Genomic DNA, 84,470 nt, shown 5'->3' on the forward strand with positions numbered 1-84,470 from the left:
AGTTGCTCGCGTCCACTGTGTGGTTCCCGGGTTGCGAACAGTCGCAGCGTCGGTTGAACCAGTTCCACTTTCTTTAATTGAAGAGTGTGCTTGTTCGCTAGAACCCGAATGGGTTTCGGTGGTTATAGCGTTAGGGAAACGCCCGGTTACATTTCGAACCCGGAAGCTAAGCCTTTCAGCGCCGATGGTACTGCAGGGGGGACCCTGTGGGAGAGTAGGACGCCGCCGAACAATCTTTCAAGGACCCTTGGTCCCAGCGTTCAGCTGGGACCAAGGGTCCTTTTTGCTTTGCCGGAGCGCGCCGAACGGATCGGTGCGTGAGAATGAATGCAGTACCGAAGACAGGAGTCACGTCGATGTCCACCAACTCTTCCGACGATCGTTCGGAGCGCCGGCCGAGGCGTGACGACGGCGACCGTGGTGGTTTCCGGCGGGATGACCGGGGTCCGCGGCGGGACAGCCGGGACGGCCGGGACAGCCGTGGCGGTGAGCGCGGTGGTTTCCGGCGCGATGACCGGCCCGAGCGCCGGGATGACCGTGGTGACCGCGGCGGTGACCGTGGTGGTGACCGTGGTGGTTTCCGGCGCGACGACCGCGGTGGCGACCGTGGGGGCTTCCGGCGGGATGACCGTGGGGGCGAGCGCGGCGGTGACCGGGGCGGCTTCCGGCGGGACGACCGCGGCGGTGAGCGTGGGGGCGACCGTGGGGGCTTCCGGCGGGATGACCGCGGGGGCGAGCGCGGTGGCGACCGGGGCGGATTCCGGCGGGACGACCGGCCCGAGCGGCGCGACGACCGTGGTGGGTTCCGGCGGGACGACCGCGGCGGTGAGCGTGGCGGTGACCGCGGTGGGTTCCGGCCCGAGCGTCGGGACGACCGGGGTGGATACCGGCCTGAGCGTCGGGACGACCGCGGTGGATACCGGCGGGATGACGATCGGGGCGGTTTCCGCAGGGACGGTGACCGCGGGGGCTTCCGGCGGGACGACCGCGGCGGTGAGCGTGGCGGCGACCGCGGGGGCTTCCGGCGGGATGACCGTGGGGGCGAGCGCGGTGGTGACCGGGGTGGCTTCCGGCGGGATGACCGCGGTGGTGAGCGTGGCGGCGACCGCGGTGGGTTCCGGCCTGAGCGGCGCGACGACCGCGGTGGGTTCCGGCGTGATGAGCGCGACGACCGTGGTGGGTTCCGGCGGGACGACCGTTCGCGGGCGCCGCGGCGGGACGATGAGCGTGGCGGCGGGGTCCGGCGCGACGACGACCGCGGTGGTTTCCGTAGGGACGACGAGCGCGGTGGGTTCCGTAGGGACGACCGGGGGCCGCGGCGGGATGACCGTGGTGGGTTCCGGCGGGACGACCGCGGCGGTGAGCGTGGGGCGCGGCGGCCGTACGGCGGTGGGCGCGGCCGGGACGACCGTCGGGACGACCGTCGGGACGACCGTCGGGACCGGGATCGGGAGCCGATCAAGCGGCTGCCGATTCCGGAGGACGTGACCGGTGAGGAGATCGACAAGGCGGTGCGGCAGGAGCTGCAGAGCCTGCCGAAGACGCTGGCCGAGGACGTCGCCAAGAATCTGGTGATGGTCGCGCGGCTGCTCGACGAGGACCCGGAGCAGGCGTACGGGTACTCGCAGGTGGCGCTGCGGTTGGCGTCCCGGGTCGCGGCCGTGCGCGAGGCCGCCGGCTTCGCGGCGTACGGTGCCGGGAAGTACGGCGAGGCGCTGAAGGAGTTCCGGGCCGCGCGGCGGATGACCGGCAGCGCGGAGCTGTGGCCCGTCATGGCGGACTGCGAGCGGGGTCTCGGACGGCCGGAGAAGGCGCTGGCGATGGCCGGTGAGCCCGAGGTGCAGAAGCTGGACCGGGCCGGGCAGGTCGAGATGCGGCTGGTCGCGGCCGGGGCCCGGCGGGACATGGGTCAGACGGAGGCGGCGGTGGTGACGCTGCAGAGCCCCGAGCTCGCGTCGAGTGCGGTGCACCCGTGGACGGCCCGGCTGCGGTACGCGTACGCGGACGCGCTGCTGGAGGTCGGGCGCGAGGGCGAGGCGCGGGACTGGTTCGCCAGGGCGCTGGAGGCCGATCAGGCCGGTACCACGGATGCCTCGGACCGGCTGGCCGAGCTGGACGGCGTGCAGTTCACCGACGCGCTGGACGAGGACGAGGACGCGGACCAGGACACCGACGGGGCCGCGGGGGACGCGGAGTCCGGTAAGGGGTCCGAGAAGGCCGAGTAGTCGCTGCGGCCGCTGTAGCGGAGCAGTGTAGAAGGGGCGGGCCCGGTGGGCCCGCCCCTTCTTGCTGTGTGGGGGTGGTGGGGGTCAGGGGGCGTACGGGGCGATCGGGTTGTGGAGGGTGCCGATGAGCTGGAGGGCGCCGGCCGGGTCCTGGAGGTCGACCATCTGCTCGTTGTTGCGCAGCTGGAGGCGGTTGAGGCAGGACAGGGCGAACTCGGGGACGAAGAGGTCGTACTCGGCGAACTTGTCGGCGAGGTGGGGGTGGGCCGCCTGGTAGTCGGCGACGGTGGCGGCGACGGTGCGCCAGAAGGTGTCCTCGTCGAGGACGCCGAGGTCGGCGAGGGTGGCGCTCAGGAAGCGGAGGAAGCAGTCGAAGACGTCGGTGAAGACGGAGAGCAGCTTCTTGTCCTCGGGGACGTCGGCGCGGATGCGCTCGACGGCGGGGGGCAGGACCGCGTCGGCGGACATCACGGCGATCTCCTCGGCGATGTCCTTGAAGATCACGCGGGCCACCGCGCCGTCCTCGATGACGAGGATGGCGTTCTCGCCGTGCGGCATGAAGACCAGGTCGTAGGCGTAGAAGGAGTGCAGGACCGGGGTGAGGTAGGCGTCGAGGTAGCGGCGCAGCCACACCTCGGGGGCCAGGCCGGACTCCGTGACGAGGGCGGCGGCGAAGGAGTCGCCGGCGCGGTCGACGTGGAGGAGGGAGGCCATGGTGGCCAGCCGCTGGCCCGGTGCGAGGGTGGGGACCGGGCTCTCCCGCCAGAGGGCGGCGAGCATCTTGCGGTACGGGGAGCCCTTCTCGGTGGCGGCCTCGTACTGGCGGTGGTGGTAGCCGATGGCGGCGCGCTCGCGGATGATCGAGAAGCGGGCGGCGCGGAAGGTGTCGTCGGCGTCTATCAGGCGGGCCAGCCAGTCGTTGATGGCCGGGGTGGCCTCCATGTAGGAGGCGGAGAGGCCGCGCATGAAGCCCATGTTGAGGACCGAGAGGGCGGTCTTGACGTAGTGCTTCTCGGGGCTGGTGGTGTTGAAGAAGGTGCGGATGGACTGCTGGGCGAGGTACTGGTCGTCGCCGGGGCCCAGGCAGACCAGGCGGTGCTGGGCGACCTCGGCGGCGAAGGTGACGGAGAGCTTGTTCCACCACTGCCAGGGGTGGCTGGGGAAGAAGTGGTAGTCGTCCGGGTCGAGGCCGAGGGTGGTGAGGGTGGTGGTGAAGCGGCTGCGGGTCTCGGCCGGGAGTTCGGCGGCGATGAGGGTGTCGTAGTCGAGGCCGGCGCCGGCGGTGAAGGTGCTGTGGTCGCGGTGGGCGGCCAGCCAGATCAGCGTCAGCGGGGCGGCGGCCTCGGGGGCGTAGGCGTGGTACTCGTGGACGCCGAAGCCGAGGCGGCCGTTGTTGGCGACGAAGCAGGGGTGGCCCTCGGTCATGCCGGTCTCGACGGCCTGGAAGTCGGCGGTGGCGAGTTCGGCGGCGGTGGGGGCCTTGCCGGCGAGCTTGTACGCGGTGCCGGAGAGGGTGGAGCTGATCTCCTCCAGGTAGACCGGGAGGACGGTCGGGGACAGGCCCAGGGAGGTGTGGAACTCGGTGATGAAGTCCAGGGCGTCCAGGGGCAGTTCGGCGTCGCCGCGGTGGCGGGTGATGCTGTCCGGCGCGATCTGCCAGTGGTCGAGGGCCTGTCTGCGGGCGGTGAAGCGGTAGGTGGTGGCGTCGTCGTCGCTGCGTACGGCGTAGCGGTCGGGGCCGTCCAGCGGCTCGGGGGTCAGCAGCCGTTCGTGGGTGAACTCGGCGAGTGCCTTGCGGACCAGGTCGCGGTTGGCGCGTGCCCACAGGTCGGGGGTGAGGTGGGCGACGGCGTCCTGGGCGGGCTGGTGCGGGGCGGCCGGGTTCTCGGGGGTCGGGGCGGGCATCAGCGGTCTCCTCGGGTGGCCAGGAACTGGTCGCGGGTGCAGGTGCTGAGGTAGGCGTCTTTGGAGGGGAGCGAGACGGTGCGGACCACCTCGAAGCCGACGGCCTTGTTGAGGGCGTGGACGGCGGTGTTGCGGGTGTCGGGCTCGACGACCACCCGCTGGACGGCCGGGTCGGCGAAGAGGCTCTCCATGACGGTGGTGATGACGGCCTGGGTGAAGCCGTGGACGGGGGTGTCCGTGGGGGCGGTCAGGAAGTGCATGCCGATGTCGCCGGGCCGGGCGGCGTGGATGCCGACCAGTTCGCGGTGGGCGGGGTCGTAGCGCTCCATGAGGAAGGCCGGGGTGCCGTTGTGCAGGCCGAGGAGGGCGTCGTGGTACGGGTCGGCGTCGATCCGGGTGAACTCCTTCTCGACGGCGGGCAGGTCGCAGTCCTGCATCAGCCAGAAGACGGCCTTGGGGTGGGTGACCCAGGAGTGCAGGACGGGGGCGTCGGCGACGGGGTCGACGGGCCGCAGGGCGAACTCCCCCAGCGCGGGGTCGGTGCGGGTGAAGGCGGGGGTGCTCATGCGGATATCTCCATCGGGTGGTGCGGGCCGGCCGGAGCGGCGAACTCCTGGAAGGCGATGGCCTTTTCGACCGGGTAGTACTCGCGGCCGAGCAGCTCGCGGATGATGCAGGAGTTGCGGTAGGCGGCCATGCCGAGGTCGGGGGTGACGAAGCCGTGGGTGTGCAGTTCGGCGTTCTGCACGTAGATGCCGTGGCCGGCGGTGTCGATGCTGTAGTTGCGGGCGACGTCGTAGCGGCCTTCGGCGTCCCAGGCGATGCGGTCGCGGACCGGGTCGAGGAAGTCGGGGACGCGGTAGCGGTAGCCGGTGGCGAGGACCAGGCCCTGGGTGGTGAGGGTGAAGTCCCGGCCCTGCTCCTCCTGCCGCAGGCCGAGGGTGTAGGTGCCGGTGGCCTCGTCGTAACGGGCGTCCTGGAGGCCGGAGTTGGTCAGCAGGCGGGTGCGGACCGGGCCGGCCAGCCGCTTCTGGTAGAGCAGGTCGAAGATGTCGTTGATCAGCTCCGAGTCGATGCCCTTGTAGAGGTGCTTCTGGGTGGCGTTGAGGTGGTCGCGGGTGGCCGCGGGGAGGGCGTGGAAGTAGTCCACGTACTCCGGGGAGGTCATCTCCAGGGTGAGCTTGGTGTATTCGAGGGGGAAGAAGCGGGGGGAGCGGGTGGCCCAGGTCAGGTGGTAGCCGTGGGCGTCGATGTCCTGGAGGAGGTCGTAGTAGATCTCGGCGGCGCTCTGGCCGCTGCCGACGATGGTGATGCTGTCCTTGGCCTGCAGGGCGGGCTTGGCGTCGAGGTAGCCGGCGTTGTGCAGGGCGTCGCCGCCCAAGTCCCGGCAGGCGTCGGGGAGGTGCGGCGGGGTGCCGGTGCCCAGGACGAGCCTGCGGGCCCGGAAGGTGCGCCGCTCGCCCTGGTGGTCGGCGTGGACGACGTAGACCTCGGTGGTCTCGTCGTACTCGACGGTGGTGACCTTGTGGGAGAAGCGGACCGAGTCGAGCTTTCCGGCGGCCCAGCGGCAGTAGTCGTTGAACTCGGCGCGCAGCGGATAGAAGTTCTCGCGGATGTAGAAGGAGTACATCCGGCCCGATTCCTTCAGGTAGTTGAGGAAGGAGAAGGGCGAGGTGGGGTCGGCGAGGGTGACCAGGTCGGCCATGAACGGCACCTGGAGGTGGCTGCTCTCCAGCATCATGCCGGGGTGCCAGTCGAAGCCCGGCCGCTCGTCGAGGAAGAGGCCGTCGAGCTCCTCGACGGGGGCGGCCAGGCAGGCCAGACCGAGGTTGAACGGGCCCAGTCCGATGGCGAGGAAGTCATAGGGGGCGTCGTGGGGGACGGTCACGAGGGTCTCTCTCCGGAGATGGTCGGTCGGTGGGGAGGTCAGCGGGCGCTGAGGGCCGGGGCGGGCCGGCCGGCCGCGGGCTGCTCGGCCAGGTGGCGGCCGGCGTGCTCGGCGATCAGGTCGAGGACGGTGGCGATGTCGTCGAGCGTGGTCTCCGGGTTGAGCAGGGTGAACTTGAGGTAGTGCCGACCGTCGACCTTGGTGCCGGCGACGATCGCGTCACCGGAGGCGAAGAGGGCTTCCCGGGCGTGCAGATTGAGCCGGTCGGTGAGCTCGGGGTCCTGGGGGCCGCCGGGGAGGTAGCGGAAGACCAGGGTGCTCAGCCGGGGTTCCACGACGACCTCGAAGCGCGGGTCGTCGTGCAGCAGCTTCCAGGCGTCGGCGGCCCGGTCGATGACCTCGTCGAAGAGTGCGCCGATGCCCTGGGCGCCCATCGTGCGCAGGGTCAGCCAGAGTTTGAGGGCGTCGAAGCGGCGGGTGGTCTGGAGCGACTTGTCGACCTGGTTGGGGATGCGCTGCTCGACCATCCGGCGCGGGTTGAGGTAGTCCGCGTGGTAGGTGACGTGCCGCAGCGTGCCGCGGTCGCGGACCAGGACGGCGCTGGAACTGACCGGCTGGAAGAAGGACTTGTGGTAGTCGACGGTCACCGAGTCGGCGCGTTCGATGCCGGTGAGCAGGTCGCGGCGGCGGGAGACCAGCAGGCCGCAGCCGTAGGCGGCGTCCACGTGCATCCAGGCGCCGTACCGGGCGGCCAGGTCGGCGATCTCCGGGAGCGGGTCGATGGAGCCGAAGTCGGTGGTGCCCGCGGTGGCGACGATCGCCATGGGTATCAGGCCGTCGCGGCGGCAGCGCTCCAGTTCGGTGGTGAGCGCGTCGATGCGCATCCGCTTGGTGTCGTCGGCCGGTACGGCGATGACGGCCTCCGCGCCCAGGCCGAGCAGGGTGGCGGACTTGCGGATGCTGAAGTGGCTGCAGGCGGAGGTGAGGATGCGCAGCCGGGGGAGGAGGTCGGTGAGCCGGGCGTCGTCGGGGGAGCCCTGGCGGGCCAGTTCCCGGCGGCAGGTCTCGTCCCGGGCGAGGAGCATGGCCTGGAGGTTGGACTGGCTGCCGCCGCTGGTGAAGATGCCGTCGGCGGCCGCGCCGAGGCCGATCCGGGCGGCCGTCCAGTCGATGAGGCGGCGTTCGATGAGGGTGCCGCCGGCGCTCTGGTCCCAGGTGTCGAGGGAGGAGTTGACGGCGGACAGCACCGCCTCGCCGACCAGGGCGGGGATCACCACGGGGCAGTTGAGGTGCGCGAGGTAGCGCGGGTGGTGGAAGTAGATCGCGTCGCGGAGGTAGACCTGCTCCAGTTCGTCCAGGGCGGCGGCCGGGTCGTGGAGCGGGGTGTCGAGGTCCACGGCGGCGACGGTGGGCGCCAGTTCGTCGACCGAGACGCCGGTGAAGGGGCGGTCGGTGGTGGCGATCCGGTCGCTGATCCGCGCGATGCTCTCGCTGACGTCGGCGCGGTAGCGGTCGGCGGTGTGGTTGTTGAGGAGATAGGTGCGGCTGTCGGCCGGGTCCTCGGCGGAGTGCGCGAGGCGACTCATGAAGTGCCCTCCCTGGAGCGGGGTCAACCGCGTCCTGTGCAGGTGCGGACGTGTGCACAGGGGCAGGACAACCCACCCGGTGACGCAGTGAGGTAAGCCTAACCTAACTGTGTCACCGGGTGGGTGCGGGGTCCCGGGCCGGACCGAACCCGGGTGCGTCCCGCTTCCTTCGGGCGGAGGCGGCGGCTCAGCTCCCCTCGTCGTCCAGCGTCCGCAGCACCAGACCGGTCGCCGGCTTCGGGCCGAACGAGGTGGACTTGCGGGGCATCGTCACGCCCTGCTCGGCGAGTTGACGGACCGTCTCCTCCGAGGTGGCGCGCATCAGGACGGCCGTTCCGCCGTGCCGGGCGGCCTGCGCCACCGCCGCCGCGGTGTGGTGCAGGTAGCCGATGTCCGACGGGTGGTCGGGGATCCGCCAGACCTCGTCCAGCAGGACGGAGTGCAGCACCGTCGCGTCCAACCGCCGCCATGCCTCGGGCCGGTCGGTGCGGATCGCCCGGTCCAGCAGCGCGGGGTCGGGCCGGTCCAGCAGGTGGAAGGAGTCCGGGCCGCCGGACAGTACGAAGGCGTTGCCCGGGGTCTCGGCCAGTGCCTCCAGCGCGGCGGTCGGCTCGCCCGGCAGCCGGCGGACCCGGAACGCGCCGGCCAGGTCCGCCAGCGCCTTGGCCGGCGGCAGATGGGGCAGCACCCGGTGGATGGCCCGGACCTGGAGCGGATAGCGGGCGGTGTCGACCAGCAGCACCAGCCCGGACGCCCAGGGGGAGTCCGGTCCGGCGTCCGGCCGCTGGTCGTGGAGCCGCTGGTAGGTCGCCCAGCGGTGGTGGCCGTCGGCGATCAGGGCCCGGCGGTGGGCCAGGTCCGCGTCCACGGCGGCCAGCTCCGCCGGGTCGGTGACCGCCCACAGGCGGTGCGCGAAGCCGTCCTCGGTGGTGGTGGCGAGCAGCGGGGCGCGCAGGACGGTGCGCTCGATGACCGCGGTGGCGCCGTTCTCGGTGTTCTGGCCGCGGTACGACAGCAGCAGCGGTTCGAAGTTGGCGGCGGCGGCTCCCATCAGGGCGGCCCGGTCCGCGACCACCTCCGGGATGACGTCCTCGTGCGGCAGTACCGGGCCGTCCAGCCGGAGCGCGCCGATCAGGCCGCGCTGGAGGACGTCGCCGCCGCGCTGCTCGTAGACGTACAGCGCGGGCTCCGGATCCGGGGTGAGGACGCCCTCCGCGCGCCAGCGCCGCAGGGTCTCGGCGGCCTGGTGGTGGCGGGTGGCCGGGTCCACGGCGTGCGGCAGGATCAGCCGGACGATGTTGTACGGGTCGGAGGTCTCCAACTCGCGCACCCCGTCCGGGCGGACCACGACGTCGTAGGGCGGGGAGGTGACCGCGGTGAGGCTGCTGACCCGGTCCGGGGCGTAGCGCAGGCCGCGGAACGGGAGGAGGCGGAGGCCGTCGGAACTGGTCATTGAAGAATGCTATGCCTGTACGGGGTGCGGGATGATCGGGGGAGCGGCCGGGAATCGGCCGGAAATATCGGTGGCCGTTCGGCGGCGGACGGGCCGACCCGGTGGGACCGGGCGCGGTCCCTCCCGGCGGGCGGGCGGACCTTCCGTACGGCACCGAGGAGCGAGGAGCGGGACGGCATGGAGGAGCAGATCGCCGAGCGGGCGGGCGGGAGCGAGCGGCACGGGCCCGACGGGTGCCGACGCGCGCTGAGTGAGGCGTACGACACGGCGCTGCTGGATCTGGACGGGGTGGTCTACGCCGGCGGACGGGCCATCGGGCATGCCGTGGAGTCGCTGACCGCGGCGCGTGAGGGCGGCATGCACCTCGCGTACGTGACCAACAACGCGGCCCGGACCCCGCAGGCGGTCGCCGACCAGCTGTCCGGTTTCGGTCTTCCCACGACGGCACAGGACGTGATCACCTCGGCGCAGGCCGTGGCCCGGCTGATCTCCGAGCAGGTGCCGGCCGGGTCCCGGGTGCTGGCCATCGGGGGCGACGGGCTGCGGGTGGCGCTGCGCGAGCGCGGGCTGGTGCCGGTGGCGTCGGCGGACGACGACCCGGCGGCGGTGGTCCAGGGCTACGACCCGACGCTGGACTGGGGGCGGTTGGCCGAGGCCGCGTACGCGGTGCAGCGCGGGGTGCCGTGGTTCGCGTCCAACACTGACCTGACCATCCCCAAGGAGCGCGGGATCGCGCCGGGCAACGGCGCCCTGGTGGAGGTGGTGCGGATCGCCGCCGGCGGGGCGCCGCAGGTCGCCGGGAAGCCGCAGCCGCCGATGCACCGGGAGACGGTGCTGCGGACCGGTGCACGGCGGCCGCTGGTGGTCGGGGACCGGCTCGACACCGACATCGAGGGCGCGTGGAACGGCGGGGTGGACTCCCTCCTGGTGCTCACCGGCGTCACCACCCCGGCCGCCCTGCTGGCCGCGCCGCCCGAGCACCGCCCGACGTACGTGGACGCGGACCTGCGCGGGCTGCTGCGGCCGCAGCCGGAGGTGGCCGCGGACGGTACCGGCTTCGGCTGCGGCGGCTGGCGGGCCGAGGCGGCCGGGGACGAACTGGTCCTGGACGGCGTGGGGGAGCCGCTGGACGGGCTGCGGGCGCTGTGCGCGGCGGCCTGGACCGCGGCGGGCGCCGGGAGTTGCCCGGCGGACGCGGCCAAGGCGCTGCGCCGACTCGGTATGTGACGAGACGTCAGGAGAAGGTGCGGGGACGGCGGGCGGTCGCTGCCGCGTGGAGCGGCGGGGCCGCACGCCGCGGCGGTGGGCGGGGCGGCTCACTCCCGGCCGGCGGCGGCCGCCGCCGCGGTCAGCTCCGCGATCAGGTCCTCCTCGGTGGCGCCGCGCCGCCAGTAGCCGGTGAACTTGACCGCGCGGCGGTCGAAGCCGCGCTCCCCGACGAGGTGGCGGCGGACCGCCTTGACGGAGCCGGCCTCGCCGGCGATCCAGGCGTACGGGGTGCCGGCGGGGAGGCCGGCGGCGCGCAGCGCGTCCAGGACGGGGGTGCCGTGGCCGGCCGCCGCGGGGTCCCGGACCAGCCAGTCGACCTCGGCGTCGGCGAAGGTCGGCAGCGGCTGCCGGTCGCCCTCGTGCCCGACCTCGATCCACACCTTGGCCACGGTGCCCGGGGAGAGCCAGGCCAGGATTCCGGCGATGGCGGGGAGGGCGGTCTCGTCGCCGGTGAGCAGGATCCAGTCGGTGCCGGGCGGTGGCCGGAAGTCCACCCCGCCGTTGTCCTCGACGGCCGGGGCGAGGACGGTGAGCCGGTCGCCCGGCCGGGCCCGGACCGCCCAGCGGCTGGCCGGGCCTCCGCTCGGCGCAGCCGGGTCGTCGGCCCCGTGCAGCGCGAAGTCGACGTCGAACTCGCACGGGTCGGGGCGCTGTTCGCGGATCGTGTAGGAGCGCATCACCGGGCGCTCGGCCGGGTCCTGGGCCCGCCAGGCGGTGTACCAGCCGTCCCCGGTGTCCTCGAAGACCGGTGCGGTCTGGTGGGGCTGCGGGAGGAACAGTTTGAAGCGCTGGTCCCGGCCGCCGGACGCCAGCTCGTCCAGCCGTTCACCGGTGAAGGTGATCCGGACCATGGACGGGCCGAGCCGCCGGGTGCGGACGACCTGGACGTCGAAGAAGCGGAACGGCGCGGTGGTGGGGGCGGCGGTCGCGGTCATGGGGGATCCTTCCGGGTCGGTACGGCTGGTGGGCGTCCGGGCCGGCGGCGGGGACGGCCCGGCGGTGCGTCAGGTGACCTTCTTCGCGTGCTCGATGGCCCGGGCGGGCGGTTCCACGAGCGGTGCGGCGCCGGCGGAGGAGAAGCGCGGCTCGTCGGACCAGGGGGCGGTGAACGCCCCGGTCCGGCGCGGAGTTCGGGGTTGGGAGACCGTCTGCCCGCGGTCGTCGGTGCAGGACCGCGGGCCGCCCTTGCCGCGGCCCGCGGTCGGGATGCCGCGTCGGGACGGCGATACGCTTCGGAGGGTCCGCATGGGTGTGGTGCTTCTCTCTGGAGGCGGCGGGCCTTCAACGGGCAGGCTGGACACGTCGAACCGGGAGAGCCGGTAGATCGACTGCTTGTGAGGGTAGGCTAACCTAACTGCCGTGTTGGTAGACAGTCCCCTCGTCGGCGCACCCCTCGGTGCGGCGACGACCCCCACCGCACCGGGGCGGCGGCCCGCCGCCCGTGCCGCAGGGTGGGGCGCGTCCGCCGTCCTCCCCGCCGCCCTCGGCGCCGAGCAGACCGCCCTCGACCAGGTCTGGCACGGGGTCTTCCCTCACACCGGCTCCGACACCGGCGCCGCCGTCCGCGACGGCCGGCCGCCGCGCACCCTCCTGGGACCGCCGGCCGGCGCCACCCTCGGCCTCGCCGGCACCGCCGTGCGGGGGCCGACCCGCAACCCGCTCGCCGGCCCCGGCGTCCTCGGCATCGGCGCCCCGGCCGCGGTGGTCACCGCCCTCACCTTCGGCCGGCGTACCGACCGGCGTCCTCGGCGGCTACCTGCTGCGGCCGCCGGTCACCGGGCGGACGGCGGGACGCGTGTGAACGAGCGGCCGGGCACCCCCCACCGCGCTCCCCGGCACCCCCGGCGACCCCAGCCAACCGACCACCCCACCACCCCAGGAGCCCTGCAGTGAGCCGTCTCGCGGCCGAGAACGTCACCCTCGCCTACGACCAGCGGACCATCGCCGAGAACCTCTCGGTCACCATCCCCGACCACTCCTTCACCGTCATCGTCGGCCCCAACGCCTGCGGCAAGTCCACGCTGCTGCGCGCGCTGTCGCGGATGCTCAAGCCGACCACCGGCGCGGTGCTGCTCGACGGGCAGAAGATCTCCGCACTGCCGGCCAAGCAGGTCGCCCGGACGCTGGGGCTGCTGCCGCAGTCCTCGGTCGCCCCGGACGGCATCACCGTCGCCGACCTGGTGGCGCGCGGCCGCTACCCGCACCAGGGACTGCTGCGCCAGTGGTCGGCCGAGGACGAGCGGATCGTGGGGGAGTCGATGACCGCGACGGGGGTGGCCGAGCTGGCCGACCGGTACGTCGACGAGCTCTCCGGCGGACAGCGGCAGCGGGTCTGGATCGCCATGGCGCTGGCCCAGCAGACGCCGCTGTTCCTCCTCGACGAGCCGACCACCTTCCTCGACATCCAGCACCAGATCGAGGTCCTGGACCTGTGCGCCGGCCTCCACGAGGAGCAGGGCCGCACCCTGGTCGCGGTGTTGCACGACCTCAACCAGGCGGCCCGCTACGCCACCCACCTGATCGCCATGAAGGACGGCGAGGTGATCGCCGAGGGCGCGCCGTCGGACATCGTCACCGCCGACCTCGTCGGCCGGGTCTTCGGCATCGACTGCCGGATCATCGACGACCCCGAGACCGGCACCCCGCTGGTCGTCCCGGCCGCCCGCCGGCCCCGGGGGGCCGCCGCCGCGCCGGCGTCGGCTACAGCAGCGCCCTGAGCCGCAGCAGATCGCGCAGCCCGGCCTCCAGCTTCACCCGGCCGCTGCCCCACGCCCGGGCGAAGTTCAGCCGGCCGTCGACCAGCGCGACCAGGTCGTCGCCGGTCATGGCCAGCCGGATCTCGGCCTTGTCCGGCGGTGGCCCGGCGAGGCACGCCACGTCCCGCAGACCGCCCTCGGCCAGCCGGCCGACGAAGGTGGTGTCGAGGTCGGTGATGCGGCAGCTGACGGAGCGGTCGAGCGCCGTGGCGCTGCGCACCTCGCCGTCCGCCGAGGACAGGTTGTGGGCCAGCCGGTCGAGCGCGGCGCGGCACTGGTCGAGAGTTGCCATCGCGCCCGACGATACGCCAGGCCACGGACGGCCGGGGGTGCCCGGCCGAGGTAGCGTCGGGGGCATGGCAGACCCGATGAACGGCCCGCGGCCGACGCCCCCCGGACCCCCGGGCGCGGCGGCGGCGACCGGGCCGGGCTCCCCCGATCCGGAGCCGGCGCCCCAGGAGGCCACCGGCGCCGCGGCGCCCGCCGAGCCGGCCGGTCCGCGACCGCTCGGGGTGGTGGTGACCCCCACCGGCCGGGCCGAGGTCGACGCCGGCCTGCAGCGCCTGGCCGAAGCCGACCACCTCCCGGTGAGCGGCCACCTGGACATGTACGAGGATGTGCACCGTGGGCTGCGCGACGTGCTGGCCTCCCTCGACCAGCACCCCGGGCCGCCCGCACCGTCCCCGACGCACGACCCTCACGACCAGTAGGAGCTGAACCACAGGTGGCAGGAGTGGCACGACGCCGTCTCGACGCGGAGCTGGTGCGCCGCAAGCTGGCCCGCTCGCGGGAGCACGCGAGCCAGCTGATCGCCGCGGGCCGGGTGACCGTCGGCGGGGCGACCGCGACCAAGCCGGCCACCCAGGTGGAGACCAGCGCGGCGGTGGTCGTCCGGGACGACGAGAACGACCCCGACTACGTCTCGCGCGGCGGCCACAAGCTCGCCGGCGCGCTCGCCGCCTTCGTCCCGCGCGGCCTGCGCGTCGAGGGCCGCCGGGCGCTGGACGCCGGCGCCTCCACCGGCGGCTTCACCGACGTCCTGCTGCGGTCCGGCGCCGGCCACGTGGTCGCCGTCGACGTCGGCTACGGGCAGCTCGCCTGGCAGCTGCAGAGCGACGAGCGGGTCACCGTCAAGGACCGCACCAACGTCCGCGAGCTGACCCTGGATCAGATCGACGACGTCCCCGTCGACCTCGTCGTCGGCGACCTGTCCTTCATCCCGCTGGGCCTGGTGCTGCCCGCGCTGGTCCGCTGCGCGGCGCCCGACGCCGACCTGGTGCTGATGGTCAAGCCGCAGTTCGAGGTCGGCAAGGAGCGGCTGGGCAGCGGCGGGGTGGTGCGCAGCGCCGCGCTGCGGGCCGAGGCGGTGCGCGGCGTCGCGGACCGCGCGGCCGGGCTGGGGCTGGGCGTCCTCGGCGTCACCGCGAGCCCGTTGCCGGGACCCTCGGGCAATGTCGAGTACTTTCTGTGGCTGCGCGCCGGGGCGCCTGCACTCGACCCGGCGGATGTCGACCGTGCAGTGGCGGAGGGGCCCAGTTGACCACTACCCAGGCAGTTGAAGGCAGCGCGGCACAGGACACCGGCCGCGCCGGGCGGACCGTGTTCCTGCTCGCGCACACCGGCCGCCCGGCGGCCATCCGCAGTGCCGAGCTCGTGGTCCAGGGGCTGCTGCGCAGCGGGATCGGGGTGCGGGTACTGGACGAGGAGGCCGCGGACCTGCCGCTGCCCGACTCCGTCGAACGCGTCGCGACCGAACCGTGCGCGGCCGAGGGCTGCGAACTCCTCGTCGTCCTCGGCGGGGACGGCACGCTGCTGCGCGGCGCGGACTTCGCCCGCACGTCCGGGGTGCCGATGCTGGGCGTCAACCTCGGCCGGGTCGGCTTCCTCGCCGAGGCCGAGCGGGACGACCTCGACAAGGTCGTCGACCGGGTCGTCACCCGCTCCTACGAGGTCGAGGAGCGGATGACCCTCGACGTCCTGGTCCGCAACAACGGCGCCGTGGTGCACACCGACTGGGCGCTCAACGAGGCGTCCGTGGAGAAGGCCGCCCGCGAGCGGATGCTGGAAGTGGTCACCGAGGTCGACGGCCGGCCGGTCTCCCGCTTCGGCGGCGACGGGGTGGTCTGCGCGACCCCGACCGGCTCGACCGCGTACGCCTTCTCGGCCGGCGGCCCGGTCGTCTGGCCGGAGGTCGAGGCGCTGCTGATGGTCCCGATCAGCGCCCACGCCCTGTTCGCCAAGCCGCTGGTCACCTCGCCGCGGTCGGTGCTGGCCGTCGAGGTCCAGCCCAAGACCCCGCACGGGGTGCTGTGGTGCGACGGCCGGCGCACCGTCGAACTCCCCGCCGGCGCCCGCGTCGAGGTCCGCCGCGGCGCCGTCCCGGTCCGCCTGGCCCGACTGCACCACGCCTCCTTCACCGACCGCCTGGTGGCCAAGTTCGCCCTCCCGGTGGCCGGCTGGCGCGGCGCGCCCCACTAGGGCGTGCCGGGCGCCGAACGGCAGGCGGGACTTCCCGGACCCGGCCCGGCACGACGGCGCGGCGGGTGCCGGACCGGACGACGCCGCCCGGTCCGGCACCGCCGCCCGGTCCCCGGCTACGCGCCGCCGCGCCCCAGCAGCTCCCGGGCCCGGCTCAGGGCCGTGTCGCGCCGGGCGGACAGCTCCGCTTCGGTGAAGACCGGGGTGCGGACCGCGGGCGGGATCCCGGGCCCGTCGAAGGTACGGCCGTCGGCCGTCAGGAACTCCTCGTTGGGCAGGCCGAAGTGCCAGCCGTTCGGCAGCGCCCGCTCCAGTACGTCGGAGAAGACGCCCTGGGTGTTCTCGCCGATCCTGGTGGGCGCGGGGGAGCGGCCCAGCAGGGACTGGGTGAAGCCCTCGCCCGCGCTGATCGTCAGCCGGCCGGTGAGGACGGTGAGCGGGCCGGTGTAGACCGGTCCCCGGTGCGGACGGACCGGCACCGGCTCGGGCGCGGTGAACTTCCGCGCGTCGGCGGGGTCGTTCCGGGCCCGCTTGCGGTACGCGAGGTAGGGCCGGTCGGTGAGCCGGGAGGCGATCCGCAGGCCGAGGGCGTCCGAGCCGCCGCCGTTGAGCCGCAGGTCGAGGACGAGGCCGCGCAGCGCGGTCGGGCCCTGGGTGCGGGCCCTGGTGAAGATCGCGTCCAGGGCGCGGTCGAGCTCGGCGACGTCGCCCGCGTAGTCGCCCTTCTCGGTGTACCCGGCGAACTGGGTGACCCGGAAGTAGCCGATCTGGCCGGGCAGATCGGCGTAGGAGAGCTTGCCCTGGGCCCATTGCCGCCGGACGGTGTGCGGGCCGAGGTTCGCGGCGAGCGCCGCGTCGACGCGGGCGGTGAACGCGGGCGTGGGCAGCACGGTGCCGGGGCGCTTGCCGGCGAACCACCGGTCGGGCCCGGCGACGACCCGGGTGTGCGCGTCGTGCAGCGGATCGATCATCGCGCGCAGCACCGCGAAGAGTTCGGCGTCGGTGGTCCCGGCGGTGATCCGGGGGCGGTAGCGCTCCCGGACCGCGTTCCAGTCGATGCCCTTGGCCCGGAAGAAGGGGTAGTTCTCCGCGTACGTCTGCCAGAAGACGTCGAAGACCGCCCGCGGGTCGTCGGCCGGCCGGGCACCGCAGCGCCCCGGTAGCGCCCCGGCGCGGTGCAGGGTGTGGTGGCCGGTGTTGTCGGCGAAGGCCATCCGGGCGCGGCCGGCGCCCGCCGGGGCCACGGTGAGCGGGGCCGAGTCCGGCACCGTGAAGCGGAGCGTGCCGTCCGCGCCGGGGGCGCCGGCCCGGACGCCGGTGACCGCGCCCGGCAGGCAGCTGACGGCGGTGGTCTCGTACGTCTTGAGGGTGCCGTCCTTGATCGTGACGAGGGTGCCGTAGCCGTCCGTCCGCCAGACGCCGTCCAGGGAGGGCGCCGCCGCCCGCGCCCCGGCCGGGTGGGCGGAGGCCGCCGGGGCGGCGCAGGCCGGGAGCGCGGTCACCGCGGCCAGGGCGGCGGCCAGCAGGGCCGTGGCGCGCGGGCGGCGGGGCGGCCGGGGCCCGGCCGGGGGGCGGCCGGTCGCCGGTCGGGGCGTTGCCGGATCACTCATGGGAGTACCTCGTGGGGGTGGGGACGGAAGCGGGCACGGGGGCCGGGACGACGGCCGAGCCGGGTCCGGGTCGGCGCGGAGGCGGTGCGCTGCCAGCGTGCCGGTCGGGCCAGGCCGGGCACCATGAGGCGGCCACCCGCTTCCCCGGTGGGGTTTTCCGCAGGTCCCGGGCGTGCGACCGGTCAGGTCCGGGCGGGCCGGGGGCCCGGTCCGGGGGCCGGGGTGGGGGCCGGGGTGGGGGAGGCCGTCGCGGGGTGGCCCCCGGACCTCGTAAGGTCGTACCCGTGTTGGAGGAGATGCGGATCCGGTCCCTGGGTGTCATCGACGACGCGGTCGTCGAGCTGTCCCCGGGCTTCACGGCGGTGACCGGCGAGACCGGCGCCGGCAAGACCATGGTCGTCACCAGCCTCGGCCTGCTGCTCGGCGGGCGCGCGGACCCGGCCCTGGTGCGGATCGGCGCCCGGGCGGCGGTGGTCGAGGGCAGGGTCGCCCTCAAGTCCTCGTCGCCCGCGGCCGTACGTGCCGAGGAGGCCGGTGCGGAACTGGACGACGGTGCGCTGCTGATCAGCCGCACGGTCTCCGCCGAGGGCCGCTCGCGGGCCCATGTCGGCGGCCGGTCGGTACCGGTCGGGGTGCTCGGCGACCTCGCCGACGACCTGGTCGCGGTGCACGGCCAGACCGACCAGCAGGGCCTGCTGCGGCCGGCCCGCCAGCGCCAGGCCCTGGACCGCTACGCCGGGGACGCGGTCGCCGTCCCGCTCGCCAAGTACACCGCCGCGCACCGCCGGCTGCGCACCGTCGCCACCGACCTGGACGAGCTGACCACCCGGGCCCGGGAACGCGCCCAGGAAGCCGATCTGCTCCGCTTCGGCCTGGACGAGATCGCCGCCACCGAGCCGCTGCCCGGCGAGGACGTGGAACTCGCCGCCGAGGCCGAACGGCTCGGCCACGCCGAGGCGCTGGCCTCCGCCGCGACCATCGCGCACGCCGCACTGGCCGGCAACCCCGAGGACCCCGAAGGCATCGACGCCACCACCCTGGTCGCCGGCGCCCACCGCGCCCTGGAGACGGTCCGCGGCCACGACCGGGACCTGGCCGCCCTGGCCGACCGGCTCGGCGAACTCGGCATCCTGATGGCCGACGTCGCCACCGAGCTGGCCGGTTACGCCGACGGTCTGGACGCCGACCCGCTGCGGCTGGCCGCCGTGGAGGAGCGCCGCGCCGCCCTGAACCACCTCACCCGCAAGTACGGCGAGGACATCACCGCGGTGCTGGCGTGGTCCGAGCAGAGCGCCGCCCGGCTCGCCGAACTCGACGGCGACGACGACCGGATCGCCGAGCTGACCGCCGAGTGCGACGCGCTCCGCGCCGAACTCGGTGAACTGGCCCAGCAGTTGACCGACGCCCGGACCGCGTCCGCGGAGCACTTCGCGGCCGCGGTCACCACCGAACTCGGCGAACTCGCCATGCCGCACGCCCGGGTCAGCGTCGCCATCCACCAGACCGAACTCCCCGAGGGCACCGCGGACGCCGACGGCATCGAGGTCAACGGCCGCACCGTGGCGTACGGCCCGGCCGGGGCCGACGAGGTCGAGATCCTGCTGGCCCCGCACCCGGGCGCCCCGCCCCGGCCGATCTCCAAGGGGGCGTCCGGCGGTGAGCTGTCCCGGGTGATGCTCGCCGTGGAGGTCGTCTTCGCGGGCTCGGACCCGGTACCGACGTACCTCTTCGACGAGGTGGACGCGGGCGTCGGCGGAAAGGCCGCCGTCGAGGTCGGCCGGCGACTGGCCCGGCTCGCCAAGTCGGCGCAGGTCGTGGTGGTCACCCACCTCCCGCAGGTCGCCGCGTTCGCCGACCGGCAGCTGCTGGTGGAGAAGACCAACGACGGCTCGGTGACCTGCAGCGGCGTCACCGTCCTGGAGGGCGAGGACCGGATCCGCGAGCTGTCCCGGATGCTGGCCGGCCAGGAGGACTCCGAAACGGCCCGCGCACACGCCGAGGAACTGCTGGAGACCGCCCGCACGGGCGGATAGCGGCAGCCGGTCGCCGAGGGGGAGTGGCATGACGGTGGGGACCGGCGGCAGGAGCGCGGCGCTGCTCGCGGCGGCGGGCGCGACCCGGGCGGCCTACGGGGCGCTGCGGCGCCGGCCGCCGGGCGGCGCGGCCCGCTGGGAGCGGAAGAACTACGCGGGCCGGACGGTCACCCTGCACGCCGGCCCGGCGGCCGCGCTCGGCACCGCGCTGGCCGCGGCCGGCGCGCCGGGGCTGCCCGCCCGGGCCCGCGGTGCGGCGCTGGCCGTACTGGCCGCCGGCGCCTGCGGGGCCTACGACGACCTCGCCGGTGCCGGGGACCCGCGGCGCGGCTTCCGGGCGCACCTGTCCGCGCTGCGGCACGGCGAGGTCACCAGCGGGGCGGTCAAGCTCTTCGGGATCGGCGCCGCCGGGCTCGCCGCGGGCGCCCTGCTCAAGGACCGTCCGGCCGACAGGCTGCTGGCGGGTGTGGTGATCGCCGGCTCGGCCCACCTGGTCAACCTCCTGGACGTCCGGCCGGGCCGGGCGGCCGGCGCCGTCGTGGCGCTGGCCGCACCGGGGCTGTTGCGCCGCGGGCCGGCCGGTCCGCTGTCCGCCGTCCCGCTGGGCGCCGCGGCCGCGGTCGCCGGGGACGATCTCGGGGAGCGCACGATGCTCGGGGACGCCGGTGCGCATGCCCTCGGCGCCGCCCTCGGGCTGGCCGTCGTCGCCGGGAACCGCCGGGCGGGACTGGCCGCGCACGCCGCCGCACTGGTCGCCGCGGCGGCCGCCGGGGACCGGGTCGGCCGTCTGGCCGGGGCGCTCTGACGCAGGCCCGCCGCCCGCGCCGGCACCCCTGCGCGACCGGGGCGGTGAGGAGATCCGGAGCGACCCGATCCGGACAGTGAAGGACGGGTTCCGGACAGCGCGGGCGACGGACCGGACGGCTGGGTTCACCCTGTTCGGGCGGTCGTCCACGCACACGCCAAGTCGCCCATGTGGGTGAATCCGTGGATCCGGGGGTGAGACTTCCCACCGGAACGGCGTCCGCACGGTGCCGAATTGACGTCGCCGGACTGGCATCCTGGGCGCGGTGCGCAGTGCCGGGGCGTGCCCGCCCCGTCCTGCCGGCAGGCCGGTCGTGTTTCCGCGCCCCGGCGCATCGCAGCACCTCGCAGTGCCAAACCGCCCCGCCGGTACGGTCCGTACCGCCCCCGACCCAGGAGACCCGACCTCGTGACCAGCCCCCCGACCCCGCCGCACGGGCAGGTGCCGCTGCGCACGGTCCAGGTGCTCGGCCGAGGCGGTGCCGGCAGCGCGGCGCACGTCCGTTCGCTGACCGAAGGACTGGTCGCCCGCGGGGTCCGGGTGACCGTGTGCGCCCCACCGGAGGCCGAGGAGGCGTACGGCTTCACCGCGGCCGGCGCCCGGTTCGTACCGGTCGCGCCGCGGATGGACCCGGCGGGCATGACCGTCCTGCGCGGCGCCTGCTGGGACGCCGACCTGGTCCACGCGCACGGCCTGCGGGCGGGTCTTCGCGCGTCGATGGCGCTGCGCGGACTGTGCGGCCCGCGCGCCGGGGGTTCCCCCGCCGGCGGCTGGGGGCCGGTCCCCCTCGTCATCACCTGGCACACCAAGGCGCACACCGAGGGCGCCCGCGCCGGGATGGTGCACCTCATGGAGCGGCGGGTGGCCCGGGCCGCGGCGGTCGTCCTGGGCGTCTGCTCCGACCTCGTGGACCGGGCGCGCGAGCGGGGCGCCCGGGACGCCCGCCTCGCGCCGGTCGCCGTCCCGCGGGCCAGGCCCGGGCACACCGCCGACGCCGACCGCAGCCCCGACAAGGAGCGCGCCGAACTGGGCGCGATGGACCGGCCGTTGCTGCTCGCGGTCGGCCGCCTCGACCCGTCCCAGGGCCATGACCTGCTGCTGGACGCCGCGCACGCCTGGTGCGGGCTCGACCCCCAGCCGCTGCTCGCCATCGCGGGCGAGGGCGGGCAGCGGGCCGCGCTCCAGCGCCGGATCGACGGCGAACGGCTGCCCGTCCAACTGCTCGGCCGCCGCGACGACGTGCCCGAACTCCTCGCCGCCGCCGACCTGGTGGTGCTGCCCAGCAGGTGGGAGGCGCGCTCCCTGATCGCCCAGGAGGCACTGCGCGCCGGCGTCCCCCTGGTGGCCACCGACACCGGCGGCACCCGCGAACTGGTCGGCCGGGCCGCCGCCCTGGTCCGCTACGGCGACGCCGCCGCGCTGGCCCACACGGTCCTCGACCTGCTCGCCGACCCGGCCCGCCGCGCCGCGCTCGCCGCGGCCGGCCGCGCCCAGGCCGCCGGCTGGCCCAGCGAGAACGACACGGTCGCCCAGGTCCTCAGCGTCTACGACGAACTGACCCAGCCGCCGCAGGCGGGCCTGCCGGTCTGACCGGACTTCGCAGGGCGCTCGGCCGTCACTCGGTGTCCGTGGTGATGGCCTTGAGCATCGGGATTCTCGCGGCCTGGCGCCCTGGCCAGAGGGAGGCGAGGACGCCGATCGCGGTGGTGGCGAGGAAGAAGAGGAGCGTCCTGTCCCACGGGATGACGAGGGGGACGCCTTCTTGGCCGAAGACGGCCGCCGTACCGATCGCGCTGCCGGCGACGAGGCCGAGTGCCGAGCCGAGGAGGCAGATGGTCACCGACTCGAGGCGCAGGACGGAGCCGACGCTTCGGCGGTCCAGGCCGAGCGCCCGCAGTACGCCGATCTCCCGGACGCGTTCGAAGACGGCCATGCCCATGGTGTTGACCACCCCGAGGGCGCCGATCAGCACGGTGACGCTGAGCAACGCGTACATGATGTTGAGGAACGGGGCGGTCCTCGCGGTGGCGGCCGCCCGCGCGTCGGCACGGTCCTGGACAAGGAGCGCCGGGTTGTCCAGGGTCCGCTGGATCTCCTTGCGGAGCGCGGCCGTCCGGCCGTGGGCGGCCTTGATCAGGACGGCTGAGGTGCGTGGCCGGTGTTCGGCGCCGGAGGTGCGCGGCAGGGCTTTGTCGGAGATGAGGACGGGGGTCAGGTCGTCCGGGCCGTCGTAGATCGCGACGATGGGCAGGCTGGTCTTCGTGCCCGCACTGCTGAGGGTCCCGGTGACCCGGGAGCCGAGTCGCCAGCCGTGGGCGGCGGCGGTCTTCTCGGTGACCGCGATGCCGTGGTCGAGCCGGTCGAAAGAGCCCTTCCGGACGGTGACGGGTGTCAGGCGTTGCACCGTGGCGGGGTCGACGGCAGTCGTCGGCAGGGAGTCGGTGTCGGACAGGTCGAAGTAGGTGCGAATGATCGGCGTGACGGCCTCGGCGTCCGCAAGCCGTGCCACACGAGCGGCGGTGTCATCGCCGATCTCGGCGAAGTCGACGGCCGCGACGCGCAGGTCCGAGGTCATGGAGCTGTCGGCTTTCTGCTCGTCCATGCGGTTGACCGAGGTGATGACCACGGTGACGGCGGTGACCATCGTGAGGCCGACCATGAGGGTGGTCGCGGTGGCCGCCGTACGGCGCGGGTTGCGGCGCGCGTTCTCCACGGCGAGCTTGCCGCGGATGCCTGCCAGCCGGGTCAACGGGGAGCGCAGCAGCCCGGTGACGCCCAGAGCGAGCAGCGGGGTGAGGACGATCAGTCCGATCAGGAGGACGGGTACGGCGCCGAAGAGGAGGTTCTGGCTGCTGACGGCGGCAGCGACCAGCAGGGCTCCGAACGCGGTGACGGCCAGGCCGATGATGTTGCGGCGGCGCAGCGAGGCGGCGGTGGGGGGCTCGCTGGTGCGTAGCGCCGCCACGGGCGCGACGGCCGCGGCTCGACGGGCCGGGAGGTACGCCGACAGCACGGTGACGCCGATGCCGACCCCGAACGCCGCGAGCACCGGCGTCGGGGAGAGGATCCGCAAAGCGGCACTCGGTCCTCCGGTGACGCCGAACAGCCTGTCCAACAGCGTCGCGACCCCGATGCCCAGCGCGTAGCCGGCGACGGAGGCGGCCGTTCCGACGATGGCGGCTTCGGTCAGGACCAGGCGCATCACGTACTTCCTGGTGGCGCCGACCGCCCGCAGCAGCGCGTGCTCGCGGGCGCGGGCCGCACTGAGCATGGTGAAGGTGTTGGCGACCAGGAACGTGGAGACGAACAGGGCGACGCCGGCGAAGCCCAGCAGGATTGTGGTGAGCTTCTCGCCGCCGCCGGTGGAGGCCGCCTCGGAGTCCAGGTCCGCGCGGGTCGCGGCGCGGAATCCGGAAGGCAGCAACTTCTTTGCCTGTGCGGCGAGTTGGGTCTGCGATGTGCCGTCGGCCGCGGTCAACGTGATCGCCGAATAACTGCCCGGGGCGGTGGCGAACTGCCGTTGCGCGGTGCGGGTGTCGAAGGCGGTGAGGGTGCCGCCGGCCGCCGTGTGACTGTCCTGCGCGGTGAAGGTGCCGACCAGCCGGGCGCTTTGGGCCGTGCCGTCGACGACGATGCGCACCCGGTCGCCCACCTTGTACCCGGCCCGTTCGGCGGCCTGCCGGTCGACGGCGATCTCCCCGGTGGTACGGGGGCCGCGGCCTGCCGTGAGCGGGTAGCGCGGGTCCTTGCCCGTACGGTCGGGGACGTAGTTGACGCCCGCGGCCCGGTACAGGTCGCCGATCAGGGTGCCGTCGGATCCGACGAGGAAGGAGGGGCCCTCGACCGTGCCGCGGGCCGCGGCGGCGCCGGGCAGCGTGCGCAGCCGCCGCAGGAGCGAGTCGTCGAGTCGCGGGGTGCCGCCGGAGGAGTCCGCGGACCGCGATCCGGCAGAGCGGTCCGGCGTGATCTTCACCGACACATCGGGTTGGGAGTCGTTCTGTGCCCGGGCCACGGCCGTGCTGACGGACTCGCTGTAGATCAGCGAGCCGGTCACGAACGCCACGCCCAGCAGCACGGCGAGGGCGGGCATCGCGAAACGGAGGCGGTGGGAGCGGAGGGTGCGGACAGCGGCGCGGAACATCGACGGCCTTCGGGAGGGGATCGCTCGGTGGGTCATCGCGGTCAGCCGACCCGCTGCGAGACGTCGAAGGTCTTCATCTGCTCCAGCACCCCGGCCGCGGTCGGATTCGGCATCTCATGGACAAGGCTTCCGTCGGCCAGGAAGAGGGCGCGGTCGGCGTAGGCCGCGGCGACCGGGTCGTGGGTGACCATCACGACCGTCTGGCCCAACTCGTGTGCGGAGGACCGCAGGAAGGACAGGATTTCGGCCCCCGCCCGGGAGTCGAGGTTGCCGGTGGGCTCATCGGCGAAGACGATGGCCGGCCGGGTGGCCAGGGCCCTGGCGCAGGCGACCCGCTGCTGCTGGCCGCCGGAGAGCTGGGCCGGACGGTGGTCGAGCCGCTCCGCCAGCCCCAGGAGGTCGACCAGGTCCGTCAGCCATGCCTGGTCGGGGGTGCGCCCGGCCAGATAGCACGGCAGGGTGATGTTCTCCCAGGCGGTGAGGGTGGGCAGCAGGTTGAACGCCTGGAAGACGAAGCCGATGCGCTCGCGCCGTACCTTGGTCAGCTGTGCGTCGTTCAGCGAGCCCAGGTCGGTGTCGCCGATCCGCGCCGTACCGGACGTGGGGGTGTCGAGTCCCGCCAGGCAGTGCATGAACGTGGACTTGCCGGAGCCGGACGGCCCCATGATCGCGGTGAACTCGCCGCGCAGGAAGCGGGCCGACACCCCGGCCAGCGCCATGACGCGGGTCTCGTCCCTGCCGTAGATCTTGGTCAGGCCGTCTGCGGCGGCGATCACCGTGTCGGACCTTTCGGGGGACGAGAGGGCATCCGTCCTCTGGTTCATCTCATCGCTCCTGCACAGCTGTTCGTGGAATGGCGGACCGGCCGAACGGCATCGGCCGAATGCGGCGAGGGCGCGGCCCGCGGTTGCCGGGGCGTCCCCGGGGTCGATCCTTCGGTGTGGCGCGGGTGCGGCGGATCCACCGGAATACCGAGGCGGCGCCTCCCCTGCCTCGACCGAATGACCGAGGTGGCGTGTGCGGCGCTGTCGTAGCGTGACCTGCATGCTCTCCGCCTTCCGGGCCCGGTCCCGCACCCAGCGCGCCTTCCTGTGCCTCGTCGGTGCCGCTCTGGTCGTCCTCGTGGTGTTGGAGGGGCTGAACGCGCCATACCTGCCGATGGCCGCGGCCACGGCGGTCTCCGGGGTGCTGTGCCTGGCCGCCCTGGTCACGCCGGAACGCCTGCTCGCACGGCAGATCGTGCTTGCCACGGCCGTCTCGTGCTCCCTGTCCGTGGTGGAGGCGCAGTTGCGCCACCGTCCCGAAAACACCCCGGGCATGGTGGAGTTGTGCGCACTGCTGCTGCTGATCACCCGCGCCGTGCGGCGCTACCCGCCGGTAAAGGCGGTCGCCTACGCGGCGGGACCGGCGCTCGCCGCCGTCCTGCTGTCGCTGCGGCTGCTCGTCGACCAGCAGTTCCTGGTCGCCGTGGTCGTTGTGGTCGCGATGCCGTTCATGGTGGTGCTCGGGGTGTGCCTGCGGTTGTACGACACCCTGCGCGCCCGGGAGCGTGAAGCCATCCAGCACGCCCAACGCCTGGAGCACGCACGGGAGTTGCACGACTTCGTGGCGCACCACGTCACGGCGATCGTCGCCCAGACCAAGGCTGCGCGCTTCACGGCCTCGGTCGGCCACGTCCAGTCCCCGGAGGACCTGGACCGGATGCTCGCCGAGATCGAACGTGCCGGGTCCCAGGCGATGGGGTCGATGCGCTCCATGGTCTCCGGCCTGCGGGACACCTCCGTACCGGCCGCCACCCGTCCCGCGGGCGACCTGAGCGTGCTGCGGGACCTCACACAGGAGTTCTCCGTCCTGGGTCCGCCCGCCGCCCTGACCCTGGACCCGCGGCTCACCGAACGCCGTCTCCCGCCCGAGACCACCACCACGGTCCACCGCGTGGTGCAGGAGTCACTGACCAACGCCCGCAAGCACGCCACCGGAGCCGACCGGGTCGAGGTGCGGGTCACCGTGCAGCCCGGCTCCCGGGACCGGCTGGAGGTGTCGGTGACCGACGACGGCCGGGGCGGCACCCCGGCCGCCCGCGGGAAGGCGGACGGGAGCGGCTACGGCCTGGTCGGTCTGGCCGAGCGGGTCGAGGCGATCGGCGGGCAGCTCACCGCCGGCCCGCGGAGTGGCCGCGGCTGGCACGTCCTGGCCGTTCTCCCCCTGGGCACCGCGTCCACCTCGTCCGGCTGATGTACGGCGCACCACCTGCGATCATGTCCGGCATGACGATCCGGGTACTCCTCGCCGACGATCAGGCGATGGTCCGCGCCGCGTTCCGCATGATCCTCGATTCCCAGCCGGACATGCAGGTCGTCGCCGAGGCCGCGGACGGGGCCGCGGCGGTCGAACAGGCCCGGCGGCTAAGGCCCGACGTCTGCCTCCTGGACATCCGCATGCCCGAGCTGGACGGCCTGGAAGCCACCCGCCTCCTCGCGGGGCCCGACGTCCCGGACCCCTTGAACATCCTCATCGCCACCACCTTCGACCTGGACGAATACGTCTACAGCGCCCTGCGCAACGGCGCCTGCGGCTTCCTCCTCAAGGACGGAGCCCCCGGCCTGCTCACCGAAGCGGTGAGAGCCGCGTCCACGGGGCACTCGCTCATCTCCCCCTCGGTGACCGTCCGCCTCCTCGCGCACATGGCCCCACCTCACCGCCGGCGCCCGGCCGCCCGTCAGCCTCACCCGGGCCGTACGGCAGGAGCCGGGCCCAACGGGCTGATCGAGCCCCTGACCCAGCGTGAACTCGACGTCGTACGCCTCGTCGCACGCGGCCGCACCAACGAGGAACTGTCCACCGAGCTCTACGTCACCCTGTCCACGGTCAAAACCCATCTCGGCAACATCCAACGCAAGCTCGCAACCCGCAACCGCGTCGAGATCGCTGCCTGGGCCTGGGAGAACGGAATCTGCACCGGCGACCAGGACTGACGGTCCGGGTCGCACCCCGCCTAGGCCCGGTCGGTGTGCCGCCGCGCCCGCAGCGCCAGCCGCAGTCCCAGCACCGTCTGCGGGTCGTCCAGGTCCGTCCCCAGCAGCTGGGCGATCCGCGCCAGCCGGTCGTAGAGCGTCTGCCGGTTGACGTTCAGGTCGCGGGCGGTCTCGGCCTTGCGGCCGGCGCTGGCCAGATACGCCTCCAGGGTCGGCAGCAGCGGCTGGCGGGCGCCCCGGTCGTGGGCCAGCAGCGGGCCGATGGCGCGCTCGACGAATTCGCTGAGCACCCCCTCCTCGCCGTGCTCCCGCATCCGCCACAGCAGCAGCTCGATGTCCAGGCGCCGGGCGTCGTACCAGGGTGCCGCCGGCAGTCCCTGGGCCGCGGCCGCCGCCTCCGCCGCGTGCCGCAGCCCCGGGCCGGCCGCCGCCCAGTCGCCCGCCGTGCCGACCACCACCACCGGACGGTGCGCCGACGGCCGGTCCAGGCCCGCCCGGACGACCCCGGCGCGCAGTGCCTCGGCGACCCGGTCGGCCAGCGCCGCCCGGTCCTGGCCCGCGCGTAGCGCCACCAGCAGCGGCACCCGGCACTCCACGGGCCGCACGCCGAGCAGCACGGGCACCCCGGGGGCGGCCAGTTCCTCGCGCAGCGCCTGGGCGAGCAGCGCCCAACTGCCGGGGGAGGGCAGCGCGGCCGGCAGCCGCATCACCACCGGCAGCACCGGGTCGGTGCCCGGCCGGAAGCCCAGCAGCCGGGCCTGCGCCGGCGCCTCGGACGCGGAGATCCGGCCCTCCGCCAACTCGGCCAGGAAGTCCCCGCGACCGCGGGCGGCCAGCACCTCCTCCTGACGGGACTGGAGCATGACCACGGCCAGCAGATCGGCGGCGCGCTCGGCGGCGATCCGGTGCACCGGCGTCGTCGGCCCGTTCACCGGGAGCAGCACCAGCCGGGCACGCACCGCGTCCGGCCCGGGCCCGCCGCCGGGCACCTCGATGCGTACGCCGGAGTCCCGCAGCCCCTCCCAGGCCAGCAGCGGATCGGCGTCCGCCGCGCCGTCCTCGCCCTCCGGCCCGGCCGCGTACAGCGGGCTGCCGTCGGGGGCCTCCAGGCACAGCGGATTGCCGGTGAAGACGGCGAGCAGCCGCAGCACCTCCGGGGCGCCGCCGCCCCGCAGCAGCACGCCGGTGCAGCGCCGCAGCAGTTCGTCGGCGCGCCGCAGCAGGCTGTAGTGGCTGTTGATGATCTCGGTGTGGATCTCCTCGGTGACCGTGACGTACGGGACTTCGCGGTGCAGCTGGATCAGCGGCAGCCCGCAGTCCCGCGCGGCGTCGATCAGCGCGGCGGGCAGGGCGTCGAACCGCGAGCCCAGCTCGACGACCAGCGCGGCGACGTCCCGGTCCGCGAGCTTGCGGATGAAGGCGCGCTGCTCGGACGGCCGGGTACCCACCCCGAGCCCGGTGGTCAGCAGCAGCTCGCCGCCCTTGAGCAGCGAGGCGATGTGCGGGACCTCGCCGGCGTGCACCCAGCGCACCGGCCGGCCCATCCGGTCCTCGCCGGCCAGCACCTCCGGCAGGCCGCGCCGCAGCGCCGGCAGCTCCAACGCCCTGCGTACCGTGATGTCGGCTTCGATCTTCCCGTGCGGCCCCATGCCGCGAACGCTACCGCGCGCACAGCTATCCGGAGGAACGTGATCCGGATGGCCTCCGCCGGTCGCCCGGGGCGGCTCACGCACACCATCCGACCCGCCGCACAACTCCTTTCCCTGGACGCACACTTGACGTTGGCCAGGGGGCCTGGGCAGGGTGCTTGGACCATACCAACGAGAGCGCTCACCCCACCCCCCACAAGGAGCCGCCTCATGATCACCCGACGCACCCTGCTCGGCGGACTCGCCGCCGGCGCCGCCACCGCCGCCCTCGCCGGCCGGGCCGCCGGCACCCCCGCCCCCCGCGCGGCGGCCGCCCTCCCGCTGCACCTCGTCAACAACTCCGGCGCCTACGCCAACGGCTCGGTCTGGATCTACATCCTCGGCAACGACGGCACCCAGCAGGTCCGGGTCACCCCGGACGGCCGGCTCGCCCCCGTCTCCCTCGCCGACAACGGCCCGGACGGCTTCACCGACTACGCGATACCGCTCGCCGCCACCGGCACCACCACCGTCCAGCTGCCCCCGATGTCCGGCCGGATCTACACCAGCCTGGGCGCCAAGCTCAAGATCAAGGCGGTCGCCGACGGCAACGGCAGGCCCGCGCTGGCCTACCCCGCGGGCTGGGTCGCCTCCGACCCCAACTACGACGTGCTGCACGACTGCGCCGAGTTCACCTACAACTCCGGCGGGATGTTCTGCAACACCACCATGGTCGACATGTTCAGCGTCCCGCTCGCCCTACGGCTCACCGGCTCCGGCGACCAGACCACCGGCACCCTCAAGGACGGCGCCCGGGCCCGGATCTTCGCCGACGTCAAGGCCGCCGCGGGCTTCGACCGCCTGGTTCTCGGCGACCGGCGGGTGATCGCCCCCGGCCACGGCCTGGACAGCGGCCTGTTCGCCGCCGACTACTTCGCCCCGGCCGTCGACGCCGCCTGGTCCGCGTACGCCGGCAAAGACCTGACCGTCACGACCAACGCCGGCGCCTTCACCGGCCGGGTCAGCGGCGACCAGCTCACCTTCACCGGCCCCGGCGCGGCAGCCGGGGGAGTCTCCTTCACCCGGCCCGGCACCCGCGACGTCCTCTTCTGCGACGGCACCCTGGCCGCCCCCAACGACGGCACCCGCGGCCCGCTGGCCGCCGTCCTCGGCGCCGCCCTCAACCGCTCCACCCTGGCGACCCACGCCGCCCAGCCGGTCACCGACCCGGCCGCCTTCTACCAGCAGCCGCTGACCAACCACTACGCCCGCGCCATGCACACCGCGACCACCGACGGCAAGGCGTACGGATTCGCCTTCGACGACGTCGCCGGCTTCGCCTCCTACATCGAGGACCACGCCCCCAAGGAGCTCACCCTCACCCTGACGCCGTTCTGACCGGAGGAAGCCGGAATCCGACGGAAATCTGGAATCCGACGGAAAGCCGGAATCCGACCGAAGCGAAGACCGCCGGGCGGTTGACGCCCCGAAGGGGGCGTCAACCGCCGTAGGCCCCACTGGCGGTCAGCCGCAGCGCCGTGTCGATCAGCGGGACGTGGCTGAACGCCTGCGGGAAGTTCCCCACCTGCCGTTGGAGCCGGGAGTCCCACTCCTCGGCGAGCAGCCCCAGGTCGTTGCGGAGCGAGAGCAGCTTCTCGAAGAGTTTGCGGGCCTCCTCCACCCGGCCGATCATCGCCAGGTCGTCGGCCAGCCAGAACGAACAGGCCAGGAACGCCCCCTCGTCGCCTTCGAGGCCGTCCACCCCGAGCCCCTCGCCGGACGTCGGGTAGCGCAGCACGAACCCGTCCTCGGTGGACAGCTCCCGCTGGATCGCCTCGATGGTGCCGATGACCCGCTTGTCGTCCGGCGGCAGGAACCCGACCTGCGGGATCAGCAGCAGCGACGCGTCCAGCTCCAGCGAGCCGTAGGACTGGGTGAAGGTGTTCCGCTCCTTGTCGTAACCCTTCTCGCAGACGTCCCGGTGGATGGTCTCCCGCAGGTCCTTCCACCGCTCCAGCGGGCCGTCCACGTCACCGGACTCGATCAGCTTCACCGTGCGGTCCACCGCGACCCAGGTCATGACCTTGGAGTGCACGAAGTGCCGACGCGGCCCGCGCACCTCCCAGATGCCCTCGTCCGGCTCGTCCCAGTGCTTCTCCACCCACTCGATCAGCTTGATCTGGAGCAGCGAGGCGTAGTCGTTGCGGGCCAGCCCGGTCATGTGCGCCAGGTGCAGCGCCTCGGTGACCTCGCCGTAGACGTCCAGCTGGAGCTGGCCGGCGGCGCCGTTGCCGACCCGCACCGGGCGCGACTCCTCGTACCCGGGCAGCCACTTGAGCTCGGTCTCGCCCAGCTCCCGCTCACCGGCGATGCCGTACATGATCTGGAGGTTCTCCGGGTCGCCGGCCACCGCCCGCAGCAGCCACTCGCGCCACGCCCGGGCCTCCTCGCGGTAGCCGGTGCGCAGCAGCGACGACAGGGTGATCGCCGCGTCCCTCAGCCAGGTGAAGCGGTAGTCCCAGTTGCGGATCCCGCCGATGCACTCCGGCAGCGACGTCGTCGGCGCCGCCACGATCCCGCCGGTCGGCGCGTACGTCAGCGCCTTGAGCGTGATCAGCGAGCGCACCACCGCGTCCCGGTAGGGCCCGTGGTACGTGCAGTGCTCGACCCACTCGCGCCAGAACTCCTCGGTCGCCTCCAGCGACCCCTGCGGGTCCGCCAGCGCCGGCGGCTCGTGGTGCGAGGGCTGCCAGCTGATCGTGAACGCGATCCGCTCGCCCGGCGACACCGTGAAGTCGGAGTACGTCGTCAGGTCCTTGCCGTAGGTCTCGGCCGAGGTGTCCAGCCACACCGAGTCGGGCCCGGCGACCGCGACGGTCCGGCCGTCCACCTTGTGCACCCAGGGCACCACCCAGCCGTACGCGAACCGCATCCGCAGCTCCGACCGCATCGGCACCCGGCCGCTGACGCCCTCCACGATCCGGATGACCTGGGGCGCGCCGTCCCGCGGCGGCATGAAGTCGATCACCCGGACGGTACCTCGCGGAGTGTCCCACTCGGACTCCAGGACGAGTGAATCCCCGCGGTAGCGCCGCCGGTCCGCGGCCCGCGGGCCCTCCGCACCGGCCGGCCCCAGCTGCCAGAAGCCGTGCTCCTCGGTGCCCAGCAGTCCCGCGAAGACCGCGGGAGAGTCGAACCGGGGCAGGCACAGCCAGTCGACCGTGCCGTCCCGGCACACGAGAGCGGCGGTCTGCATATCGCCGATAAGTGCGTAGTCCTCGATGCGCCCGGCCACGTGCATCTCCCGTCGAACTGGAGTCACGCCCCCCAGGGGACGTTGTGTGCTGTCCGTCCTGCCAATGAAACGTCGCCGAGCAGCGGGACCGGAAATCGGGCTGCGGGCACTTCCCCGGCTCGCGCCGGGGGCGCCCCCACCCACCGGTAGCTGGGGGAGGGCGGTGCCTTCCCGGACGGCTCTTAGCGAGTGTCCGAGCAGAATACGACGCAGGGGGGTGCTCCGCGCGATGCTCACGTCGAGTGGGGGTGGTCCGATTGGGTGGCCTGTCCGAGGACCCCTTCCGGTGCGTGGCCGGACGCGACCATGCCCGGTCGCTGATAGCCTGGTACCCCGTGGACCGGTGGGACCCAGCAGAAATGCGGCACCCCCGAACCGCAGCGACGGCACCCCTGAATCTCAGGACCGAAGTCCCGTCGCACCTCTCCACCTCGCGACCACGGGAGCCCCCTCTTGGCCATGCCGCCCAAATCTTCGACGACCAAGCACCTCTTCGTCACCGGGGGCGTCGCCTCCTCGCTCGGCAAGGGGCTCACCGCCTCCAGCCTGGGTGCGCTCCTCAAGGCGCGCGGGCTGCGGGTCACGATGCAGAAGCTCGACCCGTACCTCAACGTCGACCCCGGCACGATGAACCCGTTCCAGCACGGTGAGGTCTTCGTCACCAACGACGGTGCCGAGACCGACCTGGACATCGGCCACTACGAGCGCTTCCTCGACGTCGACCTCGACGGCTCGGCGAACGTCACCACCGGCCAGGTCTACAACACCGTGATCGCCAAGGAGCGGCGCGGCGAGTACCTCGGCGACACCGTGCAGGTCATCCCGCACATCACCAACGAGATCAAGCACCGCATCCGGCGGCTGGCCACCGACGACGTCGACGTGGTCATCACCGAGGTCGGCGGCACGGTCGGCGACATCGAGTCGCTGCCGTTCCTGGAGACCGTCCGCCAGGTCCGCCACGAGGTCGGCCGGGACAACGTCTTCGTCGTGCACATCTCGCTGCTCCCGTACATCGGCCCGTCCGGTGAGCTGAAGACCAAGCCGACCCAGCACTCGGTGGCCGCGCTGCGCAACATCGGCATCCAGCCCGACGCGATCGTGCTGCGCGCCGACCGCGAGGTGCCCACCGCCATCAAGCGCAAGATCTCGCTGATGTGCGACGTCGACGAGGCCGCGGTCATCGCCTGCCCGGACGCCCCGTCGATCTACGACATCCCCAAGGTCGTGCACGCCGAGGGCCTGGACGCCTACGTCGTCCGCAAGCTGGACCTGCCGTTCCGGGACGTGGACTGGACCCAGTGGGCGGACCTCCTCGACCGGGTCCACAACCCCGCGCACGAGGTCAAGGTCGCGCTGGTCGGCAAGTACATCGACCTGCCCGACGCCTACCTCTCGGTCACCGAGGCGCTGCGCGCCGGCGGCTTCGCCAACAAGGCCCGCGTCAAGATCAAGTGGGTCACCTCCGACGACTGCAAGACCCCGGCCGGCGCCCGTGCGCAGCTCGCCGACTGCGACGCGATCTGCGTCCCCGGCGGCTTCGGCGACCGCGGTGTGGACGGCAAGGTCGGCGCGATCACCTACGCCCGGGAGAACAAGCTCCCGCTGCTCGGCCTCTGCCTGGGCCTGCAGTGCGTGGTGATCGAGGCGGCCCGCAACCTCGCCGGTATCGAGGGCGCCAACTCCACCGAGTTCGACCCGGCCGCCACCCACCCGGTGATCTCCACGATGGCCGAGCAGATGGACATCGTCGCCGGCGAGGGCGACATGGGCGGCACCATGCGCCTGGGCATGTACCCGGCCAAGCTCGCCGAGGGCTCCATCGTCCGCGAGGTCTACGGCGGCGAGCCCTACGTCGAGGAGCGCCACCGCCACCGCTACGAGGTCAACAACGCCTACCGCGGTGACCTGGAGAAGAAGGCCGGCCTGCAGTTCTCCGGCACCTCCCCGGACAACAAGCTGGTCGAGTACGTCGAGTACCCGCGCGAGGTCCACCCCTACCTGGTCGCCACCCAGGCGCACCCGGAGCTGCGGTCCCGCCCGACCCGTCCGCACCCGCTCTTCGCCGGTCTGGTGAAGGCTGCCGTCGAACGCCAGGAAGCGGCACGGAAGTCGGGCGCCAAGAAGTAAGCGGCGCCCCGCCGGTTACGGTTGCCGGGGTACGGCCTCCTCCCGGGAGGCGGTACCCCGGTTTCCGCGTTGGCACAGGTACACACAGGAGGACGCGCATGGCGATCAGGGACACCGCGGAGGAGTGGACGGTCACCGGGACCACCACACCGTTCACCGGAGCCAAGACCAGCGTGCGCACCGACCGGGTCGTCATGCCGGACGGCGCCACCGTCAGCCGCGACTACCAGGTCCACCCGGGCTCGGTGGCGATCCTCGCCCTCGACGACGCCGGCCGGGTGCTGGTCCTGCACCAGTACCGCCACCCCGTGCGGCAGAAGCTGTGGGAGATCCCCGCCGGGCTGCTCGACATCCCCGGCGAGAACCCGCTGCACGCCGCACAGCGCGAGCTGTACGAGGAGGCGCACGTCAAGGCCGACCACTGGCGGGTGCTGACCGACGTCTACACCACCCCGGGCGGCAGCGACGAGGCGGTGCGGGTCTTCCTGGCCCGCGGGCTGTCCGAGGCCGAAGGGGAGCGCTTCGAGGTCTCCGACGAGGAGGCCGAGATGGAGCTGGCGCGGGTCCCGGTGGACGAACTGGTCCGCGGGGTGCTCGCCGGCGAGCTGCACAACAACTGCCTGGTCGTCGGGGTGTTGGCGCTCACCGCGGCGCAGGCCGGCGACGGCCTGGACGCCCTCCGGCCGGCCGACGCGCCCTGGCCGGCCCGCCCCTACGAAGCCTGATCCCCGGGGCCGGGTGCCGCCACCCGGCCCCGCCGCCGTCCGGTCGGATGATCCGCCGATCCGATCGAGTGACCCAACCACCCTTCACCGCACGGGACGTGACGGGTCGTGAACTACGCTCGGCAGGGTTCCCGTGCGCGTCCGCGACGGGAACGGACGCGCAGGCGGACGGGAGCGTGACCGGTGACGGACCAGGTGGTGGGCGGGGGGCACCGTGCGCCGGAGGCGGCGCGCGGGCCCGGTACGGCGGCCCGCGGACGGCGGGCGACACTGCCCCGCCAGGACGGCGCCGCCCTCCGCTCAGACCTCCCCGGGTTCGCCGGCCGCCGCCATGAACTCAAGGCGCTGCGCGCCGACATCCGACGGGCCGGCCTGGACACCCTCACCGGCCGCCGCGGCGCCCGCAGCCGGGTGCTGCTGATCGCCGGCCGCCCCGGCTCCGGCCGCACCACCCTGGCCGAGGCGCTGCTGCGGGAGATCGCGGACGAGTACCCCGACGGGGTGCTGCGCGCCGTCCTGACCGGCCGCGACGGCGCCCCGACGGGCCTCGTCCGGACCGCCCGCGACCTGCTCACCGCGCTGGGCACCGACGCCCCGCCGGGCGCCGACGAGGACGAGCTCGCCGAGGCGGTGCGCGCGGCCCTGGCCGGGCGGCGGACGGTGCTCCTCCTGGACGACGCGCCGGGCGCCGAGGAGGTCGAACCGCTGATCCCGGACGCCCCGGACTGCCTGGTCGTGGTGGTCTCGCAGGGCCCGCTGACCGGCATCTCCGACGTCCGGCCGTGCGCCCTGGGCGGGCTGGACACCGCGGCCGCCGTCGAGGTGCTGTGCCACTACGCGGGACCGACCCGGGTCACCGTCGATCCGCGGACCGCGGAGGCCGTCGCGCAGGAGTGCGGCGGCCAGCCCGCGGCCCTGATACTGGCGGGCGCCTGGCTGGCCGCCCGCCCCAAGCTCTCCGTCGCCGACCTGCGTCAGGCGCTGCTGGCCGTCCCGCTGCCGCCGGACCTGCCGACCGGCGCCCACCCCCTCAACCGCGCCTTCCGCCTCACCTACGACGCGCTGCCGCAGACCGCCGCCCGGATACTGCGGCTGGCCACCCTCGCCCCGGACGGCCTGGTGGACCCGCACACGGCCGCCGCGCTGGGCGGCTGCACGGTCCCGGCCGCCGCCGCGGTCCTGCACGACTTCGTCGCGCTCGGCCTGCTGCGGCCGCTGCCCGAGGAGGAGGGGCCGGGCGCGCCGCCCGCCGACGTGGCGATCGGCCCCCGGTACCGGCTGCCCGGCTGCTTGGTCCCGCTCTCCCGGGAGCTGCTCCGGGAGCAGGAGCGGCCGGCCGACGTCCAGTTGGCCCGGGCCCGGATGCTGGAGCGGACCGTGCGGCTGGTCCAGTCCTGCCGGGCAGCCGCCGAGCCGGAGGGTTCTCCCGCCCGCCGCAAGGCCGGTGAGCTGCCGCGCCCGCTGCGCTTCGCCACCCGGGCCGCCGCCGCGCACTGGCTGCACACCCGTCGCGGCGCCCTGCTGGACGCCGCCGTGATCGCCGTCGAGGACGGCCAACTCGACACCCTGGACCGGCGGTTGATCGCCGCGCTGACCCGGGCGCTGCTCGCGCACCACGGCCCCGAGGCGGCCGCGCCCGACCTCTACGCCCTGCACGAGTTGGTCCTACGGGTCGCCGCGCGGCGACCGTTGCCGCGCGAGCAGGCCGCCGCCCTGCTCAACCTCGGCGACCTGGACGCCGGCGCCGACCGGTTGGAGCAGGCGCTCACCCGTTACCGCGGTGCGCTGGAGGCGGCCCGGTCGGTGAAGGACCCGGTGGCCACCGGGCGGGCGCTGGAGTCGCTGGGCGACACCTACAGCGAGCTGGGCGACTGGGTCCGGGCCGCCGACTGGTACGGGCGGGCGCTGGAGTTGCGGCTGGCCCGGGGCGAGCGGGCCGACGCGGCCCGGCTGCACGCCCGGATCGGCGTCGCACACGGCCGCGCGGGCCGCTACGAGCAGGCCCTCAAGGACTGCCGCGCGGCCGCCCGCACCTCCCGCAGGCTCGGTGATTCCGCAGGTCAGGCGCGTGCGGCGGAGGCGGCGGCAGAGGTCCACGAGCACGCCGGGCAGCTCGACGAGGCGCTGCGGAGCCACCTGGAGGCCCTTGAATTCGCCCGTGCGGCGGCCGACGGGGCGCTGGAGGCGCGCCTCCAGCTGCGGATTGCGGAGATCCTCGAACGGCTCGGCGACCCAGCCGCGGCACGGCTCCACCGCGCGGCGGGGGAACGATGGCGTCAGGAGCATGCCGAGTGACCTACGAAATCGGTGGTGGGCTTCCGAAAAATTAGCCCTTTGCAAGGCTAGACAACGAGAGGTCCTTCAATAGACTGGTCGAGCCGCGTCCGGCGCGGTCAGTTCCGTCATGCATCGCATGAGGGATAATTCCTTCTGCAAGCTCTCATTCAAGGACCGTGATCGACGTGAAGGTCGGCATCCCCCGCGAGGTCAAGAACAACGAGTTCCGGGTGGCTATCACGCCCGCCGGAGTCCACGAGCTGGTCCGCAACGGCCACCAGGTCTTCATCGAGAAGGACGCCGGCCTCGGCTCGTCCATCCCGAACGAGGAGTACGTCTCCGCCGGTGCCACGATCCTCGGCACCGCCGACGAGGTGTGGGCCACCGCCGACCTGCTGCTGAAGGTCAAGGAGCCGATCGCGGAGGAGTACCACCGCCTCCGCAAGGACCAGACCCTCTTCACCTACCTGCACCTGGCCGCGTCCAAGGAGTGCACGGACGCCCTGCTGGAGTCCGGCACCACCGCGATCGCCTACGAGACCGTCGAGACCGCCAACCGCGCGCTGCCGCTGCTGGCCCCGATGTCCGAGGTCGCGGGCCGGATCGCCCCGCAGGTCGGTGCCTACCACCTGATGCGCCAGGCCGGCGGCCGCGGCGTGCTGCCCGGTGGCGTCCCCGGTGTCCAGGCCGGCAAGGCCGTCGTCATCGGCGGTGGCGTCTCTGGCTGGAACGCCGTGCAGATCGCCGTGGGCCTCGGCTTCCACGTCACCCTGCTCGACCGGGACATCAACAAGCTCCGCGAGGCCGACAAGATCTTCGGCACCAAGGTGCAGACGATCGTCTCCAACGCCTACGAGCTGGAGAAGGCCGTCGTCGAGGCCGACCTGGTCGTCGGTGCGGTCCTGATCCCGGGCGCCAAGGCCCCGAAGCTGGTCACCAACGAGCTCGTCGCCAAGATGAAGCCCGGAAGTGTTCTTGTCGACATCGCCATCGACCAGGGCGGCTGCTTCGAGGACTCCAAGCCGACCACGCACGCCGAGCCGACCTTCCAGGTCCACAACTCGGTCTTCTACTGCGTCGCCAACATGCCCGGCGCGGTGCCGAACACCTCCACCTACGCCCTCACCAACGCCACGATGCCCTACATCGTGGAGCTGGCGAACCGCGGCTGGGCCGAGGCGCTGCGCCGTGACCCCGCGCTGGCCAAGGGGCTGAACACCCACGACGGCAAGGTCGTCTACCCCGAGGTCGCCCAGGCTCACGGCCTGGAGTACGTGGAGCTGCGCACCCTCCTCGGCTAAAGGCGTCAACCGCACGCGTCAAACGCCGCACAACCGGCCGGGCCTTGTCGACAGGGCCCGGCCGGTCGCATGTGCGACACGCCCCGAGGGCGGCTCCGGGCGGTCGGCTCTCAACTCGCCGCGAACGTAACCCTTTAACCGATTCGCGTACCCCCGAAACATCCGTCTTGCGCGCTGTGCACTCTTGACATCGGGGGGTTCCGTTACCGACACATCGGGCCGGGTCCGGCGGATTGTGTTGCTGCGGACGCCCGACACGCCATAGAGTCGCCAACCGTCGGCATGGTGCCACGCTGACCTATCGATAAGTTTCCTGGTCACATCCAAGGAGGTAAGACGACTTGTGAATGAGTCGACATTTACTCCCGGAAGTGGTCGGCCAGGAGCGGTTGCACGGGGCCAGGGTCCCTCGGGGCGCGAGGCTGTCGGCTCCGTAGCGGTCCACACCTTCGCAGCCCATCAGAGCACTTCCACGACAGCCCACCAGAGCATGGACGGCCAACACGTGAACGCCATGGCCGGCGACCGGGGCAGTGGACAACCCGCCCGTCTCGCTGACTACGACGACCTGCCCGAGGGGCACTTCTACGACCCGGATGCCGAGTACGAGCCGGACCCCGAATACGCGGCCACGCTCGCACCGGACGCCGCGCGCCAGCGCCGCGAACGGGTCGGCCCGACCGGGCGCCCCCTTCCCTATTTCCCCATCCCGGGGCCGCTGTCGGACCACGGTCCGGCGAAGATCATCGCGATGTGCAACCAGAAGGGCGGGGTCGGCAAGACCACCTCGACCATCAACCTGGGCGCCGCACTCGCCGAATACGGCCGCCGGGTGCTGCTCGTCGACTTCGACCCGCAGGGCGCCCTGTCGGTCGGACTCGGCGTCAACCCGATGGAACTGGATCTGACGGTCTACAACCTGCTCATGGAGCGGGGCATGTCGGCCGACGAGGTCCTGCTCAAGACCGCGGTCCCCAACATGGACCTGCTGCCCAGCAATATCGATTTGTCAGCGGCAGAGGTGCAGTTGGTCAGCGAGGTCGCCCGTGAGTCGACGCTCCAGCGGGCACTGAAGCCGCTGCTGCCCGACTACGACTACATCGTCATCGACTGCCAGCCCTCGCTCGGCCTGCTGACCGTCAACGCCCTGACGGCCGCTCACAAGGTCATCGTGCCGCTGGAGTGCGAGTTCTTCGCGCTGCGCGGTGTCGCGCTGCTCACCGAGACGATCGAGAAGGTCCAGGAGCGGCTCAACCCCGATCTCCAGCTGGACGGCATCCTGGCGACGATGTACGACTCCCGGACCGTGCACAGTCGCGAGGTCCTGGCACGCGTCGTCGAGGCGTTCGACGACCACGTCTACCACACCGTCATCGGCCGTACGGTCCGCTTCCCGGAGACCACCGTCGCCGGTGAGCCGATCACCACCTACGCCTCCAACTCCGTGGGGGCCGCGGCCTATCGCCAGCTCGCCAGGGAGGTGCTCGCCCGGTGTCACGCCGAGTGAGTCTGCCCGGAGCCGACGAGCTGTTCCGCACGACCGGGGGAGTGGGCCTGCAGCCGTCCACTCCCCGCCGTCCGAACGGCAGCGCGGCCACCGGGGGCGAGGACGCCCGGGTGCCCGCGCCGGCCGGCGAGGCGGACCCCGCGCCGGACACGGCCGGGGAGGCCCCCGCGGCGCGTCGGCGGCGGGCCGGGGGCGGTGCGGACGGCGAGGCTCCGGCGGCCGGTGACGGCGCCTCCGGTGCGGCGCGTACGGCACCGGTCGAACACGGCGGCCGCGAGTCGGATCCGGAGGGCGCCGCGGGGCAGCGGACGTCGGCCGGCCGGACGGTCCGCGCCGAGCGGGAGGCCGCGGCGCCCGCGGCGCCGGCCGGTGCCTCGGGCCGCCGCCGGTCGCGCGGCGCCAACCGCCGCCCCAGCGGCCGGGAACGGCACGACGAGAAGATCACCGTCTATGTCTCCGCCGAGGAGCTCATGGACCTCGAACACGCCCGGCTGGTCCTGCGCGGCGAGCACGGCCTCGCGGTCGACCGCGGCCGGATCGTCCGCGAGGCGGTGGCCGTGGTCCTCGCCGACCTGGAGTCGCGCGGGGACGCCAGCATCCTGGTGCGGAGGCTCCGGGGCCGCTAGGTCGGGTCCGACACGCCCTGGGCGCCGGTGCCCGCCGCGCGGCGGGATAGCCTGCCACCTCGGCGGGGTGTCCCGCCGTGACCAGCCCCCGCCCCGGCGCGGGACCGCAGCACCCTGGACCGCCATGCCGACCACCGACGCCGCCGCCGACACTTCCGCGGCTCCGCACCGCACCCGCCGCGCCCTCGGGCGCGGGCCGGGCGCCGTCCCGGCGGCGGAACCCGACGCGGCCGTCGAGACGGCCCCGGAGGGCGTCCAGGACGCCGTGGCGGCCCCGGCGGCGCAGCCGGTGCAGGGCGAGGGTACGGCCCCGCAGGAGGCCGCGGGGACGGCCGCGGAGGCGCCCCCGGCGGGCGGGGACGGCCGGTTCACGCTCCGGCTGGACAACTTCGAGGGGCCCTTCGACCTCCTGCTCCAGCTGATCTCCCGGCACAAGCTGGACGTCACCGAGGTCGCGCTCTCCAAGGTGACCGACGAGTTCATGGCCCACATCCGGGCCATGGGGCCGGACTGGGACCTCGACCAGACCACCGAATTCCTGGTCGTCGCGGCCACCCTGCTGGACCTCAAGGCGGCCCGGCTGCTGCCCGTCGCCGAAGTGGAGGACGAGGCCGACCTCGCCCTCCTGGAAGCCCGGGACCTGCTCTTCGCGCGCCTGCTGCAGTACCGCGCGTACAAGCGCATCGCGGAGATCTTCAGCGGCCGGCTGGCCGAGGAGGCCCGGTGCTTCCCCCGCACCGTCGGGCTGGAGCCGCACCACGCGGAGCTGCTGCCCGAGGTCGTGATCGGCATCGGGGCGGAGGGGTTCGCCAGGCTCGCGGTGAAGGCGATGCAGCCCCGGGCTGAACCGCAGGTCTACGTCGACCACATCCACGCGCCGCTGGTCAGCGTCCGGGAGCAGGCCGAGGTGGTGATGGCGCAGCTGCGCGCGGCGGGCGCGGCCGGCTTCCAGGAGCTGATCGCCGACGCCCCGGACACCCTCACCGTCGTCGCGCGCTTCCTGGCGCTGCTGGAGCTCTACCGGGAGCGGGCGGTCGCCCTGGACCAGGAGGACGCGCTGGGCGCCCTGACGGTCCGTTGGACGGGCGCGGCGGGGGCCGCCCCCCGGGTCACCGACGAGTTCGACCGGGAACCGGCCGCGCCGGCCGACGAGGACACGGCCGGCGCGGCGGACCGCGCGGAGACGGAAGAGCAGGAGGAGCCGGCGTGAGTGGCGCGGGATACGAGAGCACCGAGCAGGGGACCGGGGAGCGCGGTGGGCCCCAGGAGGCGCCGGCCGGCGCACTGGGCGTGGCCGCGCTGGAGCTGAAGCCCGCGCTGGAGGCCGTCCTCATGGTCGTCGACGAGCCGGCGACCGAGGAGCACCTGGCCCGGGTGCTCCAGCGGCCCCGCCGGGCGGTGGCGCTGGCGCTGCGCGAGCTGTCCGACGACTACACCCGGCAGGGCCGCGGTTTCGACCTGCGGCTGGTGGCCGGCGGTTGGCGGTTCTCCTCCCGGGCCGCGTACGCGGACGCGGTGGAGGGCTTCGTCCTGGACGGCCAGCAGGCCCGGCTCACGCAGGCCGCATTGGAGACTCTGGCCGTGGTCGCGTACCGTCAGCCGGTCAGCCGTTCCCGCGTCTCGGCCGTCCGCGGGGTCAACTGCGACGGCGTGATGCGCACGCTCCTCCAGCGCGGCCTGGTGGAGGAGGCGGGGACGGAACCTGAAACAGGTGCGATCCTGTACAGGACGACGAATTACTTTCTGGAGCGGATGGGCCTGCGCGGCCTGGACGAGCTCCCTGAGCTGGCCCCGTTCCTCCCGGAGGCGGACGCGGTCGAGGGCGACTCCCCGGAAGGTATCCCGTCGTTCGACGTAGACGACAGCGGCGACTCTCAGACGGATCATTGATGCGAAGCAGCGGCAGGAACAGCAGCGGCGGCGGTAAGGGCAACTACCGCGGCGCAGGCAACAAGCGGGACGAGAAGCAGCAGCGCGCGGGCCGCCCCCGTCCCGAGGAGCGCCGCTACGACGTGGGCGGATCCGACGGCGGCGACGAGCGCGGCGGTCGCGGCAAGAGCGGCGCCCGGGGCGCGGCGGCCCGCGGCGGTGCCAAGGGCGGTCCGCGTACGGGCGCGTCCCAGGGCGGCCGGCCGGGCGGCCAGGGCGGCCAGGGCGGTCAGCAGCGCGGCCGCGGCCAGGCCCCTGCGCGGCCCCGCGAGTACGACGCCAAGATCGAGGAGCGCAACCGCGCCCGCTACGACAAGCCGCAGGTCAAGACCCCCAAGACCTTCGGTGAGCAGGAGGGCGAGCGGCTGCAGAAGGTGCTGGCCAGGGCCGGTATGGGCTCCCGGCGCGCCTGCGAGGAGCTGATCGACCAGGCGCGGGTCGAGGTCAACGGCAAGGTCGTCATGGAGCAGGGCCTCCGGGTCGACCCGGCGAAGGACGAGATCAAGGTGGACGGCCTGACGGTCGCCACCCAGTCCTACCTCTTCTTCGCGCTGAACAAGCCCGCCGGTGTGGTCTCCACGATGGAGGACCCGGACGGCCGGCAGTGCCTGGGCGACTACGTCACCAACCGGGAGACGCGGCTGTTCCACGTCGGCCGGCTGGACACCGAGACCGAGGGCATCATCCTGCTCACCAACCACGGTGAGCTGGCCCACCGCCTCACGCACCCGCGCTACGGCGTCACCAAGACCTACCTGGCGGCCATCCAGGGCCCGCTCCCGCGCGACCTGGGCAAGCGGCTCAAGGACGGCATCCCGCTGGAGGACGGCTACGCCCGGGCCGACAACTTCCGGGTCGTGGAGAACACCGGCAAGAACTACCTCGTCGAGGTCACCCTGCACGAGGGCCGCAAGCACATCGTGCGCCGGATGCTCGCCGAGGCCGGCTTCCCGGTGGACAAGCTGGTCCGTACGCACTTCGGCCCGATCGCGCTGGGCGACCAGAAGTCGGGTTGGCTGCGCCGGATGACCAACACCGAGGTCGGGATGCTGATGCGGGAGGTCGACCTCTAAGGATCGGCGCCCGTCGAGGTCCGTCGGGGCCGGCCGTCGCTTGCGGGGGCCGCCCACCACCCCTTAATGTCATCGTGACGATTAAGGGGTGGTTTTTCATGGGGGAACCGATGCGGGCACCGAGCGGTGCGTCGACGGGGGCATCGACGGGCGCACCGGTGGGCGCGCCGACCGCGGCGACCGGCTCGCTCATCGGGCTGGCGCTCGGTGACGCGCTCGGCTTTCCGACGGAGTTCGACGACGTACCGGCGATCCTCGCCAAGTGCGGGCCCTGGCGGGAGATGGACCTGCCCGAGCCGGCCTTCGTCACCGACGACACCCAGATGACCCTGGCACTGGGGCGCGGACTCCGCACGGCCCTGGACGGCGGCGGGCCGCCGACCGCCGAGACGCTCGCCCCGCCGGTCCGGCAGGAGTACGTGGCCTGGTGGCGCTCGCCCGACAACAACCGGGCACCGGGCGGCACCTGCCTCCGGGCCTGCGCGCTGCTCGCCGACGCGCACCGGACCTGGGCGGAGGCCAGCCAGATCGGCTCCAAGGGGTGCGGCGCCAACATGCGGGTGGCGCCCCTCGGGCTGGTGCCCGGACTCACTCCGGGGCAGCGCGCCGGCGCCGCCCAGCTGCAGTCCGCGCTCACCCACGGGCACCCCACCGCGCTGGCCGCCAGCGACCTCACGGCGTACGCGGTGCGCGCGCTCGCCGCCGGCGCGCGCCCCGCCGAGCTGCCCGGTCTGCTGCGCGCCTACGCCCACGCCCAGCGCACCACCTACCGCGAGGACTGGCTCGGCGACCTCTGGCGGCGCTCCCAGGACCCGACCCCGACGAGGTTCATCGCCCGCGGCTGGGACGACTGCCTGCGCGTCCTGGACCGGCTGGACGCGGCGCTGGCCGCACCGGACCGGGAGGCCGACCCGTGCCTGGCCACCGGCGCCGGCTGGATCGCCGAGGAGGCGCTGGCCACCGGCCTGCTGTGCTTCCTGCTCTTCCCCGACGAGCCGGTCACCGCGCTGCGCCGGGCCGCCTGCACCTCCGGCGACTCCGACTCGATCGCCTGCCTCACCGGCGCCTTCGCCGGCGCCCGGCTCGGCGCCGGCGCCTGGCCCCGGGAGTGGGCCGCCCGCATCGAGTACCGCACCGAACTCCTGTCCCTCGGGGCGGCCTGGGATGCCTGAGACCCCTGTGGCCGAGGACCGGGACGCGGTCCTGCGGGCGGCCGGACTGCCCGCCGTCGACCTGGCCGCCCTCCTCGCGCAGCAGCGCGATCCGCTGCTCTTCGCCACGGTCTCCGGCGCCCACCTGTACGGCTTCCCCTCCCGCGACTCCGACGTGGACCTGCGCGGCGTCCACCTGCTGCCGGCCGCCGACCTCGTGGGGCTGCGCGAGCCGGAGGAGACCCGCACCCTCATGGGGGACCGCGACGGTGTGGAGATGGACCTCGTCACGCACGACCTGCGGAAGTTCGCCCGACTGCTGCTGCGGCCCAACGGCTACGTCCTGGAGCAGCTGCTCTCCCCCCTGGTCGTGCACACCACGCCGGTCCACCGGGAGCTGACCGCGCTCGCGCCCGGTCTCCTCACCGCCCACCACGCCCATCACTACCGGGGGTTCGCGGGCACCCAGTGGCGGCTCTTCGAGAAGACCGGCGGGCTGAAGCCGCTGCTGTACACCCTGCGGGTGCTGCTGACCGGCATCCACCTCATGGCCGCCGGCCGGCTGGAACCCCATCTGCCCACCCTGGCCGGCGGGCCGGACGCACCCGCCTACGTACCGGAACTGATCGCCGCCAAGGAGGCGGCCGAACACGCACCGGCGGGCGACGTGGTGCCCCCGGACCGGCTGCGCGCCGACGTCGCGGCGCTGCACGCCCGGCTGGACGAGGCCCAGGCCGCCACCGCGCTGCCGGCGGTCCCGGCCGGCCGGGACGCGCTGCACGACCTGGTCGTCCGGGCCCGGCTGGGCGGCGCCGCGGCCGGCACCTGAGCGGTCAGTCCCGCAGGGCCGAGGCGCGGCGGGTGCGGTGCAGGAAGTCCGCGACCCGGGCCCGGTCCGGGCCGACGGGCAGCGGTGAGCCGGGCAGCGCCGCCTCCGTCTCCGCGGACAGCACCGCGAGCCGGCGCTCCACTTCCTCCCACGGCACCTCGCCGCGGCGCACCGCCAGCAGCTCCTCGCGGGCCGCGCCGACCTCCAGCCGCAGCACGCCCGTACGGAGCAGGTCGCGGGCGCCGGCCATCATGCGCAGCAGGTGCATCGCCTGCTTCCAGCGGGGCGCGCCGAGCCGTGCGGCGTCGGCCCGCAGCTGCTTCCGTCGCCCGGCGGCGTAGCGGACGAAGACCTCGTGCACCTCGCGGGAGAGGAACGCGCCGCGCAGGGCGAGCAGCTCCCGGCCGGTGGCGTCGGCGTGTTCCACGAGCGGGGAGTGCAGGCATTCCAGGGCGGTGGGGTTGGCGCGCAGGGCCAACTCGCAGAATCGTTCCAGCTCCCAGGAGAACTCCTCCGGGCGCGGCCCTTCCACATGGGTCGGCGGCTTCTCGAACCGCCAGAAGAGCGCGGTGGGCGCGAGATAGACCCCGCGCCGGTCGGTGTCGCTGGCCTCGGTGGCCAGCCCGAAGGCGCGCGAGCCCATCACACAGGCGTAGACGGTGTGCCCGGTGACGAGTTCATGATCGGAGGGGTCTGCGGGAGCGGTCGGCATGCCGGGATTGTCGCCGTGCGGGGGCGCCGCCGGCCACCGGATTCCCGGGAGCGCGGGACCCGGCTGTCAGTGGCGCTGGTTACGCTGATCAGTGCGTACGCGGACGTGTACGCGGCACACGACGCAGGGGAGCAGCAACGTGGCGGTACGGGCCGTGCGCGGAGCCGTCCAGCTGGAGCGGGACGACGCGGAGCACATGCGGGAGCAGGTCGGCGAGCTGCTCACCGGGATATTGGAGCGCAACGACCTGGTGCCGGACGACCTGATCAGCGTGTGGTTCACCGCCACCCCCGATCTGCACAGCGACTTCCCGGCCGCCGCCGCCCGCGCCCTGGGGATCACCGACGTCCCGCTGATCTGCGCCCAGGAGCTGGACGTGGCCGGCGCGATGCCCCGGGTGGTGCGGGTGCTCGCCCACGTCGAGACCGGACTGTCCAAGGCCGGCATCGCCCACGTCTACCTCGGCGCGGCCGCGGCGCTGCGGAAGGACATCGCCCAGTGAGAACCGCACTCGTCATCGGAACGGGCCTGATCGGCACCTCGGCCGCCCTCGCGCTCAGCGCCCGCGGCGTGCAGGTGTACCTGGAGGACCACGACCACGCCCAGGCCCTGACGGCCGCCGCGCTCGGCGCCGGCACCGCCGAGCCGCCCCCGGACTCGGTCGACCTGGCCATCGTGGCCGTGCCCCCGGCGCACGTCGCGGCGGCGCTGGCCGGTGTGATCCGGCGCGGCGGGGCCCGGGCGTACATCGACGTCGCCAGCGTCAAGGGCGGGCCGCGCCGCGAGCTGGAGGCGCTCGGCTGCGACCTGAGCGGCTACCTCGGCACCCACCCGATGGCCGGCAAGGAGCGCTCCGGGCCGCTGGCCGCGACCGCCGACCTCTTCGAGGGCCGCCCCTGGGTGCTCACCCCGTCCCCCGGCGGCGACACCGAGGTGCTCAACCTCGCCCTGGAGCTGGTCGCGCTGTGCCGGGCCGTCCCGGTGGTGATGGACGCGGACGCCCACGACCGCGCCGTCGCGCTGGTCTCGCACACCCCGCAGCTGGTCTCCAGTCTGGTCGCGGCCCGCCTCAAGGGCGCCGACGAGACCGCCGTCCGGCTCTGCGGCCAGGGCATTCGCGATGTGACCCGGATCGCCGCCTCCGACCCGGCGATGTGGATCGACATCCTCTCCGCCAACCCCGGGCCGGTCGCCGACGTCCTGGCCGACGTCGCCGCCGACCTCGACGCCACGGTCCGGTCGCTGCGCTCCCTGGAGTCCGCCGACGACGAGAAGCGCGGCAGCGGCGCGCACGGCATCGAGGACGTGCTCCGCCGCGGCAACGCCGGCCGCGAGCGGGTCCCCGGCAAGCACGGCGCCGCCCCGGCCGCCTACGAGATCGTCGCGGTCTACATCGGCGACCAGCCCGGTGAGCTGGCCCGGATCTTCGCCGACGCCGGCCGCGCCGGGGTCAACATCGAGGACGTCCGCATCGAGCACGCCACCGGCCAGCAGGCCGGCTTCATCCAGCTCATGGTCGAGCCGCACGCCGTCCCGGTGCTGACCGCGGAGCTGCGGGAGCGGGGGTGGTCGATCCGGCAGTGACACCGTGGACGGCGCGCTGCGGGCGAGCCAGTAACCTTGTCCGAGGCCCTGGTCCCCTTCGTCGTACTCCCGCTTGCCGGTCGACGACCGGAGCCGGCGCCCTGGACCGCGCCCCGTGTGTATCAAGAAAGGTGTTCGTCACCGTGGAAACCGCCGACCGGACCGCCCCGGCTGCAGTGATTGTCGCCATCGACGGCCCCGCAGGCACGGGCAAGTCCAGCACGTCCAAGGCCGTCGCCGGAAAGCTGGGCCTGGGCTACCTCGACACCGGTGCGCAGTACCGCGCGATCACCTGGTGGATGCTGACCAACGGCATCGACGTCAACGACCCGGTCGCGGTGGCCGACGCCTGCGTCAAGCCCGTGATCGTCTCCGGCACCGACCCGTCGGCGCCGACCATCACCGTCGACGGGATGGACGCCGCCGGCCCGATCCGCAGCCCGGAGGTCACCGCCGCGGTCAGCGCGGTCAGCGCCGTCCCCGAGCTGCGCGCCGTCGTCACCGACCTGCAGCGCACCATCGCCGCCGAGGCGCCGCGCGGCATCGTCGTCGAGGGCCGGGACATCGGCATAACCGTCCTGCCGGACGCCGACCTCAAGATCTTCCTCACCGCCTCCCCCGAGGCGCGGGCGGCCCGGCGCAACGGCGAGCTCAAGGGCACGAACCCCCAGCAGGCGACCGACCTGGCCGCCACCCGCGAGGCGCTGATCAAGCGCGACGCCGCCGACTCCTCCCGCAAGACCTCGCCGCTGGCCAAGGCGGACGACGCCGTCGAGGTCGACACCACCGACCTGACGCTGGATCAGGTCATCGAGTGCGTGGTCACCCTCATCGAGGGTGTCAGCGCCGAGAAGGCGGGGCGGGACATCCGGTGACCGACGGCGGCAACGCGCCGAGCCCCCGCGGCGCCGCGATCGGCCGGCGGATCGGCATCGGGCTGATGTACGGCCTGTGGAAGCCGCGGGTGCTGGGCGCCTGGCGGGTGCCGGCCTCCGGACCGGTGATCCTCGCCGTGAACCACTCCCACGGCATCGACGGCCCGATGCTGATGGGCACCGCACCCCGACCGGTGCACTTCCTGATCAAGAAGGAAGCCTTCGTCGGTCCGCTGGACCCGTTCCTGCGGGGCATCGGACAGCTGAAGGTGGACCGCCAGAGCACCGACCGCAAGGCGATCACCAACGCGCTCGACGTACTGACGTCCGGCGGAGTGCTGGGAATCTTCCCGGAGGGCACCCGCGGCGAGGGCGACTTCGCCTCTCTGCGGGCCGGCCTCGCGTACTTCGCGGTGCGCTCCGGCGCCCCGGTCGTCCCGGTGGCGGTGCTCGGCAGCACCGACCGCCTCAGCCGGCTCACCCCGGCCCTGCCGCGGCTGCGCGGCCGCGTCGACGTCGTCTTCGGCGACGCCTTCGAGGCGGGCGACGGCAGCGGGCGGCGCACCCGTAAGGCGCTCGACGAGGCGACCGTACGGATCCAGGAGCGGCTGACCGCCCACCTGGCACAGGCCCGGCGCCTTACCGGGCGCTGACCGACACTTGAGCAGTGGGCCCTCCCCAGAGCGGCCCACCGACCACATGGATGAACGAGGAACGGACTTCATGAACGACCAGATCCCCACCGGCGACGAGCACGGTGCGCTTGGCGACGCCGAGTACGCGGAGTTCATGGAGCTCGCCGCGGAAGAGGGCTTCGACCTGGGGGAGGTCGAGGGCGACATCGCCGCGGCCGGCCACGGCCCGCTCCCGGTGCTCGCCGTCATCGGCCGCCCCAATGTCGGCAAGTCGACCCTGGTGAACCGCATCATCGGCCGCCGCGAGGCGGTCGTCGAGGACCGGCCGGGCGTCACCCGCGACCGGGTCACCTACGAGGCCGACTGGAACGGCCGCCGCTTCAAGGTCGTCGACACCGGCGGCTGGGAGCAGGACGTCCTCGGCATCGACGCGTCCGTGGCGATGCAGGCCGAGTTCGCCATCGAGGCCGCCGACGCGGTGGTCTTCGTGGTGGACGCCAAGGTCGGCGCCACCGACACCGACGAGGCCGTGGTCAAGCTGCTGCGCCGCGCCGGCAAGCCCGTCGTCCTGGTCGCCAACAAGGTCGACGGCCAGTCCGGCGAGGCCGACGCGGCGATGCTGTGGTCGCTGGGCCTGGGCGAGCCGCACCCGATCTCCGCGCTGCACGGCCGGGGCACCGGCGACATGCTCGACGCGGCGCTGGAGGCGCTCCCCGAGGCGCCCGCGCAGACCTTCGGCACGGCCGTCGGCGGCCCCCGCCGGATCGCCCTGATCGGCCGCCCGAACGTCGGCAAGTCGTCGCTGCTGAACAAGCTCGCCCGCGAGGAGCGGGTGGTCGTCAACGAACTCGCCGGCACCACCCGCGACCCGGTCGACGAGCTGATCGAACTGGGCGGCAAGACCTGGAAGTTCGTGGACACCGCCGGCATCCGCCGCCGGGTGCACCTCCAGGAGGGCGCCGACTACTACGCCTCGCTGCGCACCGCGGCGGCCGTGGAGAAGGCCGAGGTCGCGGTCGTCCTGATCGACGCGGGGGAGTCCATCAGCGTCCAGGACCAGCGGATCATCACGATGGCCGTGGAGGCCGGGCGGGCCCTGGTCATCGCCTACAACAAGTGGGACAACCTCGACGAGGAGCGCCGCTTCTACCTGGAGCGCGAGATCGAGCGGGACCTCGTCCAGATCCCCTGGGCGATGCGGGTCAACGTCTCCGCGCGCACCGGCCGTCACATGGACAAGCTCGTGCCGGCCATCGAGACCGCGCTGGCCGGCTGGGAGACCCGGATCCCCACCGGGCGGCTGAACGCCTTCCTCGGCGAGATCGTGTCCTCCCACCCGCACCCCATCCGCGGCGGCAAGCAGCCCCGGATCCTCTTCGGTACCCAGGCCGGCACCAAGCCGCCGCGCTTCGTGCTCTTCGCCTCGGGCTTCCTGGAGGCGGGCTACCGCCGCTTCGTCGAGCGCCGGCTGCGCGAGGAGTTCGGCTTCGAAGGGACGCCGATCCACATCTCGGTGCGGGTCCGCGAGAAGCGCGGCACCAACAAGGCCAAGAAGAAGTAACCGCGGCCCGGTCCGCGGGCGGCTCCCCACTCCGCCCGCGGCGGTCCGGCCCCGGTCAGCGGCCGCCGTGGGGGCGCGAGCCGTCCCGCTGCCCCGGCGGCAGGGCGGCCGGAAGCTGGCTCCGCGGCCGGAACGGCTGCCGGCCCACCACCTCCCACTGCCCCGGCGACGCCGCACCGCGGCCCCAGTTGCCGCCGCGCAGCGCTTCCGGCACCTCCGGTTCGTCCGTACGGTCCCCGGGCAGTGCCCGGAAGGCGCGGCGGTACTCGGCGTACAGCGCGTCGTAGATCGGCGTGGCCGAACCGCGGTCGGCGCCGCGCGGCGTCCCGTGGTCGCGGGCCGGTCGCATGCCGGGGATGGGGTGGGGGAAGTGGGCGCGGGGGGAGGGGTCGTATGCGTGCACGTAGGTGCAACGACCCCGATGCTCACGGGATGCGGCTTTCGGGGGGAAATGGCTGATCGCGGGTGCAATCCCGCCCCGTTGGCGGTCATGCTCCCGCGATCGGGGGACGGACGGTCAGGTTCCGGCCAGCGGCATCGCCGCGGCGACCAGCAGGCCCTTGGCGGCGGCCTGCTCCAGCGCCTGGCGCATCAGGTCCTCGCGCGGCTGGTGGCCGATGGTGCCCGAGGGGGCCGCGTACATCAGCACGGTCTTCTCCTTGTTGGCCGCGGTGCGCCAGCCGTCGGAGACGGCCAGCGGCTGGTGGGCCTGCCACCAGGCGGACTGGTTGCCGGTGGTGCCGGGCTGGAGCACGGCGTGCAGCTTGCCCATGGCCAGCAGCGCGGACCAGCCCTCGATCGGGGCGGGGCGCTGGTTCATGTCCGTCACCGGGGTGAAGCCGTGCTCCAGGAGGAGCGGCAGGAAGTCGTCGTCCAGGCTGGTCGAACCGGGGCGGGCGATCGGGCCGTTGGGCTCGACCACGAGGGCCGGGTGCAGCTCCTCCCTGATCAGCACCAGGCCGCAGGTGATGCCGAGGGTGGCCTGGCGGTCACTGGTGGGGATCGGGGCGGCCGGGGTACGGGCTGCGTCCTCGCCGGTGATGGAGCGCACGGCCCCGCGGAGCTGCTCCTCGGAGACCGGCACGACCTGCGAGGGGATGCACGTGGCGTGGGCGAACGCGAGCACCGCGGTCTCCTCGCCGACGAACAGGACGGTGCTGGTGCGCTCCTGCTCGCTGTTGCCGGGCGTCCGGCAGGACGTGCAGTCGTAGCTGCCGGGGGCGTCCTCTCCGGCCAGCAGCCGGTCGGCTTCTTCGTCGCCGATCTCGGCGCGAACGTCGTCGCTGACGTCGAGCATGCGCGGCACGGGTGGCTCCTCGATCTTCATGAGCGGCTGCCGGGTGGTCTCCCGGCTCGTACAAGCACAACGGGCGACCCCCGGCAGAGTCACGCGCGGACGCGAACAGAATCGAACCACGCGGCGCACGGCGGGGAACCGGTGGAAAGCCGTCGTCCGGGCGGTCACACACTGCCAATTTCTGCGCAGAACCTGGCGCAGGTGGCCGCGTTTTGTACACCGGACGGGGTGGGGTCGTCCCCTGGAAGGGCGCGGCGTGCCGGTGCCCGGCGACCCGCTGCCTACCGTCACCGGCTATGTCGGACATCTCTTCGGCGCCGCGGCGCCGCGTGGAATCCGTCGGGCTGCTCATCGCGGCGGCCGCCGCCCTGGTCCTGTGGCTGCCCGGCGGCGCCGTCGCCGACGGGTCACCGGGTGGGGACGGCGGCGGGGAGGACGGCGGTCGGTCGTCGTACGCCTGCGCCGACGACCAGTGGCCCTGGGGCTGCCTCGCCGAGTGCGAGAGCAGCGGCGACTGGCACATCAACACCGGCAACAGCTACTACGGGGGCCTGCAGTTCTGGCAGCCCACGTGGGAGGCGTTCGGCGGCCTCAAGTACGCCAGGCGGGCCGACCTCGCCACCCGGGACGAGCAGATCGTGGTGGCGAAGCGGGTCCAGGCCGACCAGGGGTGGGGTGCCTGGCCCGAGTGCGCCCGGCGCTACGGCCTGCTCCAGAGCAGCCGCAACCACGTCGTCCGGCACGGCGACACCCTCGTCGGGATCGCGCGCCGGCACCGCGTCAAGGGCGGCTGGCGGGCGCTGTACGACGCCAACCGGGAGGCCGTCGGGGAGTACCCGAACGAACTGCGGATCGGCATCCGGCTGAGGCTGCGCTGACCCGCGGTCCACGACCGGGGCGCGGTGTGCCCACCCCGGAAGAGTTCCCGCCACGCCATACCGATGCCCTAACTTTTTCGGCACGACTTGGCCAACACCCCCAACCTTGAAGGCCGTTTCGCGGTCTTACCTTTCAACAGCCGGAAACCGGGCGCCGCCAAGAGGGCGGCACCCGGACCGCGGGGGGACCAGGACGAGCGCGAGGGACCAGGGGACACGGGGACGGATGCACATCTCATTCCTGCTTCACCATGCCTACGGCGTCGGGGAGACGGTCCGGGCGACCTTCAGCCTGGCGGACGCCCTGTCCGAACAGCACGACGTCGAGATCGTCTCCGTACTGCGGCACCGCGACGCCCCGGCGCTCGACCTCGGTCCCCGGGTCGCGCTGCGGCACCTCGTGGACCTCCGGGAGCACGGCCTGGCCGGCGACCGCACGGACCCGGCGCACGCCCGGCCCGCCCGGGTCTTCCCGGCCGCCGAGCCGCGCTTCGGCCAGTACAGCGAGCTCACCGACCACCGGATCGCCGCACACCTGCGCCGGACCGAGGCCGACGTGGTGGTCGGCACCCGGCCCGGCCTCACCGTGCACATCGCCCGGCAGACCCGCCGCGGACCGCTCCGGGTCGGGCAGGAGGGCCACTGCCTGGCCGCGCACAGCCGGGAGTTGCGGCTGGCGCTGCGCGGCGCCTACCCGCGGCTGGACGCACTGGTCACCGCCACCGAGGCGGACGCCCGCGCCCACCTGCGCCGGCTGCGGCTGCCCGGCGTCCGGGTCGCGGCGGTGCCCCGCGCGGTCCCCGCGCCGCGGCTGGCGCCCGCCGACGGCAGCGGCCGGTGGGTGGTGGCGGCCGGCCGGCTCACCCGGGCCAAGCGCTACGACGTCCTCGTCCGGGCCTTCGCGGCGGTGGTCGCCGCCCGTCCAGAGTGGCGGCTGCGGATCTACGGCGGCGGGCCCGAGAAGCCCGCGCTGCGCGCCCTGATCGACGAACTCGGCCTGTACAACCACGTCTTCCTGATGGGCCCGGCCGCGCCCCTGGAGTCCGAGTGGGCCAAGGGCGCCCTCGCCGTGGACCCCGCCGGCCGGGAGCCCGCCGGCGCGGCCCTCGCCGAGGCGATGCGCTGCGGACTGCCCGTCGTCGCCACCGACTGCCCCTTCGGGCCGGGCGAACTCGTCGAGGACGGGGTCACCGGCCGGGTGGTGACCGCCGGGCACCCTCCGGCGCTGGCCGCGGCGCTGCTGGAGCTGATCGACGACACCGACGCCCGGGCCCGGCTGGGTGCCACCGCGCTCGCCGCGTCCGCCCGCTTCGACCCGGCCGCGGTGGCCGGACGGCACGCCGCGCTCTTCGGGGAGCTGCTCGCCCGGCGGCGCGGCAGCGGACTGCGCGGCTCCCTGCACCGCGTGCGGGGAGCCCTGATCGGTGGTGCGTACGCCACCAAGCACGCGGCCGAGCACACCGCCCGCGCCGCGGTGAGAGGGGTGCGGACGGTATGAACGCGTCGACGCAGTCACCCGCGACCGGGTCCGGAGCGGCCGAGCGCCCGCGGCGGACCGCCGCGACGGGAGGAGGGGCGCCGGTGCCCGTGGACCTGAAGGCCGACTGCATCGCTGACTCCGCGGGCGGCCTCACCTTCGACCTGAACGTCCCTCAGGGCACCGGCACCACCTGGAGCGCGGCGCTGGTGCTGCGGCTGCGGGCCGGCGCCGACGACCCGGGCACCGCCGACGGCACCGACGGGACCGACGGCACCGACGACGACGAGGTGCGGTTGCCGCTCGGGCCCAACGGCCCCGGCCGGCTGCGCGCGGTGCTGCCCAGCACCGTCGCACTGGCCGAGGGCCGTTGGCACGCCTACGCCGATCTCGGGGACGGCGCCGACCCGCGCCGGCTGCTGCCCGGCGTCAACGACCTGCGGTCGCTGGTGGACCGCCGCCCGCTGGCCGGCATCGGCCGGCTCGGGGTGCGCATCCCCTACGCCACCAAGCTGGGCAACCTCGCGCTGCGCAGCTGGCTGCGCGGGCCGCACGCCGAGGCCGGCGACATCCTCGTCGCCCCCGAGGGCATCACCGTCACCGGCCGCCTCTACGGGGCGAGCCCGACGGCCGGCGCTCACGCGGAGGCCCGCGCCCGCCGCGCCGGCCAGGGCCCGGTCGCGGTCCCCCTGACCGTCGACGGCCCGGACTTCCGCTTCACCCTCCCCTGCGGGGAGTTGGCCGCCTGCTGGCGGCACGGCAGCGAGCCCTGGGACCTGTGGCTGTGCCCCGCCGCGGGCGTGCCGCCGGTCCGGATCGCCCGGCTGCTGGACGACGTCCCGGAGAAGGAGCAGGTGTTCAGCTATCCGGCGCTGCCGGTGCCGGCGGCGGACCGGGAACTCCGGATCGGCCCGTATTACACGCTCGACAACGACCTGGCCGTACGGGTCACCGGTCCGGCCGGCCGGGAGTAGGGGCGGTTCTCGGCACCGGGGTCCGGCGGGGCTCCGCCGGAGACGGGGTCAGGTCCCGAGTTTCCCGGGCGTCGGGATGGTGGTGGGGCGCTCGGTCATCTCCGGGTGGTGCAGGTCGAAGGCCGGGGACTCGGAGCGGATCCGGGGCAGGGTGGCGAAGTTGTGGCGCGGCGGCGGGCAGGAGGTGGCCCACTCCAGGGAGCGGCCGAAGCCCCAGGGGTCGTCCACGGTGACCCGGGCTCCGTACTGCCGGGTCCGCCAGACGTTGTAGAGGAAGGGCAGTGTGGAGGCGCCGAGCAGAAAGGCGCCGATGGTGGAGACGGTGTTCAGCGCGGTGAAGCCGTCGGCGGCCAGGTAGTCGGCGTAGCGGCGCGGCATGCCCGCCGCGCCCAGCCAGTGCTGGACGAGGAAGGTGGTGTGGAAGCCGACGAAGAGCAGCCAGAAGTGGATCTTCCCCAGTCGCTCGTCGAGCAGTTTGCCGGTGAACTTCGGCCACCAGAAGTAGAAGCCCCCGAAGGTCGCGAAGGTCACCGTGCCGAAGACCACGTAGTGGAAGTGGCCGACGACGAAATAGGTGTCGGTGACGTGGAAGTCCAGCGGTGGGGAGGCCAGGATGACGCCGGTGAGCCCGCCGAACAGGAAGCTCACCAGGAACCCCACCGACCACAGCATCGGGGTTTCGAACGACACCGAGCCGTGCCACATCGTCCCGATCCAGTTGAAGAACTTCACCCCGGTCGGCACCGCGATCAGGAACGACAGCAGCGAGAAGAACGGCAGCAGCACCGCCCCGGTGGCGAACATGTGATGCGCCCAGACCATCGCCGACAGCGCCGTGATGGCCATCGTCGCGCCGATCAGCGTCACGTATCCGAAGATCGGCTTGCGGGAGAAGACCGGGATGATCTCGGTGATGATGCCGAAGAACGGCAGCGCGATGATGTAGACCTCGGGGTGGCCGAAGAACCAGAACAGGTGCTGCCACAGCAGCGCCCCGCCGAAGCGGGCGTCGAAGACCACCGCGCCGAACTTCCGGTCCGCCTCCAGCACCAGCAGGGCCGCGGCCAGCACCGGGAACGCCATCAGCACCAGGACCGAGGTGAACAGGATGTTCCAGGTGAACACCGGCATCCGGAACATCGTCATGCCCGGTGCCCGCATGGCGATGATGGTGGCGAGGAAGTTGACCGCGCCGAGGATGGTGCCGAAACCGGAGAGCGCCAACCCCATGATCCACAGGTCGGCGCCGATGCCGGGCATCCGCACCATGGAGTTGAGCGGGGCGTACGCGGTCCACCCGTAGGAGGGGGCGCCCTCGGGGGTGAGGAGGCTGCCCAGCACCATCAGGCCGCCGAAGAGGTAGAACCAGTACGAGAGCATGTTCAGCCGCGGGAAGGCGACGTCGGGGGCGCCGATCTGGAGCGGCATGATCTCGTTGGCGAAGCCGGCGAAGGCCGGGGTGGCGAAGAGCAGCAGCATGATCGTGCCGTGCAGGGTCACCGCCTGGTTGAACCGGTCGGCGCTGACCAACTGGAGTCCGGGGCGGGCCAACTCGGCGCGCATCAGCAGCGCCAGCATTCCGGCCACGAGGAAGAACCCGAACGACGTGATCAGGTAGAGGTGCCCGATCTTCTTGTGGTCGGTGGTCGAGAGCCAGTCCGCCAGCACCGCCCCGCGACGTCGTGCCCGGCGCGGCCGGACGCTCTCCGGGGAGATCTCGCTGACCATCGGCTCCACCTCGCTGGCGGGGGTGTATCGGTGCCCGGTCATGATGCTCGGGCGGGGGACGCAGAGCGAGGGGGCGCTCCGGTCCGTTCCGGTGGGATCGGCCCGGCGTGGTCGGGCATCCGGGGCGATGTGCGGGAAATGTGTGTGGAATGTGTCTCGTTGGTCAATTCCACGACGGCCGGAAAAGGATGTCGGGTAAGGGGAATCCGGGGCGGTTGGACGATTAATTCCGGCATGCTGTCCGGCCTTGTCCGAAGTGGCGGCACGTCCTTCCACGTGTGATCAAGGGGGAATTCCGGCCGCTTTGTTTTCCACCCGGATGCGGGGGTGTGCGGCGCGTAAGGGTGAGGGTGGTTCCGGCAATCGCAGGAGCGTTCGTTGTGACAGAAGCGTGACCAATGGGGGACCGGTGGGTCACGGCGGTGTGCGACGGGCGGCCCTTCCGTGCGCCGCCGCGGGCACCTACGGTGGCTGCCATGGCACCGAACCTTCCCGGCGACACACCGGACATCCAGGACGACCCCGAGGCGTACGTCGGCCTCTCCCAGAAGGCCGCGGAGGAGCAGGCCCGGGACCGGGGCTGGACCACCGTCCGGTCGGTCCCGCCGGGCGCGATGATCACCATGGAGTACCTCGTCGGCCGGATCAATTTCGAGGTGAAGGACGGCGCGGTGGCGCGCAGCTGGGTGGGCTGACGGGCCGCTGGCCCGGCGCCTCCGGCCGGCACGACGAAGGCCCCGGCCGCTCCAGACGGAGCGGCCGGGGCCTTCGTGCGGGGCGGCGGGGGTGCGTACCGGGTCCGCCGCCGTGGTCGGTCAGCCGGTGCCGTTGCGGGGGCGGCCGGAGGCCGGGCCGAACGGTGCGGCACCGCGCGGGACGCGGTCCGCGTGCGGCGGCCGGCGGCTGCCCGTCGGGGTGACCGGGGTGCGTTCGGCGCGGGAGGTGTGCGGGCGCGGCGGGTGGTGCGGCCAGCCCTCCGGGGCGTGCGCGGCGCGGCCGCCGGTGGCGGCCCCGACCGCCTCGCGGACCAGGACGTCCCCGTCCGGGGCGATCCGCTGCCGGGAGACCTCGGAGGCCAGCGCGCCGGCCGGCAGCGGGCCGCGCAGCGAATCGGGCCGCAGGCGCAGCCACAGTCGCAGCAGGATGCCCATGAGCCGGTCCTCGACCCAGGTGATGCCGGGCTCCAGCCACGGCATCGCCAGCAGCACCAGCAGGCCCGCGGCCCAGCCCAGCAGGACGTCGCTGACCCAGTGCGTACCGAGGTAGACGGTGGTCATCCCGACGCCCAGCGCGCCCAGCGCGGCGATCACCGACAGGGTGCGGCGGCGCAGCGGGGTGGTCGCCAGGTAGGCCAGTACGCCCCAGGTGACGACGGCGTTGGCGGTGTGGCCGGAGGGGAATATGTCGCCGCCGAGCCACATCTCGTTGGAGCCGACCACCGTCGCGTAGTGCGGGCCGAGGCGGCCCATCCCGAGCTTGGCGGCGCCGACGGTGAGGTTCAGCAGCAGCAGCGAGGCCCCGAGCACCAGCAGCGGGTGGAGGTTGCGCTGGCGCCAGCAGCGCCAGCCCAGCCAGGCGGCCACCGCCACCGCGGTCGGGCCACGCTGCCCCAGCACGACGAAGTAGTCGAGGAAGGCATGGATCTCCGGCCACTGCTTGTACGGCCGGAAGAGCATGAGCTGCCAGTCGAGGGTGACCAGGGAGGTGTCGGCCAGCACCCCGGCGACGATCGCCGCGTACACCGCCAGCGTGCCCCAGAACAGCCACAGGCGGGTCCGGGTCATGCGCGGCGGTCTGACGCGATCGGTCGGGAGGCGCTCCTCCATCTGGTCGAGCTTGTCATCGGTACGCACTCAAACGACGTTACCGCGTGTGATGTATGCACTTGGTCAAACCGTGCGCTTTGTAATGACGATGTGATGTGGAATGGGTCTCAATCCGGGCCGGGTTCCCAGGATTTCGAAGGGAATTTCCCGGGTACTGGATTCTGTTCCAGCCATCCGCGTGTCGCCGTCATAGGTGCTTATCTGTTTTTCGTCGGCGGAGTTTATCCGTCATTCGCACGGGTGCCGTGGCGCGTTTTCCTCGGGAGGGCGATTACGGAGCGGGATCTTCCGGTCACGGCGGGCCCGAGCCGTTCAGCCAGAACGCGCCGTAGACCGCCGAGCCGACCGCCACCACCCCGATGACCAGCCACGCCCACACCGGGCGCCATCTGGCCAGCCCCGCCGCGAGCGGCAGGAACAGTGGGAAGGCGGGCATCATCAGGCGCGGTTTCGACCCGAAGTAGCCCTTGGCGGTGAGCGCGATCAGCAGCACCGTCCCGCCGTAGACGGCCAAGGGCAGCGGCTGGCCCTTCCGCACGCCGTGCACGTACAGCCAGACGACCAGCGCGACGCCGATCAGCAGGCCGAGGCCGGCGGCGAACGCGGGCCCGGTGAGCTGGTGCCAGACAAACGTGCCGAAGGCGATCCCGCCGTCGAAGCCGTTGTGCCAACCGGCCTGGACGTCCAGGTAGCCGGTGAGCGAACCCTGCCGGGCGGCGACCCACAGGACGTATCCGCCCCAGCCGAGCGGTGCCAGCGCGACGCCGAGCAGCATCCGCCGGTGCCGGCCGTGGAGGAAGGCGCGCGGCCGGACCCCGCCGGCCCGCTCGTTCGCCACCGTCACCGCCGCGGTGATCCACACCGCGGCGACCACCGCGGCGCCCACCGGCCGGGTCAGTCCGGCCAGCGACGCCAGGGCGCCGGCCCACACCCAGCGTCCGGTGAGCACGCAGTAGACGCCCCACGCCGCGAGGGCGGTGAACAGCGACTCCGAGTACGCCATCGACTGGACGATGCCGACCGGCAGCGCGGCCCACAGTGCGGCGAGCAGTACCCCGGCCCGCGGCCCGTGCAGCCGCTCCCCGGTGGCGTACAGCGCCCAGGCCGCGGCGAGCGACGCCAGCCAGGCCACCGCCATTCCGGCGTCCGCCGCGGAGAGCGGGGTCAGTGCCGACAGGCCCCGCTCCAGCCAGGGCAGCAGTGGGAAGAACGCCAGGTTGGAGTGGACGTCGCCGTTGGCCAGGTGGACGGTGTAGCCGTAGCCCTGCTCGGCGACCCGGGTGTACCAGAGGGAGTCCCAGCGGGCGGTCAGCAGGGTGTGCCAGTCCTTGCCGTCGGCCGCCGACCAGACCATGAGGACGATCAGACCCCACAGCCGGATCGCCGCGTACGCCGCCAGACCGGGGGCGGCGCGGCGCAGCGCGGCACGGACGGCGGGCGGACACAGGGTCCGGCCGGGTGCGGCGGTGGAGGCAAGATCGTTCACCCAGTCGATTATCCAGGTGGCGGGGGCCCGGCCGTCCCGGACGGTCGTGGGAACGTCAGGGCTGCGACGAGCGTCTCACCGTGAGGTGGGCCACGCAGGCCCCGGGGGGACTCGCGTAGTCTGACGACTCAACTCGCCCGTGCCGCCGGTTCCGCCGGTGCGTCGTCGCGCCCTGGACCGTGGCCGCGAGCGCAGCACGGCGAGCGCATGACAGGAGGTTCTGGATGTCAGGGACGACCGCGTCCGGCAGGGGGCGGACGGGTGGTATTCCCCGGCACACAGGCGGTGGCGTGAACCGCTGGACCGTGCTGACCGTGCTCTGCGTCAGCCTGCTCTTCGTCGCGCTGGACACCACCATCCTCTATGTGGCGGTGCCCTCCATCACCGAGGATCTGCGGCCCGGGCCGGTCGAGCTGCTGTGGATCGTCGACATCTACCCGCTGATCGCCGCCTCGCTGCTGATCCTCTTCGGCACGCTCGGCGACCGCGTCGGCCGCCGCCGCGTCCTGCTGCTCGGTTACGGGCTCTTCGCCCTGGCCTCGGCCGCCGCCGCGCTCGCGCCCAATCCGCAGATCCTGATGGCGGCCCGGGCGCTGCTCGGCATCGGCGGCGCCATGATCATGCCGGCCACGCTCTCGATCCTGCGTCAGGTCTTCCCCGACCGGCGGGAGCGGGCGGTCGCCATCGGCGTGTGGAGCGCGGTGGCCGCGGTCGGTGCCGCGGTCGGCCCGGTGCTCGGCGGCTTCCTGGTCGAGAACTTCTGGTGGGGCTCGGTCTTCCTGATCAACATCCCGATGATGGCGGCGATGTTCCTGATAGGGCGCTGGCTGCTGCCGGAGTCGCGGGGCGAGCGCAACGGGCCCTGGGACCTGGTCGGCGCGGTCATCGCGGCGCTGGGCGTGCTGGGCATCGTCCTCGGGGTCAAGCGGCTGGGGAGCGGTGCCCCGGTGGTCGGGGTGACCACGCTGCTGCCGATCGTCGTCGGTGCCGTGCTGCTGATCCTCTTCGTCCGCCGGCAGGGGCGCCGCACCCACCCGCTGATCGACATGCGGCTGTTCGCCCGGCCGGCGTTCGGCACCTCCATCTGCTGCATCGTGCTCGCCATGCTCGCCCTCGTCGGACTGCAGCTGATCGCCGTCCAGTACCTCCAGTTGGTGCTGGGGCTGAGCCCGCTGGAGACCGGGCTGCGGATGCTGCCGCTGGTGTTCTCCGCGATGGCCGCCGGCCTCACCGGCTCCAAGCTGCTGCAGGCCCTGGGCCCGCGGGTGATGGTCGTCGGCGGCTTCGCCCTCACCGCGCTCGCGGTGCTCTCGTTGACCGCGTTGGGCAGCCAGGACCACTTCTGGCAGCTGTCCCTCGGCTTCGTGCTGCTCGGCTACGGCTTCCAGTCCACGCTGTTCGGGGCGTACGAGTCGATGCTCAGCGAGGCGCCGGCCGCCCAGGCGGGCGGTGCGGCGGCGCTCGGTGAGACCGCCTACCAACTGGGTGCCGGGATCGGGGTGGCGCTGCTCGGCAGCGTGATGAACGCCGCCTACGCGCCGGGCCTGAACCGCGTCGCCGGGGTCTCCGACCGGGCCGCCCACTCGGCCTCGCACTCGCTCGGCGAGGCGTACAAGGTCGCCGCCGGCCTCGGGGAGCACGCCCGGCAGACGCTCCGGGTGGCCGCCCGGGACGCCTTCATCCACGGTCTGCGGGTCACCCTGATCGCCAGCGCGGTGCTGCTGCTGGTCGGTGCGGGGATCGCGCTGCGGCTGCCGCGCCGGGCCGCGGAGTCCGTCGAGCGGGCAGACGCCGGGGCCGCCGCCGAGGAGGGCGCCGCGGTCGTCGCCGAGGACGGTGCCGGGGCCGCTGCCGAGGACGGCGCCGCGACCGCCGGGCGCGAGGGGGCGCCGGCCCCCGCGGGCACCGGCTGCTGATCCGGGGCGGGCTCCCGGCCCGCCGCCCGGCGGGTGACCCTTGCCGGGCGGTGCCGGGGACCGTACCGTCGGACGCGCGTAACTACCACTGCTAGTTTTTCGCGCGAGCGCTGAATCCGTCGGAGGATCCGCCATGCCCGCAACGCCGTCCACGCTCCCGCCCTTCGACCCCGAGGACCCCCTGGGCCTCGACGACCTGCTCACCGACGAGGACCGGGCGGTCCGCGCCACCGTCCGCCAATGGGCCGGTGACCGGGTCCTGCCGCACGTTGCCGACTGGTACGAGCGCGGCGAGCTCCCCGGGATCCGCGAACTCGCCCGGGAACTGGGCGCGCTCGGCGCCCTGGGCATGTCCCTGACCGGCTACGGCTGCGCCGGCGCCTCGCACGTCCAGTACGGACTCGCCTGCCTGGAACTGGAGGCCGCCGACTCCGGCATCCGCTCGCTGGTCTCCGTCCAGGGCTCGCTGGCCATGTACGCGATCTGGCGCTTCGGTTCGGAGGAGCAGAAGCAGCAGTGGCTGCCGCGGATGGCCTCCGGCGAGGTCATCGGCTGCTTCGGACTGACCGAGCCGGACCACGGCTCCGACCCGGCGGGCATGCGGACGTACGCCAAGCGGGACGGTTCCGACTGGGTGCTGACCGGCCGCAAGATGTGGATCACCAACGGCTCGGTGGCCGGCGTCGCGGTGGTCTGGGCCCGCACCGACGACGGCATCCGCGGCTTCGTCGTCCCCACCGACCGCCCCGGCTTCGCCGCCCCCGAGATCAAGCACAAGTGGTCGCTGCGCGCCTCGGTCACCAGCGAACTGGTCCTGGACGAGGTCCGGCTGCCCGCCGACGCGGTGCTGCCGGAGGCGCGGGGACTCGGCGCCCCGCTGCGGTGCCTGGGGCAGGCCCGCTACGGGATCGTCTGGGGCTCGATGGGGGCGGCGCGCGCCTGCTTCGAGGCGGCGCTCGACTACGCGCGGACCCGCGAGCAGTTCGGCCGGCCCATCGGCGGCTTCCAGCTCACCCAGGCCAAACTGGCCGACATGGCGCTGGAGCTCCACAAGGGGCTGCTGCTCGCGCACCACCTGGGGCGGCGGTTCGACGCCCGCACCCTGCTGCCGGAGCAGATCAGCTTCGGCAAGCTCAACAACGTCCGCGAGGCGATCGACATCTGCCGCACCGCCCGGACCATCCTCGGCGCCAACGGGATCTCGCTCGAATACCCGGTCATGCGGCACGCCACCAACTTGGAGTCGGTGCTGACCTACGAGGGCACCGCGGAGATGCACCAGTTGGTGCTGGGCAAGGCGCTCACCGGACTCGATGCCTTCCGGTGAGCGGCCGGATCGTCTCCGGCGGTCGCCGTTCCCGGAGGGCGCAGTGACCGACCGCGGCTGCCCCGCGGGTCGGCCCACCGGCCGGAAGGGGCACCCGCGGCCCCTCAACTCTGGTTGAAGAAGCCGCCGTTGCGCGGGCCGCGGGTCTCGCCGGTGACGACCCTGTAGTCGTTCGGGGTGAGCAGGAAGACCCGGGTGGCGACCCGCTCGATGGAGCCGCGCAGGCCGAAGGTGAGGCCGGCGGCGAAGTCCACCACCCGCTTGGCGTCGGCGGACTCCATGGCCGTCAGGTTGACGATCACCGGGACGCCGTCCCGGAAGAGTTCGCCGATGCCGCGGGCGTCCCGGAAGGAGGCCGGGGTGACCGTGGCGATGCGGGTGCCCTGGTGCTGGGCGGCCTCGTCGGCCACCTGGACCCGGGGGTCGGTCACCCAGGGGTTGCCGCCCGAGTCGGCGGACTCGGGTCCCTCGGCGTAGTCATCGTCGTAGTAGCGCTCGTCATCGTTGTCGTCGACGAGGCCCAGCCAGGCGCTCGCCTTGCGTACCGATCCCATTGACGCCTCCTCTCACCCGCGGCGTGTGCGTTCCGTTCGCCCTATCGTCGTCCATGAGGGCGAGGGTGTGCCAAGCGGATAGCCGCCGCACGGGGGGTTCGTGACATATCTGGTGCAAAGAGGGTGGTGCGCTGTCAGCTCGCGTGCCCTGGTGGTGAACTGACAGTACGAAAGGCGTCACGGTCGGTACCCGAATCGGTGAAGTCGACAAGTTGACGGCGTCGGCGGGATATGACTTGGAGGTCGGTTCGGGCGTGGGGCCAGGGCATATGTCCGGGGCCTGGACGGACCCCAGCGATATAGCCCGATGATCGGGTGACTGACCCAACGGAGCGTCGTTGACACGGGAACAGAAAAACCTCTGTTCCTCTACATTCACTCCGAAAGATCAGCACGTGACTTCACCGATCACGCAGGAGCGCATCCCGCGCCTCCGCAGGGCGTTCACGGCGACGGTCGTGGCGCCCCGCACCATCCGCGCCAAGCTCATCCGCATCCTCGCGGTGGCCCTGGTGATACTCCTGGCGCTCCTGGGCTTCTCCGCCGCCCGGCAACTCGGCGACTACGAGAACGCCAGCACCACCGCCGCCGACGCCCACCTCTCCGACGCGCTCCAGGGCTTCATCCACGAGCACCAGAAGGAGCGCGGCCTGACCACCGGCTACGTGGGCGGGATCGCCGAGTTCCACGACCGGATGCTGGCGCAGCGCAGGCTCACCGACCGGGCGCTGGTCCAGGTGCGGCAGGAGCTGGCGGACCGCCAGGACAGCGCCGCCGCGGCCGTGCGCCAGGGACTGGGCCGGGTCGACGCCCTCCAGGGCATCCGGACCGCGGCGGACCGCGGCACCGGGCAGGTCGGGCGCACCTACGACTACTTCACCACCACCAACATCGCGCTGAACCGCATCGGGGCCGGCCTGGTCGAGGTCCGCGACGCCCAGCTGCGGGCCGACTACCAGGCACTGCAGATCCTCGGCACCGCCAAGGAGTTCACCGGCCAGGAGCGGGCCATCGTGCTCGGCTCGCTGCACGCCGGCCGGTTCGGCGGCGACGACTACACCCGCTTCATGACCACCCGGTCCGGGCGGCTGGCCTCGCTGGAGGAGTTCCCCGAGTGGGCCACCCCCCGCCAGGAGCGCCGGGTGAAGGACGCGCTGGCGACGCCGTCCGCCCGGGAGCTGTTCGGCTACGAGAAGCAGATCGTCGCGGGGCGGGGCACCCTGCCGGGCGACGGCAAGGTGCCGCCGACCGCGTGGTACAACTCCGCCACCGCCACCATCAACGGGCTGCGCACCGTCCAGATCGCCCTCGGCGCGGACATCAAGGACCGCGCGACCGTGCTGGAGAGCGACGCCGCAGGCACCCTGGCGCTGTTCGCGGCGCTCGCCGTCGGCTCGGTGCTCGCCCTGGGCACGCTCGCGGTGGGCGCCGCCCGTTCGGTCGCCGGGCCGCTGGGCTCGCTGACCCGGCAGGCCCGGGAGGTCGCCGGGGAGCGGCTGCCGGCCGCCGTGGCCCGCGTCCAGAACGAGTCCGGCAAGCCGGAGCCGCTGCAACCGCTGACCGTGCCGCGCGGCGCGGGCACCGAGGTCCGGCAGATGGCCGACGCCTTCGACCAGATGCAGAAGGCCGCCTACGACCTCGCCACCGAGCAGGCCGTACTGCGCCGCAACGCCACCGAGTCGCTGGTCAACCTCGGCCGCCGCAACCAGAACCTGGTCCGCCGCCAGATCAGCTTCATCAACAAGCTGGAGCACGAGGACGCCGACCCGGCGACGCTCGCCAACCTCTTCGAGCTGGACCACCTCGCCACCCGGATGCGGCGCAACGCCGAGAGCCTGCTGGTGCTCGCCGGCGAGGCCAGCCCGCGGACCTGGGCCACTCCGCTGTCCGTGACGGACGTGATCCGGGCGGCGCTCTCCGAGGTCGAGGACTACCGCCGGGTCAAGCTGCGCCGGGTCGACGCCGCCTTCCTCGGCGGCACGGTGGTCTCGGAGATCTCCCACCTGCTCGCCGAGCTGATCGAGAACGCGCTGAGCTTCTCGCCGCCGGACACCGACGTGGAGGTCGAGGGCCGCCGCACCAGCGCCGGCTACCTCGTCGCGATCGTGGACCACGGCACCGGCATGGACGCCCAGGCGATGGCCGAGGCCAATGTCCGGCTCTCCGGGGCCGCCAGCTTCATGGCCGAACCCACCCGGTTCCTCGGCCACTTCGTGGTCGGCGCGCTGGCCCGCAAGTGCGGGATCGAGGTCCGCCTCGGGGAGGCGCCGGCCGCCGGCACCGTCGCCCGGGTGCTCATCCCGGCCGCCCACCTCGCGGAGTCGGCCGCGGCGCCGGTGGTACCCGCCGTGCCGGAGAAGCCGGCGCGGGCCAAGGCGAAGGGGAAGGGGAGCGCGGTGCCGGACGAGCACGCCACGGCGGCGGACGGCGGGGCGGACGACGCGCGGCCGGACGCGGCGCGGACCGCGGCGGGCGGCGAGCGGTCCGCGCCGCTGCCCCGGCCCCGGGAGGCGGGGGCGGAGCGGGAGTCCGGGGCCGCCGCGCCGGCCGGGCCGCGCGGGTCCTCGGCGGCCCGCACCCGCAACGGACTGGTCAAGCGCGCCAAGCGCAGCGCCATCCAGTCGGCGGTCGACGAGGCGGCGGCGCCGCGCTGGCAGCAGGAGGCCGCACCGACGCCCGACCGTTCGCCCGACGAGGTCTCCGGCATGCTCGCCTCCCTCCGCAGCGCCCATATGCGCGGCGGGATCAGCGTGGAGAAGGAGCGTGAGCGGGCCACGGAGAAGGAGCGGGGGGCCGACGACCGGGGCGGGCCGGGCCGCGGGCAGGACGAGCAGGCACAGCGGGCGGAGCAGGCCGCGTCGAAGGGGGACCAGAAGTGAGCGTCGATCTCCACAACGATTCGCAGACCTTCAACTGGCTGCTGGCCAACTTCGTCCGCAAGACGGACGGGGTGCGGGACGCGGTGGCGGTCTCCTCGGACGGCCTGCTGGTCGCCGTGTCGGAGGGGCTGAACCGGACCGACGCGGACCATCTGGCCGCGGTGGTCTCGGGACTGTCGAGCCTGGCCCGCAGCGCCTCGCGGCGCTACGAGTTCGACGGCGTCAAGCTCATCATGATCGAGATGGGGCGCGGCTTCCTGCTGGTCTCGGCGATCCGGGACGGCAGCTGCCTGGGCGTGCTCGCCGACTCGACCGGTGAACTGGGTCTGGTCGGCTACGAGATGGCGGTCCTGGCCGAGCGGGCCGGGGACCTGCTGAACCCGACGCTGATCGCGGATCTGCGGCAGGTACTGCCCCGATGAGCGAGGAAGGCGAGGAGGACGCGCTGTTCGTCCGGCCGTTCATCATGACCGGCGGACGGGCCGAGCCGATGCACGACGGCCTGCGGCTGGAGACGCTGGTCGTGGCGGTGCCCGAACCGCCGCCGGGGACGCTGGAGTTCGAGCGCCGCCGGATCGTGGCGCTGTGCGCGCAGCCGACGACGGTGGCCGAGGTGGCCGCCGGGATCGGGGTGCCGCTGGGCGTCGCCAAGGTGCTCATCGCCGACCTCGTCGTCGGCGGACTGCTGGTCTGTCAACAACCCAAGGAGCTGCCGCTCCATGTCCTGGAGAGGATCAGGGACCATGTCAGGGCGCTCTGAGAAGGCCGCACCGCTCGCCGTGAAGATCGTCATCAGCGGTGGGCTGGGCGTCGGCAAGACGACGTTCATCGGGGCGATCTCCGAGATCGAGCCGCTGGACACCGAGGCGGCCATCACCCAGGTCTCGGTCGGGGTGGACTCGCTCGTCGGCGTGGAGAACAAGACCACCACCACGGTGGCGTTGGACTTCGGCCGGATCACCCTCGACCCGTCGATCGTGCTGTACCTCTTCGGCACGCCCGGCCAGGACCGTTTCTCGTTCCTCTGGGACGACCTGGTGGAGGGTGCGCTGGGGTCGATCGTGCTGGTCGACACCCGGCGCATCGAGGACTCCTTCCCGGCGCTGGACTTCTTCGAGGAGCGCGGGATGCCGTTCGTGCTGGCGGTCAACCACTTCGACGATGCGCAGCAGTTCGCGCTGGAGGAGGTCCGGGAGGCGCTGGGCATCGACGGCGGGGTGCCGGTGATCGCCTGCGACGCACGGGACTGGGCGTCGGTGCGCGATGTGCTGGCGGCGTTGATGGACCAGGTCGTGCTGCGCCACGCGGCCGGCGGCGCGCCCCGGGTGGGGGCGCTGGCCCGCTGAGCGGTGGTGCGGCAGGTGGGGCGGGCGGGCATGGGGATCCCCGGCGAAGGCCGGGGAGGGCCGCCCGCCCCCGGTGCGTCCGCGGCCGGTGCGGCGGACACACCGGGGGCCGCCGGATCAGCGGATCTCCGGCGGGCTGATCCGGGAGGCCGTGAGGGCCGAGGGACCGGTGCCCCACTTCTTCAGGATCCGGTCGTACGTCCCGTCCTTCTTCAGCCGGTTGACCGCGGCCTGGAAGGCGGGGGCCAGCGGTGTCCCCTTCTTGAAGGCGAAACCGACGTCCAGGCGTTTGAACTCGTTGAGGAAGCGCAGCCCCGGCTGCTGTGCGACGGCGTAGCGCAGTCCGTTGATGGTGCTCATCACCACGTCGCTGCGGCCCTGTTGGAGCGAGATCCACAGGGCGCCCTGGTCGGCGTAGGTCCTGACGTCGTAGGGCGGCTTCCCGGCGTCCTTGCACAGGTGCGCGTTGGCCTCCAGTGTGGTCTCGAAGGTGGTGCCGGCGCCGGTGGCCACCGTCAGGCCGCACAGCTGGGCCAGTGCGGTGACCTTCTTCAGCGGGCTGTCCCGGCGGGCCGCGAAGCCCTGGCCGTCGTTGATGTAGGTGACGAAGTCGAGGGTCTTGCGGCGTTCGTCGGTGACGCCGAAGTTGCCGGTGCCCACGTCGTACTTGCCGCTGCCCAGGGCCGGCAGGATCGCCTCGAAGCCGGCCACCTCCCGGGTGAGCTTCAGGCCGAGGACCTTGCCGACCGCGTCCGCGAAGTCGATGTCCTGGCCGGCCAGGGTCCTGCCGTCGGGAAGGTAGGTGGCGCCGGGCGGGGTGCCGACGCTGCTGGCCAGGGCGAGGGTGCCGCGGGCGCGGACGTCGGCGGGCAGCAGCGCGGCGGCGGCCGGGTCCTTCCGTACGGCGGAGACCACGTCGGTGGTGGGGACCTTGGCGGTCGCCGCGGCCGGTCCGGCGTCCGGGGTGCCGGCGGCCGTGCCGTCCGTGCCGCAGCCGGTGACCGCCAGGGCCGCGGTGGCCAGGAGCGCGGCGGTGCGCAGCGCGGTGCGGGAGGTGTGGGTGGTGGTCATGGGTGCGGGATCTCCAGGTGCTTCTCGAACGGCAGCGGGCCGATCGACTCCGGGTCGGCGGTCAGGTCGAACAGGGGGCGGTAACCCGCCGACAGGTAGAGGTGTCTGGCCTCCGGCTGGCGGGGGCCGGTGGTGAGGTGGATCCGGGTGTAGCCGCGGTCCGCGGCGTGCCGCTCCAGGGCGGTCAGGACGCGGCGGGCCAGTCCGCGGCGGCGGTGTGCGTGGTGCGTCCAGATCCGTTTGAGTTCGGCGGTGTCCGGGGCGTAGCGGCGGTAGGCGCCGCCGGCGACCGGGCTGCCGTCCTCCAGGAGCAGCAGGAACGCGCCCCCGGGCGGGGCGAATTCCGCGGCCGGGTACTCCTGGGAGAGGTCGACGGGCCGGCCGTACCGGGTGGTGTACTCGTGGGTCAGCTCGTCCAGCAGGGGGCGGGCGAGCGGATCGGTGACGGTGGTGTGATGGATCGTCAGACGGGCCGCGCGGGGCGGCCGTGGCGCGGCGGTCATCGGGGCGCCTCCGTGGCCGGTGGCGGCGCTCGACGGTCTACGAGCGCGCCGGATGGACAAAGCGGGGCGAAGACGGGTGGAACGGTGGAGCGAGGGAGGGGTGCGCCGGACGGCGGCGCGGGTGTGAAGGCGCGCGGCGGGAAGGAAGGAGAGCCGCGGAATCGGCCCGGCCGGGAACGGCGGGCCTCAGGGGCAGGGGGTCAGCTCAACAGGAGGACGACCACACGCGACCGAAGTCGATGTGGTCACGGGTGACCAGCCGCTGCCATGGATGCATGCGGCCAAGTGGAACAGGCATCCGTTTCCGCGTCAACCGCGAAGTGATCCATCGCTCACAGTGTGGACGGCGGACCGTACGCCCTTGACAGCGAGCCGTGTTGACCCCATAGCCTCAAGAGCCGGTCGTGCTGAGGGGCGCGGCCCGTTCTGCCTGTGTGAAGGCGCTCGACTCCCGTGATCGATCCGACGTGCATCCACGGAGCCTTCGCATGCCTTCCGACACCCTCGACGCCCCTGCCGTGTCCGCGGCGCCGCCCGCCGAGCCGGCGCCGCCCGCCCCGCGCATCGTGCCGCGCCGCCGCTTCGGCCAGTGGACGGCCGCCGCGGTCCTCCTCGTCCTGCTGGTGCTGGCCCTCACCTCCGTCGTCCGCAACCGCGCCTTCCAATGGGACGTGGTCGCCGACTACTTCCTGACCTCCGCCGTACTGCGCGGCCTGGGCCTGACGCTCTGGCTGACCGCCGTGGTGATGGTGCTGGGCTTCGCGCTGGGCACCGGGCTCGCGGTCCTGCGGCTGTCCGGCAACCCCGTGCTGCGCGGCATCGGTCGGGGCTACGTCTGGCTGTTCCGGTCGATGCCGATCCTGGTGCAGCTGCTGTTCTGGTTCAACATCGGGGCGCTGTACCCGGTCGTCCTCGGCGTCAAGACCGTCAACCTGCTCTCGCCGGTGGCCGTCGCGGTCATCGGACTGACCCTGCACGAGGCCGCGTACGCCGCGGAGGTGGTCCGCGGCGGCATCCTCTCCGTCGGCAAGGGCCAGTTGGAGGCTGCCCAGGCGCTGGGCCTGGGGGCCGGGCGGCGGCTGCGCCGGATCGTGCTGCCGCAGGCGATGCGGTCGATCGTGCCGCCGGCCGGGAACATGCTGATCGGCACCCTCAAGGGCACCTCCATCGTCAGCGTCATCGCCGTCCAGGACCTGCTCTACTCCGTCCAGTTGGTCTACCACCGCACCTACCAGGTCATCCCGCTGCTGCTGGTGGCGACCCTCTGGTACGTCCTGGTCACCTCGGTCCTCGGCGTCGGCCAGCACTACATCGAGCGGCACTACGCCCGCGGAACGGCCGGTGCCCGATGAGCCCGGCCGCGCGGGACCTGGTCCGGCCGTCCGTGGTGATCGTGGGCGCCGGCCCGCGGGGCACCGGAGTGCTGGAGCGGATCGCCGCCAACGCCCCCGAGCTGTACGGCGACGCGCCCCTCGACCTGCACCTGGTCGATCCGCACCCGCCCGGCGGCGGCCGGATCTGGCGCCGGGCGCAGTCCCCGCTGCTGTGGATGAACTCCATGGCCGAGGACGTCACGATGTTCACCGACGAGACCGTCGAGCAGACCGGTCCGGTACGGCCCGGTCCCTCGCTCGCCGAGTGGGCCGGCGCGGTACGGGACGGGCGGCTCGCCGCCCCGTCCGGCCTCGCCGACGACGCGGCGGCGCTGGGCCCGACGGACTTCGCCGGGCGGCGGCTGCAGAGCGCCTACCTTCGCTGGGTCTACGAGGACGCGGTGGCCGCGCTGCCGCCCCGGGTCACCGTGCACGAGCACCGGGGGACCGCGCTGCGGGTCTCCGGGCCGCGCGAGGGGCGGCAGCAGGTGTGGCTGGCGGGCCGCCCCGCACCGCTGCGGGCCGACCTGGTGGTGCTGACGCTGGGGCATCTGGAATCCCGACTCGGCCCCGAGGAACGGGAGTTGACGGACTTCGCGGCCCGGCACGGGCTGACGTACCTGCCGCCGGCGTTCACCGCCGACAGTGACCTCGGCGCACTGCGGCCCGGCGAACCGGTCCTGGTGCGCGGCTTCGGGCTGGCCTTCGTCGACCTGATGGTGCTGCTGACCGAGGGGCGCGGCGGGACGTACACCACCGGCCGCGACGGAGAGCTGACCTACCACCCCTCCGGCCGGGAACCGGTGCTGCACGTCGGGTCCCGGCGCGGCGTGCCCTACCACTCCAAGATCGGCTACCCGCCGTCCGGCGAACGGCCGCCGCTGCCGCGGTTCTTCGGCCCCGCCGAGGTCGACGCGCTGCTCGCCCGGCCCGGGGGGATCGACTTCCCCAGGGACGTCCGGCCGCTGATCGACAAGGAGCTGGGATTCGCCCACTACCACCGGCTGTTCACCGCGCACGCCGAACGCACCCGGATGGCGTGGCCGGACTTCGAGGAGAAGTACGCCGCCGCCGGCCCCGGCAGCGGCGCCCTCCAGGCACTGGTCTCCGCCGCCGTCCCCGACCCGGCCGACCGGCTCGACCTGGAGGCGCTGGACCACCCGTTGGACGGGATCCGCTACGCCGACGACGCGGCCCGCCAGGCCGGGCTGCGCGCCCACATCGAGGCCGACCTGGCCCGCCGCCACGACCCCGCACACAGCCCCGACCTGGCGGTCTTCCTCGCGCTGCTGTCGGTCTACGGCCAGCTGATCCGGCTCGGCGACCACGGGCCCTGGTGGCACGGCTTCTTCAGCTTCCTCGCCTCCGGGCCGCCCGGGCCCCGGCTGCGGCAGCTGCTGGCGCTCTCCCGGGCCGGGGTGGTGCGCTTCCTGGGCGCGGGCCTCACCGTCACCGCCGACGAGGCCCGCGGGGTGTTCCGGGCCGGGTCCGCCGGCCTGCCGGGGGAGTGGACCGAGGCCCGGGCCCTGGTGGAGGCGCGGCTGCCGGAACCGACCGTGCTCCGCACCCGGGACCGGCTGCTCGCCGCGCTGCACGCCGACGGCGCCCGCGCCACGGACGGCGGCCTGCTGGCCGTCGATCCCGCCGACGGCCGGATCCTGGACCGGGCCGGCCGCCCGCACCCGCGCCGATTCGCCCTCGGCCCGTACACCGACGCCCGCGGCAGCGGTGCCTTCACCCGTCCCCGTACCAACGCGCCCGCCTTCCGGCAGAACGACGCGACCGCGCGGGCCCTGCTCACCTTCCTCCGCGACCGCACCGCCCCACCGGTACCGGTCCCCGCACTCACCCCGAGGACCGACGATGCCGCTGACCAGTGATTCCGCCGTCACCCGTGGGGCCCCCGGTGGATCCGCCGCGGCCGGTCGCCCCGTACCGCAGCGCGCCGGACCTCCGGAGGCGGACGACCCGGCGGCGCTGAAGGTCGTCCCGGTACGCCACCCCTGGCGCTGGGCGGGGATCGCGGTGACCGCGGTGCTGCTCGCCCAGTTCGCGCACGGCCTGGTCACCAACCCGGCGTGGCAGTGGGAGGTGTTCGCGCGGTTCTTCGCCAACGGCACGATCCTGAAGGCGGTCTGGGTCACCCTCCAGCTGACCGTCTACGGCACCGCCCTCGGCTTCGCGCTGGGCCTGGTGATGGCCCTGATGCGGCTGTCCGCCAGCCCGTTCCTGCGCTGGGTGGCGTTCGGCTACATCTGGGCGTTCCGCTCCATCCCGCTCATCGTCCAGCTGCTGTTCTGGTTCAACCTCGCCTACCTCTACCAGCGGCTGGACTTCGGGATCCCGTTCGGCCCGGCCTTCTTCCACTTCGACACCATGGGACTGGTCGGCGCGATGGGTGCGGCGGTCCTCGGGCTGGCGCTGCACCAGGCGGCCTACGCCGCCGAGATCGTCCGGGCCGGTGTACAGGCCGTGGACTCCGGTCAGTTGGAGGCCGCCGCCGCGCTCGGGCTGCCCCGGTTGCGCCGGCTCCGCCGGATCGTGCTGCCGCAGGCCATGCGCTCGATCCTGCCGAACGCCACCAACGAGGTGATCTCGCTCTTCAAGGGCACCTCGATCGTCTCGGTGATGGCGATCGGCGAACTCTTCTACCAGGTCCAGGTCGTCTACGGACGGAACGGCCAGGTGGTGCCCCTGCTGATGGTCGCCACCGCCTGGTACATCCTCCTCACCACCGTGCTCTCCGTCCTCCAGCACTTCGTCGAACGTCACTACGCCAAGGGGGTCGCGCGATGAGCGCCATGGTGGAAATCCGGTCCGTCCACAAGAGTTTCGGCGCCACCGAGGTGCTGCGCGGTATCGATCTGGAGGTCGCGGCCGGCGAGGTGACGGTGGTGCTCGGACCGTCCGGTTCGGGCAAGTCGACGCTGTTGCGCACCATCAACCACCTGGAGCAGGTCGACAGCGGCTGGATCAGCGTCGACGGGGCGCTGGTGGGCTACCGGAGGTCCGGCGACCGGCTCTACGAGCTGCGCGAACGGGAGATCCTCAAGCAGCGCACCGGTATCGGCTTCGTCTTCCAGAACTTCAACCTCTTCCCGCACCTGACAGTCCTGGAGAACCTCGTCGAGGCCCCGATCGCCGTACAGCGCCGCCCGCGCAAGGAGGCCGAGGCCGCCGCCCGCCGGCTGCTGACCCGGGTCGGCCTGGCGGAGAAGGCGGACGCCTACCCCGGGCAGCTCTCCGGCGGCCAGCAGCAGCGGGTCGCCATCGCCCGGGCGCTGGCCCTGGAACCCACCCTGCTGCTCTTCGACGAGCCGACCTCGGCGCTCGACCCCGAGCTGGTCGGCGAAGTCCTCGACGTCATCAGGGACTTGGCGCACCAGGGCACCACGATGATCGTCGTCACCCACGAGATCGGCTTCGCCCGCGAGGTCGCCGACACCGTCGTCTTCATGGACGGCGGGCGGATCGTCGAGCAGGGCCCGCCCGGGCAGGTGCTCGACCACCCGCGCCACGAGCGCACCCGGTCCTTCCTCTCCAAGGTGCTGTGACCGTGCCCGCCGCGCCCCCTGTGTCCGCCGTGCCCGCCGTCCCCGTACCGTCCGCACCGCCGTCGAGGAGACACCCCGTGATCCGCCGTACACTCGCCGCCGCCCTCGCCCTCGCCGCCGGCTCCGCCCTGCTCACCGGCTGCGGCTCCGGCGACACGGCGAGCGCGGAGGTCAGCTCCGGGAACCACGGCCCGAAGATCAACATCGGCCCCGAGCAGCACCGCGTCCGCGGGACCAGGGACCCCCGGAGCGCCGCGCTGGTGCCCGCCCGGGTCCGGGAGACCGGCGAACTGCGGATCGGCGTGGGCGCCGAGAGCAGCCCCCCGCTGAGCTTCTACGCCACCGACGACAAGACCCTCATCGGCGTCGAGGAGGACCTGGCCACCCTCGTCGCCGACACCCTCGGGCTGAAGCCGCACTTCGAGCCGCTGTCCTGGGAGAACCTCTTCGTCGGCCTGGACAGCGGCAAACTCGACGCGGTCTTCGGCAACGTCACCGTCACCGAGGAGCGCAAGGACAAGTACGACTTCGCCACCTACCGGCTCGACCAGCTGGGGATGGAGGTCAAGAAGGGCGCCGGCTGGAAGGTCCGCGGCGCCCGGGACGTCGCGGGGAAGACCATCGCGGTGGGCTCCGGCACCAACCAGGAGAAGATCCTGCTCGACTGGAGCAAGGAGGACGAGAAGGCCGGCCGCAAACCGGTGGACGTCAAGTACTTCCAGAAGCCCTCGGACGTCTACCTCGCGCTCCAATCCGGCCGGATCGACGGCTACTTCGGCCCCGACCCGTCCGTCGCGTACCACGTCGGCGTCGCCGGCCGGACCGAGATCGCCGGCATCTTCTCCGGCGGCGGCGCCCACCTCCAGGGCGAGATCGCCGCCACCACCCGGAAGGGCAGCGGCCTGGTCAAGGCGTACGCCGCGGCCCTCCAGAAGGTCATCGACGACGGCCGCTACGCCAAGGTGCTGGCCCGCTGGGGGCTGACCGCCGAGGCCGTCGCGACCTCGCGGATCAACCCGCCCGGCCTGCCCAGGACCTCCGACTGACCCCGCGCCCCGGCCCCGTACCGCACAGGAAGGCCCACCCCATGCCCGTACCGCACCACCTGCGGCTGGCCGTCGCGCTGGACGCCTCGCGGGTCCCGCCCCGCTACGACGCCGCCCACCACACCGCCCTCGCCCGGCTCGCCGAGCGCGGCACCCTGGACTTCGTCACCCTCGGCGACCGCTTCGGCGGTCCCGGCCCGGACGCGCTCGCGGTGCTCGCCCGGATCGCGCCCGCCACCGAACGGATCGGGCTGGTCCCGACGGTGACCACCACCCACACCGAGCCGTTCCACGTCTCCACCGCCGTGGCCACCCTGGACTGGGTCAGCCGCGGCCGGGCCGGTTGGACGGTGGAGGTGTCCACCACCGAGGACGAGGCCGCGCTCGTCGGGCGCCCCCAAGTTCTCGGCTTCGCTCGAACAGGGAGGGACCCCCATCCGGCCGCCCCGGTCGCCGAGGTCTGGCCGGAGGCCGGCGAGGTCGCCGACGTCGCCGGGCGGCTGTGGGACAGCTGGGAGGACGACGCGGAGATCCGCGACCGGGCCACCGGCCGCTTCGTCGACCGCGACAAGCTGCACCACGTCGACTTCACCGGCCGCGCCTTCTCGGTCCGCGGGCCGTCCATCGTGCCCCGGCCGCCGCAGGGCCGCCCGGTGACCGTCGTCGAGGTGACCGGGGACACCGGCGGGCCGGACGGCGGGGGGCCACCCGGCGCGACGAGCGGAGCCGGGCACGCGGCGGCGGCCCGCCGGGAGGTGGCCGCCGCCCGGGCCGACGTCGCACTGGTCCGGGCCGAGGATCCGCAGACCGCCGGCGCCGCCCGCGTCGAGCTGCGCGCCCGCGCCCTGGCCCACGGCCGCGACCCCGGCCGGCTGCTGGTGCTGGCCTCGCTGCCGGTCGAGCTGCGCTCCCCGGCCGACGCCGCCGGCCTCGCCGACCTGCTCGGCGACTGGTTCGCCCAGGGCGCGGCCGACGGCTTCCACCTGCGTCCCGCCGATCCCGCCCGGGACCTGCCCCGGCTCGTCGAGGACACCGTGCCGCTCCTGAGGGAACGCGGTCTGCTCCGCCGCTCCTACGAGGGCACCACCCTGCGCGCGCACCTCGGTCTGCCGCGCCCCGCCAGCGTCTACGCCCTCGCCCGGGAGGTCGGCCGATGAGCCCGGAACGCCGTCCCCGCAAGCAGATCCACCTCGCCGCGCACTTCCCCGGCGTCAACAACACCACCGTCTGGGCCGTCCCGCCCGCCGGCCCGACCACCACCCCTGGCCGAGACGCTGCGCGTCACCCCGCTCTCGGAAGCCAGATCGACTTCGCCTCCTTCGTGCACCTGGCGCGCACCGCGGAGCGCGGCCTGTTCGACTTCTTCTTCCTGGCGGAGGGGCTGCGGCTGCGCGAGCACAAGGGGCGGATCCACGACCTCGACGTGCTCGGCCGGCCCGAGTCGCTCACCCTGCTCAACGCCCTGGCGGCGGTCACCGAGCGCCTGGGCCTGGCCGGCACGGTCAGCGCCACCTTCAACGAGCCCTACGAACTGGCCCGCCGGTTCGCCTCCCTGGACCACCTCAGCGGCGGCCGGGCGGCCTGGAACGTCGTCACCACCTCCGACGCCTTCACCGGGGAGAACTTCCGGCGCGGCGGCTACCTCGACCGCGCCGACCGCTACACCCGGGCCGCCGAGTTCCTGGCCACCGCACGGGAGTTGTGGGACTCCCGGCCGGTCGGTGAGCCGCCGCACCGGGTCGACCACCGCGGCCGGCACTTCACCGTCCGGGGCGGGTTCGGCGTCCCGCGCAGCCCGCAGGGCCACCCCGTCGTCATCCAGGCCGGGGACTCCGCCGAGGGGCGGGAGTTCGCCGCCTCCGCCGCCGACGTGATCTTCACCCGGCACAGCGGGCCGGCGGCCGGCCGGGCCTTCTACGCGGACGTCAAGCGCCGGCTCCCGGCGTACGGGCGACGGCCCGCCGACCTCAAGATCATGCCGGGGGTGACCTTCGTCCTCGGCGACACCCTCGCCGAGGCCCAGGAGCAGGCCGCCGAGATCCGCCGGCAGCAGGTCTCCCCGCAGAGCGCACTGCTCGCGCTGGAGCAGGTGTGGGGGGGTGGACCTGTCCTCCTACGACCCCGACGGGCCGCTGCCGGACATCGACCCGGACCCCGGCGCCGAGCTGGCCCAGGGCCGGGTCCGGATCGCCGACCCGAAGGCGGTCGCCGACAGGTGGCGGGAGCTCTCCCACGCCAAGGGGCTGTCCATCCGGGAGACCGTCATCGAGACGACCGGGCGGCAGTCCTTCGTCGGCACCCCTTCGAGCGTCGCCCGCGAGATGGACGACTTCGTGCAGAGCGACGCCGCCGACGGCTTCATCCTCGTGCCGCACCTCACGCCCGGCGGGCTCGACCCGTTCGTGGCGCGGGTCGTCCCGCTGCTCCAGGAGCGCGGCGCGTACCGCACGGAATACACCGGGACCGCCCTGCGCTCCCATCTGGGGCTGCCGGATCCGGTCCGCCCCGTATGGAAGGACTGACATGACCAGCAGCACACCCGGGCCGGACCCCGTCCAGGAGTGGCAGGAGTGGCGCGACGGGCGCCTGGCCGCGGTCACCGGGCCGTACGGTCCGCTCGCGCTCGTCGGCACGCACTGGCTCGCCGACCACCCCGACGGCCGGATCGCGGGGCTGCCGGGGCGCTGGACGGCCGCCGCCGACGGGGCCGCGGTCGTCCTGGAGGCCGCGCCCGAGGACGGGCTCACCGTGGACGGCGCGCCGGCCGCCGGCACCTTCCGGCTCGGCCAGGACGGCGGCCCGGCGGCGGCCCGGGTCGCCCACGGCGCCCGCCACCTGGTGGTACTGCACCGCGAGGGGCTGTGGGCGGTGCGCGACGTCGACCCGGATGCCCCGGCCCGGCGCGCCTTCGCCGGGATCGACGCCCACCCGCACGACGCGCGCTGGGTGCGGCCGGGCCTGTTCCGCCCGTACGTCGAGCGGCGGACGATCCAGGTGCCCAACGCCGACGGGCGGGAGCGGGGCTTCGTCCTCGGCGGGGAGCTGGCCCTCACCCTCGACGGCGACGAGCACACCCTCCAGGTCGCGGTGGAGCCGGACGGCTCACTGTGGGCGGTGCTGGCCGATGCCACCAGCGGTACCGACAGCTACCGCTTCCGCTTCCTGCGGACGCCCGCCCCGGCCGCCGATGGCACCGTGCCGGTCGACCTCAACCGCGTCCAGCTGCCGCCCTGCGCCTTCGCCGAGCACTTCATCTGCCCCTTCCCGCCGCCCGGCAACACCCTGCCGTTCGCCCTGCGGGCGGGGGAGCGGAACGCCCTCGTCCGCTGAGCCGGACACCGCCCCGCCCGCGGGCCGCACCGCCCCGGCAGCCGTCAACTCGGTTGCCGGGGCGGCGTGTTGGGGGTGCGCGGCGGGGTGGTGCGCGGGGCACGGGATCGGGGCAGCCCTCTTGCGCCACGGGGGTCGGGCACCGGACACTCCCGCTCAGCGAGCGTTTGTCAGGGGCACGCAAAAATCGCGGGGGGTCTCCCGCATGCGCCCGCGTGCCCTTCGGCTGCGCCTCACGGGTCGCCCACCGGCGGCCCCCGATCCCCCTCGGAGGAATCAGTGAGGAACGAGCGCACCACCCCCCGTAGCGGCGTGGCGAGACGCACCCGGCTGATCGCCGCGGCGTCCGGACTGGTGGCCGTCGGCGCCATCGCCCTCCCGACCGCCGCCGGCGCCCAGACCCCCGCCCCCACCGCGACGTTCAACGCCGCCCAGCTCACCGCCGCGGGCAACGCGGTCCGCACCGCGGACGTCGCGGGCACCGCCTGGCGGGTCGACCCGGCGACCCACACCCTGGTCGTCACCGCCGACAGCACCGTCTCCAAGGCCCAGATCGCCAAGATCCAGCAGGCCGCGGGGAGCAACGCCGGCGCGGTCCGGATCGAGCGCACCGCGGGCCGGATCCGCAAGCTGATCTCCGGCGGCGACGCCATCTACGCGCCCAGCTGGCGTTGCTCGCTCGGCTTCAACGTGCGCAGCGGCACCACCTACTACTTCCTGACGGCCGGTCACTGCACCGACGGCAAGCCGCCCTGGTACACCAACTCCTCCGGCACCACCAGCATCGGGCCGACCACCGGCTCCAGCTTCCCCGGCAACGACTACGGCATCGTGAAGTACACCAACGCCTCGGTGGCGCACGCCGGTACGGTCGGCAGCCAGGACATCACCAGCGCCGGGAACCCCACGGTCGGCCAGACGGTCACCCGCCGCGGCTCCACCACCGGCATCCACAGCGGCAAGGTCACCGCCCTGAACGCCACGGTGAACTACGGCAGCGGCGACATCGTCTCCGGCCTCATCCAGACCACGGTCTGCGCCGAGCCCGGCGACAGCGGCGGCCCCCTCTACGCGGGCACCAAGGCGCTGGGCCTGACCTCCGGCGGCAGCGGCGACTGCACCAGCGGCGGCACCACCTTCTTCCAGCCCGTCACCGAGGCGCTCAGCGCGTACGGCGTGAGCGTCTACTGACCGGCTGAGACCAGGCGTCGCAAGGCAGGAGGGTCTCCGCCGATCGGCCGGCGGGGACCCGGCGGCGGGCCCGCCGCGAGCCTCGACCGGCCTCCGGGCCGGGCCTACCATGGAGGCAAAAGCGACTTAACGCGACGTATCCGTACGTGATCCGTACGCGTCGCGACGGCACACGTCAGGGGGCCGTGATGGTCGGAGAACTGGTGGCGGCCGGGGTGGCGCTGGCCTCCGCGGGAACGGTCTATCTGATGGCCGCGGCGCGCGTGGTCAAGCAGTACGAACGCGGTGTGGTGCTCCGGCTGGGGCGGCTGACGTCCCCGGTGCGCGGTCCGGGCTTCACCATGATCATCCCGGCCGTCGACCGGATGCGTAAGGTCAACATGCAGATCGTCACGATGCCGGTGCCCGCCCAGGAGGGCATCACCCGGGACAACGTCACGGTCCGGGTGGACGCGGTCGTCTACTTCAAGGTCATCGACGCCGCCGACGCCATCGTCGAGGTGGAGGACTACCGCTTCGCGGTCTCCCAGATGGCCCAGACCTCGCTGCGGTCGATCATCGGCAAGAGCGAGCTGGACGACCTGCTGTCCAACCGCGAGAAGCTCAATCAGGGCCTGGAGCTGATGATGGACAGCCCGGCCATCGGCTGGGGAGTGAGCGTCGACCGGGTCGAGATCAAGGACGTCTCGCTGCCGGATGCGATGAAGCGCTCGATGGCCCGCCAGGCGGAGGCCACCCGGGACCGCCGGGCCCGGGTGATCAACGCCGACGCCGAACTCCAGGCGTCCCGGAAGCTGGCCGAGGCCGCCGCGGCCATGTCCGACCAGCCCGCGGCGCTGCAACTCCGGCTGCTGCAGACCGTGGTGGCGGTCGCCGCCGAGAAGAACTCCACCCTCGTCCTGCCCTTCCCCGTGGAGCTGCTGCGGTTCCTGGAACGCTCCGGCCTCCAGGCCGAGGCGCAGACCGCGCAGGTGGCGGCGGAGGCCGAACGAGCCCGTGCGCGGCAGCCGGCCGACGATGACGCCGGCCCGCCCCCGCCCCCGCCCCCGCCCCCGGCTCCGGTGGAGGACGGCCACGTCGACGCCCTCCCGGTGCTGGAGGACCTCCCGGAGTCCGAGCGCCTCGGGTAGCGGCCCGCTGTAACACCGTCACAGACGACCGTCGTACCACGGTACGACGGTCGTCCGCCGTTGTGCGCCGCCCGTGCGGCCGGCGTCGGGCCGCTGCCGGTTCGGAATTCCGGGGACGCTTTCCGGACAGCTGCGGCCCTCACACTTCGGGCGCCGCCGACCGCGCCGTGCGCCCTCTGATGTCCGCACTCAGGAGTTCGGCGCGCGCATATCGGTGTGAATGGCGTGTGGTGAAAACGTGAACTCCCGTATCTGAGACCGGAACCCGGTCTTGTGCACGAGTGAGGCGGGTGGGAATACTCGGCTCCGTTGGCATGGACGCGACTCCCCGCGGCAGCGCCACGGGGCCGGCCGTCCGTGCCCGGTACCTCGCACCTCACTCTCGGGCCCACCCGACTCCCCACAGTCCGGGCCCATCCCCCCACGGGAGGTTCTGAGTTGACGCACCGACGCATACCCCACCGCCGCGCGATGCTGGCCAGTGCGGGCGCGCTCGCGCTCGCCGCCACCGCGACCGTCACCCTCGCCAACGCCCACGCGGCCCCGGCCCCTTCGGCGGCCAAGCTCTCGCCGGCCGCCGCGACCACCCTGGCGTCCCAGCTCAAGACCGGTACGGCCGGCGCGTTCTACGACGCCAAGGCGCAGAAGCTGGTCGTCAACGTCGTGGACGAGGCGTCCGCCGCGACCGTCCGGGCCAAGGGCGCGGAGGCCAGAATCGTCCAGCACTCGATGGCCCAGCTCGACGCCGCGCGACAGACCCTGAGGGCCAAGGCGACCATCCCCGGCACCGCCTGGGCGATGGACCCCAGGGCCAACAAGGTCGTGGTGACCGCCGACCGCACGGTCACCGGCGCCAAGCTGGACCGGCTCACCACGGTCGCCAAGGGCCTCGGTGGCACCGTCGAAATCCGCCACAGCAAGGGCGAGTTCAAGCCGCTCATCGCCGGTGGCGACGCGATCTGGGGCAGCAGTGCCCGCTGCTCGCTCGGCTTCAACGTGGTCAAGGACGGCCAGCCGTACTTCCTGACCGCCGGCCACTGCGGCAACGCGGTCAAGGAGTGGTCCGACCAGCAGGGCGGCCAGACGATCGCGACCACCGAGCAGTCCAAGTTCCCGGGCAACGACTACTCGATCGCCAAGTACACCGGCAACGCCGAGCACCCCAGCGAGGTGGACCTCTACGGGGGCACCCAGAAGATCTCCAAGGCGGCGGACGCCACCGTCGGCGAGAAGGTGAAGCGCAGCGGGAGCACCACCCAGGTGCACGACGGCACCGTCAAGGCGCTGAACGCCAGCGTCAACTACCAGGAGGGCACGGTCGACGGGCTGATCCAGACCGACGTCTGCGCCGAGCCCGGTGACAGCGGCGGCGCCCTCTTCGACGGCGAGAGCGCCCTCGGCCTCACCTCCGGCGGCAGCGGCGACTGCACCAACGGCGGCGAGACCTTCTTCCAGCCGGTTCCGGCCGCCCTCCAGGCGTACGGCGCACAGATCGGCTGACCTCGGCCGCACCGGCCCCCGGCCGACGGCGGACACCGGCCCCCGGACGCACTCCTCGTCCGGGGGCCGGCGCTGTCGCCGCCCTGCCGCCGCGTTCCCGACGTCATCTCGGGAAGCGCTCGGGGGCGGTTCAGAACTCGAAGACCGAACCCTTGCCGGCCGTCATCGCGCAGGTGTTGGCGAAGACGTGCGTGTACCCGACCCGGCGGCCCTGCCAGACGCCGTCCGCGGTGACCAGGATCGGGTCCCACTCCTTGGTGCACAGCCGCTCGCCGGCCGCCGCGTTCTGGGTCACCGCGTCGAAGTTGCCGGCGACCGAACGCAGTTGGGCGCAGGCGGACTTCGCGACCGGGTGGCTTCCGGAGGCCCCCGGCATACAGCTGAGCGTCACCGCGCGCTCCACCGTGGCGGTCGCCCAGGTCTCGCCCCGACCGACCGTCAGTACCAGCTCGGAGGAGGCGTAGAGGCCACCGGTCCGGGCGGGCTGGGCCGGAGCGGCCGCGGCCTGCGCGGTGGTGGACAGTGCGCCCAGAACCAGCGCCGCGCCGATCGCGACCGCTCCAGTGATGTACCGCATGACGAACACTCCCTTGCTCGTAGGTGCAGATGCCGGACGGGAGTCTGGCTCAACCGCATCTCAAACGCACGCGGTCCGATCACTTTCGGTCGATAGATGAAAGCTGAGGGTAATGGCGCGAATGCGTCCGGCGGCGGGGGAGCGGGGTGCCCGGGGGTGGTGCGCGGCCAGCGCGGATGAGAGTCCTCCGGCGGCGCCGGGAGCGCCCGCGGACGGGGGTATCCGGCCGCCGACCGGTCGTTCGGCCGGGCTTCGATCTCCGGCGATTGGCCGAAGGGCAGGGCCTTCCCGGCCCGGCGGGCCGGGTGCGGCCGAGAAGGCTCATGAAGATCTTGGTGAGGGGCTGTCCGGCCGGAGGCCGGGCAGCCCTTGTTCGTTATGTGGTGGCCAGGGCGAGTTGCCAGCTGTCGCCAGTGTGGGTGAGTCCGAGGTTGGTCAGTCGGCGAAGATTGAGGGCGGCTGCTCGGGTGTGGAGCCAGATGTTGTTGTTGATGGTTCCGCGGTAGCGGAGTCTGCGGTTGCCGTGCTGGACGAGCCAGGCGACG

The 84,470-nt window shown here is 73.5% G+C and carries 73 protein-coding genes, 1 rRNA gene and 1 pseudogene; 52 read left to right on the forward strand and 23 right to left on the reverse strand.

The annotated features are described in order from the left end of the window. The first annotated feature begins 114 nt into the window (after positions 1-114). The 3 genes from rrf to CG747_RS48930 all read left to right on the forward strand — a co-directional run bounded on the left by rrf (position 115) and on the right by CG747_RS48930 (position 2,225). Positions 115-231 (forward strand): 5S ribosomal RNA (rrf, locus tag CG747_RS41285). A gap of 171 nt (positions 232-402) precedes the next feature. Continuing rightward, positions 403-1,488 carry a hypothetical protein gene (locus CG747_RS48925; RefSeq protein ID WP_219621622.1) on the forward strand — a complete coding sequence of 362 codons (1,086 nt, stop codon included), beginning with the start codon at positions 403-405 and terminating at the stop codon, positions 1,486-1,488. Beyond that, on the forward strand, positions 1,467-2,225 hold the full coding sequence (locus CG747_RS48930) for a hypothetical protein (protein ID WP_219621621.1): 759 nt from the start codon (positions 1,467-1,469) through the stop codon (positions 2,223-2,225). Before CG747_RS48925 ends, CG747_RS48930 begins: the two co-directional genes overlap by 22 nt. A gap of 84 nt (positions 2,226-2,309) precedes the next feature. Here CG747_RS48930 and CG747_RS41295 read toward each other — a convergent pair whose 3' ends face one another. The 5 genes from CG747_RS41295 to CG747_RS41315 form a co-directional block, all read right to left on the reverse strand. Next, on the reverse strand, positions 2,310-4,130 hold the full coding sequence (locus tag CG747_RS41295) for an IucA/IucC family siderophore biosynthesis protein (RefSeq protein ID WP_100607041.1): 1,821 nt from the start codon (positions 4,128-4,130) through the stop codon (positions 2,310-2,312). After that, positions 4,130-4,696: a GNAT family N-acetyltransferase gene (locus CG747_RS41300; protein WP_100607042.1), complete on the reverse strand. Its 567-nt coding sequence runs from the start codon at positions 4,694-4,696 to the stop codon at positions 4,130-4,132. The genes CG747_RS41295 and CG747_RS41300 overlap by 1 nt, the downstream gene beginning before the upstream one ends. Next, positions 4,693-6,018 carry a lysine N(6)-hydroxylase/L-ornithine N(5)-oxygenase family protein gene (locus tag CG747_RS41305; protein WP_100607043.1) on the reverse strand — a complete coding sequence of 442 codons (1,326 nt, stop codon included), beginning with the start codon at positions 6,016-6,018 and terminating at the stop codon, positions 4,693-4,695. The genes CG747_RS41300 and CG747_RS41305 overlap by 4 nt, the downstream gene beginning before the upstream one ends. 38 nt (positions 6,019-6,056) lie before the next feature. Next, positions 6,057-7,604, reverse strand: coding sequence for an aspartate aminotransferase family protein (locus CG747_RS41310; protein WP_100607044.1), 1,548 nt, complete (start codon positions 7,602-7,604; stop codon positions 6,057-6,059). 187 nt (positions 7,605-7,791) lie between these two features. After that, on the reverse strand, positions 7,792-9,057 hold the full coding sequence (locus CG747_RS41315) for a DUF1015 family protein (protein ID WP_100607045.1): 1,266 nt from the start codon (positions 9,055-9,057) through the stop codon (positions 7,792-7,794). Positions 9,058-9,234: 177 nt separating this feature from the next. On the opposite strand from CG747_RS41315, the gene CG747_RS41320 reads away from it, so the two are divergent. Beyond that, positions 9,235-10,284: an HAD-IIA family hydrolase gene (locus CG747_RS41320; protein ID WP_100607046.1), complete on the forward strand. Its 1,050-nt coding sequence runs from the start codon at positions 9,235-9,237 to the stop codon at positions 10,282-10,284. A gap of 89 nt (positions 10,285-10,373) precedes the next feature. Here CG747_RS41320 and CG747_RS41325 read toward each other — a convergent pair whose 3' ends face one another. After that, entirely contained in the window at positions 10,374-11,261 is an 888-nt protein-coding gene (locus CG747_RS41325; protein WP_100607047.1) for a siderophore-interacting protein, read from the reverse strand. Positions 11,262-11,330: 69 nt separating this feature from the next. Then, positions 11,331-11,573, reverse strand: a complete 243-nt coding sequence (locus tag CG747_RS41330; RefSeq protein ID WP_100607048.1) for a hypothetical protein — start codon at positions 11,571-11,573, stop codon at positions 11,331-11,333. A gap of 112 nt (positions 11,574-11,685) precedes the next feature. Between CG747_RS41330 and CG747_RS41335 the strand changes: the two genes are divergently transcribed. Beyond that, a complete protein-coding gene (locus CG747_RS41335) occupies positions 11,686-12,219 on the forward strand; it encodes an iron chelate uptake ABC transporter family permease subunit (protein WP_100607049.1) in 534 nt (177 codons plus the stop codon). Then, entirely contained in the window at positions 12,216-13,043 is an 828-nt protein-coding gene (locus CG747_RS41340) for an ABC transporter ATP-binding protein (protein ID WP_100607050.1), read from the forward strand. Before CG747_RS41335 ends, CG747_RS41340 begins: the two co-directional genes overlap by 4 nt. Here CG747_RS41340 and CG747_RS41345 read toward each other — a convergent pair. After that, the gene (locus tag CG747_RS41345; RefSeq protein ID WP_100607051.1) at positions 13,027-13,374 is read right to left on the reverse strand and encodes an SCP2 sterol-binding domain-containing protein; all 348 of its coding nucleotides are present in this window, start codon (positions 13,372-13,374) and stop codon (positions 13,027-13,029) included. The two genes, CG747_RS41340 and CG747_RS41345, sit on opposite strands and share 17 nt — an antisense overlap. Positions 13,375-13,438: 64 nt before the next feature. Between CG747_RS41345 and CG747_RS41350 the strand changes: the two genes are divergently transcribed. The 3 genes from CG747_RS41350 to CG747_RS41360 are packed head-to-tail and all read left to right on the forward strand — an operon-like array spanning position 13,439 to position 15,560. Continuing rightward, positions 13,439-13,792: a hypothetical protein gene (locus CG747_RS41350; protein ID WP_100607052.1), complete on the forward strand. Its 354-nt coding sequence runs from the start codon at positions 13,439-13,441 to the stop codon at positions 13,790-13,792. A gap of 14 nt (positions 13,793-13,806) precedes the next feature. Then, positions 13,807-14,622: a TlyA family RNA methyltransferase gene (locus CG747_RS41355; RefSeq protein WP_100607053.1), complete on the forward strand. Its 816-nt coding sequence runs from the start codon at positions 13,807-13,809 to the stop codon at positions 14,620-14,622. Between the two features lie 59 nt (positions 14,623-14,681). Next, on the forward strand, positions 14,682-15,560 hold the full coding sequence (locus tag CG747_RS41360) for an NAD kinase (protein ID WP_100607054.1): 879 nt from the start codon (positions 14,682-14,684) through the stop codon (positions 15,558-15,560). Between the two features lie 116 nt (positions 15,561-15,676). Here the strand turns inward: CG747_RS41360 and CG747_RS41365 are convergent, their stop codons facing one another. Further along, positions 15,677-17,170, reverse strand: a complete 1,494-nt coding sequence (locus CG747_RS41365; protein WP_100607055.1) for a S41 family peptidase — start codon at positions 17,168-17,170, stop codon at positions 15,677-15,679. Positions 17,171-17,466: 296 nt separating this feature from the next. Here CG747_RS41365 and recN point away from each other — a divergent pair, with 296 nt between their 5' ends. From recN to CG747_RS41380, 3 genes are all read left to right on the forward strand, one after another. Continuing rightward, positions 17,467-19,203: a DNA repair protein RecN gene (recN, locus tag CG747_RS41370; RefSeq protein WP_100607056.1), complete on the forward strand. Its 1,737-nt coding sequence runs from the start codon at positions 17,467-17,469 to the stop codon at positions 19,201-19,203. A 28-nt stretch (positions 19,204-19,231) separates the two neighbouring features. Continuing rightward, positions 19,232-20,008 carry a hypothetical protein gene (locus CG747_RS41375; protein WP_100607057.1) on the forward strand — a complete coding sequence of 259 codons (777 nt, stop codon included), beginning with the start codon at positions 19,232-19,234 and terminating at the stop codon, positions 20,006-20,008. Between the two features lie 408 nt (positions 20,009-20,416). Then, positions 20,417-21,598 carry a glycosyltransferase family 4 protein gene (locus CG747_RS41380; protein ID WP_100607058.1) on the forward strand — a complete coding sequence of 394 codons (1,182 nt, stop codon included), beginning with the start codon at positions 20,417-20,419 and terminating at the stop codon, positions 21,596-21,598. A 25-nt stretch (positions 21,599-21,623) separates the two neighbouring features. Here the strand turns inward: CG747_RS41380 and CG747_RS41385 are convergent, their stop codons facing one another. Together CG747_RS41385 and CG747_RS41390 are read right to left on the reverse strand one after the other, a co-directional pair. Next, a complete protein-coding gene (locus CG747_RS41385; RefSeq protein WP_308303841.1) occupies positions 21,624-24,185 on the reverse strand; it encodes an ABC transporter permease in 2,562 nt (853 codons plus the stop codon). Between the two features lie 5 nt (positions 24,186-24,190). Then, entirely contained in the window at positions 24,191-24,973 is a 783-nt protein-coding gene (locus tag CG747_RS41390) for an ABC transporter ATP-binding protein (RefSeq protein WP_100607060.1), read from the reverse strand. Positions 24,974-25,193: 220 nt separating this feature from the next. On the opposite strand from CG747_RS41390, the gene CG747_RS41395 reads away from it, so the two are divergent. Together CG747_RS41395 and CG747_RS41400 are read left to right on the forward strand one after the other, a co-directional pair. After that, positions 25,194-26,384: a sensor histidine kinase gene (locus CG747_RS41395; protein WP_100607061.1), complete on the forward strand. Its 1,191-nt coding sequence runs from the start codon at positions 25,194-25,196 to the stop codon at positions 26,382-26,384. Positions 26,385-26,407: 23 nt separating this feature from the next. After that, the gene (locus tag CG747_RS41400; protein WP_374701885.1) at positions 26,408-27,124 is read left to right on the forward strand and encodes a response regulator; all 717 of its coding nucleotides are present in this window, start codon (positions 26,408-26,410) and stop codon (positions 27,122-27,124) included. Positions 27,125-27,144: 20 nt separating this feature from the next. Here CG747_RS41400 and CG747_RS41405 read toward each other — a convergent pair whose 3' ends face one another. Next, positions 27,145-28,773 (reverse strand): PucR family transcriptional regulator ligand-binding domain-containing protein, encoded by a 1,629-nt coding sequence (locus tag CG747_RS41405; RefSeq protein ID WP_100607062.1) that lies wholly within the window; start codon positions 28,771-28,773, stop codon positions 27,145-27,147. A 210-nt stretch (positions 28,774-28,983) separates the two neighbouring features. Here CG747_RS41405 and CG747_RS41410 point away from each other — a divergent pair, with 210 nt between their 5' ends. After that, positions 28,984-30,150: a beta-1,3-glucanase family protein gene (locus CG747_RS41410; RefSeq protein ID WP_100607063.1), complete on the forward strand. Its 1,167-nt coding sequence runs from the start codon at positions 28,984-28,986 to the stop codon at positions 30,148-30,150. Positions 30,151-30,250: 100 nt separating this feature from the next. Here CG747_RS41410 and CG747_RS41415 read toward each other — a convergent pair whose 3' ends face one another. Further along, a complete protein-coding gene (locus tag CG747_RS41415; RefSeq protein ID WP_100607064.1) occupies positions 30,251-32,053 on the reverse strand; it encodes a glycoside hydrolase family 15 protein in 1,803 nt (600 codons plus the stop codon). Between the two features lie 453 nt (positions 32,054-32,506). Between CG747_RS41415 and CG747_RS41420 the strand changes: the two genes are divergently transcribed. From CG747_RS41420 to CG747_RS41470, 11 genes are all read left to right on the forward strand, one after another. Next, complete coding sequence (locus CG747_RS41420; RefSeq protein WP_100607065.1) at positions 32,507-34,177, forward strand: CTP synthase; 1,671 nt, start codon at positions 32,507-32,509, stop codon at positions 34,175-34,177. Positions 34,178-34,275: 98 nt separating this feature from the next. After that, positions 34,276-34,902, forward strand: a complete 627-nt coding sequence (locus tag CG747_RS41425) for an NUDIX hydrolase (protein ID WP_100607066.1) — start codon at positions 34,276-34,278, stop codon at positions 34,900-34,902. Positions 34,903-35,085: 183 nt separating this feature from the next. Continuing rightward, positions 35,086-37,197, forward strand: a complete 2,112-nt coding sequence (locus CG747_RS41430) for a tetratricopeptide repeat protein (RefSeq protein WP_100607067.1) — start codon at positions 35,086-35,088, stop codon at positions 37,195-37,197. Between the two features lie 167 nt (positions 37,198-37,364). Then, complete coding sequence (gene ald, locus CG747_RS41435; RefSeq protein ID WP_100607105.1) at positions 37,365-38,480, forward strand: alanine dehydrogenase; 1,116 nt, start codon at positions 37,365-37,367, stop codon at positions 38,478-38,480. Positions 38,481-38,823: 343 nt separating this feature from the next. Next, entirely contained in the window at positions 38,824-39,987 is a 1,164-nt protein-coding gene (locus CG747_RS41440; protein ID WP_100607068.1) for a ParA family protein, read from the forward strand. After that, entirely contained in the window at positions 39,972-40,613 is a 642-nt protein-coding gene (locus CG747_RS41445; protein ID WP_257981074.1) for a hypothetical protein, read from the forward strand. Before CG747_RS41440 ends, CG747_RS41445 begins: the two co-directional genes overlap by 16 nt. A 124-nt stretch (positions 40,614-40,737) precedes the next feature. Further along, positions 40,738-41,823, forward strand: a complete 1,086-nt coding sequence (locus CG747_RS41450; RefSeq protein ID WP_100607070.1) for a ScpA family protein — start codon at positions 40,738-40,740, stop codon at positions 41,821-41,823. Then, the gene (scpB, locus tag CG747_RS41455; protein WP_180985940.1) at positions 41,820-42,503 is read left to right on the forward strand and encodes an SMC-Scp complex subunit ScpB; all 684 of its coding nucleotides are present in this window, start codon (positions 41,820-41,822) and stop codon (positions 42,501-42,503) included. Before CG747_RS41450 ends, scpB begins: the two co-directional genes overlap by 4 nt. Continuing rightward, on the forward strand, positions 42,503-43,615 hold the full coding sequence (locus CG747_RS41460; protein WP_100607071.1) for a pseudouridine synthase: 1,113 nt from the start codon (positions 42,503-42,505) through the stop codon (positions 43,613-43,615). Before scpB ends, CG747_RS41460 begins: the two co-directional genes overlap by 1 nt. A gap of 110 nt (positions 43,616-43,725) precedes the next feature. Continuing rightward, positions 43,726-44,787: an ADP-ribosylglycohydrolase family protein gene (locus CG747_RS41465; protein ID WP_100607072.1), complete on the forward strand. Its 1,062-nt coding sequence runs from the start codon at positions 43,726-43,728 to the stop codon at positions 44,785-44,787. Then, positions 44,780-45,595, forward strand: a complete 816-nt coding sequence (locus tag CG747_RS41470; RefSeq protein ID WP_100607073.1) for a DNA polymerase beta superfamily protein — start codon at positions 44,780-44,782, stop codon at positions 45,593-45,595. The genes CG747_RS41465 and CG747_RS41470 overlap by 8 nt, the downstream gene beginning before the upstream one ends. Positions 45,596-45,599: 4 nt before the next feature. On the opposite strand, the gene CG747_RS41475 is transcribed toward CG747_RS41470, so the two are convergent. Further along, entirely contained in the window at positions 45,600-46,307 is a 708-nt protein-coding gene (locus tag CG747_RS41475) for a DNA polymerase beta superfamily protein (protein WP_100607074.1), read from the reverse strand. Positions 46,308-46,446: 139 nt separating this feature from the next. On the opposite strand from CG747_RS41475, the gene aroH reads away from it, so the two are divergent. From aroH to der, 5 genes are all read left to right on the forward strand, one after another. After that, a complete protein-coding gene (aroH, locus tag CG747_RS41480; RefSeq protein WP_100607075.1) occupies positions 46,447-46,809 on the forward strand; it encodes a chorismate mutase in 363 nt (120 codons plus the stop codon). Beyond that, complete coding sequence (locus tag CG747_RS41485; protein ID WP_100607076.1) at positions 46,806-47,891, forward strand: prephenate dehydrogenase; 1,086 nt, start codon at positions 46,806-46,808, stop codon at positions 47,889-47,891. Before aroH ends, CG747_RS41485 begins: the two co-directional genes overlap by 4 nt. Positions 47,892-48,022: 131 nt before the next feature. Further along, positions 48,023-48,766: a (d)CMP kinase gene (gene cmk, locus CG747_RS41490; RefSeq protein ID WP_100607077.1), complete on the forward strand. Its 744-nt coding sequence runs from the start codon at positions 48,023-48,025 to the stop codon at positions 48,764-48,766. Further along, on the forward strand, positions 48,763-49,419 hold the full coding sequence (locus CG747_RS41495) for a 1-acyl-sn-glycerol-3-phosphate acyltransferase (protein WP_100607078.1): 657 nt from the start codon (positions 48,763-48,765) through the stop codon (positions 49,417-49,419). The genes cmk and CG747_RS41495 overlap by 4 nt, the downstream gene beginning before the upstream one ends. A gap of 70 nt (positions 49,420-49,489) precedes the next feature. Further along, the gene (gene der / locus CG747_RS41500) at positions 49,490-50,962 is read left to right on the forward strand and encodes a ribosome biogenesis GTPase Der (protein WP_100607079.1); all 1,473 of its coding nucleotides are present in this window, start codon (positions 49,490-49,492) and stop codon (positions 50,960-50,962) included. Positions 50,963-51,017: 55 nt separating this feature from the next. Here der and CG747_RS41505 read toward each other — a convergent pair whose 3' ends face one another. Continuing rightward, positions 51,018-51,311, reverse strand: a complete 294-nt coding sequence (locus tag CG747_RS41505; protein ID WP_257981076.1) for a hypothetical protein — start codon at positions 51,309-51,311, stop codon at positions 51,018-51,020. Positions 51,312-51,479: 168 nt separating this feature from the next. Beyond that, entirely contained in the window at positions 51,480-52,268 is a 789-nt protein-coding gene (locus CG747_RS41510) for a hypothetical protein (protein ID WP_100607107.1), read from the reverse strand. A 287-nt stretch (positions 52,269-52,555) separates the two neighbouring features. On the opposite strand from CG747_RS41510, the gene CG747_RS41515 reads away from it, so the two are divergent. From CG747_RS41515 to CG747_RS41525, 3 genes are all read left to right on the forward strand, one after another. Continuing rightward, positions 52,556-53,137, forward strand: coding sequence for a transglycosylase family protein (locus tag CG747_RS41515; protein ID WP_100607081.1), 582 nt, complete (start codon positions 52,556-52,558; stop codon positions 53,135-53,137). A 226-nt stretch (positions 53,138-53,363) separates the two neighbouring features. Continuing rightward, the gene (locus CG747_RS41520) at positions 53,364-54,635 is read left to right on the forward strand and encodes a glycosyltransferase (protein ID WP_100607082.1); all 1,272 of its coding nucleotides are present in this window, start codon (positions 53,364-53,366) and stop codon (positions 54,633-54,635) included. A gap of 83 nt (positions 54,636-54,718) precedes the next feature. Beyond that, positions 54,719-55,588 (forward strand): hypothetical protein, encoded by an 870-nt coding sequence (locus CG747_RS41525; protein ID WP_100607083.1) that lies wholly within the window; start codon positions 54,719-54,721, stop codon positions 55,586-55,588. 48 nt (positions 55,589-55,636) lie between these two features. Here the strand turns inward: CG747_RS41525 and ctaD are convergent, their stop codons facing one another. Then, on the reverse strand, positions 55,637-57,316 hold the full coding sequence (gene ctaD, locus CG747_RS41530; RefSeq protein ID WP_100607108.1) for a cytochrome c oxidase subunit I: 1,680 nt from the start codon (positions 57,314-57,316) through the stop codon (positions 55,637-55,639). Positions 57,317-57,792: 476 nt separating this feature from the next. On the opposite strand from ctaD, the gene CG747_RS41535 reads away from it, so the two are divergent. Next, the gene (locus CG747_RS41535) at positions 57,793-58,011 is read left to right on the forward strand and encodes an I78 family peptidase inhibitor (protein ID WP_100607084.1); all 219 of its coding nucleotides are present in this window, start codon (positions 57,793-57,795) and stop codon (positions 58,009-58,011) included. Between the two features lie 120 nt (positions 58,012-58,131). On the opposite strand, the gene CG747_RS41540 is transcribed toward CG747_RS41535, so the two are convergent. After that, positions 58,132-59,169, reverse strand: a complete 1,038-nt coding sequence (locus CG747_RS41540; protein ID WP_180985941.1) for a phosphatase PAP2 family protein — start codon at positions 59,167-59,169, stop codon at positions 58,132-58,134. 265 nt (positions 59,170-59,434) lie between these two features. Beyond that, positions 59,435-60,628, reverse strand: a complete 1,194-nt coding sequence (locus CG747_RS41545) for a glycosyltransferase family 39 protein (RefSeq protein ID WP_100607085.1) — start codon at positions 60,626-60,628, stop codon at positions 59,435-59,437. A gap of 224 nt (positions 60,629-60,852) precedes the next feature. Between CG747_RS41545 and CG747_RS41550 the strand changes: the two genes are divergently transcribed. Together CG747_RS41550 and CG747_RS41555 are read left to right on the forward strand one after the other, a co-directional pair. Further along, the gene (locus CG747_RS41550) at positions 60,853-62,544 is read left to right on the forward strand and encodes an MFS transporter (protein ID WP_257981077.1); all 1,692 of its coding nucleotides are present in this window, start codon (positions 60,853-60,855) and stop codon (positions 62,542-62,544) included. Between the two features lie 133 nt (positions 62,545-62,677). Beyond that, entirely contained in the window at positions 62,678-63,871 is a 1,194-nt protein-coding gene (locus tag CG747_RS41555; RefSeq protein ID WP_100607087.1) for an acyl-CoA dehydrogenase family protein, read from the forward strand. A gap of 104 nt (positions 63,872-63,975) precedes the next feature. Here CG747_RS41555 and CG747_RS41560 read toward each other — a convergent pair whose 3' ends face one another. Continuing rightward, positions 63,976-64,425, reverse strand: coding sequence for a cell division protein SepF (locus tag CG747_RS41560; protein WP_100607088.1), 450 nt, complete (start codon positions 64,423-64,425; stop codon positions 63,976-63,978). 395 nt (positions 64,426-64,820) lie between these two features. Between CG747_RS41560 and CG747_RS41565 the strand changes: the two genes are divergently transcribed. From CG747_RS41565 to CG747_RS41580, 4 genes are read left to right on the forward strand one after another with little or no spacing between them, the layout of a single operon-like run. Continuing rightward, positions 64,821-67,304: a nitrate- and nitrite sensing domain-containing protein gene (locus CG747_RS41565; protein WP_100607089.1), complete on the forward strand. Its 2,484-nt coding sequence runs from the start codon at positions 64,821-64,823 to the stop codon at positions 67,302-67,304. After that, positions 67,301-67,726: a roadblock/LC7 domain-containing protein gene (locus CG747_RS41570; protein WP_100607090.1), complete on the forward strand. Its 426-nt coding sequence runs from the start codon at positions 67,301-67,303 to the stop codon at positions 67,724-67,726. Before CG747_RS41565 ends, CG747_RS41570 begins: the two co-directional genes overlap by 4 nt. Next, positions 67,723-68,064, forward strand: coding sequence for a DUF742 domain-containing protein (locus CG747_RS41575; RefSeq protein WP_100607091.1), 342 nt, complete (start codon positions 67,723-67,725; stop codon positions 68,062-68,064). The genes CG747_RS41570 and CG747_RS41575 overlap by 4 nt, the downstream gene beginning before the upstream one ends. Continuing rightward, positions 68,048-68,650 carry an ATP/GTP-binding protein gene (locus CG747_RS41580; protein WP_100607092.1) on the forward strand — a complete coding sequence of 201 codons (603 nt, stop codon included), beginning with the start codon at positions 68,048-68,050 and terminating at the stop codon, positions 68,648-68,650. The genes CG747_RS41575 and CG747_RS41580 overlap by 17 nt, the downstream gene beginning before the upstream one ends. Positions 68,651-68,767: 117 nt before the next feature. Here the strand turns inward: CG747_RS41580 and CG747_RS41585 are convergent, their stop codons facing one another. Next, a complete protein-coding gene (locus CG747_RS41585; protein WP_100607093.1) occupies positions 68,768-69,721 on the reverse strand; it encodes an ABC transporter substrate-binding protein in 954 nt (317 codons plus the stop codon). Then, on the reverse strand, positions 69,718-70,224 hold the full coding sequence (locus tag CG747_RS41590; RefSeq protein WP_100607094.1) for a GNAT family N-acetyltransferase: 507 nt from the start codon (positions 70,222-70,224) through the stop codon (positions 69,718-69,720). The genes CG747_RS41585 and CG747_RS41590 overlap by 4 nt, the downstream gene beginning before the upstream one ends. A gap of 488 nt (positions 70,225-70,712) precedes the next feature. Between CG747_RS41590 and CG747_RS41595 the strand changes: the two genes are divergently transcribed. The 11 genes and pseudogenes from CG747_RS41595 (at position 70,713) to CG747_RS41645 (ending at position 83,348) form a co-directional block, all read left to right on the forward strand. Beyond that, positions 70,713-71,576 carry an amino acid ABC transporter permease gene (locus tag CG747_RS41595; RefSeq protein WP_100607095.1) on the forward strand — a complete coding sequence of 288 codons (864 nt, stop codon included), beginning with the start codon at positions 70,713-70,715 and terminating at the stop codon, positions 71,574-71,576. Then, a complete protein-coding gene (locus CG747_RS41600) occupies positions 71,573-73,477 on the forward strand; it encodes an FAD/NAD(P)-binding domain-containing protein (RefSeq protein ID WP_100607096.1) in 1,905 nt (634 codons plus the stop codon). The genes CG747_RS41595 and CG747_RS41600 overlap by 4 nt, the downstream gene beginning before the upstream one ends. Beyond that, positions 73,461-74,393 carry an amino acid ABC transporter permease gene (locus tag CG747_RS41605; RefSeq protein ID WP_100607110.1) on the forward strand — a complete coding sequence of 311 codons (933 nt, stop codon included), beginning with the start codon at positions 73,461-73,463 and terminating at the stop codon, positions 74,391-74,393. Before CG747_RS41600 ends, CG747_RS41605 begins: the two co-directional genes overlap by 17 nt. Then, on the forward strand, positions 74,390-75,151 hold the full coding sequence (locus tag CG747_RS41610; RefSeq protein ID WP_100607097.1) for an amino acid ABC transporter ATP-binding protein: 762 nt from the start codon (positions 74,390-74,392) through the stop codon (positions 75,149-75,151). The genes CG747_RS41605 and CG747_RS41610 overlap by 4 nt, the downstream gene beginning before the upstream one ends. Positions 75,152-75,228: 77 nt before the next feature. Continuing rightward, positions 75,229-76,197 (forward strand): ABC transporter substrate-binding protein, encoded by a 969-nt coding sequence (locus tag CG747_RS41615; protein WP_100607098.1) that lies wholly within the window; start codon positions 75,229-75,231, stop codon positions 76,195-76,197. Between the two features lie 41 nt (positions 76,198-76,238). Continuing rightward, entirely contained in the window at positions 76,239-77,354 is a 1,116-nt protein-coding gene (locus tag CG747_RS41620; protein WP_100607099.1) for an LLM class flavin-dependent oxidoreductase, read from the forward strand. Beyond that, a pseudogene (locus tag CG747_RS41625) lies at positions 77,351-78,719 on the forward strand (LLM class flavin-dependent oxidoreductase). The gene CG747_RS41620 and the pseudogene CG747_RS41625 overlap by 4 nt, the downstream one beginning before the upstream one ends. A gap of 1 nt (position 78,720) precedes the next feature. Beyond that, positions 78,721-79,527, forward strand: a complete 807-nt coding sequence (locus CG747_RS41630) for a DUF1684 domain-containing protein (RefSeq protein WP_100607100.1) — start codon at positions 78,721-78,723, stop codon at positions 79,525-79,527. A 279-nt stretch (positions 79,528-79,806) separates the two neighbouring features. Further along, positions 79,807-80,718, forward strand: coding sequence for a S1 family peptidase (locus CG747_RS41635; protein WP_100607101.1), 912 nt, complete (start codon positions 79,807-79,809; stop codon positions 80,716-80,718). A gap of 188 nt (positions 80,719-80,906) precedes the next feature. Beyond that, a complete protein-coding gene (locus CG747_RS41640; RefSeq protein ID WP_100607102.1) occupies positions 80,907-81,848 on the forward strand; it encodes a slipin family protein in 942 nt (313 codons plus the stop codon). A 471-nt stretch (positions 81,849-82,319) separates the two neighbouring features. Then, positions 82,320-83,348, forward strand: coding sequence for a S1 family peptidase (locus tag CG747_RS41645; protein WP_100607103.1), 1,029 nt, complete (start codon positions 82,320-82,322; stop codon positions 83,346-83,348). 130 nt (positions 83,349-83,478) lie between these two features. On the opposite strand, the gene CG747_RS41650 is transcribed toward CG747_RS41645, so the two are convergent. Beyond that, positions 83,479-83,925 carry an SSI family serine proteinase inhibitor gene (locus tag CG747_RS41650; RefSeq protein WP_100607111.1) on the reverse strand — a complete coding sequence of 149 codons (447 nt, stop codon included), beginning with the start codon at positions 83,923-83,925 and terminating at the stop codon, positions 83,479-83,481. Positions 83,926-84,470: the final 545 nt, after the last annotated feature.

The organism is Streptomyces sp. CB02959 (assembly GCF_002803155.1).
Taxonomy (GTDB): domain Bacteria; phylum Actinomycetota; class Actinomycetes; order Streptomycetales; family Streptomycetaceae; genus Streptomyces.

Excerpts from the sequence above, each read along its gene's own strand:
- CG747_RS41295 (WP_100607041.1), bottom strand. The coding sequence starts at position 4,130 with ATGCCCGCCCCGACCCCCGAGAACCCGGCCGCCCCGCACCAGCCCGCC.
- CG747_RS41300 (WP_100607042.1), bottom strand. The coding sequence starts at position 4,696 with ATGAGCACCCCCGCCTTCACCCGCACCGACCCCGCGCTGGGGGAGTTC.
- CG747_RS41310 (WP_100607044.1), bottom strand. The coding sequence starts at position 7,604 with ATGAGTCGCCTCGCGCACTCCGCCGAGGACCCGGCCGACAGCCGCACC.
- CG747_RS41315 (WP_100607045.1), bottom strand. The coding sequence starts at position 9,057 with ATGACCAGTTCCGACGGCCTCCGCCTCCTCCCGTTCCGCGGCCTGCGC.
- CG747_RS41320 (WP_100607046.1), top strand. The coding sequence starts at position 9,235 with ATGGAGGAGCAGATCGCCGAGCGGGCGGGCGGGAGCGAGCGGCACGGG.
- CG747_RS41325 (WP_100607047.1), bottom strand. The coding sequence starts at position 11,261 with ATGACCGCGACCGCCGCCCCCACCACCGCGCCGTTCCGCTTCTTCGAC.
- CG747_RS41330 (WP_100607048.1), bottom strand. The coding sequence starts at position 11,573 with ATGCGGACCCTCCGAAGCGTATCGCCGTCCCGACGCGGCATCCCGACC.
- CG747_RS41345 (WP_100607051.1), bottom strand. The coding sequence starts at position 13,374 with ATGGCAACTCTCGACCAGTGCCGCGCCGCGCTCGACCGGCTGGCCCAC.
- CG747_RS41350 (WP_100607052.1), top strand. The coding sequence starts at position 13,439 with ATGGCAGACCCGATGAACGGCCCGCGGCCGACGCCCCCCGGACCCCCG.
- CG747_RS41365 (WP_100607055.1), bottom strand. The coding sequence starts at position 17,170 with ATGAGTGATCCGGCAACGCCCCGACCGGCGACCGGCCGCCCCCCGGCC.
- recN (WP_100607056.1), top strand. The coding sequence starts at position 17,467 with ATGCGGATCCGGTCCCTGGGTGTCATCGACGACGCGGTCGTCGAGCTG.
- CG747_RS41375 (WP_100607057.1), top strand. The coding sequence starts at position 19,232 with ATGACGGTGGGGACCGGCGGCAGGAGCGCGGCGCTGCTCGCGGCGGCG.
- CG747_RS41385 (WP_308303841.1), bottom strand. The coding sequence starts at position 24,185 with ATGACCCACCGAGCGATCCCCTCCCGAAGGCCGTCGATGTTCCGCGCC.
- CG747_RS41390 (WP_100607060.1), bottom strand. The coding sequence starts at position 24,973 with ATGAACCAGAGGACGGATGCCCTCTCGTCCCCCGAAAGGTCCGACACG.
- CG747_RS41395 (WP_100607061.1), top strand. The coding sequence starts at position 25,194 with ATGCTCTCCGCCTTCCGGGCCCGGTCCCGCACCCAGCGCGCCTTCCTG.
- CG747_RS41400 (WP_374701885.1), top strand. The coding sequence starts at position 26,408 with ATGTCCGGCATGACGATCCGGGTACTCCTCGCCGACGATCAGGCGATG.
- CG747_RS41405 (WP_100607062.1), bottom strand. The coding sequence starts at position 28,773 with ATGGGGCCGCACGGGAAGATCGAAGCCGACATCACGGTACGCAGGGCG.
- CG747_RS41410 (WP_100607063.1), top strand. The coding sequence starts at position 28,984 with ATGATCACCCGACGCACCCTGCTCGGCGGACTCGCCGCCGGCGCCGCC.
- CG747_RS41415 (WP_100607064.1), bottom strand. The coding sequence starts at position 32,053 with ATGCACGTGGCCGGGCGCATCGAGGACTACGCACTTATCGGCGATATG.
- CG747_RS41420 (WP_100607065.1), top strand. The coding sequence starts at position 32,507 with ATGCCGCCCAAATCTTCGACGACCAAGCACCTCTTCGTCACCGGGGGC.
- CG747_RS41425 (WP_100607066.1), top strand. The coding sequence starts at position 34,276 with ATGGCGATCAGGGACACCGCGGAGGAGTGGACGGTCACCGGGACCACC.
- CG747_RS41450 (WP_100607070.1), top strand. The coding sequence starts at position 40,738 with ATGCCGACCACCGACGCCGCCGCCGACACTTCCGCGGCTCCGCACCGC.
- CG747_RS41460 (WP_100607071.1), top strand. The coding sequence starts at position 42,503 with ATGCGAAGCAGCGGCAGGAACAGCAGCGGCGGCGGTAAGGGCAACTAC.
- CG747_RS41465 (WP_100607072.1), top strand. The coding sequence starts at position 43,726 with ATGCGGGCACCGAGCGGTGCGTCGACGGGGGCATCGACGGGCGCACCG.
- CG747_RS41470 (WP_100607073.1), top strand. The coding sequence starts at position 44,780 with ATGCCTGAGACCCCTGTGGCCGAGGACCGGGACGCGGTCCTGCGGGCG.
- CG747_RS41475 (WP_100607074.1), bottom strand. The coding sequence starts at position 46,307 with ATGCCGACCGCTCCCGCAGACCCCTCCGATCATGAACTCGTCACCGGG.
- der (WP_100607079.1), top strand. The coding sequence starts at position 49,490 with ATGAACGACCAGATCCCCACCGGCGACGAGCACGGTGCGCTTGGCGAC.
- CG747_RS41505 (WP_257981076.1), bottom strand. The coding sequence starts at position 51,311 with ATGCGACCGGCCCGCGACCACGGGACGCCGCGCGGCGCCGACCGCGGT.
- CG747_RS41515 (WP_100607081.1), top strand. The coding sequence starts at position 52,556 with ATGTCGGACATCTCTTCGGCGCCGCGGCGCCGCGTGGAATCCGTCGGG.
- CG747_RS41520 (WP_100607082.1), top strand. The coding sequence starts at position 53,364 with ATGCACATCTCATTCCTGCTTCACCATGCCTACGGCGTCGGGGAGACG.
- ctaD (WP_100607108.1), bottom strand. The coding sequence starts at position 57,316 with ATGGTCAGCGAGATCTCCCCGGAGAGCGTCCGGCCGCGCCGGGCACGA.
- CG747_RS41535 (WP_100607084.1), top strand. The coding sequence starts at position 57,793 with ATGGCACCGAACCTTCCCGGCGACACACCGGACATCCAGGACGACCCC.
- CG747_RS41550 (WP_257981077.1), top strand. The coding sequence starts at position 60,853 with ATGTCAGGGACGACCGCGTCCGGCAGGGGGCGGACGGGTGGTATTCCC.
- CG747_RS41555 (WP_100607087.1), top strand. The coding sequence starts at position 62,678 with ATGCCCGCAACGCCGTCCACGCTCCCGCCCTTCGACCCCGAGGACCCC.
- CG747_RS41560 (WP_100607088.1), bottom strand. The coding sequence starts at position 64,425 with ATGGGATCGGTACGCAAGGCGAGCGCCTGGCTGGGCCTCGTCGACGAC.
- CG747_RS41575 (WP_100607091.1), top strand. The coding sequence starts at position 67,723 with ATGAGCGAGGAAGGCGAGGAGGACGCGCTGTTCGTCCGGCCGTTCATC.
- CG747_RS41580 (WP_100607092.1), top strand. The coding sequence starts at position 68,048 with ATGTCAGGGCGCTCTGAGAAGGCCGCACCGCTCGCCGTGAAGATCGTC.
- CG747_RS41585 (WP_100607093.1), bottom strand. The coding sequence starts at position 69,721 with ATGACCACCACCCACACCTCCCGCACCGCGCTGCGCACCGCCGCGCTC.
- CG747_RS41590 (WP_100607094.1), bottom strand. The coding sequence starts at position 70,224 with ATGACCGCCGCGCCACGGCCGCCCCGCGCGGCCCGTCTGACGATCCAT.
- CG747_RS41595 (WP_100607095.1), top strand. The coding sequence starts at position 70,713 with ATGCCTTCCGACACCCTCGACGCCCCTGCCGTGTCCGCGGCGCCGCCC.
- CG747_RS41600 (WP_100607096.1), top strand. The coding sequence starts at position 71,573 with ATGAGCCCGGCCGCGCGGGACCTGGTCCGGCCGTCCGTGGTGATCGTG.
- CG747_RS41605 (WP_100607110.1), top strand. The coding sequence starts at position 73,461 with ATGCCGCTGACCAGTGATTCCGCCGTCACCCGTGGGGCCCCCGGTGGA.
- CG747_RS41610 (WP_100607097.1), top strand. The coding sequence starts at position 74,390 with ATGAGCGCCATGGTGGAAATCCGGTCCGTCCACAAGAGTTTCGGCGCC.
- CG747_RS41620 (WP_100607099.1), top strand. The coding sequence starts at position 76,239 with ATGCCCGTACCGCACCACCTGCGGCTGGCCGTCGCGCTGGACGCCTCG.
- CG747_RS41630 (WP_100607100.1), top strand. The coding sequence starts at position 78,721 with ATGACCAGCAGCACACCCGGGCCGGACCCCGTCCAGGAGTGGCAGGAG.
- CG747_RS41640 (WP_100607102.1), top strand. The coding sequence starts at position 80,907 with ATGGTCGGAGAACTGGTGGCGGCCGGGGTGGCGCTGGCCTCCGCGGGA.
- CG747_RS41645 (WP_100607103.1), top strand. The coding sequence starts at position 82,320 with ATGCTGGCCAGTGCGGGCGCGCTCGCGCTCGCCGCCACCGCGACCGTC.
- CG747_RS41650 (WP_100607111.1), bottom strand. The coding sequence starts at position 83,925 with ATGCGGTACATCACTGGAGCGGTCGCGATCGGCGCGGCGCTGGTTCTG.